Source organism: Cryobacterium glaciale (assembly GCF_004402535.1).
In the GTDB taxonomy this organism is placed as follows: domain Bacteria; phylum Actinomycetota; class Actinomycetes; order Actinomycetales; family Microbacteriaceae; genus Cryobacterium; species Cryobacterium glaciale.
In genome coordinates this window covers 112,695-226,787 of the sequence record NZ_SOEY01000002.1, presented here as the reverse complement: position 1 = coordinate 226,787, position 114,093 = coordinate 112,695, and the positions used below count along the sequence as shown (strand labels likewise).

At 65.9% G+C, this 114,093-nt stretch carries 101 protein-coding genes, 4 tRNA genes, 1 pseudogene and 1 riboswitch (2 of these 107 running past the window's edge); of the genes and pseudogenes, 75 read left to right on the top strand and 31 right to left on the bottom strand.

Annotated elements, in window-relative coordinates; all coding sequences use genetic code 11:
- Positions 1-980 carry the 3' portion of a polyprenyl synthetase family protein gene (locus E3O06_RS01310; RefSeq protein ID WP_241979791.1) on the top strand. 91 nt of this gene lie to the left of the window's left edge, so the window shows 980 of its 1,071 coding nt (coding positions 92-1,071); the start codon falls outside the window, past its left edge; its stop codon occupies positions 978-980.
- A 59-nt stretch (positions 981-1,039) separates the two neighbouring features.
- Positions 1,040-2,422: an FAD-dependent oxidoreductase gene (locus E3O06_RS01305; RefSeq protein ID WP_134501212.1), complete on the top strand. Its 1,383-nt coding sequence runs from the start codon at positions 1,040-1,042 to the stop codon at positions 2,420-2,422.
- Positions 2,423-2,564: 142 nt separating this feature from the next.
- Here E3O06_RS01305 and E3O06_RS01300 read toward each other — a convergent pair whose 3' ends face one another.
- A complete protein-coding gene (locus E3O06_RS01300) occupies positions 2,565-3,053 on the bottom strand; it encodes a YajQ family cyclic di-GMP-binding protein (RefSeq protein ID WP_092106423.1) in 489 nt (162 codons plus the stop codon).
- 126 nt (positions 3,054-3,179) lie between these two features.
- Between E3O06_RS01300 and E3O06_RS01295 the strand changes: the two genes are divergently transcribed.
- The 8 genes from E3O06_RS01295 to E3O06_RS01260 all read left to right on the top strand — a co-directional run bounded on the left by E3O06_RS01295 (position 3,180) and on the right by E3O06_RS01260 (position 11,639).
- The gene (locus E3O06_RS01295) at positions 3,180-4,409 is read left to right on the top strand and encodes an efflux RND transporter periplasmic adaptor subunit (protein ID WP_241979790.1); all 1,230 of its coding nucleotides are present in this window, start codon (positions 3,180-3,182) and stop codon (positions 4,407-4,409) included.
- A complete protein-coding gene (locus E3O06_RS01290) occupies positions 4,402-5,121 on the top strand; it encodes an ABC transporter ATP-binding protein (protein WP_134501211.1) in 720 nt (239 codons plus the stop codon). Before E3O06_RS01295 ends, E3O06_RS01290 begins: the two co-directional genes overlap by 8 nt.
- Positions 5,118-6,350 (top strand): ABC transporter permease, encoded by a 1,233-nt coding sequence (locus E3O06_RS01285; RefSeq protein WP_134501210.1) that lies wholly within the window; start codon positions 5,118-5,120, stop codon positions 6,348-6,350. The genes E3O06_RS01290 and E3O06_RS01285 overlap by 4 nt, the downstream gene beginning before the upstream one ends.
- Before the next feature lie 73 nt (positions 6,351-6,423).
- Complete coding sequence (locus E3O06_RS01280; RefSeq protein ID WP_166788054.1) at positions 6,424-7,260, top strand: DUF5666 domain-containing protein; 837 nt, start codon at positions 6,424-6,426, stop codon at positions 7,258-7,260.
- On the top strand, positions 7,253-9,166 hold the full coding sequence (locus E3O06_RS01275; RefSeq protein ID WP_134501208.1) for an efflux RND transporter periplasmic adaptor subunit: 1,914 nt from the start codon (positions 7,253-7,255) through the stop codon (positions 9,164-9,166). The genes E3O06_RS01280 and E3O06_RS01275 overlap by 8 nt, the downstream gene beginning before the upstream one ends.
- Positions 9,167-9,279: 113 nt before the next feature.
- Positions 9,280-9,364: transfer RNA gene (locus E3O06_RS01270), tRNA-Tyr, on the top strand.
- An 80-nt stretch (positions 9,365-9,444) separates the two neighbouring features.
- Positions 9,445-10,272 carry an inositol monophosphatase family protein gene (locus E3O06_RS01265; protein ID WP_134501207.1) on the top strand — a complete coding sequence of 276 codons (828 nt, stop codon included), beginning with the start codon at positions 9,445-9,447 and terminating at the stop codon, positions 10,270-10,272.
- Positions 10,273-10,574: 302 nt separating this feature from the next.
- The gene (locus E3O06_RS01260; RefSeq protein WP_134501206.1) at positions 10,575-11,639 is read left to right on the top strand and encodes a M23 family metallopeptidase; all 1,065 of its coding nucleotides are present in this window, start codon (positions 10,575-10,577) and stop codon (positions 11,637-11,639) included.
- Between the two features lie 10 nt (positions 11,640-11,649).
- Here E3O06_RS01260 and E3O06_RS18170 read toward each other — a convergent pair whose 3' ends face one another.
- Both E3O06_RS18170 and E3O06_RS01250 read right to left on the bottom strand, forming a co-directional pair.
- Positions 11,650-12,432, bottom strand: coding sequence for a GTP pyrophosphokinase (locus E3O06_RS18170; protein WP_166788053.1), 783 nt, complete (start codon positions 12,430-12,432; stop codon positions 11,650-11,652).
- On the bottom strand, positions 12,429-14,129 hold the full coding sequence (locus E3O06_RS01250) for a glycoside hydrolase family 13 protein (RefSeq protein WP_134501205.1): 1,701 nt from the start codon (positions 14,127-14,129) through the stop codon (positions 12,429-12,431). Before E3O06_RS01250 ends, E3O06_RS18170 begins: the two co-directional genes overlap by 4 nt.
- A 128-nt stretch (positions 14,130-14,257) precedes the next feature.
- Between E3O06_RS01250 and E3O06_RS01245 the strand changes: the two genes are divergently transcribed.
- From E3O06_RS01245 to E3O06_RS01210, 7 genes are all read left to right on the top strand, one after another.
- Positions 14,258-14,329 (top strand) — tRNA-Thr (locus tag E3O06_RS01245).
- A 31-nt stretch (positions 14,330-14,360) separates the two neighbouring features.
- Positions 14,361-14,434, top strand: a tRNA-Met gene (locus E3O06_RS01240).
- Between the two features lie 420 nt (positions 14,435-14,854).
- Positions 14,855-15,691, top strand: coding sequence for an alpha/beta hydrolase (locus E3O06_RS01235; protein ID WP_198415756.1), 837 nt, complete (start codon positions 14,855-14,857; stop codon positions 15,689-15,691).
- A gap of 175 nt (positions 15,692-15,866) precedes the next feature.
- Positions 15,867-16,223 carry a GntR family transcriptional regulator gene (locus tag E3O06_RS01230; protein ID WP_134501203.1) on the top strand — a complete coding sequence of 119 codons (357 nt, stop codon included), beginning with the start codon at positions 15,867-15,869 and terminating at the stop codon, positions 16,221-16,223.
- Positions 16,220-17,221, top strand: coding sequence for a hypothetical protein (locus E3O06_RS01225; protein ID WP_134501202.1), 1,002 nt, complete (start codon positions 16,220-16,222; stop codon positions 17,219-17,221). Before E3O06_RS01230 ends, E3O06_RS01225 begins: the two co-directional genes overlap by 4 nt.
- Before the next feature lie 312 nt (positions 17,222-17,533).
- Positions 17,534-17,809: a transcriptional regulator gene (locus E3O06_RS01215; RefSeq protein WP_241979789.1), complete on the top strand. Its 276-nt coding sequence runs from the start codon at positions 17,534-17,536 to the stop codon at positions 17,807-17,809.
- Positions 17,810-17,883: 74 nt separating this feature from the next.
- Positions 17,884-17,983, top strand: a riboswitch (TPP riboswitch).
- Complete coding sequence (locus E3O06_RS01210) at positions 17,975-19,522, top strand: bifunctional hydroxymethylpyrimidine kinase/phosphomethylpyrimidine kinase (protein WP_134501200.1); 1,548 nt, start codon at positions 17,975-17,977, stop codon at positions 19,520-19,522. Its footprint overlaps the riboswitch before it by 9 nt.
- Before the next feature lie 28 nt (positions 19,523-19,550).
- On the opposite strand, the gene thiE is transcribed toward E3O06_RS01210, so the two are convergent.
- Positions 19,551-20,195: a thiamine phosphate synthase gene (thiE, locus tag E3O06_RS01205; protein ID WP_134501199.1), complete on the bottom strand. Its 645-nt coding sequence runs from the start codon at positions 20,193-20,195 to the stop codon at positions 19,551-19,553.
- A 43-nt stretch (positions 20,196-20,238) separates the two neighbouring features.
- Here thiE and thiO point away from each other — a divergent pair, with 43 nt between their 5' ends.
- The 6 genes from thiO (at position 20,239) to E3O06_RS01180 (ending at position 24,958) form a co-directional block, all read left to right on the top strand.
- Entirely contained in the window at positions 20,239-21,450 is a 1,212-nt protein-coding gene (thiO, locus tag E3O06_RS01200) for a glycine oxidase ThiO (RefSeq protein ID WP_134501198.1), read from the top strand.
- Positions 21,447-21,689, top strand: a complete 243-nt coding sequence (thiS, locus tag E3O06_RS01195) for a sulfur carrier protein ThiS (protein WP_240607216.1) — start codon at positions 21,447-21,449, stop codon at positions 21,687-21,689. Before thiO ends, thiS begins: the two co-directional genes overlap by 4 nt.
- Complete coding sequence (locus tag E3O06_RS01190) at positions 21,686-22,471, top strand: thiazole synthase (protein WP_105035375.1); 786 nt, start codon at positions 21,686-21,688, stop codon at positions 22,469-22,471. The genes thiS and E3O06_RS01190 overlap by 4 nt, the downstream gene beginning before the upstream one ends.
- Positions 22,472-22,476: 5 nt before the next feature.
- Entirely contained in the window at positions 22,477-23,616 is a 1,140-nt protein-coding gene (gene moeB, locus E3O06_RS01185) for a molybdopterin-synthase adenylyltransferase MoeB (protein WP_134501238.1), read from the top strand.
- Positions 23,617-23,733: 117 nt separating this feature from the next.
- Positions 23,734-23,898, top strand: coding sequence for a hypothetical protein (locus E3O06_RS17370; RefSeq protein ID WP_166787763.1), 165 nt, complete (start codon positions 23,734-23,736; stop codon positions 23,896-23,898).
- Positions 23,899-24,061: 163 nt separating this feature from the next.
- Positions 24,062-24,958: a PfkB family carbohydrate kinase gene (locus E3O06_RS01180; RefSeq protein WP_134501197.1), complete on the top strand. Its 897-nt coding sequence runs from the start codon at positions 24,062-24,064 to the stop codon at positions 24,956-24,958.
- 19 nt (positions 24,959-24,977) lie between these two features.
- Here the strand turns inward: E3O06_RS01180 and E3O06_RS01175 are convergent, their stop codons facing one another.
- On the bottom strand, positions 24,978-25,550 hold the full coding sequence (locus E3O06_RS01175) for a HEAT repeat domain-containing protein (RefSeq protein ID WP_134501196.1): 573 nt from the start codon (positions 25,548-25,550) through the stop codon (positions 24,978-24,980).
- A gap of 180 nt (positions 25,551-25,730) precedes the next feature.
- On the opposite strand from E3O06_RS01175, the gene E3O06_RS01170 reads away from it, so the two are divergent.
- The 3 genes from E3O06_RS01170 to E3O06_RS01160 are packed head-to-tail and all read left to right on the top strand — an operon-like array spanning position 25,731 to position 28,341.
- The gene (locus E3O06_RS01170; RefSeq protein WP_134501195.1) at positions 25,731-26,744 is read left to right on the top strand and encodes a methionine ABC transporter ATP-binding protein; all 1,014 of its coding nucleotides are present in this window, start codon (positions 25,731-25,733) and stop codon (positions 26,742-26,744) included.
- Entirely contained in the window at positions 26,741-27,484 is a 744-nt protein-coding gene (locus E3O06_RS01165; protein WP_134501194.1) for a methionine ABC transporter permease, read from the top strand. Before E3O06_RS01170 ends, E3O06_RS01165 begins: the two co-directional genes overlap by 4 nt.
- A 26-nt stretch (positions 27,485-27,510) precedes the next feature.
- Positions 27,511-28,341 (top strand): MetQ/NlpA family ABC transporter substrate-binding protein, encoded by an 831-nt coding sequence (locus tag E3O06_RS01160; protein ID WP_134501193.1) that lies wholly within the window; start codon positions 27,511-27,513, stop codon positions 28,339-28,341.
- Positions 28,342-28,391: 50 nt separating this feature from the next.
- On the opposite strand, the gene E3O06_RS01155 is transcribed toward E3O06_RS01160, so the two are convergent.
- Complete coding sequence (locus tag E3O06_RS01155; RefSeq protein ID WP_166788051.1) at positions 28,392-28,841, bottom strand: GNAT family N-acetyltransferase; 450 nt, start codon at positions 28,839-28,841, stop codon at positions 28,392-28,394.
- 72 nt (positions 28,842-28,913) lie between these two features.
- Between E3O06_RS01155 and E3O06_RS01150 the strand changes: the two genes are divergently transcribed.
- Genes E3O06_RS01150 through E3O06_RS01140 form a run of 3 tightly spaced genes read left to right on the top strand, consistent with a single transcriptional unit; the run spans position 28,914 to position 30,982 of the window.
- Positions 28,914-29,360: an FAS1-like dehydratase domain-containing protein gene (locus E3O06_RS01150; RefSeq protein ID WP_134501191.1), complete on the top strand. Its 447-nt coding sequence runs from the start codon at positions 28,914-28,916 to the stop codon at positions 29,358-29,360.
- On the top strand, positions 29,357-29,794 hold the full coding sequence (locus E3O06_RS01145) for a MaoC family dehydratase (protein ID WP_134501190.1): 438 nt from the start codon (positions 29,357-29,359) through the stop codon (positions 29,792-29,794). Before E3O06_RS01150 ends, E3O06_RS01145 begins: the two co-directional genes overlap by 4 nt.
- 3 nt (positions 29,795-29,797) lie before the next feature.
- Positions 29,798-30,982 carry a UDP-N-acetylmuramate dehydrogenase gene (locus E3O06_RS01140; protein ID WP_134501189.1) on the top strand — a complete coding sequence of 395 codons (1,185 nt, stop codon included), beginning with the start codon at positions 29,798-29,800 and terminating at the stop codon, positions 30,980-30,982.
- A 31-nt stretch (positions 30,983-31,013) separates the two neighbouring features.
- Here the strand turns inward: E3O06_RS01140 and E3O06_RS01135 are convergent, their stop codons facing one another.
- Both E3O06_RS01135 and E3O06_RS01130 read right to left on the bottom strand, forming a co-directional pair.
- Positions 31,014-31,424, bottom strand: a complete 411-nt coding sequence (locus tag E3O06_RS01135; protein WP_134501188.1) for a hypothetical protein — start codon at positions 31,422-31,424, stop codon at positions 31,014-31,016.
- Positions 31,425-31,432: 8 nt separating this feature from the next.
- Positions 31,433-33,025 (bottom strand): PspC domain-containing protein, encoded by a 1,593-nt coding sequence (locus E3O06_RS01130; RefSeq protein ID WP_166788050.1) that lies wholly within the window; start codon positions 33,023-33,025, stop codon positions 31,433-31,435.
- A 127-nt stretch (positions 33,026-33,152) separates the two neighbouring features.
- Here E3O06_RS01130 and E3O06_RS01125 point away from each other — a divergent pair, with 127 nt between their 5' ends.
- Both E3O06_RS01125 and E3O06_RS01120 read left to right on the top strand, forming a co-directional pair.
- On the top strand, positions 33,153-34,571 hold the full coding sequence (locus E3O06_RS01125; RefSeq protein WP_241979788.1) for an ATP-binding protein: 1,419 nt from the start codon (positions 33,153-33,155) through the stop codon (positions 34,569-34,571).
- A gap of 2 nt (positions 34,572-34,573) precedes the next feature.
- Positions 34,574-35,305, top strand: coding sequence for a LuxR C-terminal-related transcriptional regulator (locus E3O06_RS01120; protein ID WP_420898856.1), 732 nt, complete (start codon positions 34,574-34,576; stop codon positions 35,303-35,305).
- A 21-nt stretch (positions 35,306-35,326) separates the two neighbouring features.
- Here the strand turns inward: E3O06_RS01120 and E3O06_RS01115 are convergent, their stop codons facing one another.
- From E3O06_RS01115 to E3O06_RS01105, 3 genes are all read right to left on the bottom strand, one after another.
- Positions 35,327-36,181, bottom strand: a complete 855-nt coding sequence (locus E3O06_RS01115) for an ABC transporter permease (RefSeq protein WP_134501184.1) — start codon at positions 36,179-36,181, stop codon at positions 35,327-35,329.
- A complete protein-coding gene (locus E3O06_RS01110; RefSeq protein WP_134501183.1) occupies positions 36,178-37,131 on the bottom strand; it encodes an ABC transporter ATP-binding protein in 954 nt (317 codons plus the stop codon). The genes E3O06_RS01115 and E3O06_RS01110 overlap by 4 nt, the downstream gene beginning before the upstream one ends.
- Before the next feature lie 100 nt (positions 37,132-37,231).
- Positions 37,232-38,458 carry a pyridoxal phosphate-dependent aminotransferase gene (locus E3O06_RS01105; protein ID WP_134501182.1) on the bottom strand — a complete coding sequence of 409 codons (1,227 nt, stop codon included), beginning with the start codon at positions 38,456-38,458 and terminating at the stop codon, positions 37,232-37,234.
- Positions 38,459-38,721: 263 nt separating this feature from the next.
- Here E3O06_RS01105 and E3O06_RS01100 point away from each other — a divergent pair.
- The 5 genes from E3O06_RS01100 (at position 38,722) to rplA (ending at position 41,538) form a co-directional block, all read left to right on the top strand.
- A tRNA-Trp gene (locus tag E3O06_RS01100) sits at positions 38,722-38,794 on the top strand.
- A 40-nt stretch (positions 38,795-38,834) separates the two neighbouring features.
- A complete protein-coding gene (gene secE / locus E3O06_RS01095; RefSeq protein WP_092106331.1) occupies positions 38,835-39,107 on the top strand; it encodes a preprotein translocase subunit SecE in 273 nt (90 codons plus the stop codon).
- Between the two features lie 102 nt (positions 39,108-39,209).
- Positions 39,210-40,172 (top strand): transcription termination/antitermination protein NusG, encoded by a 963-nt coding sequence (gene nusG / locus E3O06_RS01090; RefSeq protein ID WP_134501181.1) that lies wholly within the window; start codon positions 39,210-39,212, stop codon positions 40,170-40,172.
- A gap of 138 nt (positions 40,173-40,310) precedes the next feature.
- Complete coding sequence (gene rplK, locus E3O06_RS01085) at positions 40,311-40,742, top strand: 50S ribosomal protein L11 (protein WP_092106326.1); 432 nt, start codon at positions 40,311-40,313, stop codon at positions 40,740-40,742.
- 106 nt (positions 40,743-40,848) lie between these two features.
- The gene (gene rplA / locus E3O06_RS01080) at positions 40,849-41,538 is read left to right on the top strand and encodes a 50S ribosomal protein L1 (protein ID WP_104192468.1); all 690 of its coding nucleotides are present in this window, start codon (positions 40,849-40,851) and stop codon (positions 41,536-41,538) included.
- A gap of 234 nt (positions 41,539-41,772) precedes the next feature.
- On the opposite strand, the gene E3O06_RS01075 is transcribed toward rplA, so the two are convergent.
- The 3 genes from E3O06_RS01075 to E3O06_RS01065 all read right to left on the bottom strand — a co-directional run bounded on the left by E3O06_RS01075 (position 41,773) and on the right by E3O06_RS01065 (position 45,975).
- Entirely contained in the window at positions 41,773-43,137 is a 1,365-nt protein-coding gene (locus E3O06_RS01075; protein ID WP_134501180.1) for an NAD-dependent succinate-semialdehyde dehydrogenase, read from the bottom strand.
- 189 nt (positions 43,138-43,326) lie between these two features.
- Positions 43,327-44,286, bottom strand: a complete 960-nt coding sequence (locus E3O06_RS01070) for an ATP-binding cassette domain-containing protein (RefSeq protein WP_134501179.1) — start codon at positions 44,284-44,286, stop codon at positions 43,327-43,329.
- Between the two features lie 207 nt (positions 44,287-44,493).
- Complete coding sequence (locus E3O06_RS01065) at positions 44,494-45,975, bottom strand: helix-turn-helix transcriptional regulator (RefSeq protein WP_134501178.1); 1,482 nt, start codon at positions 45,973-45,975, stop codon at positions 44,494-44,496.
- A 265-nt stretch (positions 45,976-46,240) separates the two neighbouring features.
- On the opposite strand from E3O06_RS01065, the gene aceB reads away from it, so the two are divergent.
- Positions 46,241-47,914: a malate synthase A gene (gene aceB, locus E3O06_RS01060; RefSeq protein WP_134501177.1), complete on the top strand. Its 1,674-nt coding sequence runs from the start codon at positions 46,241-46,243 to the stop codon at positions 47,912-47,914.
- Between the two features lie 124 nt (positions 47,915-48,038).
- Here aceB and E3O06_RS01055 read toward each other — a convergent pair whose 3' ends face one another.
- Complete coding sequence (locus E3O06_RS01055) at positions 48,039-49,478, bottom strand: cryptochrome/photolyase family protein (RefSeq protein ID WP_134501176.1); 1,440 nt, start codon at positions 49,476-49,478, stop codon at positions 48,039-48,041.
- A gap of 306 nt (positions 49,479-49,784) precedes the next feature.
- Here E3O06_RS01055 and E3O06_RS01050 point away from each other — a divergent pair, with 306 nt between their 5' ends.
- The 5 genes from E3O06_RS01050 (at position 49,785) to E3O06_RS01030 (ending at position 53,848) form a co-directional block, all read left to right on the top strand.
- The gene (locus E3O06_RS01050) at positions 49,785-50,360 is read left to right on the top strand and encodes an alternate-type signal peptide domain-containing protein (protein ID WP_134501175.1); all 576 of its coding nucleotides are present in this window, start codon (positions 49,785-49,787) and stop codon (positions 50,358-50,360) included.
- A 133-nt stretch (positions 50,361-50,493) separates the two neighbouring features.
- Positions 50,494-51,102, top strand: coding sequence for a hypothetical protein (locus E3O06_RS01045; protein WP_134501174.1), 609 nt, complete (start codon positions 50,494-50,496; stop codon positions 51,100-51,102).
- Between the two features lie 3 nt (positions 51,103-51,105).
- Positions 51,106-52,398, top strand: coding sequence for a ricin-type beta-trefoil lectin domain protein (locus E3O06_RS01040; protein WP_134501173.1), 1,293 nt, complete (start codon positions 51,106-51,108; stop codon positions 52,396-52,398).
- The gene (locus E3O06_RS01035; protein WP_134501172.1) at positions 52,398-53,018 is read left to right on the top strand and encodes a signal peptidase I; all 621 of its coding nucleotides are present in this window, start codon (positions 52,398-52,400) and stop codon (positions 53,016-53,018) included. The genes E3O06_RS01040 and E3O06_RS01035 overlap by 1 nt, the downstream gene beginning before the upstream one ends.
- A complete protein-coding gene (locus E3O06_RS01030) occupies positions 53,009-53,848 on the top strand; it encodes an LPXTG cell wall anchor domain-containing protein (protein ID WP_134501171.1) in 840 nt (279 codons plus the stop codon). Before E3O06_RS01035 ends, E3O06_RS01030 begins: the two co-directional genes overlap by 10 nt.
- A 54-nt stretch (positions 53,849-53,902) precedes the next feature.
- Here E3O06_RS01030 and E3O06_RS01025 read toward each other — a convergent pair whose 3' ends face one another.
- Entirely contained in the window at positions 53,903-54,880 is a 978-nt protein-coding gene (locus E3O06_RS01025; RefSeq protein WP_241979787.1) for an NADP-dependent oxidoreductase, read from the bottom strand.
- A gap of 67 nt (positions 54,881-54,947) precedes the next feature.
- Positions 54,948-55,559 (bottom strand): YqaJ viral recombinase family protein, encoded by a 612-nt coding sequence (locus tag E3O06_RS01020; RefSeq protein WP_241979799.1) that lies wholly within the window; start codon positions 55,557-55,559, stop codon positions 54,948-54,950.
- A gap of 210 nt (positions 55,560-55,769) precedes the next feature.
- Here E3O06_RS01020 and E3O06_RS01015 point away from each other — a divergent pair, with 210 nt between their 5' ends.
- The 3 genes from E3O06_RS01015 to E3O06_RS01005 all read left to right on the top strand — a co-directional run bounded on the left by E3O06_RS01015 (position 55,770) and on the right by E3O06_RS01005 (position 59,228).
- The gene (locus E3O06_RS01015) at positions 55,770-56,885 is read left to right on the top strand and encodes a hypothetical protein (RefSeq protein WP_134501169.1); all 1,116 of its coding nucleotides are present in this window, start codon (positions 55,770-55,772) and stop codon (positions 56,883-56,885) included.
- 67 nt (positions 56,886-56,952) lie between these two features.
- Positions 56,953-57,699: a response regulator transcription factor gene (locus tag E3O06_RS01010; RefSeq protein ID WP_166788049.1), complete on the top strand. Its 747-nt coding sequence runs from the start codon at positions 56,953-56,955 to the stop codon at positions 57,697-57,699.
- A 23-nt stretch (positions 57,700-57,722) separates the two neighbouring features.
- Positions 57,723-59,228: a sensor histidine kinase gene (locus E3O06_RS01005; protein ID WP_134501236.1), complete on the top strand. Its 1,506-nt coding sequence runs from the start codon at positions 57,723-57,725 to the stop codon at positions 59,226-59,228.
- 149 nt (positions 59,229-59,377) lie between these two features.
- On the opposite strand, the gene E3O06_RS01000 is transcribed toward E3O06_RS01005, so the two are convergent.
- Positions 59,378-59,839 (bottom strand): MarR family winged helix-turn-helix transcriptional regulator, encoded by a 462-nt coding sequence (locus tag E3O06_RS01000; protein ID WP_134501167.1) that lies wholly within the window; start codon positions 59,837-59,839, stop codon positions 59,378-59,380.
- The gene (locus E3O06_RS00995) at positions 59,836-61,389 is read right to left on the bottom strand and encodes an MDR family MFS transporter (protein ID WP_338144778.1); all 1,554 of its coding nucleotides are present in this window, start codon (positions 61,387-61,389) and stop codon (positions 59,836-59,838) included. The genes E3O06_RS01000 and E3O06_RS00995 overlap by 4 nt, the downstream gene beginning before the upstream one ends.
- 375 nt (positions 61,390-61,764) lie before the next feature.
- On the opposite strand from E3O06_RS00995, the gene rplJ reads away from it, so the two are divergent.
- Together rplJ and rplL are read left to right on the top strand one after the other, a co-directional pair.
- Positions 61,765-62,280 carry a 50S ribosomal protein L10 gene (gene rplJ, locus E3O06_RS00990; RefSeq protein WP_092340410.1) on the top strand — a complete coding sequence of 172 codons (516 nt, stop codon included), beginning with the start codon at positions 61,765-61,767 and terminating at the stop codon, positions 62,278-62,280.
- Between the two features lie 53 nt (positions 62,281-62,333).
- On the top strand, positions 62,334-62,717 hold the full coding sequence (gene rplL / locus E3O06_RS00985) for a 50S ribosomal protein L7/L12 (RefSeq protein ID WP_092340409.1): 384 nt from the start codon (positions 62,334-62,336) through the stop codon (positions 62,715-62,717).
- A 103-nt stretch (positions 62,718-62,820) separates the two neighbouring features.
- On the opposite strand, the gene E3O06_RS00980 is transcribed toward rplL, so the two are convergent.
- Positions 62,821-63,837 (bottom strand): LacI family DNA-binding transcriptional regulator, encoded by a 1,017-nt coding sequence (locus E3O06_RS00980; RefSeq protein WP_134501165.1) that lies wholly within the window; start codon positions 63,835-63,837, stop codon positions 62,821-62,823.
- A 267-nt stretch (positions 63,838-64,104) separates the two neighbouring features.
- Here E3O06_RS00980 and E3O06_RS00975 point away from each other — a divergent pair, with 267 nt between their 5' ends.
- The 4 genes from E3O06_RS00975 to E3O06_RS00960 all read left to right on the top strand — a co-directional run bounded on the left by E3O06_RS00975 (position 64,105) and on the right by E3O06_RS00960 (position 69,678).
- Entirely contained in the window at positions 64,105-65,424 is a 1,320-nt protein-coding gene (locus E3O06_RS00975) for an ABC transporter substrate-binding protein (protein WP_134501164.1), read from the top strand.
- A 157-nt stretch (positions 65,425-65,581) separates the two neighbouring features.
- Positions 65,582-66,715 carry a carbohydrate ABC transporter permease gene (locus tag E3O06_RS00970; protein WP_134501163.1) on the top strand — a complete coding sequence of 378 codons (1,134 nt, stop codon included), beginning with the start codon at positions 65,582-65,584 and terminating at the stop codon, positions 66,713-66,715.
- Positions 66,712-67,680, top strand: coding sequence for a carbohydrate ABC transporter permease (locus tag E3O06_RS00965; RefSeq protein ID WP_134501162.1), 969 nt, complete (start codon positions 66,712-66,714; stop codon positions 67,678-67,680). The genes E3O06_RS00970 and E3O06_RS00965 overlap by 4 nt, the downstream gene beginning before the upstream one ends.
- Before the next feature lie 90 nt (positions 67,681-67,770).
- Complete coding sequence (locus E3O06_RS00960; protein WP_420898855.1) at positions 67,771-69,678, top strand: ABC transporter ATP-binding protein; 1,908 nt, start codon at positions 67,771-67,773, stop codon at positions 69,676-69,678.
- A 215-nt stretch (positions 69,679-69,893) separates the two neighbouring features.
- On the opposite strand, the gene E3O06_RS00955 is transcribed toward E3O06_RS00960, so the two are convergent.
- Together E3O06_RS00955 and E3O06_RS00950 are read right to left on the bottom strand one after the other, a co-directional pair.
- Positions 69,894-70,598, bottom strand: a complete 705-nt coding sequence (locus E3O06_RS00955; RefSeq protein ID WP_198415755.1) for a DUF305 domain-containing protein — start codon at positions 70,596-70,598, stop codon at positions 69,894-69,896.
- Positions 70,599-70,610: 12 nt separating this feature from the next.
- A complete protein-coding gene (locus E3O06_RS00950) occupies positions 70,611-71,291 on the bottom strand; it encodes a DUF3105 domain-containing protein (protein ID WP_241979786.1) in 681 nt (226 codons plus the stop codon).
- A 276-nt stretch (positions 71,292-71,567) separates the two neighbouring features.
- Between E3O06_RS00950 and E3O06_RS00945 the strand changes: the two genes are divergently transcribed.
- Complete coding sequence (locus tag E3O06_RS00945) at positions 71,568-72,932, top strand: cystathionine beta-synthase (RefSeq protein WP_134501160.1); 1,365 nt, start codon at positions 71,568-71,570, stop codon at positions 72,930-72,932.
- Positions 72,933-72,958: 26 nt separating this feature from the next.
- Complete coding sequence (locus E3O06_RS00940) at positions 72,959-74,110, top strand: cystathionine gamma-synthase (protein ID WP_134501159.1); 1,152 nt, start codon at positions 72,959-72,961, stop codon at positions 74,108-74,110.
- Between the two features lie 98 nt (positions 74,111-74,208).
- Here E3O06_RS00940 and E3O06_RS00935 read toward each other — a convergent pair whose 3' ends face one another.
- A complete protein-coding gene (locus tag E3O06_RS00935) occupies positions 74,209-75,027 on the bottom strand; it encodes a shikimate 5-dehydrogenase (RefSeq protein WP_174843190.1) in 819 nt (272 codons plus the stop codon).
- Between the two features lie 158 nt (positions 75,028-75,185).
- Here E3O06_RS00935 and E3O06_RS00930 point away from each other — a divergent pair, with 158 nt between their 5' ends.
- The 8 genes from E3O06_RS00930 (at position 75,186) to nrdF (ending at position 84,726) form a co-directional block, all read left to right on the top strand.
- On the top strand, positions 75,186-76,232 hold the full coding sequence (locus E3O06_RS00930; RefSeq protein WP_134501158.1) for a LacI family DNA-binding transcriptional regulator: 1,047 nt from the start codon (positions 75,186-75,188) through the stop codon (positions 76,230-76,232).
- Between the two features lie 84 nt (positions 76,233-76,316).
- Entirely contained in the window at positions 76,317-77,867 is a 1,551-nt protein-coding gene (gene mmsA, locus E3O06_RS00925) for a multiple monosaccharide ABC transporter ATP-binding protein (protein ID WP_134501157.1), read from the top strand.
- Positions 77,864-79,201 (top strand): multiple monosaccharide ABC transporter permease, encoded by a 1,338-nt coding sequence (gene mmsB, locus E3O06_RS00920; RefSeq protein ID WP_134501156.1) that lies wholly within the window; start codon positions 77,864-77,866, stop codon positions 79,199-79,201. The genes mmsA and mmsB overlap by 4 nt, the downstream gene beginning before the upstream one ends.
- A gap of 79 nt (positions 79,202-79,280) precedes the next feature.
- Complete coding sequence (locus tag E3O06_RS00915; protein ID WP_134501155.1) at positions 79,281-80,372, top strand: substrate-binding domain-containing protein; 1,092 nt, start codon at positions 79,281-79,283, stop codon at positions 80,370-80,372.
- Positions 80,373-80,855: 483 nt separating this feature from the next.
- Positions 80,856-81,089 (top strand): glutaredoxin-like protein NrdH, encoded by a 234-nt coding sequence (gene nrdH / locus E3O06_RS00910; protein WP_035880942.1) that lies wholly within the window; start codon positions 80,856-80,858, stop codon positions 81,087-81,089.
- A gap of 70 nt (positions 81,090-81,159) precedes the next feature.
- Complete coding sequence (nrdI, locus tag E3O06_RS00905; RefSeq protein WP_134501154.1) at positions 81,160-81,564, top strand: class Ib ribonucleoside-diphosphate reductase assembly flavoprotein NrdI; 405 nt, start codon at positions 81,160-81,162, stop codon at positions 81,562-81,564.
- Positions 81,565-81,593: 29 nt separating this feature from the next.
- Complete coding sequence (gene nrdE, locus E3O06_RS00900; protein ID WP_134501232.1) at positions 81,594-83,699, top strand: class 1b ribonucleoside-diphosphate reductase subunit alpha; 2,106 nt, start codon at positions 81,594-81,596, stop codon at positions 83,697-83,699.
- Between the two features lie 52 nt (positions 83,700-83,751).
- Positions 83,752-84,726, top strand: a complete 975-nt coding sequence (gene nrdF / locus E3O06_RS00895) for a class 1b ribonucleoside-diphosphate reductase subunit beta (RefSeq protein WP_134501153.1) — start codon at positions 83,752-83,754, stop codon at positions 84,724-84,726.
- Positions 84,727-85,404: 678 nt separating this feature from the next.
- On the opposite strand, the gene E3O06_RS00890 is transcribed toward nrdF, so the two are convergent.
- Both E3O06_RS00890 and E3O06_RS00885 read right to left on the bottom strand, forming a co-directional pair.
- Positions 85,405-85,737 carry a HepT-like ribonuclease domain-containing protein gene (locus E3O06_RS00890; protein ID WP_134501152.1) on the bottom strand — a complete coding sequence of 111 codons (333 nt, stop codon included), beginning with the start codon at positions 85,735-85,737 and terminating at the stop codon, positions 85,405-85,407.
- Complete coding sequence (locus tag E3O06_RS00885) at positions 85,734-86,234, bottom strand: helix-turn-helix domain-containing protein (protein ID WP_134377974.1); 501 nt, start codon at positions 86,232-86,234, stop codon at positions 85,734-85,736. Before E3O06_RS00885 ends, E3O06_RS00890 begins: the two co-directional genes overlap by 4 nt.
- A 117-nt stretch (positions 86,235-86,351) precedes the next feature.
- On the opposite strand from E3O06_RS00885, the gene E3O06_RS00880 reads away from it, so the two are divergent.
- From E3O06_RS00880 to E3O06_RS00860, 5 genes and pseudogenes are all read left to right on the top strand, one after another.
- A complete protein-coding gene (locus E3O06_RS00880) occupies positions 86,352-86,867 on the top strand; it encodes a bifunctional nuclease family protein (protein ID WP_134501151.1) in 516 nt (171 codons plus the stop codon).
- A 124-nt stretch (positions 86,868-86,991) separates the two neighbouring features.
- Entirely contained in the window at positions 86,992-88,371 is a 1,380-nt protein-coding gene (locus E3O06_RS00875; RefSeq protein ID WP_134501150.1) for an FAD-binding oxidoreductase, read from the top strand.
- A pseudogene (locus E3O06_RS00870) lies at positions 88,368-89,675 on the top strand (class I SAM-dependent methyltransferase). Before E3O06_RS00875 ends, E3O06_RS00870 begins: the two are co-directional and overlap by 4 nt.
- 61 nt (positions 89,676-89,736) lie before the next feature.
- Entirely contained in the window at positions 89,737-90,504 is a 768-nt protein-coding gene (locus E3O06_RS00865; RefSeq protein WP_134501149.1) for an apolipoprotein O family protein, read from the top strand.
- Positions 90,504-90,833 (top strand): hypothetical protein, encoded by a 330-nt coding sequence (locus E3O06_RS00860; RefSeq protein ID WP_134501148.1) that lies wholly within the window; start codon positions 90,504-90,506, stop codon positions 90,831-90,833. Before E3O06_RS00865 ends, E3O06_RS00860 begins: the two co-directional genes overlap by 1 nt.
- A 6-nt stretch (positions 90,834-90,839) precedes the next feature.
- Here E3O06_RS00860 and E3O06_RS00855 read toward each other — a convergent pair whose 3' ends face one another.
- Positions 90,840-91,580 (bottom strand): hypothetical protein, encoded by a 741-nt coding sequence (locus E3O06_RS00855; RefSeq protein WP_134501147.1) that lies wholly within the window; start codon positions 91,578-91,580, stop codon positions 90,840-90,842.
- A gap of 2 nt (positions 91,581-91,582) precedes the next feature.
- Positions 91,583-92,320, bottom strand: coding sequence for a hypothetical protein (locus E3O06_RS00850; protein ID WP_134501146.1), 738 nt, complete (start codon positions 92,318-92,320; stop codon positions 91,583-91,585).
- Between the two features lie 128 nt (positions 92,321-92,448).
- Between E3O06_RS00850 and E3O06_RS00845 the strand changes: the two genes are divergently transcribed.
- The 9 genes from E3O06_RS00845 (at position 92,449) to E3O06_RS00805 (ending at position 110,061) form a co-directional block, all read left to right on the top strand.
- Positions 92,449-93,609: a hypothetical protein gene (locus E3O06_RS00845; protein WP_134501145.1), complete on the top strand. Its 1,161-nt coding sequence runs from the start codon at positions 92,449-92,451 to the stop codon at positions 93,607-93,609.
- Positions 93,610-93,643: 34 nt separating this feature from the next.
- Positions 93,644-97,987: an FtsK/SpoIIIE domain-containing protein gene (locus E3O06_RS00840; RefSeq protein WP_134501144.1), complete on the top strand. Its 4,344-nt coding sequence runs from the start codon at positions 93,644-93,646 to the stop codon at positions 97,985-97,987.
- Positions 97,988-98,042: 55 nt separating this feature from the next.
- Complete coding sequence (locus E3O06_RS00835) at positions 98,043-98,681, top strand: FHA domain-containing protein (protein ID WP_134501143.1); 639 nt, start codon at positions 98,043-98,045, stop codon at positions 98,679-98,681.
- 111 nt (positions 98,682-98,792) lie between these two features.
- Entirely contained in the window at positions 98,793-99,149 is a 357-nt protein-coding gene (locus E3O06_RS00830; protein ID WP_134501142.1) for a WXG100 family type VII secretion target, read from the top strand.
- Positions 99,150-99,244: 95 nt separating this feature from the next.
- Positions 99,245-99,580 carry a WXG100 family type VII secretion target gene (locus tag E3O06_RS00825; RefSeq protein WP_134501141.1) on the top strand — a complete coding sequence of 112 codons (336 nt, stop codon included), beginning with the start codon at positions 99,245-99,247 and terminating at the stop codon, positions 99,578-99,580.
- A complete protein-coding gene (locus E3O06_RS00820) occupies positions 99,577-99,867 on the top strand; it encodes a hypothetical protein (RefSeq protein WP_134501140.1) in 291 nt (96 codons plus the stop codon). The genes E3O06_RS00825 and E3O06_RS00820 overlap by 4 nt, the downstream gene beginning before the upstream one ends.
- 2 nt (positions 99,868-99,869) lie before the next feature.
- Positions 99,870-102,551 carry a WXG100-like domain-containing protein gene (locus E3O06_RS00815; protein ID WP_134501139.1) on the top strand — a complete coding sequence of 894 codons (2,682 nt, stop codon included), beginning with the start codon at positions 99,870-99,872 and terminating at the stop codon, positions 102,549-102,551.
- A 204-nt stretch (positions 102,552-102,755) separates the two neighbouring features.
- Complete coding sequence (locus E3O06_RS00810; protein WP_134501138.1) at positions 102,756-103,142, top strand: SseB family protein; 387 nt, start codon at positions 102,756-102,758, stop codon at positions 103,140-103,142.
- Between the two features lie 370 nt (positions 103,143-103,512).
- The gene (locus E3O06_RS00805; protein ID WP_134501137.1) at positions 103,513-110,061 is read left to right on the top strand and encodes a fibronectin type III domain-containing protein; all 6,549 of its coding nucleotides are present in this window, start codon (positions 103,513-103,515) and stop codon (positions 110,059-110,061) included.
- 192 nt (positions 110,062-110,253) lie between these two features.
- Here E3O06_RS00805 and E3O06_RS00800 read toward each other — a convergent pair whose 3' ends face one another.
- The 4 genes in view from E3O06_RS00800 to E3O06_RS00785 are tightly spaced (at most 10 nt apart) and all read right to left on the bottom strand, a layout consistent with a single transcriptional unit that may run on beyond the window.
- Positions 110,254-111,582: an ABC transporter permease gene (locus E3O06_RS00800; protein WP_241979785.1), complete on the bottom strand. Its 1,329-nt coding sequence runs from the start codon at positions 111,580-111,582 to the stop codon at positions 110,254-110,256.
- The gene (locus tag E3O06_RS00795) at positions 111,579-112,256 is read right to left on the bottom strand and encodes an ABC transporter ATP-binding protein (RefSeq protein ID WP_134501136.1); all 678 of its coding nucleotides are present in this window, start codon (positions 112,254-112,256) and stop codon (positions 111,579-111,581) included. The genes E3O06_RS00800 and E3O06_RS00795 overlap by 4 nt, the downstream gene beginning before the upstream one ends.
- Positions 112,257-112,266: 10 nt before the next feature.
- Positions 112,267-113,865, bottom strand: coding sequence for an efflux RND transporter periplasmic adaptor subunit (locus tag E3O06_RS00790; RefSeq protein WP_241979784.1), 1,599 nt, complete (start codon positions 113,863-113,865; stop codon positions 112,267-112,269).
- A protein-coding gene (locus E3O06_RS00785) for a hypothetical protein (protein ID WP_134501135.1) crosses the window boundary here: on the bottom strand, positions 113,866-114,093 show its final stretch. The gene runs 732 nt beyond the window's last position; the window shows 228 of its 960 coding nt (coding positions 733-960); its start codon lies off the right edge, out of view — the gene reads right to left on this strand; it ends in the stop codon at positions 113,866-113,868.

Below are 114,093 nucleotides of genomic sequence, written 5' to 3'. Positions count from 1 at the left end.
GCGGCCTGGCGGCGAACATCGATGCCGGCATCGAACAGGTCGAGGCGGCACTCATAGATGAGCTCGTCTACGCCAACGAAATCGCCACCGTCACCAGCCGTTACCTGCTCAACGCCGGCGGCAAACGGGTGCGTCCCATGCTCGCGCTGCTCACCGCGCACCTCGGTGACGGCGTGGTGCCCGATGTGGTCACCGCGGCGACGGCCATCGAACTGACCCACCTCGCCTCGCTCTATCACGACGACGTCATGGACGACGCCGACAAACGCCGCGGGGTTCCCAGCGCGCAAACCGTGTGGGGAAACTCGATCGCCATCCTCACCGGCGACCTGCTGTTCGCCCGCGCCAGCCAGCTGATGGCCCGGCTCGGCGAACGCGCCATCAAGCTGCAGGCGACCACCTTCGAGCGCCTCGTGCTCGGCCAGTTCCAGGAGACGGTCGGCCCGCGGGCCGGTGCAGACCCGGTCGAACACTACATTCAGGTGCTCGCCGGCAAAACCGGTTCGCTCATCGCCGCGGCGGCCCAGGGCGGTGTGGTGTTCTCGAATGCCCCGGCCGAGTACGAGCAGCCCGTCGTGGAGTTCGGTGAGAAGATCGGCGTGGCTTTTCAGCTCATCGACGACGTGCTCGACCTGTCGCCGCAGCCGCAGGAGACCGGCAAGGTGCCGGGAACAGACCTCCGGGCCGGCGTCGTCACCCTTCCGCTGCTTCGGCTGCGGGAACGCGCCGCGAGCGAGGGGGCATCCGCTGATCTGCTGGAGCGGCTGGAACGGGACGTCATGACGGACGGTGCTGAGCAGGGCGAGGCCGCTGATGCGGCGATCACCGCGCTGCGCGAGCACGCCGTCACCGCCGAAACCCTCGCCGAGGCACACGGCTGGGCCCGCGACGCGGTCGCTGCCCTCGCTCCGCTGCCGAACGGTTCGGTCAAGAAAGCCCTCACCCGATTTGCCGAGTCCATCGTCGAACGCTCCAGCTAGACCCATTCGAGAGCTGGCCAGGGCCTGGGCCCGACGGTTCGCCCAGTAAGGAATCTTCAGTGACCAAATTGAGACTGGCCATCGTCGGCGCAGGTCCGGCCGGCATCTACGCCGCCGATATCCTGCTCAAGTCCGAGCGCAACTTTGAGGTCTCGATCGACCTGTTCGACCACCTGCCGGCTCCGTACGGCCTCGTGCGTTACGGCGTCGCTCCCGACCACCCCCGCATCAAGGGCATCATCACCGCACTGCGCGGCGTGCTCGACAGCGGTGACATTCGAGTGTTCGGCAACGTGCGCTTCGGCGCGGACGTCACCCTCGACGACCTCAAGAAGCACTACAACGCGGTCATCTTCGCGACCGGCGCAGTGCAGGACGCCGACCTGAATATTCCGGGCGCGTCACTTCTCGGTTCCTACGGCGCCGCCGACTTCGTCAGCTGGTTCGATGGGCACCCCGACGTGCCGCGCACCTGGCCGCTCGGGGCGCGTGAGATCGCCGTGATCGGCAACGGCAACGTGGCCCTCGACGTGTCCCGCATGCTCATCAAGCACGCCGACGACCTGCTGTCGACCGAGATTCCCGCGAACGTCTATGACGGGCTCAAAGCGTCACCGGTGACCGACGTGCACGTTTTCGGACGCCGCGGGCCGACATCCGTTAAATTCACCCCGCTGGAACTTCGCGAGGTCGGCGAGCTGAACGACGTGGACATGATCGTCTACGACGAGGACTTCGACTACGACGAGGCTGCGCAGGCCGCCGTCGCGAGCAACAAGCAGGTCTTCGTGATCGACAAGACGCTGAACCAGTGGCGCGCCCGCGCTACGGGTACGGCCAGTCGCCGCCTGCACCTGCACTTCTTCGCCAAACCGGTGGAGATCGTCGATGACGGCACGGGCCGGGTCGGCGCGTTTCGGTGGGAACGCACCGCAACGGATGCCGCTGGCGGCGTCGTCGGCACCGGCGAGATTCGCGAGATCCCGGTGCAGGCCGTGTATCGGGCGGTCGGCTACTTCGGGTCGGAATTACCCGACGTGCCCTTCGACAAGAAGCGCGGCGTCATACCCAACCGCGAGGGGCAAGTGCTGCGCCGCGACCCCTCGGCCGGCACCGGCGGGCTGTTCAACCAGCAGATGTACGGCGTCTACGCGACCGGGTGGATCAAACGCGGACCGGTCGGCCTGATCGGCCACACCAAGAGCGATGCGATGGAGACCATCAAGCACCTGATCAACGACCTCGGCAACTGGTGGCGCCCCGAGTCGCCGTCGGAGGAGAGCATCGTGGCGCTGCTCGACGCGCGCGGCGTGAAATACACCGGCCTCGACGGCTGGCACAACCTCGACCAGCACGAGCTCGCGCTCGGCGAGGCCGCCGGTCGCACTCGCATCAAGGTCGTCGACCGCGACGAAATGGTAGCGGTCTCCCGCGCCGAGTAGCGCCAGCCCGCGTCCTTGCGCCGGGCGTTTACCTTTCCGGGCCCGGGCCCGGAAACTGGGCCCATGATCTATCGTGGTCCCGGTTTCCTATGGTGGGCCCGGCGGCGAGAAGGTGACGTTGTGACGCCGGGGACCGGGGCCGCTAGCGGAAGTTGGTGAACTGCAGTGCCACGTCGAGGTCCTTGCCCTTGAGCAGTGCCATCACGGCCTGCAGGTCGTCTCGGCTCTTCGAACTGACCCGCAGTTCGTCGCCCTGGATCTGGCTCTTGACGCCCTTGGGGCCCTCGTCGCGAATGATCTTGCTGATCTTCTTCGCGTTCTCCTGGTCGATTCCGGCCTTCATCGACGTTTCGATGCGGTATTCCTTGCCGGAGGCGAACGGCTCGCCGGCATCGAGGCTACGCAGCGAAATGCCGCGCTTGATCAGCTTGGCCTCGAACACCTCGAGGATCGCCTTGACGCGCTCCTCCGTGTTCGCCTTCATGAGCACCTTCTCGCCGCTCATCGCGATCGAGGCTCCCACGTTCTTGAAGTCGTAGCGCTGGGCGACTTCCTTGTGCGCCTGGTTGAGGGCGTTGTCGACCTCCATCGGGTCGACCTTGCTGACGATGTCGAATGTTGAATCTGCCATTCCCCCATGGTATCTGACAGTCGCTCATAGCCAATTGATAGGCCACGGATGCCTCCGGCATAGACGGCTTGCTTAGGTTCGCCCTAGTGGCACGGGCAAGAGTGTGTCGAATACACGAGGAGAACAATGAAACTCAGACAGTTTCGCACCCGCATCAGGAGCATGAAGGCCCGCTGGTGGGTGCTGAGTGGGGTCGTCGTGCTCGCCCTGGCCGGCGGCGGCGTCTGGTGGACCATCGCCGCCCAGGCCACGAGCGCCGTGGCCACCCCCGTCACCCAAACCGTGGCGGCAAGCCGTGAGACCATGGAACAGACCGTTTCGGCCACAGGAACCCTCACCCCGACCGTGCAGGAAGAGGTATCGTTCGCCGCCTCCGGAACGGTCACCGGGGTCAGCGTGATCGCCGGAACGGTCGTCGCGGCCGGTGACCTGCTCGCCACCGTCGACACCCTCACCGTCGACGCCGACCTGCTCGCGGCACGGGCGACCCTCGCGAGCGCCGCGGCCAAGCTGACGGACAGCCAGGATGCCAGTGACGGCAGCACGGCCGACCTGGCCCAGATCGCCGCCAACACCGCGAGCGTCACGACCGCGCAGAACGGAGTCGACGATGCCGTGGCCGCCCAGAGCGCCGTCACCCTCACCGCCCCGGTCGCCGGGGTCGTCACCGTCGTGAACGTGGCCGTGGGAGATGTCATCTCGGCGGGCACCAGCACCTCAACCGGTGCAGCAGCTGGCGGAACCGCGGCGGCCGGCGCCGGCGCCACGACCACCGCCAGCACTGCCGCGTTCACGATCGTCGGCACCGACTCCTGGACCGTGAACCTCACGGTCGGTGAAGCGAATGCCGCCCTCATCGCGGCGAACGACCAGGTCGAACTCTCCCTCGACGATGGAACCGCCTTCTTCGGAACCGTCTCCGAGATCGGCCTGCTGCCGTCCACCACCACGGGTGTCGCCGCCTATCCGGTCGTCGTCGTTGTCACTGGAACTGCCGAGGGCCTCTATGACGGCGTCGCCGTGACCGCGGCGATCGTCTACGAGCGCCGCACCGACGTGCTCACCGTGGCCAGCGCCGCGGTGACCAGCGTGGATGGGGCATCCGTTGTGACGGTGAAGAACGCCGACGGCACGGAGGTGTCCACACCGGTCACCGTCGGTGCCACGGCCGGCAACCTCACCGAGATCACCGAGGGGCTCGCCGAGGGCGATGAGGTCGTCGTGGCCACCTTCACCCCCGGCAGCGGTAATGCCGGCACGACCGGCACCGACCGCACGGGCAACTTCCCCGGCGGGGAGATGCCCACCGGCGACTTCCCGGCCGGCCAGATGCCCGGAGGCATGAACAATGATTGACCCGACGACAACGGATGCCCCCGTGATCGAATTGCGCGGTGCCGGCAAGACCTACCGTTCCGGCAGCATCGAATTCGAAGCCCTCAAGGGCATCGACCTGGCCATTCACGCGGGCGAATACGTCGCCATCATGGGGCCGTCGGGGTCGGGAAAATCCACGATCATGAACGTTCTCGGCTGCCTCGACACCCTCACCCGCGGCGAATACCGCCTCGGCGGCACCGACGTGAACGACCTCGACGAGGTCGAACTCGCCGAGATTCGCAACCGTCAGATCGGGTTCGTCTTTCAGGGATTCAACCTGCTCTCGTCGCTGCCGGCCTGGCGCAACGTGGAATTACCGCTCATCTACGGGGGAGTGCCGCGGCACGAGCGCAAGCTGCGTGCCGAACAATCCCTGGAACGCGTGGGGCTAGGCGACCGGTTCGACAACCGGCCCGGCGAGCTCTCCGGCGGACAGCAGCAACGCGTGGCGGTGGCCCGCGCCCTGGTCGGTGAGCCGACCATGATTTTGGCCGACGAACCGACCGGAAACCTCGACTCGGTGTCGACCCAGGACGTGCTCGCCCTGTTCGACGAACTGCACGCTCGCGGCCGCACCATCGTGCTCATCACGCACGAACTCGAGGTCGCCCGCCGCGCCGCCCGCGTCGTCTGGGTGCGCGACGGCGAAATCCTGCGCGACGAGTTGAACGAGGACGTCGCCGCATGAGCTGGCTTGAATCGCTGCGTACCAGCTGGAGCGCCGTCTACTCGCACGCGCTGCGCTCGGCCCTGACCGTGCTGGGCATCCTGATCGGAATCGCCGCCGTCATTCTCACCGTGGGCCTCGGCCTCGGCACCCAGAAAGACGTCAGCGCGCAGATCAGCTCCCTCGGCAGCAACCTGCTGATCGTCGCCCCCGGCAGCAGCACCGACACCGCAGGCGTGCGTGGCGGTTTCGGCTCGAGCTCGACGCTGACCATAGCGGATGCCGAGGCGCTCGCGTCGACCGTCAACGCCCCCGACATCTCCGGGGTCGCCGCCGAAAAGACCACGTCTCTGTCGCTCGAAGCGAACGACACGAACTGGACGACCTCCGTCACCGGAACCACCACGTCCTGGCTCGACGTGCGCGCCCGCACCCTGAGCACTGGTGAATTCATCAGCGCCGAGGATGAGGAGACCTCCGCCGCCGTCGTTGTGCTCGGCTCGGAGACCGCCGACGAGCTGTTCGGCACCCAGCGGGTGGTCGGCCAATCCGTCGTGATCAGCGACAAGACCTTCCAGGTGATCGGCGTGCTCGACTCGGCCGGGTCGGACTCATCAGACAACCTCGACGACCTGGCGATCGTGCCGTTCTCCACCGCGGCGAGCGTGCTCGTCGGCGGCACCGAGAGCGCCGCCGTGTCCACCATCTACCTGCAGGCCGCCAGCGACGGGCAGCTCTCCGCCGCCTACCAGGAGGCCGAAACCCTGCTGCTGAACCTGCACTCGATCACCGACAGCACCGCGGCCGACTTCACCATCAGCAGCCAGGACGCCCTGGTCAGCACCGCCACGGCCGTCTACGAAACCCTCACCATTCTGCTCACCGGCGTAGCCGGGCTGTCCCTGCTCGTCGGCGGCATCGGGGTCATGAACATCATGCTCGTGTCGGTCTCTGAGCGCACCCGTGAGATCGGCCTGCGCAAGGCCCTCGGAGCGCCACCGGGTGCCATCCGTCGCCAGTTTTTGATCGAGGCGGCCATCCTCGGCCTCAGCGGCGGACTGCTCGGCGCGATACTCGGGGTCACCGCGGCCCTGGTGCTGCCGGGAGTGATCGGCAGTTCGATCGTCGTCTCGCCGGCCGCGGTCGGGCTCTCGATCGGCGTCGCCATCGTGATCGGCGTGAGCTTCGGCGTCTACCCGGCCACCCGGGCCGCCCGCCTCGCGCCCATTGATGCACTGCGCAGCGAGTAGGTGCTGCGCAGTGAATAGGAACAGCGCAGTGAACAACTCCACCCATCTTTCCGAACGAAACGAGACCACCTTCATGTTGACACTCAATCGCCGCGCAGCTCTTCTCGGTGGAACGATCGCCCTCGGCGGCGTGCTGCTGTTCTCGGGCTGCGCGGCCACGGCCACGACCGAAAGCATCCGCTCCACCGAGGCTGCCACCAGCACCGACACCCAGCAGACACGGGTCGCGCCCGGCGTGACAGGGGAGATCGCGGCCGTGTCGGACCTGAGCTTTCAGCTGCAAGACAGCGAATCCCAGACCGCGGTGACCTACACGACGGCCACGACCTTCACCTCGACGCTCGCCGCGGCACTCAGCGACGTCACCGTCGGCCAGTGCGTGAATGTCGCCAGCGCGGCAGCGGCCGACGGAACGGATGCCGCGACCGTGGCGACCACCGTCGCCGTCGCCGCTGCGGTTGACGGGGCCTGCGCAACGGGTCTGGGCGGAATGGGCGAGGGAATGCCCGGCGGCGGCACGCCGCCCACCGACCTGCCCAGCGGCGCCGACGGAACCGCCCCCACTGGCATGCCCACCGATATGCCAACGGATGCCGGCGGCTTCGGTTCCCGCACGAGCGGCCTGGTCACCGCGGTCACCGCGACCAGCATCACGGTTGACTCGACCGACGCTGACGGCACCGCGGCGAACGAAACCGTCACGGTCGACGACACGACCAGCTATGCCGCGACATCCGCTTCTGATTCGTCAGCCATAACGGTCGGCCTGTGCGCGACGGCCCAGGGCGAGGCTGACGACAGCGGATCCTTCGCGGCTACCGCGATTTTCCTCTCCGTGGCCGGCGACGACGGCTGCGTGAGCGCCATGGCCGGCCCCGGAGGCCGCATGGGAGGCGCGGCAAATGAGTAAAGCATCCGCTGCGAATAGCCAGCCATCCGCCAAAACGCTGCGGGCTACCCGGCAGAAGCGCCGACGCCTGCTCGCCGTGGGAACGGTCACCGCGGTGCTCGTCGCTTCGGGCGGCGGCGTGGCCTACGCCATGACCCGCACCGAGGGCGGTGACTACCGCACGGTCGCGGCCGCGCTCGGTTCGGTCAGTGAATCGCTTGACCTGGTCGGAACGCTGGCCTCGGCCAGCCGCAGCGACGCATCCTTCTCGGTCGCCGGCACAGTGAGCGGCGTCGCCGTGAGCCTGCGCGACACGGTGACCGCCGGGCAGACCCTCGCCACCCTCGAGGTGTCGAGCCTGAATGACGCCATCGACGAGGCCCAGGCGAACGTCTCGGCGGCCCGGGAGACGCTGGCGAGCGACCTCGAATCGCAGACGACGACATCGACAACGTCCACAACGGATGCCGCCGCCACCGCAACGACGTCCGTCGCGGCGAGTACAGGGTCGGCTGCGGCCTCGGGAACGACGTCCGGATCGACCGGCGCGTCGAGCGGTGCGAGCTCAGCCGCCGTGACGGACGCCGTCAAGGCGGTCCGCGCCGCACAGGCCGCCCTGCTCGCCCAGTACGACACGGCCGTGACCGCGCTCGCCACGACCGAAGACGCCATCACGGCGACGACCGACGTGTGCCTGCCCTTCCTCGAGGCTGCACTCGAAGACGCCGCTGCGAACGAGACTGCCGCCGACACCGCAGACGCGTCTGTCGACGCGGTCACCAGCGAATCGACCAGCGAATCGACCAGCGAAACGACCGAGGAGCCGACGGCGCCCCTGACCGCCGCGGAGAAACTCGCGGCAGCGAAACTGGCCCTCGCCGACTGCCAGAGCGCCATCACCGCCGTGCTCGCCGGCCAGACCACGACCGATGAGGCCCAGGCCGAAGTGCTCACGCTCGTCGACGACCTGAACCAATCTGTCAGCGCCCTGCAGAAAGCGGTCGTCGGTGCGAGCGGATCGACCAGCACAATTCCGTCCGCGGCGGCAACTACGACGGCAGCTCCTGACGACAGCGAGACCTCGGGCACAACCGCGGTCTCGGCAACCGGCGGGGCCGCGACATCCGCTGCCGCTGTATCGGGCGCCGGCGCTGCCGCGGGCGGCGCGACCGCGACCGTGGCCTCAGCCGAAACCATTGTGGCCGACCAGGCCACGATCGACGCAGCCGTCGCCGAGCTCGCCATCGCCGAGCGCAACCTCACGTTTGCCACGCTGACCAGCCCCATCGCCGGCACCGTCGCGTCCGTCGATCTCGCGGTCGGTGACACCGTCTCGTCGTCGTCGTCGTCGTCGACCGCCGTGATCACGGTCATCGGCGACAACGGCTTCGTCGTGAGCACGACGGTCTCGCTCACCGACATTGCCGGGGTCGCCGTCGGCCAGAGCGCCGCAGTCGCCGTCTCGAGCGCGGACGGTGAGCTGGCCGGAACAGTCAGCTCGATCGGCATGCTAAATGTTTCGACGTCGTCCACGCCGTCGTACACGGTGCAGATCGCACTCGAGAGCACCGACCCGGCTTTGCTGAACGGCGCTTCGGCCGCGGTGACCGTGGCGGTGGCCAGCCTCGACGAGGTTCTCACCGTGCCGACCTCGGCCGTGCATCTGGCCGACTCGACCTGCACGGTCGACCTGCTCGAGAACGGAGTCTCCACGAGCGTCGAGGTCACGGTCGGTGCGGTCGGCTCCGAACTGACCGAGATCACCTCGGGAATCGACTCCGGTGACCAGGTGATTCTGGCGGATCTAAACGCCGCCATCGCGAGCACCGATACCGAAACCGACGGCGGCCTCAGCGGACTCGGCGGCGAGACGTCGACCGAGCTGCGCACCCCGCCAGCCGGCATGGGCGGCCCGCCCGCCGGATAGCGGATGCGCCTCACCGAGACTCCGGCACCCGCTGATTTCTCGGTGAGGCGTTTCATCTTGTATTGTTAACCCCGCGTCTCCGGTCAAGTGATTACACCTGGTCGGGAGCGTCTGGCGAGTTACCCAAGCGGCCAAAGGGATCTGACTGTAAATCAGACGGCGTAGCCTTCGTGAGTTCGAACCTCGCACTCGCCACCAGCAGAAGAGCAGTTCAGAAGCAACAGGCAGGCCCGCGGGCCTGCCTGTTCTGGTTAAGGCCCTGCCTGTAGCGTGAGGGCATGACGCATCCTGCCCCGACCGAGCTGCTCGACCTCGCTCGCACCATCGCCCTCACCGCCGGCGCCCTCGCCCACCGTCGCCGCGCGGAGGGGGTTGAGATCGCCGCCTCGAAGTCGTCGCCCGAAGACATCGTCACCGCGGCCGACCGAGAGGTCGAGCTGCTCATCCGCGACCTGCTCGCCGATGCCCGCCCGAACGACGGCTTCTACGGCGAGGAATCCGACGCGACCAGCGGCACGAGCGGACTCACCTGGGTGGTGGACCCCATCGACGGCACCGTCAACTACCTCTATGGCATCCCGTTCTACGCCGTCAGCATCGCCGTTGTGCAGGGTGACCCCGACCCGGCCAGCTGGAACGCCCTCGCCGGCGCGGTCGTCAACCCCGCCCTCGGCGAGGTTTTCACCGCATCCGACGGTTCGGGTGCGTGGCTGGGCGACAAACGCCTGCACGTCAACCACGACGTTCCGCTCTCCCTGGCCCTCGCCGGCACCGGCTTCGGTTACGAGGCGACCCGGCGGGTGTGGCAGGCGAACGTCGTGGGCGGTCTCATCGGCCAGGTGCGGGACATCCGTCGGATCGGTTCGGCAGCTCTCGACCTGTGCTCGGTCGCCTGCGGGCGACTCGACCTCTATTTTGAACGCGGCCTCAACCCGTGGGACCACGCCGCCGGCGCCCTGATCGCCCGCGAGGCTGGCGCGCGGGTCGGCGCTCTACGAGCGGATGCCGAGGGTCACGACCTGCTCATCGCCGCCGCTCCCGGCCTCTACGAGCAGTTTGAACCGGTGCTGGCCGGGCTGTTCGAACGCTTCCCGGTTGGCCCGTAAGCCGAGTGGGGCTTCGCCCACTTACCCCCGTTTGGGTGTGATCGGTCGCTTTCATCTGGTATTCTCAGGGTCGCGGGTTATCCTTAATCAATTCGTTATATTGGCTTGTCGTCTTTTGGCGTTATCCAGAACGAGTACCCGACCCCGTCCGCCACGCCGAAAGCTGCACTTTGTCACGTCACACTCCATCCTTGGACACCTCCGTGTCCGGTGAGAGTGACGGCACCGTATTTCCCCCAGCTGAACCGGCAGCCCTTACTCGTCGCGAATTGCGCGAACGTGAGCGCGTAGCCTTTTCTGAAGTGGCTCCGGTTGATGACGACGTTGTTGACGTTGTTCGACTCAGCCCCGCCGCCGACCTGATCGTCGCCTCCGATCTGACCGAACCCGACCTCGAGCCGGCCGTCGTCACGGAGACCGACCGTATCGTTGCCGCCCTGCCGATCGCCGACGCCGAGCCCACCGACTACGAGAAGCTCCTGACTCCCGGCATCGCCCAGTCAATCCCAACGGTGATTCCTGCCGCCGGAGACCGCCCGCGCCGCCGCCAGCGCATCGAACAAAAGCCCGGCGAGACCTTTGCTCCAGCCCGTAAATTCGTTCCGGCCGAGTCGCTGCCCCGCCGCGCGCCCCGAGCCCGCCCGCTCGGCGGCACCATGCGCAAGCGGGCCGCCAAGGGCGCCTCGATCCTCGCCATGTCGTTCGTAGCACTGATGGCCGTGGCTACGTCTCTTCCGGCGGAGGCGCTGCTCTCCTCGCAGGACGTGCAGGCATCCGCTCTGGAAGCCCAGCGGGTTCTGCCGGCCGACGAGGCGCAGAGCATGGATCTGGCCGGCGGCGACACCGTCACCGTCGAGCGCGACGGCTATGAGTCGAGCACCGTCGCCGAGGTGGCCGCGGCGAGCGGCATCCGTTTGGAAGATACCTTCACTAATAATCCGAATGGCACCATCCAGTGGCCGTTCGCCGTCGGTGTGCACATCGGCGACCGCTTCGGCCCGCGCAACTGCGCCGGATGCTCGGCCAACCACGGTGGCCAGGACTTCAACCCGGGCGTCGGCGCACCGATCCAGGCCATCGCCGACGGCGTGGTCAGCTACGCCGAAGACGGCGAGGCCAGCCTCGGCGTGCACATGATGATCGATCATATGATCAACGGCGAGCTCGTCACGACCGTCTACGCGCACATGATCCACGGATCGATGCTCTTCAAGGAGGGCGACGTGGTCAAGGTCGGCCAGGTCATCGGCAAGACCGGCAGCACTGGAATGTCGACCGGCCCGCACCTCCACCTGGACATCCGAATCGGCGGCAAGGACGGCACCAAGATCGACCCGCTCGCCTGGCTCTACGCCAACACGAACTAGCCGGTGCGGGCTATTCCGCCTCGGTGCGGCCGCGCATGAACGAATCGAGCAGGCCCTTCGGCAGCGGAAACGGCGGCAGTCCGTCGAAACTGAACAGGTCGGCATCATTGGGATCGACGCTTTCGAGCGCCACGACCTGGTCGTGCAGCAGCTCCATCTTCACGTCGAGGCGACTGGCGGCATCCGCTGCCTGCCGCAGGTCTTCGACGAGCGTGTCGGGCACGGCACCGTTGTACTTGTAGAAGATCTTGTGCTCGAGGCTTGCCCAGAAGTCCATGGCGATGGTGCGAATCTGAATCTCCACGGTGACCGGCTGCACGCGGTCGGACATGAACACCGGAATCGCGACGATGAGGTGCAGGCTCTGGTAGCCGTTGGCTTTCGGCTGCCGAATGTAGTCCTTCTCGTGCAGTACCGTCACGTCCCGCTGCCCGGCGAGCAGGTCGCGGATGCGATAGGTGTCCGAGATGAAGCTGCAGGTGATGCGAATGCCCGCGATGTCCTGGATATTGTCGCGGATACCGTCGAGTTCGAGCGGATATCCCTTGCGGACGGCCTTCTGCAGAATGCCTTCGGGCGACTTGAGCCGCGAGCTGACATGCTCGATCGGACTGTAGTCGTGGATCGAGTTGAACTCCTCCTTCAGAATGTTGATCTTGGTGAGCATCTCGTCGCTCGCGAATTTGTACGACATCATGAACCGGGTCAGCTCGAGCTTCAGCTCTCGCATCGCGGCGATGCTCGCCAGCGCGGTGCTGCCGGTGTCGTTCGGCCGGCCTGCGGCGTCGGTCATGCCTGTGCTGAGCGCAACCAGGCGGTCGCGTCTCCGGGCAGGGTGCGGCCGACGAGGTCTTCACTCGCCAGCAGCACGTCACCCGCCGGCAGTTGAACGGATGCCGTACCCGTGTTGGCCACGACGGTCACGTCGCCATTGCGGTACGCCGCGACTTCGGGACCGAACCCTTCGAGCCACTCGACCGTGCCGGAGGCGAGGGAGTGCTCGCGGCGCAGCCGCAGCGCAAGCTTGTACAGCTCGAGTGTCGATCCGGCCACGCCGTCCTGCTGGTCTCGCGCCAGCCCGGCCCACTCCCTCGGCTGCGGCAACCAGCTCTTCGCGCCGGTGCTGAAGCCGAACGATTCGCCGGCGGCTTCCCACGGAATCGGCACGCGGCATCCGTCTCGCCCGTAACGCTCGCCCTTCGTTCGAAACCAGGTGGGGTCTTCGCGGGCATGGTCGGGCAGGTCGACGGCTTCGGGCAGGCCGAGCTCTTCACCCTGGTACAGGTAGCTCGAGCCGGGCAGCGACAGCATCAAAGCGGATGCCGCCCGCGCGCGCCGCAGGCCGAGCGCCGTGTCGGGTAGCCCGACCGTCTTTGGACCGATGCCGTGCCCCTGCAGATTGTCGCCGGTGAGGGCGAGCCGGGAGGCGTGGCGCACCACGTCGTGGTTGGAGAGCACCCACGTGCTCGGTGCGCCCACGTTGCCAAAGGCTTCGAGCGACTCGTCGATGACACTCTTGAGCTTCGCGGCGTTCCACGGGGTCTCGAGGTAGGCGAAGTTGAAGGCCTGGTGCATCTCGTCGGGGCGCACCCACTTGGCCATCTGGCTGAGCGGGTCGACCCAGGCTTCGGCGGCGAGCACGCGGTCGCCGGGGTAGGCGGCGAGCACCTGGTGCCAGTCGCGGTAGATCTCGTGCACGCCCTCCTGCGCCCAGTAGGGCGCGGTCAGCGGCGTCTCGGCTGTGATGCCCGGTTCCAAAGCGGATGCCGGCGCCCCGCCCATACTGCCGCCCTCCGCGGGAGGCGTGTAATCGGGGAGGCCGGGAGCCTTGATCATGCCGTGCGCAACATCCACTCGAAAGCCGTCGACGCCGCGGTCGAGCCAGAAGCGCAGCACCGCGCGGAACTGCTCACGTACCCAGTCGCTGTCCCAGTCGAAGTCGGGCTGGCTGCTGTCGAACAGGTGCAGGTACCACTGGCCGGGGGTGCCGTCCGGATCGGTCGTGCGGGTCCAGGCCAGGCCACCGAAAACGGACTCCCAGTTGTTCGGGGGCAGCTCGCCGTTCTCTCCCCTGCCGTCGCGGAAGGTGTAGCGGGCGCGTTCTTCACTGCCAGGGCCGGCGGCGAGGGCCGCCTGGAACCAGCCGTGGTCGCTCGAGGAATGGTTGGGCACGATGTCAACGATGACGCGGATGCCGAGGTCATGGGCGGTGCGCTGCAGCACCTCGAAATCGTCGAGGGTGCCGAACAGGGGGTCGACGTTGCAGTAATCGGCGACGTCGTAGCCGGCATCGCGCTGCGGCGACGTATAGAAGGGAGAGAGCCAGATGGCATCGATGCCGAGGTCTTTGAGCTGGGGCAGCCGCGCGCTGATGCCGGCGAGGTCACCCATGCCGTCACCGTTGGCATCGGCGAATGATCGCGGGTAGATCTGATAGATAACGGCTGTGCGCCACCATTCGGTGCCGGAAGTCAGTTTGGTGCCAGTCATCCTAAAATGTTACGGCATCACTGCTGGATGCCCGTAGCGTGGGGGAAGTGGTCTGGAGCGCGCTGTCGGGGTGATAAAGTTTCTAGGTTGCCAAAAACGCGGCATTGCTACTGTTCTTTGGTTGCTCTGCCCCCTTAGCTCATTGGTAGAGCACTTCCTTGGTAAGGAAGAGGTAGTGGGTCCGATTCCCACAGGGGGCTCAGGCTTGGAAGCGAACAGCCGACAAGTCGCGGCGGGGTAGCTCAGTTGGTTAGAGCACACGGCTCATAATCGTGGTGTCGCGGGTTCAATTCCCGCTCCCGCTACACGGTATTCACTAAAATCGCCTCGGACTTCTGTGGAAGTCCGGGGTGATTTTCTTTGCCTCCTGCCGGTTGACCCGTGCAGATTGAAATCGCGGTGATTTCGGGTGAAAAGTGGCCTGAAGTTGGCGTTCGGTCGGGTAGACACCCGCCATTCGCGCGGGAGGGGAGCGCGCCGCCGCATCCGCTCGCCGAGCTGTGAGTCTTGGCACGTTTCTTTCGCCGAGCCGTGAGTTCTGAGCGATTTCCGGCGGCAGAATGGCTTGGAACTCACGGCTCGAAGCGGATGCCGCCACTCACCCGAACAAGCGCCGCAGGCCGGGCGCGCTAGGGTTCACGAATGGGGAATCGTCTGTTGTTGCTGCCCGGGCCCATTTTCCGGGCGTCGACAGCGTGAAGTCGCTCGATCAGGCTGTCGATTCTGTGGACAGAATAATCGAGGGCCTGCACGGCTCGATACCGGTGCGTTGGTACTCGCCGCCCGTCGGCACGGCGTCAGTCAAATCTGCAACGATCGTGTGGATTCACGGGGGAGGATTCTTCAGGGGCAGCCTCGACCAGCCCGAGTCGCATGAGGTCGCGCGAACACTGGCCGCAGCGGGATTCACCGTCGTCACCGTTGCCTATCGACTCGCAAGAATCTCAACGATTCGTCGGTCACCGAACGGGTTCGGTCGGAGCCCAGGCGTCCACTATCCCGTCCCCGTTGACGATGTCGTGGCCGTCGTCAGGGAGGTGCAGAGCGATTCACCTAACGAGGTCATTCTGGGCGGAGCCAGCGCCGGTGCTTGTTTGTCGGCCGGCGCCGTCCTTCGGCTGGCGGACGGCGGTGCTGACGCTCTCGTCGGTGCGTTCTTCGCGTACGGGCTGTTCCATGCGGCACTGCCGAAGCGGTCGCGTCGGTTGCGCGGCCGCCTCCGCGGTCCGCGCCGTTTTGTGCATACGCCGATGCTCCTGAACCTGACAAATCTCTACTACGCCGGTACGCGAACCGCATTGGCGGAACCACACGCATTTGCTGGCGGCCACGCCCTCCAAAACTTTCCACCGACGCTCATGGTCGACGCCGATCGGGACTCGATGCGTTCCTCCGGCGGCCAGTTCGCCCAGGAACTTTCAGCGGCCGGGGTCGCAGTGGATTACCACGTGCTGCCCGGAACCTTCCACGCGTTTCTCAACCGTCCGCACGAGCCGAGTTTTACCGACGGTATGCGCCTGATCATCGACTGGGCCCGGCAGATCGAGGCGAAGGACGCATAACGCGCACGACCTGCTAACCGTCGGGAGTGCCTGGGGCTCCGAGCTAGATGTGCCACAGCCCCTGGCGCTATGAGGTCTACCGAGGCCTCTGAGGCAACCGCTACCGACGTCGGCTCGATGCGCTTCATGGTCGGTGCCGTCTGTCAGAGTGGATTGTTCTAGTAGTGTTATAAACATGTTGTTCGTGGTGGATGCGGCTTTGACGGTGTCGCTGGCCGCGCAGATCGCCGTGCAGGTGCGTTCCGGGGTCGTGAACGGTGAACTGAAACCTGGCGACCGGCTGCCTCCTGCACGTGATCTGGCAAAGTCTTTGCGAGTGAACATGCACACGGTCTTGCGGGCATACGCGCAACTGCGGGACGACGGTGTGATTGAAATGCGTCAGGGGCGCGGGGCGTTCGTGCGCCAAGACGCTGGCGCCGGACTTATTCGCGTGACCGAGTTGGTGGCCGAATTGATGAATGAGGCGCGCAAGTTGGGGCTGACGCAGCCAGATATTTTGCGATTGATCCAGAGGGGTGGGGCTACATGAGTGACAAGAATATGAGGGCCGAGATAACCCGGAGAAGCCTGGCCGGGGCATCCTTGTGCGTGCCGGTGCTGGTGGTGATCATCTCGTGGTTGGCTTGGCGGGACGCGCTTCCGGCCGAGCTCGCCTCGCATTGGTCAGGTTCGGGACCAGCCGACGACGCGATGGCTGTTGGAACGTTGCTCGCCTTGAACCTCGCATTGAGCGGTGTGCCCGCCGTTGCCGGCGTCGCGGTAAGTTTTTGGCCAGGAATCAGCGCGCGGGCCAGGCGCGGAACCTACTTCTTTCTGGGTGTGTTTGGCGGGATGGGCGCCGTCACGTGGCTACTTTCGGCGGGTCTGACGATGCAGGTGGGCGACCCGTATGAGGTCGTACTGGGGCCGTGGGTCATCGTATCGATTGTCGCTGCAGGCTATGGGCTCATCCCGTTTGCAATCTCGCCCAAGCCCCGCGTCGAGGCGACGGACGTCGCGAGACGATTCGAATTCGCGCCCAGTGAGACGGGCGCGTGGTCCCAAACGATCACGGGAAACATGTTCGCTTGGGTGGCGATTGGACTGATCGTTCTCGGCTCCGTGATCTATGGACCGGCGGTCATCGACGGGCGAGTATCCGACCAGTTCTTCGGCATAGCGGTGATGAGTGCAGCGATTCTGCTGGTTGCATCGTTCATCCGCCTCCGAGTGACCGCCGATTGGCGCGGTCTGCGGGTGGTCTCGGCGATATTTCGAATTCCGTTGAAACGCATCCGTTTAGAAGCCATTGACATGATCGAGGCGGCGGAACTCCGCCCCACCGAGTGGGGCGGGTGGGGGTATCGAATCATGCCCGGACGATCCGCTGTCATTCTGAGGAAGGGGCCGGGGCTGATCGTGACCACAACGAATCAGAAGCAGTTTGCGATCACTCTCGATGATCCCGAAACGCCGGCAGCCCTCCTGGCCACTCTTCGAGACGGTAACTCCGCAGCGCCAGGAGACTCAAAGGAAGTCACGTCATGACGCAGGCGATCCACAGGAGAGTCTGACTCTCGTGCACGCGGGCTCCAGCGGCGGTAGTCGGGTTTTCCCTGAGTGCCCAGCTCGCCATCGAGCTGGCGGCCATGCGCCCGGACCTCGTCGACCTGGCGATGACGGACCAGAGATAATCGGTCGACGCAATTTGCGACCGTTTAAAGCCTGCCGTCGCGACCGAGGGGGTCGGGTTCGTCATAGCCCTCTTCAGTTCGGCCATCTACGACCTGACCAACTCGCGGGAACTGCTCCGGGTCGGTTAACCCCTGATTCGACAAAGCAATCCACTCACCAACCGGAGTGAGGCCGTGCGCGCTGCTGCGGGCGACCGGCGTTGCAGAATTCACCGCTATCGCCGCAATATTGGAACTGAGCGAGGCGACTCCGTCGAAGACCATCCGCAACCTGATCGAGCTGGACTACGTGGTGACCGTGAAGCAGGCATCGCCCGCACGAGCGGATGCCCGGCGGACGACGACCGCCGCCCTCACTCCGCGCGGGCACACGGCCATCGGCGGCCACCTGGCCGCGCTCCGCGAACTGTCAGGTGAAGCCCCGCGCAAACCGGTGCACTAGAGCAGGTCGTCACAGGCGGGCGGACGCGACTTCCGCGGTGTCGCGTGCTGGATCCGTGTCCGCGTATAGGCTGGAGTCTTGACACGGGGTGCCGCACATACTGTGCGTGCTGAGATCACTACCCGTTGAACCTGTCTAGTTAGTACTAGCGAAGGAATGTCACGGATGATCGATCGAACCCTGCTTGCCCTGCGGCAGATTCCCCGAATCCTCAGTATCGCGGGGACGGATCCGACCGGCGGTGCCGGCATTCAGGCCGACCTCAAGAGCATTGCGGCCAACGGCGGGTACGGCATGGCTGTGGTGAGTGCGTTGGTGGCGCAGAATACGCGCGGGGTGCGCTCGGTTCACATCCCGCCGATCGCTTTTCTGCGCGAGCAATTGAACGCCGTGAGTGACGATGTGACCATCGACGCCGTCAAGATCGGTATGCTGGCGCAGCTCGATGTGATCACCGAGGTGCGCGACTGGCTCTCCCGGTGCCGTCCGCCGCTGGTCGTACTCGACCCGGTCATGGTGGCCACGAGCGGCGACCGCCTGCTCGACCCGGCAGCCGAGCAGGCGCTGCGTGACCTGATTTTGCAGGTCGACCTGGTCACGCCCAACGTTCCCGAGCTGGCCATTTTGCTCGGTGAGCGGCCGGCGGCCAACTGGGCGGAGGCCCTCGAGCAGGGCAAAAGATTGTCGGACAGCACCGGCGCTACCGTTCTGGTCAAGGGCGGCCATCTCAACGAAACCAGCTGCCCGGATGCCCTGGTCAACACCAACGGGCGGCTTGCGCAGAGCGTGGTCGAGGTCGCCTTGCCACGTATCCGCACCACAAACACCCACGGCACCGGATGCTCCCTCTCCTCGGCGATGGCCACGGTGCAGGCCAGAACTGGTGATTGGGCGCAGTCCCTGGCCGAAGTGAAAGACTGGCTCCAGGACGCGCTGGCCCACGCCGACGAGCTTGGGGTCGGCCAGGGAAACGGCCCGATCCACCACTTTCATCGACTGTTCGCCGACTCGGCAGGCACGTCACCGATTCCCGCCGGTTCGGCGGCGTTCAGCTCGACACCGACCTTCAGCTCGACACTGTGGCGAGACGTCGAGCTGACTCGCCTGCAAATTTTCGACCTCCCGTTCATTACTGACCTCGGCAGCGGCACACTCGCCGAGGAAGATTTCTCCTATTATCTGGCCCAGGATGCGCTCTATCTCGGCACCTACGCGAGCGTGCTCGCGCGGGCCAGTGAGCTCGCGCCGACCGCGAGCGCGCAATGTTTTCTCGCCGATTCGGCAGCGCGATGCCGCGATGTCGAGCTGGAATTGCATCGAAGTTGGCTTGGGCAGCAACCGGAGCCCAGCGAAGCCGGCCCGGTGACGACGGGCTATCTGGAGCACCTGCTCGCAGCCGGCGCGGCCGGAAACTATGCGGTGCTTCTCGCCGCTCTGTTGCCCTGTTTCTGGCTGTATGCCAACGTCGGTGACCGCCTGCATGCCGCGTATTTGTCGCGCACCGAAACGGCCGCGCATCCCTATGCCGCCTGGCTGGAGACGTATTCCGATGAGGAATTCGCCGCGGCCACGAAGCAAGCTATCGCCCTCACCGACGACGTGGCAGCGACGGCGTCGAACGCGGAACGCGCGGCGATGCGTCAGGCGTTTGCGACCTCGGCTCGGTTTGAACTCGACTTCTTCGATGCCCCTCGGCAGTTAGTGCGGGCGTGAGATGAACGCGGTGACCACCCGGGTGCGACTAGCCGAGCGGCGGGAGGCTGGCGAGCAGCCGCCTCGCGGCATCCGTCGGGTCGTCGGCGTCGGTGATCGCGCGCACCACCACTACCCGGGTAGCTCCGGCGTCGACCACCTGATCGATGGTGTGAAGGTCGATGCCTCCGATCGCAAACCACGGGCGCACGCTGCCAGCTGCTGCGCTCTGCTCGGCCGCATAGCGCAGCAGGCCGGTTCCAACCGCTGCCCGACCGGGTTTCGTGGGCGTTGCCCAGACCGGGCCGACGCAAAAATAGTCGAGACGGTCGGCGACAAGGGCGGCATCCACTTGTTCGGTGGTGTGGGTGGACAACCCGATGCGGGCGGCGTCGCCGAGCAGACTGCGTGCTGCGGGCAACGGCAGATCCGTCTGGCCGACGTGAAAAACCGGCGCGCCAGCGAGAACGGCGATATCCGCGCGGTCGTTGACCGCCCAGAGCCGTGCTTGCTTGTCGGCGACCGAACGCAGAATCTCGAGATAGTCGAGCTCCTCGGCGGCATCGATGCTCTTGTCGCGCAGTTGGATGATGTCGACCCCGCCGGAGTACGCCGCCGTCACGAAGTCGGCGAAATCGCCGCGGCTCTTGCGGGCATTGGTGCAGAGATACAGCCGGGCGGTGATCGGGTCCATGCGACCAACCCTAAAGGGCTTCGGCCCAGCCTCGGTGCACGCGATGAGTGAGCGGCGCTCACACCGGTCGGTCGACGTAGCCGTCATCGGCGGCGGCGTGATCGGGCTCGGCATCGCCTGGGCGGTAGCGCAGTCCGGACGCACGGTGGTCGTCATCGACCCGGATCCGGCTGGTGGTGCCACCTTTGCTGCGGCCGGAATGCTCGCCGCGGTCAGCGAACTGCACTACCAGGAAGAGGCGCTGCTCGAGCTCATGCTCGCCTCCTCGACGCTGTACCCCGCCTTCATCGACTCGCTCGGACCCGATAGCGACGCGACCGGATACCAGCGCACGAGAACCCTGAACGTCGGTGCCGACGAGGCCGACCGGCAGGCGCTCGCCGACCTGCGCGGCGTGCAGCTAGCCAACGGACTGGGCGTCGAGCCAATCACCATTCGCGAAGCCCGGGTGCTCGAACCGCTGCTCAGTCCCCAGATCTCGAGCGCCTTTGTGGTGGGGCAAGACCACCAGGTCGACCCGCGCCGGCTCACCGCGCGCATCCTGTTGGAGCTCGCGCACCACGGCCACGACGCCGTCATTCGCGTGCAGGCCAGCGGGTTGCTGCATTCAGCGGATGCCTCCTCCCGCGTCACTGGCGTCGCCCTTTTCGATGGTTCCACGGTCACAGCCACCGACGTGGTCGTGGCCAATGGGCTCGGAGCGGCCGCGCTGGACGGGTTGCCAGAGCATCTGAAGCTTCCGCTTCGCCCGGTTTACGGGGATATTCTGCGGCTGCGGGTGCCCGAGCCCCTGCAGCCACTGCTCACCTGCACGGTTCGCGGACTGGTGCACGGTGTGCCGGTGTATCTGGTTCCGCGCACCGACGGAACGCTCGTGATCGGAGCCACGCAGCGCGAAGACGGCTCGGGCGTGGTGTCGGCCGGCGGCGTTTATCAGCTCTTGCGGGACGCCCAGGTGCTGGTGCCGGCGGTGAGCGAGCTCGAACTGATCGAAACGACCGCCCGCGCCAGGCCGGGAACTCCCGACAACGCGCCGCTCCTCGGTCGCGTCGATTCGGGCACGGACGGCGACATTCCAGGCCTCATCATCGCCACCGGATTCTTTCGCCACGGCGTACTGCTCACCCCGGTCGCCGCCGAGCACTGTCTCCAGCTCATCGAGGGAATCGCCGACGATCGGTGGAGGGCCTTTCGGCCGGACCGATTTTCCAGCCGCGCTCCCGCATCCGCTTTGTTGAAAGGAGGTCACTCGTGACCGTAACCATCGCCGTGAACGGCCAGGAACGACCTGTTCAACCGGGCAGCACTGTGACCGACCTCGTAGCCGAGATCACCGGCCGGGCGATCGCGACCGATGGCCGTGCAGCCGACGGAAGCCGCGTCGGAGTAGCCGTGGCCCGCAACGCCGCAGTCGTTCCCCGCAGCCTGTGGTGGTCGACGGGGCTGGCGCCGGGCGATGAGATTGAAATTGTGACCGCGGTGCAGGGAGGATGACCGTGCCTACGACCCCGGATAGCCTCGTGATCGACGGCGTCGAACTAACCTCCCGCCTGATCATGGGCACCGGGGGAGCCCCGAGCCTCGATGGCCTCTGGGCTGCCCTGCGTGCCTCCGGAACCGAACTGACCACCGTCGCGATGCGGCGCCACAGCGTGGCGACCACCGGCTCGCTCTTCGAGCTGCTGCTGCAGAATTCCATCCGCGTGCTGCCGAACACGGCCGGCTGTTTCACCGCTCGTGACGCCGTACTGACCGCCGAGCTCGCTCGGGAGGCCCTCGAAACCGACTGGATCAAGCTCGAGGTCATCGCCGACGAGCAGACCCTGCTGCCCGACGCGGTCGAACTGGTCGAGGCCACCGAACAGCTCGTCGCGCGGGGCTTCACGGTATTCGCGTATACGAATGACGACCCCGTGCTTGCACTGCGGCTCGAACACCTGGGCGCTGCGGTCGTGATGCCGCTCGGGGCACCGATCGGCACGGGTCTCGGCATTCTCAATCCGCACAATATCGAGCTGATCGTGGCCCGGGCCGGGGTTCCTGTGGTGCTGGACGCCGGAATCGGCACCGCCTCGGATGCCGCCCTCGCGATGGAGCTGGGCTGCGATGCCGTGCTGCTGGCCACCGCGGTGACGCGCGCACAAAACCCGGTACTCATGGCCGACGCCTTCAAGCACGCCGTGATCGCGGGCCGCCGTGCCGCCCAGGCCGGCCGCATCCCGCGGCGTGAGCTCGCTCTGGCGTCATCGACTATGGCCGGGCGGCCCGACCTGTGAAGCGGATGCTCGCGCCGCTCGTCCAACCCGGCGCGGAGCTCACTGCGGCCGAACGCGAACGGTATTCGCGGCACATTCTCCTTCCTGAAATCGGCGCGCTCAACCAGCGCAGGCTGAAAAATGCACGCGTGCTCGTGATCGGCGCCGGCGGTCTCGGCTCGCCGGTGCTGCTCTACCTCGCGGCCGCCGGGGTGGGCACGCTCGGCATCGTCGACCACGACACGGTGGATCTCAGCAACCTGCAGCGCCAAATCATCCATGGAACCTCGGGAATCGGACGATCAAAACTGGAATCCGCGGCGGCGGCGGTCGTCGAGCTGAATCCGCTCGTCTCGGTGCACCAACACGATGTCTGGCTGTCGGCCGAGAATGCTCTCGACCTGTTCGCGCAGTATGACCTGATCGTTGACGGCGCCGATACCTTTGCCACACGCTATCTGGTGAGTGATGCCGCCGCGCTGCTGGACAAACCGTGTGTCTGGGGATCCATTCTGCGCTTCGACGGTCAGGTCAGCGTGTTCTGGAACCGGCACGGTCCCACCTACCGCGACCTGTATCCGGAGGCCCCGCCGGCCGGCTCGGTGCCGAGCTGCAACGAGGGTGGCGTGTTCGGAATGCTGTGCGGAACGATCGGCGCCACGATGGTGGCAGAAGCCGTGAAACTGATCACCGGGGTGGGCCGCACGTTGCTCGGCCGGGTCGTGCTGTTCAACGCGCTCGACGCGACCTGGCGCGAATTCAGCATCGCGCGCGACCCCGCCGCACCAGCGGTCACCGAGCTGATCGACTACGACCTGTTTTGCGGCACATCGATCACGGATGCGATTTCCGTGCAACAGCTAGCCGCCCTGCTCGAGGCGCGGGCGCGGGGCGAGCTCGATTTCGACCTCGTCGATGTTCGCGAACCCGAGGAGTACGACATCGTGCACATCAATGGCGCGCAGCTCGTGCCGCAAGGCGGCATCCTCTCGGGGGAGGTCGTTCTCGCCTGCGACCGTGACATTGTCGTGCACTGTAAGGCGGGCCCGCGCTCGGCGGCCGTGCTCGCCGAGCTGCAACGTCGCGGTTACGAGCACGTGCATCAGGTGGCGGGCGGCATTCTGGCCTGGGTGAAGGAGATTGAGCCCACGCTTTCGACGTACTAAACCGCGCAGTGATGACACGGAAGTAGATGCCGCACGCGGCATCTACTTCCGGCCCCCACAAGGGGGTAGTATCGCTGCAATCGGGATCTTCCCGCGCATCAAATGAAAGGTCGGACTATGAACCCGTTACTCATCATTGTGGCCGTTGTTGCGGTGGTGCTGCTCATTACCGGAGGTCTGGTGCAGTCGCTTCAATTCCTGCTCTGGGTCGGTATCGTGCTCGCGATCATCGCGGTGATCATGTTCCTGATGCGGTCGATGTCAGGACGCAAGAGCGTCTAGCACTGCATGGTTCCAGAACAGCCGGCACGAGGAGAATGGACTCCTCGTGCCGGCTGCTTTCTGTTCTGGTCGAGCGCGGTTGTCGCCGCACCGGCCACGAGCCGGGTCTAGCCTTGTGAGTGCCGACCGAGCTCATGCCTCGCGGCTTCGAAGAGAGTGGACCATGCCGGAACTCAATGCCCCCGCCCGTGTCGTCGTCGTCGGTGACGCCCTGATTGACGTACTGCGTGACTCGGAGGCGAGCCGGGAATTCGCCGGCGGCGCCGCCCTCAACGTGGCCGTTGGCCTGGCCGTGCTCGGGGTCCCGACGGCCCTGATCGCCATGGTCGGCGACGACTCCGACGGCGCGGTCCTTCGCGCTTTCCTCGACCAGTACGGGGTGGAGCTCATCGCGACCGCCGGCCCGCTCGGGTCGTCGCGGGCGGTGTCCGACCGCACCGACGGAGAGCCCCGCTATTTCTTCAACGACGCCGCGAAAGCGCGCCGCATCGAGTTCGGTGCGGCCGAGCGCGCGGCTCTCGAGGCTGCCGAGCTCGTCGTCGTGAGCTGTTTTCCGTTCGACGACACCGCGCAGACCGAAGCCTTCGCCGCCTGCGTCTCCGACCCGGATCGTCGCCTCGTGATCGACCCCAACCCGCGAGCTGGCATGCTGCATGACGGGCCGCGGTTCGTGCGAAACTTCGAAGCGCTCGCCGCGCGCAGCCTGCTCGTCAAGGTGGGCGATGAAGACGCCGATCTGCTGTACGACAGCACGCTCGATGAGCTGCGGGAACGGCTCGTCGACGCGGGCGCCAACACAGTGCTGGCGACAGCCGGGCGCCTGGGCGCCTCGGTATCGTTCGCGAACAATGGGCTGATCAGCGTGCCGATCGCTGAGCTCGACGGCCCGATCATCGACACGATGGGTGCCGGGGACGCGACGCTGGCGGCATCCGTTTGCACGATCGTGAACGACGGGGTGCCGCAGGATACCGCCGCCTGGCAGGCCCTGCTGGGCGACGCCATGCTCACCGCCGCCGCTACCTGCCGGCAGGAGGGTGCGCTGCTCCGCCGGCCGTAGAGCGGATGTCCGCGGCGGCTTAAGTCTCGGGCTCGGCCGCCGCGTCGGTCAGCTTCAGGCGCGAACGGATGGCGTCGCGAGCCTGCTGCGCGGCGCGGCGCACCTCCTTGTCGGAGTCGCGCAGGCGCACCTCGATCGTGGCGATATTGGCTTCGGTGCCCTGGTCGGCGAGGGCGTGCAGCGCGGCGGAACGCACGCGCGGGTGCTCGTCGGTGGTGAGGCGCACGAGCTTGGGCACGACCTGCAGACCGCGCAGCAGCACGACCTTCGCGCACATTTCGCGGACGCGCCAGGCCTGGTTGTTCAGGCCGACGACGATGTACGGAGCGGCCTGCTCGCCCCAGACGTGCAGCAGCGCGCGGGCGCCCCACAGCTCGGGCCAGTACAGCGCGGGAGCACCCTCGAGAATGCCGAGCGCGTGGCGTCCGCCGGCGTAGAGCAGAAAGTCTTTGCCGGCGTTCTTGGCACGCAGCAGGGCCACGGAATTGTCGATGACGACGTTCTCGCCGTAGTGCGCGACGGCGGCGCGAATGCGCTCTTCGGTCGGCAGGTCGATCGGAAGGTCGGGGTGCGGAATCAATTTGTTTTGCATAGCCCTCTAACGCTACCTCCCCGCAGGCACCGGAGCCATCGAAACCGCTCGCAGACCGTGATCTCGGACGGGTAATAGGGCGCAACAGAGCCGTGGGGGATTTGGCTGGCCGTCGCCCGGTCGACAGACTGGAGCCGTTGCGGTAAATGGGTACCGCGCCTCGACCAGGCCGGGTGCCCAGTGATCTCCGTCAAACATGTCTTCAAGACCTTCGGGTCCGGCGCCGCCGCCACGACCGCCCTCGACGATGTCAGCCTCGAGGTGGCCCGCGGCGAGATCTTTGGCGTGATCGGCCAGAGCGGTGCCGGTAAGAGCACCCTCATTCGCGTGATCAACCTGCTGGAACGTCCGAGCAGCGGCACGGTCACCGTCGACGGCGAGGAACTCACTCGCCTCTCGCCTGACCAGCTGCGCCTGGCCCGCCGCAAGATCGGCATGGTCTTTCAACACTTCAACCTGCTCGCCGGGCGCACGGCACAGGGCAACGTCGAGTTGGGCCTGGAAATCGTCGGGGTCAGCGGTGCCGAACGCCGTCGACGCTCGCTCGAGATCCTCGACCTGGTCGGACTCGCCGACAAGGCCGGCGCCTACCCGGCCGAACTCTCCGGCGGTCAGAAGCAACGCGTCGGCATTGCTCGGGCGCTCGCCGGCAACCCCAAAATTCTGCTCTCCGACGAGGCCACGAGTGCCCTCGACCCCGAGACCACGCGCTCCATCCTCGACCTCGTGAAAACGATCAACGTGCAGCTCGGCCTGACCGTGCTGCTCATCACGCACGAAATGGATGTCGTCAAACGGGTCTGCGACTCGGCCGCCATGCTCGAGAACGGTCGCATCCTCGAGCAGGGTTCGATCGTGTCGCTCCTCTCGACGCCCGGCTCCCGGCTGGTCCACGAACTGTTCCCGCTCGGCGAGATCGCCCCGCACCCCGGCAACACCGTGATCGAGATCACCTTCAGCGGCGGCTCGGCCGACCGGCCGGTGATCGCCCAACTGGCCCGCACCTACGGTCTCGATGTGAGCATTCTCGGCGCCGCCGTCGAGACCATCGGCGGCAACCAGGCCGGCCGCACCCGCCTCGAGCTGCCTGGCACACCGCTCGCCAACGCCGCCCCGATCGCCGACCTGCGCGGGCAGGGACTGCTCGTCGAAATCGTCGGCGACGGCGCCGTCGTGGAAGGATCCCGCGCATGATCGACCCCGCCGCTCCCGGCTTCTGGCCCGGACTGTTCCAAGTGCTGCTCGTCGGCACCGGTGAGACCCTCTATATGGTCGGCGTCGCCGTGCTGTTCACCGTTCTGGTGGGACTGCCGCTCGGCGTCCTGCTGGTCGGAACCGAACGCGGCGGACTGTTCGAGGCCCCGTTCGGATATAGGCCGCTCGGCCGGGTCATCAACCGGGTACTCGAATTCATCGTCAACCTCGGCCGTTCGGTGCCGTTCATCATTCTGATGGTGGCGCTGATCCCGTTCACCCGGCTCGTCGTCGGCACCTTTATCGGGTCGACCGCCGCCATCGTGCCGCTCGCCGTCGTGGCCATCCCGTTCTTCGCCCGCATGGTCGAGATCGCCATCAAGGAGGTCGATTCCGGCCTTATCGAAGCGGCGGAATCGCTCGGGGCGACCCGCTGGCAGATCGTGGCCAAGGTGCTGGTGCCTGAGTCGCTCTCCACGCTGATTCTCGGCTTGTCCACCACGGTGACCTCGATCATCAACTTTTCCGCCATGGTCGGAACGGTCGCCGGTGGCGGGCTCGGCCAGGTTGCCATCCAGTACGGCTACCAGCGTTACAGCACCATTCACATGGTTGCCGTCATCATTCTCATCTTCATCATCGTCATGATGCTGCAGGGGCTCGCAACGTGGCTGGCTCGTCGTTTCTCTCACCGCACCCGACCGGCCCGCAGTCGCGTGGCCGTTCCCCCAGCCATCTAGTCCGTCCCAACACGAAAAGAGACACCTTGAAGCTCACCACCCGTGCCGGCCGCCTCGCCGGCGTCGCCCTCGCCGCATCCGCTCTGCTGGGCCTGTCGGCCTGCGCCGCCGACGTGCCGGCCGCCACCGACACCGATGCTGCGAGCCTCGGCACGATCAATGTCGGCGCGCTCGCCACGCCGGCCGGTGACATCATCAAGTTCGTGCAGGACAACCTCGCCGACGATGCCGGACTCGAGATCGTCTATAAGGACTTCACCGACTACACGACGCCGAACGTGGCCCTGACCGACGGCTCGATCGATGCGAACCTGTTCCAGCACGCCACGTTCCTCGACACCTTCAACACCTCCACCGGCGGCGACCTGGTCAGCCTCGGCGCGATCTACCTGCCGAGCGCCGCGTTCTACAGCGACAAGGTGACGAGCGTCGACGACCTCGAGGACGGTGCTCGCATCGCGATCCCGAACGACCCGTCGAACGAAGGGCGCGCGCTCGAGATGCTCGCCGCCGAGGGCCTCATCGAGGTGGCCGCTTCGCCGACCACGCTCGCCGACGTGACCGCCAACCCGCGCGACTTCGAGTTCGTCGAAATCGAGAATGCCACCCTGCCGCAGGCCGTCGCCGATGTGGACGCCGCCTTCGTCACGATCTCCTTCGCCCTGCCGGCCGGACTCAGCGCCGACGATGCGATCCTGATCGAGGGCACCGACAGCCCGTACTCGAACGTGCTCGCCACGACGCCGGAGCTCGAGAACGACCCGCGAGTGGTGAAGCTGCTCGAACTGCTGCTCTCGGCCGAGACCCAGCAGTACATGACCGACACCTGGGGCGGCCTGGTCATTCCGACCAAGTAGCCCTGTTCAAGCGGATGCCCGGCCACACCGTGTGGGCGGGCATCCGCTGGTTAATGGGTGAGGTCCAGCTCGAAGCCGGAGGCGTGCTCGTAGATTCCGTAGTTGCCGATGTCGGTGAAACCGAGGCTGCGGTAGAGGGCGAGCGCTTCGGGCTGGGCGTAACCGGTTTCCAGACGCATCCGCTCGTAGCCGAGGCCGCGGGCGAGGGATTCCAGTTCGCGCAGAATCGTGCGGGCGTGGCCCTGACGGCGATAGCCGGGGTTGGTCCACATGCGCTTGACCTCGGCGGTCGTGGCGTTGAACTGGTGCAGGCCGCCGCCGGCGACCGTCGTGTCGCCGTCGACGAGAACGAGAAAGCCGCCGTGGGGCGGATCGAACTCGGTCCCGTCCACGTCGTGCACGGAATCGCCCGTGCCGTAGCGGATCTCATATTCGCGGTGCAGGTCGAGCAGAAGAGGGGCTACCTCGGGGTCACCGAGGCGCACGGATACACATTTCACGGTTACCAGTGTGCGCCTTGTCACGGCCTGTTCCTGACCGCCGTGAGGAACCACTCTGAGTAGACTCGACGGGTGTCAGTGAACCCAGAGTTGCAGGGGCGGGTCTTTCCGCCGGTCGCACCGTATCTCGTCGGCCGTGAAAAGGTGCGCGAATTCTCCCGCGCCGTGTTCGCGACCAACCCGATCAACCACGATCCCGAAGCGGCCCGCGCGGCCGGCCACGCCGACGTCGTCGCCCCGCCCACGTTCGCCGTGGTCGTGCAGGAAGCCACGCTGGCCCAACTGCTCGCCGAACCCGACGGTGGCATCGACTTCACCCGGGTTGTGCACGGCGACCAGCGTTTCAGCTATACCCGCCCGATCGTGGCCGGCGATGAACTCACGGCGACCCTCGCGGTGACGAGCATCAAGACCCTCGGCGGCCACTCGATGCTGACCGCCGAGTCCACGATCGTCGACAGGGCCGGCGCCCACGTCGTGACCGCCATCTCCACCCTCGTCGTCAGGGGAGACGAATGACCCCCACCTCACCTATTAGATCAGTGGCAGACCTCACCCTCGGCAGCGTCGTCGCCGAGGCGAGTTTCTCATTGACGCGCGATTCCCTCGTGCGCTATGCCGGGGCATCCGGCGATTTCAACCCCATTCACTACCGCGATGACGTGGCGCAGTCGGTGGGACTGTCGGGCGTACTGGCCCACGGAATGCTGACCATGGGCCTGGCCGTGCAGCCCGTCGTCGACTGGGCCGGCGACCCGGCCAGGGTTATCGACTTTCAGGTGCGATTCACCCGCCCGGTCTTCGTCGACGCTACAGTCGGCGCCGTCGTGATGGTCGTCGCCAAGGTCGGCGCTCTCGAGCCGGAAACCGGAATCGCGCGCATCGACCTGACCGTGACCTTCAACGGCGCGACCGTTCTCGGCAAGGCGCAGGCGCGCGTCAACCTGGCCTGAAGCATGATTAAACCCGTGCCGCTCAGCACCCTCACGACCTTTCGCGTCGGCGGGCCACCCGCCGCCCGGGTGGCGCCGGTCACCGAGCAGGACCTCATAAACGAAACCCTCGTGGTCTGGGGTCTCGAAGAGAACTGGCTGCTGCTCGGCGGCGGCTCCAACACCGTTGTCGCCGATGAGGGCTTCGACGGCATCGTGATCCAGGTGGTGACCCGCGGCATCGAGGTGCTCGCTGTCGGCCGCGACACCACCAGCGAAGCGGATGCGGCCCCCACCGCCGACATTGAATCGGAAGCCAGGGTGCGCCTGCGCGTGCAGGCCGGCGAACCGTGGGACGATCTCGTCGCCTACGCGGTGGATCACGGCTGGGCCGGCATCGAGGCGCTGTCGGGCATTCCCGGATCGTGCGGCGCCGCGCCCGTGCAGAACATCGGAGCCTACGGCCAGGAACTCTCCGACAGCCTCGTCGCGCTCGACTTTCTCTCCTACGAGACCGGGGAAGTCGAACGGCGCGAGCGCGCCGACCTCGACCTCGGCTACCGCACCTCGGCGCTCAAGCAGGGCCTGCGGGGGGTCGTGCTCGCGATCGAACTGGAGCTGCACGATACCGCGGCGGAGGCATCCGTTTTGGGGAGCACCCTCGGCCAGCCGCTGAAATACGCCCAACTCGCCGGCGCGCTCGGCGTGCAGCTCGGCGACCGGGTGCCGCTGCAGACGGTGCGGGCGACCGTGCTCGGCCTGCGCGCCGGTAAGGGCATGGTGCTCGATCCGAACGATCCAGACACCTTCAGCGCCGGCTCATTCTTCACCAACCCGATCGTGACCGAAACCTTTGCGCGCTCACTGCCAGCGGATGCGCCGCGCTGGCCCCTCGAGGACGAGCCGGCCGATCGAGTCATTCCCCTCGAGGAATATGGGGGAGTCGGGCCCATTCCGGGCGAGGACCCGGTGCGCCTGGTCAAGCTCAGCGCTGCCTGGCTGATCGAGCATTCCGGCGTCCGTCGCGGATTTCGGCTGCCGGGGTCGAAGGCGGCCGTGTCGAGCAAGCACACCCTCGCACTGACCAATACGGGCGGGGCGACGGCTGCCGAGGTGGCTGAACTGGCCCGGTACGTGCTCGGCCGGGTGCAGGCCGAGTTCGGCGTGAACCTGCAACCCGAGCCGGTGCTGGTGGGACTGACGCTGTAGCCGGTCGTTGCCCCCGGCCGCCGGGCAGCGGTCAGTCCGCGCGGCGCGCGGTAGCGGCGATGCCGGCCACGACGAGGCCGAGCCCGACCGCGATCACCCCGCCGAGCAGCCAGAGCGTGGGATCCGGCGGCACGGGCAGCAGCGTGAAGACCACCATGTAGGTGGCGAAGGCGAGCAGCAGGATGCCCCACAGGATCGTGCCGAAGCGCGGACGCAGCTGTGACGCCGCCGGAGGCGCGGTGGCGGTGGTCGGCGCGTCGGTGCTCGGTGCGAAGAAGCTCGGCGTCTCGACGGTCTCCCGCGGGGGGAGGGGCGACTCCGGGTACGGCACGGTCGGGTGTGCCGACAGATTCTCGGTGGCGGTCGCGTCACTCGTTTGACTGCTCGCGGGGAAATCTTCGGTGGGTGCGTCGGCGCCGGTGTTGTTCTGCGGTGTGGTCATGAGGGGTCCTAGTCGTTGGAGGGATCGAGCATGACGACGCCGGCGAGGGTCCAGATGCGCACGAGCGGGCCGTCGCTGCGGCTGCTCGCGTTGAAGGTGCGCTGGTCGAAGGCGAACACGCCGGTCTGCTCGCCGTTTTCGGCGGCATCGGCGCGTCCGGAATACTCGACGCCGCCGACCAGGGCGCGCGATTCGATGCGCACCGGGGCATCCGTCGGCAGCTGGATGTCGGTGGCACCGACGAGGAGCCAGACATCAATGACGCTGTTTTCGTCGAGCCCTGGGTTGTCGAAATCGCTCAGGTCGAGGGTCGTGTTGCCCACGATCATGGCATAGCTGGAGACCGGGTCAGCCGTGGCGGAATTGGCGCTGGGCGACCAGACGGTGTTGCCGACAAGCGAGAATTGGGTGCCCTGCGGAAACACCCCAAGCACGACGAGGGTGGCCGCGGCCAGAAAAGCGAAACCGCCCATGGAGCCGTCGGTGCGTCCGCGGATTCCGGCGATGACGATGCCGACCGCGAGCACTCCGAGGGCGAACGCCACGCCGAGAATGACCGCGTCCTGCGACCAGACGCCGTTCGAATTCACGCCCGCAGCCACCGCGCCGGTGGCCAGGGCCAGTCCGAGCACGATCGCGCTGAAGCCCGCGCCGGGGCGGCGGGCCCGCACCCGGGCACGGTGGGCAGCCTGCCGGGCCCGGTTCTGTTCCTGCCAGAGGCGATTCTGCTCCGAGCGGATACTTCGGGCCGAGTCCGCTGCGTACGGCGCGTAGGGGTTGGCGGGCGGATAGGTTGAGGGGGCGGCGTGGGTGGCGGTCTGTGGGGTGGTCGTGGTCGTACCAGCGGCCGCGAACGCCAGGGTCGGCGCGGTCGGCGCGGAGGTGTCCGCGGCGGTGTCGCGCGTGCTGTCGGTGCTGTTTCTCGTGGTCGTCGCTGAGTCGGCCGCGGCGCCGGCCGCTGAGGCGCTCGTCGCGGGGGTCTCGGGTGGCGTGCTGGGGGCATCCGCCTGTGGGTGGTTGGCAAACGGTCGCGGGTCGTAGACACTGCCGGGACCGAACGGGCCGGCCGGGGGAGCGAAGGGGCCGAACCCTGGGCCAGCACCGGGTGCCGGGCGCGGCTTCTTCGCGCGACGCACCAGATAGACGACCAGCCAGACGATGCCGGCGGTGACGGCCAGGCCCCAGCCGAGCGAGAAGATGCCGTCGAGCCAGTCGGGGAAGGCCCAGAAACCGGTGGGGCCGTTCCACCAGAAACCGCGGAACAGCGGAACGACGGTGAACAGGAGCAGCGCGCCGATCGCGATCATGGCCGGCTCGAAGCGGCCGCGGATGGCATCTTCGGCGTAGATCCGGCCGGCGCCGCGCGGCAGCAGGGCCCAACCGACGGCGTACGCGAAGACAACGGGACCGCCGAGGATGGCGATCACGACGGCGATGCCGCGCACGATGAGGGGGTCCAGTCCGGTGCGGGCGGCGATACCGCCGCAGACGCCGGCGATCCAGCGGTCGCCATCGCGGCTCAGGCCGCTGCCGCGAATCCAGTCGAAGAACCGGGTGATTTGGTCGGGGTGCGGTGTCTGGGCCCTCGGTGTGTCGGTCATGATCCGAGTCTGACAGTGCGCCGAGAGCGCTGCCATGGGGGATGACCCTGATTGAACCCTGATTGATCACGGCGATACCTCCACTGGAGGTGGGGCGTGCTTGGATGAACACGTGAGAACCGAACGGATGACTCGGCCCCGCCTCCGCCTCGTCGGCGGGGTGTGTGCGGGCTTCGCCGAGCACACCGGTGTCTCATTGCCCACGGTGCGCCTAGTCACGGTGGTGCTGAGCTTCTGCGGCGGTTTCGGCGCTCTGCTCTACGCCTGGCTGTGGGCGACGATTCCTTCGGGTGGGGCAATGGCCGACCCGCTGCCCAAGTCGAGCCTGGGCCGGTCGAGGGGCTTTTCGTTCGCCGGGCCCCACGAGGCTCCGGTAGTTGCCACTGCCCTGTCGGTCGATGACGACACGACCAGCCGGGCAGCCACCTCGTCTCCGAGAGCGGATGCCGACTCCGCGCGAGCCGCGCCCGTCACCGAGATCCTGCTCGGGCTCGCCGTGCTGGCTGCCGGTGGCGCCCTCGTGGCGAGCCGCCTCGGCGCCGATATTCCGCTCGCCGTTGTGGTGCCCGCCATCGTCGTGCTGGCCGGAACCGCGCTCGCCTGGCGCCAGTTCGCCGACATTCGCAGCGGCGCGGCGCAGCAATCCTCGGCGTTGCTCGTGCGCATTCTGGGTGCCCTCGTGCTGGTGGCCGTTGGCATTCTGCTGTTTTTCGTGACCGGCACCAACCCGAACGCGTGGACGGTCATTGTGGCGGCGGCATCCGTTTTGCTCGGTGTCGCCGTGGTGACGGCGCCCTGGCTGCTGCGGCTGTGGAGCGACCTCGCCGACGAGCGGGCAGCCCGCGCCCGAGAGGCGGAACGAGCCGACATCGCCGCGCACCTGCACGATTCGGTGCTGCAGACCCTCGCGCTCATCCAACAGAAGGCCGGGCCGCACAGCGATGCCGCCCGGCTCGCCCGGGCGCAGGAACGCGAACTTCGCGAGTGGCTGTTCACCGGAACCCGGGGCGGCAGCACCGAACCGGCGACCGACCTGGCCACAGCGCTCCGCCGCATCGCCGGGGAGATCGAAGAAGACTTTGCGGTGCACTTCGAGGTCGTGGCGGTCGGCGCGGAGGTGGGCGTGCGCTCGACGGCCAGCCCGGAGTCGAACCCGGGCAGTGCCGATGCCCCGGAATCGCTCGTCGCTGCCGCCCGCGAGGCGATGCTCAATGCTGCCCGGCATGCCGGCGGTGCGGTCTCGGTCTACCTCGAAACCGGCGCACGCGGCATCGAACTGAGCGTGACCGATCGTGGCCCGGGCTTTCGGCTCGACCAGATTCCCGAAGACCGACTCGGCGTGCGCGAATCCATCCTCGGGCGCATGCATCGGGCCGGCGGTTCTGCCTCCGTGCGACCCGGTCCGGGCGGGGCCGGCACCGAAATTCTGCTGACCTTGCCGGCAGCGGCGTACACCGACCCGGGTGCCGGCGCGGTCCCCGTCACCCCGGTCACCACGACCCACCCGGTGCCCGATACGCACCACACCGAAACGAGCGTGCGATGACCATTCCCGAAGCGAACGGTCAGGGCGACAGCGCCCGTGCCGCCGCCGCGCCCGCGCCCGCCACCGCACAGCCTGAAGCATCCGCTGGACTGCGCGTGCTGATCGTCGACGACCACTCCATCTTTCGCTCGGGGCTGCGCGCCGAACTCGACGCCGATCTCACCGTGCTCGGTGAGGCCGCCACGGTCGACGCGGCCATCATCTCGGTGATCGACCTGCAGCCGCGCGTCGTGCTGCTCGACGTGCACCTGCCCGGCGGGCGGGGCGGGGGCGGCGCCGAGGTCATTCGCGAGGCAGCGTCGCGCGCACCGCACACGCTGTTCCTGGCACTCAGCGTCTCCGACGCCGCCGACGACGTGGTGAGCGTCATTCGGGCCGGCGCCCGCGGCTATATCACCAAGAGCGCTTCCGGCGCTGAGGTCTCCGACGCCGCCCGCCGGGTCGCCGACGGTGACGCGGTGTTCTCGCCGCGACTGGCCGGATTCGTGCTCGACGCTTTCGGCGCCGTCGCCGGCGAGACCGCCGAGACGACCGAGGAGCTCGACCGGCTCTCCGCCCGCGAAACCGAGGTGATGCGCCTCATCGCCCGCGGCTACAGCTACAAAGAGGTCGCGAGCACCCTGTTCATTGCCGCGAAAACCGTCGAAACCCATGTGTCGGCCGTGCTGCGCAAGCTGCAGCTGTCTTCACGGCACGAGCTGACCGCTTGGGCGCTCGAGCGCAAGCTGCTCTAGCAACCGTCGGCAGCACGACTCTCAGGCGTCGCGGCGAATCCACCGAAAAGTCACCCGGCTGACGACGAGGCCGACCACCAGCCACATCCCCAGGGCGCCGGCCACCCAGACCAGGTCCCAGGAACCAGTCTGTTCGGCGCCTGCGAAACTCTCCGGCAGAAAGACCGAACGCATTCCCTGAGCCATCCACTTGAGCGGAAAAATGCTGGCCAGGTTCTGCATCCACTCGGGCAGCTGCGTGAATTGCAGGTAGACACCCGAGATGAACTGCAGCACGAGTACGACCGGAATGACGACCGCCGTGGCACTCTTGCCCGACCGAGGAACCGACGCGAGCGCAATGCCGAGGAAAGCGCTCGTGATCACGCCGAATAGGAAAACCCACGCGAAGGTCGCCCACTTCTCGGGCTCGGTCGGAAGCGCGATGTCGAGCAGGAATCGCGCCACGAGCAACAGCAGTCCGGCCTGCAGAATCGCGGTGACGAACACCTGGCCGATCTTGCCCAGAAAATAGCTCAGCGGTGACAGCGGCGTACCGCCGAGTCGTTTGAGGGTCCCGTCGCTCTTCTCTCCGGCGATGTCGACCGCGAGGTTCTGCACGCCGGAGAGCAACATGCCGGCGGCGAGCATGCCCGGCAGATAGTAGGCGCCAACGCTGACGCCACCAGATCCGTCGGGGTTCGCGCCGATATTGCCCGAAGCGCTGAACGCGGCGGTGAAGATTCCGAGCATGATGAAGGGAAAGAAGAACGTGAAGAACAGGGTGTCAGGCGAGCGAAAGTACAGCCGGGTTTCGTAGCCGATCCGTGACAGCCCGAGCTCGAACGTGCCCGGAGCCTTCTTCTGAGGGCGCGTGCCCGTGGTCGTAGCGGTCATGCTCGTACGTCCTTGTCGGTCAATGCGGCATCGGGGGTAGTTGCCTCGCCGGTGTGGCGGTGTCGGCTCGTTTTGCCTGCGGCAGCCACCTCGACCTCATGCCCGCGAACGAGCGACAAGTACACGTCTTCGAGGCTCGGTCGAATCACCTCGAGGTCCTCGGGTTCGGCGCCGTTCAAACGCAGGGCGAGGTCGGCCACGACCCGTGCGGGATGGGTCGTTCGCTCTTCACGCACCGTTCCGTTGTCGTCGCGCCAGCGCACGCGCGGAACGCGGGCATCCGCTCCACCGATTTCGTCGATCAAGCCGATATCGATGAGCCGGCCACCGGCGATGATGCCGGCGCGGTCGCCGAGTTGTGCGGCCTCATCGAGGTAGTGGGTGGTCAGCAGGATGGTCGTGCCTTCCTCCTTGAGAGAGCGGATGAGATCCCAGAACTGATGCCGGGCCTCGGGGTCGAAGCCCGTGGTCGGTTCGTCCAGGAACAACAACTCGGGGCGTCCGATGATGCCGAGGGCGACATCCACTCGACGACGCTGCCCGCCGGAGAGCTTGCTGATGCGGGTGGTCGCCTTTTCGCGCAGGCCCGCCGCGTCAATGACCTCGTCGACGTTGCGGGGGTTGGGATAGAACCCGGCGAAATGACGCAGCTGCTCGGTCACGGTGACATTGCCGCTCTCACCGCTGGTTTGCAGCACGATGCCGAGGCGCGCCTTCCATTCGAGGCCGCCGCGATGCGGATCGACACCGAGCACGCTGACCTCGCCGCCGGTGCGGTCGCGGTAGCCCTCGAGGATCTCGATCGTCGTACTCTTGCCGGCGCCGTTCGGGCCGAGCAGGGCGAAGGTCTCACCGGCCGCGATGGAGAAGCTCACGCCGCGCACCGCTTCGACGCTGCCGTAGGACTTGTGCAGGTCGCGCACCTGCACGACCGGGGGAATGGATATCATAAGACCAGACTCCCACTCCGGCGCGCCGGGCGCCACGGGCCCTTAGACCTCCCCGATCCACCGACCGACGGATGCCGCCTCCCGCGCCGACCCGAAGGAACTAGGCGAACAGGCGCTGGAGGCGCTGCACTCCCTCGAGCAGGGAGTCGTCACCGAGGGCGTAGGAGAGGCGCAGGAATCCACTCGGTCCGAAGGCCTCTCCCGGCACCGCGGCCACTTCGGCCTGATCGAGGATGAGGTCGGCCAGTTCGAGCGAGGTCGTCGGGGTTACTCCGCCCCAGGTGCGACCGAGCAGGCCAGTCACGTCGGGGTAGACGTAGAAGGCCCCCTGCGGGGTGGGTGTCACGACGCCGGGAATCTTGTTGAGCTCGGCGACGATGAGCTTGCGGCGGCGGTCGAAGGCCACCCGCATGGCCTCGGCGGCGTCCTGGGGGCCATTTAGCGCGGCGATTCCGGCCCGCTGGGAGATGTTGGACACGTTCGACGAGAGGTGTGACTGCAAGTTGGCCGCCGCCTTGATGGCGTCGGCGGGGCCGACCATCCAGCCGAGGCGCCAGCCGGTCATGGCGTAGGTCTTGGCCACGCCGTTAACCAGGATGGTGCGATCGGCCAGCGCCGGAACGGCCTCGACGATCGAGACCGCCTTTCTATTCGCTTGCCCTGAGCCTGTCGAAGGGTCGTAGGTGAGGTTCTGGTAGATCTCGTCGGAGATGACCCACAGGCCGTTGTCTTCGGCCCACTGGCCAATGGCCCGGGTCTGTTCCGGCGAGTAGACGGCGCCGGTGGGGTTGGACGGTGAGACGAACAACAACACCTTGCTGCGCGGGGTGCGTGCGGCTTCAAGCTGTTCGACGGTCACGAGGTAGCCTTGGTCGCTGCCGGCGAAGACATCGACCTGCACGCCGCCGGCGAGGCGAATGGCCTCGGGGTACGTGGTCCAGTACGGGGTCGGTACGATGACCTCATCGCCGGGATCGAGCAGGGTCGCGAAGGCCTGGTAGACGGCCTGCTTACCGCCGTTGGTGACGACGACCTGGCTCGGCGACACCGCGAGCCCGCTGTCGCGGAGCGTTTTGGCGACGATGGCCTCGCGCAGCTCGGGCAGACCGGCCGCTGGGGTGTAGCGATAGTTTTTGGGGTCGCGCACCGCGAGCAGCGCGGCCTCCACGATGTGTTCGGGCGTCTGAAAATCGGGTTCCCCCGCAGCGAAGCTGATCACCGGCCGTCCGGCCGCCTGCAGCGCCTTAGCCTTGCCGTCGACCTTGAGGGTCGCCGACTCAGCAATAGAGCCGATTCGAGTAGAGATTCGCTTGAGTTCGTGAGGCACAGGTCGAGCTTAGCTACCCGACCCGCGCACGCGGTGGAAGTCGAAGACGATCCTGTGCCAAACCGACGAACGATCCTGTGCCACACTAAAAAACGACGCGACATGGGTCGGGTGGCCGGCGCCAGATCGTCTCAGCTTTACAGTGGCCGGTCCGTGACCTAGACTAGTTCACGGTAGTTGAATTCTGCCATGCTTTTTTGCGCCTTTTTCCAAGTGTTCTCACCTGGGCGAAAGCGTTATCGGCGTGGCGGGTTTGCTTCCATAGGGTGGTGGCTCAATTGGTAGAGCAGCGGTCTCCAAAACCGCAGGTTGCAGGTTCGAGTCCTGTCCGCCCTGCACATCGGTAGAATTCTACCGACCATGAGAGGTGTAACAGGTGGCCCGAAAAGTTGTCGACGAACCTAGTGAGGAAGTCGTCGCGAACGCACGAATTGCCCGCGAGTCCAATCGCGGTCCTTTCGCTCGGTTGAACCTGTTTATCAAGCAGGTCTTCGCCGAGCTGCGCAAGGTCGTCACCCCGACTCGCAAAGAGCTGCTGAGCTACACCGGTGTCGTGCTCGTGTTCGTGATCATCATGATGGGCATCGTGTCGGCTTTTGACTGGGTCTTCGGCCTCGCCGTTCTCTACGTGTTCGGAACGCCGGGCTAGAGAGCACCACCGGCATCCGCCTGGCGGAACGCCTGCATCACCGGCATGAATAAATGCCCAGACAACTTGCACAGGTAGAAAATATTAGGGATTGAGATTTTAGTGACTGAGACGAAGCACGACGATGTCGACTGGGCCACTGCTGCCGAGCAGTCCTCCGAGGAAGACGAGGCGCAGGAAGGCAACACCCTCGCCGCCGACGAAGACTCCGTAGAGGCCGCCGAGCAGGTGGCCTTGCACGTCATCGACGAGAACGATGACGTTGAGATCAACCTCGACGCTGCGCTCGATGCCCTCGCCGAGTCCGCCGATCCCGAAGCCGATGCCATCGTCGACGACGCCCTCGACATTGATTCGGCCGAAGAAGCCGACGCATCCGTCGAAGCCGTCGAAGACGAAGACGAGCTCGTCACCGCCGAGACCGCTGGCGAAGCGGATGCCGACACCGAGATCGACCCCTACGAAGCCTTCCGCAAGGAACTGCGTTTTCTGCCGGGCAAGTGGTACGTCATCCACTCCTACGCCGGTTTCGAGCGTCGCGTGAAGTCGAACCTTGAGAACCGCAAGCAGTCCATGGCGATGGAAGACTTCATCTACCAGTGCGAAGTTCCCATGGAAGACGTCGTCGAGATCAAGAACGGCCAACGCAAAATGGTCACCCGCGTGCGCATCCCCGGCTACGTGCTCGTGCGTATGGACCTCGACGAAGACAGCTGGTCGGTTGTTCGCCACACCCCCGGCGTGACCGGCTTCGTCGGCAACGCCCACAACCCCACCCCGCTGCGCTTCGAAGAGGCCTTCGGCATGCTCAAGGGACTCGTCGAAATCGTCGAAGCCCCGACCAAGGCCGGCGGCGCCGCCGGAAAGTCGGCGCAGCGCGTCATCGCAGCCGAGGTCGACTACGAAATCGGCGAGACCATCACGATCAAGGAAGGCTCGTTCGCGGGCCTGCCCGGTTCGATCAGCGAGATCAAGCCGGAGAGCGGCAAGCTCACCGTTCTCGTCTCCCTGTTCGAGCGTGAGACCCCGGTCGAGCTCAGCTTCGACCAGGTCACCAAGCTCTAACCCGACGCTCTTAAACCAGCACGACGGATGCCCCGCTAAGGGTCATCCACGCTGGTTCTCCCAAACCACCGGGGCCCATCCGGGCCACCGGGAGAGCGGCCCCCGGGCTGCTCGCACATCAATACGAAGGACAACACAATGGCACCGAAGAAGAAGGTTACAGGTCTGATCAAACTTCAGATCAAGGCCGGCGCAGCCAACCCCGCACCGCCCATCGGGCCGGCACTGGGTCAGCACGGCGTCAACATCATGGAATTCTGCAAGGCCTACAACGCAGCGACCGAAGCCCAGCGCGGCAACGTCATCCCGGTTGAGATCACCGTCTACGACGACCGTTCGTTCACGTTCATCCTGAAGACCCCGCCCGCAGCGGAGCTCATCAAGAAGGCCGCCGGCGTCGCCAAGGGCAGCGGAACCCCGCACACTGTCAAGGTTGCCAACCTCACCCAGGCCCAGGTCCGCGAGATCGCCGAAGCGAAGATGGTTGACCTCAACGCCAACGACATCGACGCCGCCGCGAAGATCATCGCCGGAACCGCCCGTTCCATGGGCATCACGGTTAGCGCCTAAGTACACCACCGCTTCGGCGCCACACGGCGCCTGTGCACCCTTAGCAATTAGTGGAAGAGCCTGCCAGGCTCGCACCACACTCTGAAGTACATACAGGAGATTCAACATGGCAACCAAGTCAAAGGCGTACCGCGCCTCCGCCGCCAAGATCGGCGAAGACAACGTCTTCACCCCCGCCGAGGCCGTAGCTCTCGCCAAGGAGACCGGCTCCGCGAAGTTCAACTCCACGGTCGAGGTCGCCCTCCGCCTCGGAGTCGACCCCCGCAAGGCCGACCAGATGGTTCGTGGAACCGTCATCCTTCCGCACGGCACCGGCCGCACCGCCCGCGTCATCGTCTTCGCAACCGGCCCCGCCGCCGAAGCCGCTATCGCAGCCGGCGCCGACGAGGTCGGTGGCGACGAGCTCATCGAGAAGGTAGCCGCCGGTTACACCTCGTTCGACTCCGCCGTCTCGACCCCCGAGCTCATGGGTAAGGTCGGTCGTCTCGGAAAGGTGCTCGGCCCGCGTGGCCTCATGCCCAACCCGAAGACCGGAACCGTGACGCCCGACGTCGCCAAGGCCGTGTCCGACATCAAGGGCGGAAAGATCGAATTCCGTGTCGACAAGCACTCCAACGTGCACTTCGTCGTTGGCAAGGCTTCCTTCTCCGTCGAGCAGCTGAACGAGAACATCTCCGCAGCGCTCGAAGAGGTTGTTCGCCTCAAGCCGAGCTCGTCCAAGGGCCGTTACATCACGAAGGGTGTCGTCTCGACCACCTTCGGTCCTGGCATCCAGCTCGATGTCAATAGCATCTAAGGCTCGAAGCATCTAAGCATCCGGTAGTGCATAAAGCAGGGCCCGTCCTCGGACGGGCCCTGCTTTTTTCCCGCTGGTCGAGGCGCGAGGTACGAGTGATCGAGACCCAGTGGGGTCTCGATCACTCCTTCGTCGCGCCTCGACCAGCGGGTTTCCCGGCTCTCCTGCACGCCGAGCCTGCCGAAACACGCACGGAGGCGGGACTCGACAGGCTCGAAAGTGGCAGCGGCCGGGTTACCCGATGCGGATCATCTTCTTGTTGACGAATTCGTCGGCGCCGAAATGGCCCAGTTCGCGCCCCGAGCCGGAACGCTTGACGCCACCGAAGGGCAGCTCGGCGCCGTCGGCACCGACCAAATTGATGAAGACCATACCGGCCTCAATGCCGTCGGCCACTCGCAGCGCCTGCTCTGGGTCGGTGGTGAAGACGTAGGAACCCAGTCCGAACGGGGTGTTGTTGGCCAGCGCGACTGCTGCGGCCTCGTCGGGGACGCTGAAGATCTGTGCGACCGGGCCGAAGAACTCTTCGTGGAAGGCATCGGAGCCGGGCACTACGTCGGTGAGCACGGTTCCGGCGAAGAAGTTGCCCTCAGAGGTTCCGCCCGTGACGAGGGTGGCACCCTGAGCCACAGCGCGCGCAACCTGCTCGGTGAGAGTTTCGGTGGCCTTCGCCGAGGAAAGCGGCCCGAGTCCGGTGCCGTCCTTGGTCGGGTCGCCCAGCTCGACGGCGGCGATTGCCGCGGTGAACTTATCGAGGAAAGGCTGGTACAGCTCCTCGATGACAATGAAACGCTTGGCAGCGTTGCAGGCCTGGCCGTTGTTGTCGAGGCGAGCAGCCACGGCGGCGCCGACGGTCTCATCCAGGTCGTCGGTGGACAGCAGGATGAACGGGTCTGAGCCGCCGAGCTCGAGCACGACCTTCTTCAAGTTGCGCCCGGCGATCTCAGCAATCGCCGCTCCAGCGCGTTCCGAACCGGTGAGCGAGACACCCTGAACGCGCTTGTCGGCGATGACCGTGGCGATCTGATCATGGGAAGCGTAGAGGTTCGTGTACGCCCCCTCGGGGAAACCGGCGTCGAGCATGATCTGCGCGATCGCGGCGGCCGATTCGGGGCACTGCTCGGCGTGCTTGAGCAGGATGGTGTTGCCGATGATCAGGTTCGGTCCGGCGAAACGGGCAACTTGGTAGTACGGGAAGTTCCACGGCATGATGCCGAGCAGCACGCCGAGCGAGCTGCGACGAATGAGCGCCGAACCCTCGCCGGCGAGCAGGTTGATGGCTTCGTCCTTCAGCAGGTCCGTCGCGTTGTCGGCGTAATATGCGTAGATGTCGGCGCTGAAGTCGACCTCGCCGAGGGCCTGCTCCATGGGCTTACCCATTTCGCGCACGATGATATCGGCAAGCTCCTGGCGACGCTCGAGGTGCAGTTCGGCCACGCGGCGCACGAGCGCTGCGCGCTCTTCGACGCTGATGGAGCGCGACCAGGTGTGGGCGTCGTCTGCGGCGGCGATCGCGGCGGTGAGCTCAGCATCCGAGATTGCGTCGTAGGTCTTGACTGTCTCCCCGGTGGCCGGGTTGATGACTGCGTAGCTGGTCATAAGCTTTATCCTTCACTGGTCGGGCACCCAAAAACCGGCGCCGATGCAAACTCTGGTTTGTCAAAGATATAGCACCGGATGATTAAAAACGAGGCAGCCGGTCCGGGCCAACGAGGACTCGAAACGGCAGACCGGAGCAGGCCATAGCGTTGCCGGAATGCGGGGTGAGCTGGCCTCCATGCGCCCAATCTACAAGGCCGGGCTGCCCGGCCGCCCGTTCTCGGCCGCGTACAACAGCTCTCGGGTGTACGGGTGTTTGGGGGAGTCGAAGAGGTCGGCGACGGACGCATACTCCACAATCCCGCCGGTGCGCACCACGGCAACCCGATGGCAGATGAGCGCTGCCACTCGCACCGAACGGGTGACGATGATCATGGTCATGGTGCGCTCGCGCTGTAACCGGCGCATCAGATCAAGAATCTCAGAGCTGTCCGATGCGGTCAGGGTGTCTGTCGGGTCGTCGGCCACGACCAGGTTCGGATTGCCGGCGAGGGCACCGGCAATCTGTACGCGCAACGCCAGCGTCGCGGACACATCGCGGGGAAACGAGGTGAACGCGTGTTCGGGGCGTTCGATGCCGGCCTGGCACAGCAGCTCGATCGAACGCTCATAGGCGGCCGGTTTCGACAGGCCGAGGGACGAACGCAGTGGTGTGGCCAGCTGGGATCCGACCGTCGCTGCGGGGTCCAGGTCAGCGAGCGGATCGCGCGACAGATACGCGATTCTCGGGTCGCGCAGCGGGTAGCGGGATCGCGGGGGTAGTCCGACCAGTTCCTCTCCGTTGAACAGGATCGACCCGGAGCGGATGCTGGCCGGCGTTGGCAGCACGCCGGCGATGCACTGGGCGACCTCGAGGGCCCCGGAGGAGGCATCACCGACCAGCCCGACTACCTCGCCACGGGTTATGGAGAGCGAGATGCCGTTGACCAGTCGGGGTGCGTCGGTGCGCGCTGTTTCCCCCACCTGGAGGCCCCGCACGTCGAGCAGCGCCGCCGAGCGAAACCAGTTCGACGGCATGGGTGCGGTCGTCTCGGCGGGAGTGGCAGGGTCAATGCGCTCGAGCGGCTCGATCATCGTTCCTTCCGCCGAGGGGATGCTGGCGCGCACGACGCGGTTGAGGCGACGGAACAGACGGCGAGCGTTACACATGGTCGGCTCGCATTTCAGTAGGTAGAGACGAGCGGCGACGCGTGGATAAGCCCGACCGACAATCTTTGGTGCGTGGTACCGCAAGAATGCCCCGAATCGAAGCAATGTCACGTGCTCACAATGTTACCGACAACTATTGCCGACAACGTACCGGTTTGTTTTTTCTGAAGTGGGTGCGCCACCATCCGTCTCGCAGCTTACCGAAAGTCAGTGCGGCGAGTGGGCCTCGAGGAACTCGTATACCTCGGTCTGGTCGACGCCGGGAAAAGTGCCGGTGGGTAGCGCGGCGAGCAGGCTCGTCGGGGTGCGAGCGGCCGGCCAGGACTGGCCGGCCCAGCGGCCGGCGAGGTTGTCCGGCGCACGGCGGCAGCATGACTCATCGGGGCAGAGCGACACGGCACGGTTCGGAGTCTCCCGGCCCCGGAACCACTTCACATGCGCGAACGGCACGCCCACGCTCACGGAATACTCGCCCTCCTTGGCTTTCTCAATGCGGGACGTGCACCAGAAGCTTCCGGATGGCATGTCCGTGTACTGGTACCAGGCGCTGAAGCGGTCTTCGACGTCGAACACGGTGCGGGCCGTCCAGCTGCGGCAGACCGTGGTGCCCTCCACCGCGCCGAGCGCGTCGCTGGGAAAACGTACGTTGTCGTTTTCGTAGGCCTTGATGATGGTGCCGGACTCGTGCACCTTCATGAAGTGCACGGGAATGTCCAGCCGGGCGGTGGCGAGGTTGGTGAAGCGGTGCGCTGCCGTCTCGTAGGAAACCGCGAAGGCATCGCGCAGGTCTTCCATGGAGATGCGACGAAGCGTTTTCGCCTCGGTCAACATGCGCACCGCGTCCCGCTCCGGCACCAGGATCGCGGCGGTGAGATAGTTGGTCTCGACCCGCTGGCGCAGAAATTCCGCGTAATTTTTCGGCTCTTCGTGTGCGCACAGGTGGCTCGCGAAGGCCTGCACGATCGGCGAGCGGGAGTCCCGCGATGCGGAACGCTCGGTCGGCAGGTAGATGCGCCCGTTGCGTTTGTCGGTGACCGACCGGGTGGAGTGCGGCAGGTCGTTCACGTAGTGCAACGAGAAACCGAGGTGGGTGGCCATGTCGGCAACGAGCTGCTGGGACACCGGACCGCCCGAGTGCCCGACCGCGGTGAGCAGTTCGAGGGCCTGCGCCTCCAACTCGGGAAAGTAGTTGTCCTGTTGACGCATGATCTGGCGCAGGGCGGAGTTGGCCCGACGGGCCTCTTCCGGGGTCGCTGCGCGCTCCCGGTTGAGGCGGTCGATTTCATTGTGCAGGCTCAGGATCGTCTGCAGGGTTTCGTCGCTCTGCCCCTTGCTCACCCGAATCCGGGGGAGTCCGAGAGCCTGGAACACCGGTCCGCGCTGGGCGCGCTCAACCGAGATTTCCAGGGCGGCGCGCTCGGAGGGGGCATCCGTTCGCATCAGTTCCTCGACGGTGGTGCCGAGGGCCAGGGCGATCGTGCGCAGCATCGACAGGCGTGGTTCACGTTTGCCGTTTTCCATCATCGACACCTGCGAGGGCGCGCGGTCAATCGCGGCGGCGAGGGCATCGAGCGTCATGCGTCGGCTCGTGCGTAGTTCTCGGATGCGACGGCCCAGTGTGAGGGCGTCGAGCTCGGGTTCATCAATGCTGAGGGAGGACAGTGCGGAGAGGGCTTCTGCGGGGACCATAGGTTCAGTGTCACACGTTTGAAAAGTTTCCACAATCAGAATAACTCGATTTCTTCTGCTCGTTGATTGTGGTTTCGCCCGGCCCGGACGGGGCAGAGTAGAGGCACAGGCAAGCACCGACTCTTGAATCGCGACCGCAAAACCCTCGCCCTCGTCGATTCGACCGAAGCAGAACAGTTCTATCCTCCCTCCGCCTGAGATCGGGTGAACCGCAGTCGCGGGTCGCCCCCTGTCGGTATCACCTACTTTCGCAAGGAGCCAGACCATGAACACCCCGAACCCGACGATCGACCAGACGGTCGCCTCCGAAACTGTGAAGACGAACACCGGCAGCTTCGCCACCATTCGCCCGCACCTCGAGGTCACCGGCCCGATCGGCGCCCGTTACGACGAGATCCTCACCCCCGAGGCCCTCGAATTTCTCGCCGAACTGCACGAGCGTTTCGCCGGTACCCGGCACGACCTGCTCGCTGCCCGGCTGCAGACTCGAGTGGATGCCGCGAATGGTCGCGATCCCAAGTTCCTGAGCGAAACCGAGAGCATCCGTCTCGATCCCACCTGGAGAGTTGCGGGAGCCGGACCCGGCCTGGAAGATCGCCGGGTCGAAATCACCGGTCCGACCGACCGCAAGATGGCCATCAATGCGCTGAACTCGAGCGCCAAGGTGTGGCTCGCCGACCAGGAAGACGCGACGAGTCCGACCTGGACCAACGTGATCGAGGGTCAGCTGACCCTATTCGACCAGGTTCGCGGCCAGCTCAGCTTCACGAGCCCCGAAGGCAAGAAGTACGAAATCACGAACGAGTCGACGCCGACGATCGTGATGCGTCCACGCGGCTGGCACCTCGTTGAAAAGCACATCACGTTCATCGACCGCGCCAACCGCCGTATGAAGTCCTCTGGCAGTCTCATCGACTTCGGCCTGTACTTCTTCCACAACGCCAGGAAGCTCATCGAGAACGGCACGGGTCCGTACTTCTACCTGGCCAAGCTGGAGAGCCACAAGGAAGCACGCCTCTGGAACGACATCTTCACCTACGCCGAAGAGCGTCTGGGCATCGACTACGGCACGGTGCGCGCCACCGTTCTGATCGAGACAATCCAAGCCGGCTTCGAGATGGAAGAAATCCTCTACGAACTGCGCGACCACTGCGCCGGCTTGAACGCCGGACGCTGGGACTACATCTTCAGCATCATCAAGACGTTCCGTGCCCGCGGCAGCCGTTTCGTGTTCCCGGACCGCAAGCAGATCACCATGACGGTGCCGTTCATGCGGGCCTACACCGAGCTGCTCGTCTCCACCTGTCACCGTCGCGGAGCGTTCGCCATCGGCGGCATGAGCGCCTTCATCCCGAACCGCCGCGACCCGGCGGTCACCGAGCAGGCGCTCGCCCAGGTTGCCGCCGACAAGAAGCGTGAGGCCACCGACGGCTTCGACGGTTCCTGGGTGGCGCACCCCGACCTGATCCCGACCGCCCAGGCCGAGTTCGACGCTGTGCTCGGCGACCGGCCGAACCAACTCGAACGCACCCGCCCCGAAGTGAGCGTAAGCGCTGCCGAGCTGCTCGACGTCGCTTCGGTCGGGGGCCAGATCACCGAGGCCGGTGTGCGCGGCAACGTGCTCATCTCGCTGCGATACATCGAGTCCTGGCTGCGCGGCGTGGGCGCGGCGGCCATCGACAACCTGATGGAAGATGCCGCGACCGCGGAGATCTCCCGTTCGCAGCTCTGGCAGTGGATCCACGAGAACTCGGTCACCGCCGAGGGTCGCCGGATCGACTCCGACTGGGTCGAAGAGGTGCTCGATGAGATCGTCGACGGCCTCGAGCGCACGCCCACCGACCGCTTCGACGACGCCCTCACCGTGCTGCGTACCTCGGCTCTCGAACCCGAGTTTCCGACGTTCCTCACGGTCGGAGCGTATGCTCGTTTCTTCTAAGTAATTTCCGCAGGTAGTACTGCGGGTTCGCTAAAGCGGGCAAATGGCTGTTTTGCACCCCGGCATCATCACAGGGGCGCAGGTGGCTGTTTGCCCGTTTTTTCGTTGGGCCCGCTTGTCTTTTTCAGGCGCTCGGGTTCTTGACCCGCTCGTAGGCGGCGAGGGCAGCGCGACGCGTTTCGCCGAGGTCCACGAGCGGAGCGGGGTAGGCATCCGTGCCGAATTCGGGGATGTTCTCCCGAATGTACTGCTGGTGGGGGTCGAACTTGGCCGCCTGCAGGTCGGGATTGAAAATGCGAAAGTAGGGCGCGGCATCCGCCCCTGAACCGGCCACCCATTGCCAGCCGAACGGGTTGCTCGCGGCATCGGCATCGACCAGGGTGTCCCAGAACCAGCGCTCGCCCACGCGCCAGTCGACCAGCATATTCTTGATCAGGAATGATGCCGTCACCATGCGTACCCGATTGTGCATACTTCCGGTGCGCCACAGTTCGCGCATGCCGGCATCGACGAGGGCAAAGCCGGTGCGACCCTGCTGCCAGGCGGTCAGGGCCTCCCGGTCGAGCGGTGGCCATGGGAAAGCGTCGAAGGCACTGCGCAAATTCCTGGTCGCGAGATCGGGGGCGTTGAAGAGCACATGGTACGCAAATTCCCGCCAACCAACCTCCGTGAGAAACCGGGCCGCGCTGGCGAGGGCCGGTCCGGTCAGGCCGCGCTGGGCCTCCTGGGTCGCCGACCACACCTGGTAGGGACTGATCTCGCCCCAGCGCAGGTGCGGAGAGAGGCGTGAGGTCGCGTTCTGGGCTGGTTGGTCCCGGTCGCTGCCATAGCGCGGCAAGGACTCGGCCAGAAAGGCGTCGAGCAGGGCATGAGCGGATGCCTCACCCGGCGCCCACGCGGCGCGCAGCCCGCCCGCCCAGTCCGGGCTCGATGGTTCGAGGCCCCAGGTATCGAGGTCGTCGGAGCTGAAGGAATCCGCATCGAGGACACCCTCCCAGCCCGAAATGGATCGCGGCTCCGGATGGGGGGCGCGTGGCGGTGCGCCGGCGGTGCAGGCCCGCCAGAACGGGGTGAACACGGAGTAGGAGCCGCCCTGCCCGGTCTGAATCGTCCACGGTTCGAACAGGAGCGAACCGGCAAAGCTGCGGGCGTCGACTCCGCTGGCCCGCAGGTCGCTCTTGATCGCGGTGTCGAGCGTGCGCTCGGCCAAGCCGTAGCGGCGGTTCCAGAATACGGCGGAGGCATGCGTTTCTTGCGCGATCGACGCGATGATCGGTCCGGCCGCACCGCGGCGCAGGGTCAGTCGTGCGCCGAGAGCCTCGATGGACGCCGCGAGGGAGCGCAGGCTCTGGTGCAGCCACCAGCGAGCCGCGCCGCCGAGCGGGCGCACGCCGGAAGACTGTTCGTCGAGCACGTAGACGGCCACGATCGGCTGCCCGAGCTCGAGGGCTGCGTGCAGGGCGGGGTGGTCGGCGATCCGCAGGTCGTCGCGAAACCACACGATGGCCGGGCGGGCGTGCTCGACCGAACGATCGGCGGGCGTGTCGGCGGAACTCACAGTCATGCTGTCTCCTCGTGAAACTCCAGTCTGGACCATGCCACGGTCCAGACCAATTCGGAGGTAGAACGGTCTGTCTTAGCTCTCGCCCGAGTGGTTGGCCGAGCATGGCAGAGTGCGAATTTAGTTGATTTCCGCCGGTTCTGCCCTGTAAAACGCAGATTTTCCTGTGGCTTGCCACTAATTCGGTGTTGGATGCAACATTTCCCCAAACCCCATTCTGGGGGTTTCCGTGGGACAGACAAAGCTGTCTGTCCCACCTAGTGTGTGAACCACTCGCCCCTGAATCGATCTCGTCGAAAGGTTTCTCCTATGAACAAGCTTCTCGTTAGCGCTATCGCCGGCGCCGCCGGACTGACCCTGCTGCTCGGCGGTGCGGGAACGTTCGCGCTGTGGAACTCCAGCGCCACGCTGCCCGGCGGAACGATCACCGCCGGCACCCTGCTCGTGTCCGACAGTGCGCCCACCAACGGTGTCTGGAAGAGCAATACCACCGTGATCACCCTGAGTAACTACCGAATCGTGCCCGGTGATACCCTCACCTACACCAAGACGGTGGACATCACGGCGACCGGTGACAACCTGGTCGCGACCCTGGCCGTTGACCCGGCCACGATCGCTCCGACGAGCGCGGCTAACAATGCCGACGTGCGGCTCGCGGCGTACATCACCAAGAACGCCGTGCTGGCGATTACGGGAGCGGGCATCACCGGGACCAGCCCGACCTTCACGATCACCCCGACCGCCGCCGGAGTATCGGCCCGCACGGCCACCGTTACCGTCACCCTGGTGTTCCCCAAGAACGCGACGGCGGGATTCGAGAATGACGCCAAGCTCGGTTCGGTCAACCTCGGCGCTCTCGCCGTGACGCTGCTGCAGGCCGCCTAACAGCTCAGGCTGCGACCAACAGCTCAGGCTGCGATGCCGTTCCCGGCGTGCCCGTCACCCGACGATGGGCACACCGGGCGGTGCGTTCCTGTCCGTTCCTCAGAAACCAGAAACCAGAAAGCTCGGTGATCGCATGCAGACACCTCGTGGATCTTCGGTCCCTGCGCCGATCGAGCGTGCACGCCGCCGTGCCGTGCCGCCCCCGCGGCTGCGCGTGCGCTCCCTGGCGCTGGCCGCGGCATCCGCTTTTCTCGCGGTCATTCTGGCCACGACCGCTGCCGGGGGCACCTATGCGCTGTTGAACTCAAGCGCTGCGACCCCCTCGAGCACGATGACCTCCGGAACCGCCACGATGACGGTGTCGCCTCTGGCGCTGCCCGCCGTCGCCCTGTACCCCGGACTGGTGATCGCCGCTCCAGTCACCGTCACGAATACCGGTGACGTGCCCTTGTCGGTCACCGTCTCTTCCTTGATCGCTCCGACGGTCACCTCAAACCTTTCCGGCTCGCTCGTCATCGGTCTCGTTGCCGTGGCGAACGCTGCCGCCTGCACGAGTGGCGTCAGCCCCACCTGGACCGGTACCTTTGCCGCTGCCCCGCCGGGGGCTGTCGGCGCGCCCCTCGCCCAGGCGCAGTCACAAACGCTCTGCGTGTCGGTTGCGCTCGCCGTGAATGCCCCGGACTCGAGCCAGACCTCGTCAGCGGCGAACTTTTCCGTCGTACTCACTGGCGGGCAGGCCTGAATCATGACGCGCACACAACGCATTCACGCGCAGCAGCACCGCACCGCTGCGCTGCTCGGCACGGTGCTCTTTCTCGTGCTCGCTGCCTCGGGGGCGGCCCACGCCGCCTGGACTACCGCGGCGGTTCAGGCGACCGGCTCGGTGACCTCCACCAGCGTGACCATCGGGCAATCCGGCTTCGACCAGCTGAAATTCGACTACACGTCGACCGCCCTGGTGACGACGAAACCGATCACGCTCACCAACGGTGCCGTGCCGTCCTCGTACACACTGACACTCGTTGCCACGACGTCGACGCCCGCAGCCCTGGCGGGAGCGATCACCGTGACGACCTGGCCGGTTGCTGCCGACGTCAACTGCACGCCGGGCACGGCGCTGCCCGGAAACCAGACGGTGCGCACCTGGTCGAGCGGAACTACGCTGAACGGACCGCTCGCTGCGAGTGCGTCCATTGTGTACTGCGTGCGCACGTCGATGTCAGCACCGATTCCGGCGGCCTACATTGGCGGCCAGGTGGCGGCTCGGCTCGACCTGAGCGCAGTGGCCGGCACGAACTGGAAGACCGCGATCGCCTCGGTCACCGTCGTTCAGGCCGTGACGGACTCGACACCGCCGACCGCGCCGACCAACCTGAACGCCACCTCGACAACGGATGCCTCCGCCAGCCTCAGCTGGACGGCCGCAACCGACAATGTCGGAGTGGTCTCGTATCGGGTCTATCGGGACGGGGCACTGATGCGTTCGGGCATCACCGGTACGACCTTCACCGATACCGGCCTCAATGTCGGCACGACCTATACCTATACCGTTGACGCGCTCGATGCCGCCGGTAACTCATCGGCCAAGTCCTCGGCCGCCACGGCGACGACCAGCCAATCCCCGTCATCAAACGGCTGGTACCGCGTGAAGAGCGGTGGAATGTGCGTCACCGGTTCCACCAGTGCGAACGCAGCCGTGACCGTGCAAGCGTGCAATGACACCCTCGCCACCCAGCTCTGGCACTATGACCCGATCAACCTGAGCGACTACGTAATCAACTCCCAGGCAGCGACAGGGCTGGCCTGGCAGCGCACGAGTTCCGGCGCCGTGGTCGTGGCGACACGCAACACGAGTGACTCCAGCCAGCAGTGGGGCGGCACGATGTCAGGCAACGGTTTGTACCAGTTCACGATGCAGGTGAACAGGAGCAGGACGGAATGCATCGCGGTACCGAGCTACACCGCCGGAACGGCGCTGCAGCTGCAGGGCTGTGCCGCGGTCAGCACCCAGCAGTTCACCCTGACGGCGGCAAACTGATGGCCCGCGTGGCTACGCCGGCCAGGCCCCACGGCCTGCGGCATGCTCTGGGCGTTGCTGTCAGCGGGGCGCTCCTCCTGCTCGTGCTGGCGCTCTTCGCCCTGCTGGTCGTCGTGCCCAAGGTCATGGGAGCGACCCCGCTGACCGTGCTGACGAGCTCGATGGAGCCCCGGCTTCCGCCGGGCACTCTGATCGTGGTCGGCCCGATCAACACCGATGACCTGGTGATCGGTGACGTCGCCACCTATCAAATCCGTTCCGGCCAGCCGGAAGTGGTCACCCACCGCATCATCGCGATCAGTTCCTCGACCGACGGCAGCCGGAGTTTCCAATTTCAGGGCGACAACAACAGCCTGCCCGACCCCGAACTCGTGCAGTCGGCCCAGATTCAGGGGCGGCTTTGGTACGCCGTACCATGGATCGGCTTTGCCAACAATTTCGTCAACGGAGCGAGCCGGGCCCTGATCGTTCCGGCCATCGCCGTGGCGCTCCTGGGGTATTCCATCGTGATGCTTGCGGGCGGCATCCGTGTCGCCCGCAAGCCCACTCCCGACCGGTCGGATCCACTCCTCATGCGCGCACTATTCGCGAAAGTCGGTGATCACCGAACATGCGATTGAATCACAGCGCGCCCGGGGTCGCCGATCCCACCGGTCGGGCGGGACGAACGCGGGGAGCCACGCTGAGCGGGGCGGCCGCAGCTTTGCTCCTGGCCTTCCTTCCTGTTGTCGGCGGGGCAGGCGCCCCGGCTTCCGCCCGCCCAATGTCGGCGCGTCCGGTGTCGAGCGTGGCTCTCGGTGTTGTGGTCACCGCGGTACAGACCGATAGTGGCGCGGTCGGCGACGTGCAGGTCAGCTCCGATGGCGTGCAGTTCGCGACGGGCCTGCCGTCGGGGCTGTTTGATTCCTACGGGGCGCTGATTCCGAACGGTTCGATGCGGGCGTCCCTGTGGATCCGCAACCCGAGCGACCAGCCCGCGGTCGTGCGGGTGAGTCTGCGCAGCGGGGCGGGGGCAACCGCCGGGCTGAATGACTACCTGACCCTGCGCGTCAGCACTCTCGCTGACCCCAGCGTGCCGGCTGTTTCGGTAGCGGGCGACGCGGAATGTGCGGTGCTCGCACCGGTCCAATCGCTCGCTGCGGGCGCGACGCTGCGAGCCGACCTCACGATTGGCATGATGGACGTGACCGGGCTGACCGCCCAAAACGAGAGCGCCGACCTCGGCATCGTCATCGCCCTGCGCGATGCGGTGGCCGGGCCGTTTTCGCACTCTGCCTGCGACGATGACGGCTTGCTCGTAACCGTGTTGGGTGTCTCCCCGGCGGCACCAGCGGCCCTGCCCGGCACCGGCACCGACCTACCCGTCCCTGCCCTCCTCGGGGGTGGTCTGCTGCTCGGCCTCGGGGCTGTGTTGGTCAGGCGTAGACGACCTGACCGGTCGGAGCCCTGAGCCGAAACGGCCGATAACCCCGTGCTGCACGCCGAAAACGGCAGCGGATGCCTCCTACGAGACGCGCAGTACGATCTTGCCGCGGGTATGACCCTCTTCGATCAGCCGATGGGCGGCCGCGCCGTCGGCGAGTTCGAACACCGCGTCGACGTGCACTCGAACGGTGCCCGCATCGAGCAGAGCCGAAATCTCGTCGAGGGCGCGCGCGTCGGCGGATACCTTGAAACCGGTCGCGCGGCGGCCAGCGGCTGCGGCATCCGCTGCCATGGTCGGCCAGCTGCCGGTCGGTGCGTTCACGAGCACCCCACCGGGTCGTAGCACGGCGAGGGAGCGGGTGCCGGTGTTGTCGTGCACGTTGCCGATGAGGTCGATGACCGAGTCGAGGTCGTGCGCCACGTCTTCGAAGCGGGTGGTGGTGTAGTCGATGACCTCATCAGCGCCGAGCTCGCGCAGAAAGTCCAGGTTGCGGGTTGATCCGGTGGCGGTCACGTGGGCACCCAGAACGCGCGCGAACTGCACCGCGAAGTGGCCGACGCCGCCGCTGGCAGCGTGCACGAGCATGCGCACCCCCGGGGCTGCCCCACCCAATTTGACCATGCCCCAGGCCGTGAGGGCCGCGATCGGAACGGCGGCGGCTTCGGTGTGGCTGAGGCGGGCCGGCTTGCGGGCGACGCTCATGCCTGACACCGAGACGTATTCGGCGAAGCTGCCATCCGTGCGCGGCACTCGGGCCATGCCGTAGACCGCGTCGCCGGGCTGCAGCGGTGAGGCCTCGAACGCCGCGCGCACGACGACGCCGCTAAAATCGTTGCCCAGAATGGCCGGATAGCTCGAGATCGCGGCTGCGACTCCCCAGCCAGCGCGGGTCTTGGCATCGATCGGGTTGAGGCCAGCGGCGATGACCTTCACGAGTACCTCGTCGGAGACCTGCCGGGGCAGCGGTCGCTCGGCCAGGTGCAACACCTCGGGAGCGCCGGTCTCATCGATGACGAGGGCGCGCATGGTCTTTGGTAGTTCGAAGTCAGGAGCCATGCCCCCCATTCTGCTGCATCCCCTGTGCCTGCATTGCGGACGGGGCCCCGTCCGCAAAAGGAGGGAGCTAGCGGCGAGCCTGCTGGTCGAGGTTGTCGATCAGGGCGTTGGCCAGGCCGACCAGAATCGCAATCTGGTCTTCGTCGCGCTCGATCCAGCGAAACTCGGGCACGGGCGCAACCGGAACGAAATCGAGGTGTTCCTCCCAGACCAACAGTGTGCGGTCGGCGCCGAGCACATACTGCTGCCACCACACCTGCCGCAGATAGCTGCGAGGAATGCTGCGCCACGGCTTGCTCGTGGTCTTGATCTCAGCCAGGTGCAGGTCGCCGCCGGCCACAACGCCGACACCGTCGGGTGTCGCCAGATGCCGCGGATGCCCGAGCGACCGAAACAGGTTCGTGCTCGCCTTGATGCCGTAATTCTCCAACACCCACGCGGCGATGACCGGTTCCCGGGCCCGACCATGGTCGGTGTAGCTGTTGCCGGAGAAACTCGTACCGTGCATTTTATCCCGCGCGGCATTGACGATGGATTTCGGGGTGGACAGCTTCGCGACATCCGTTGCCGTGATGCCCTGGTTTCGCGCCCGAAGCCACGCCACCCGGTCGGTGGAGTCGGCGACGATGCGCAGTGTGTGCGGCGCCGGCAGGGAAACGGATGCCGACGACTGGTCCAGGTCGAAGAGGGACAGCGTGGAATTCGGCACTCCTCTATTGTGTGCCCGCGCGCCCGACCAGCGCGCCACCGCCACGGGGTGCCGCCCGATTGCTCGGCGCCGAGCGGGCCTGCCTGGCCGAGGCACGCATACGCTCATCTGAGAATCGTTATCGCGAAGAGACTTGAGTTCGCTAGCGTGGGGGCACGGCTACCAATCGGGGGATCAATGATGTCACAGGTCGCACACTCAGCTCGCACACTGCGATCAGCCGCGCTCGCCGGGCTGGTCACACTGACCGTGCTGCTGAGCGGATGCGCCGGTCTGCCCGGCTACCCCGCCGCCACCGACACCCCGGTCGCGCAGCTCGTCGCCGGCGTCGACTGCCAGGCGCCCAACCTCAATAACAACGGGATGGTCTTTCCGGACGGCGTTTCGGCCCAGACCGATCTGACCGCCACACATCCGGACGCCCCTGCACCAGGCATGGTTCCAACCGGTTTCGAACCGGTCGCGGCCCATCGCTGCACCTTTTACGGCAGCGTCGACGACGCAGAGGGCCGCTGGTCGGCCGTAACGGTCGAGACCCGCACGGGCGACTTCAACGCGCTGCTCGCGGCGCTCGCCGAACCCAACGACCAGCCCGGACTCAATCAGGCCTGCACCGCCGACATGGAGATCGTGCCGGAACTCTGGCTCGAAGACGCCGCGGGCGAAGCGCTGCGGGCAGCCTGGCCGCGCACGGCCTGCGGCAAGACCAAGCCGGCGACCGCGAAAGCGCTCGAATTGCTCGAGCTGACCGACTCGACGGTGCTGCCGCTCGTGCTGCAGATCGGTCGCGAGGCCCTCGACGCCGGCTGCGCCATGAGCACGAGCACGCCCGAGCTGTCGCTGCTGTTCGGTGTCGCGAGCCTGCAGACCGATTCCGGCGAGGTTGGCGAGGACCTGCAGCCGATACCCGTTTCCCCGGTGGAGATCCCGTCGTATGCCGGCGTCGACGGCGCGAGCGTCTGCTTCTACACGGTCGATCCGGCCGCCGAACCCGAACCCAACGACGGCATCGACGAGATGCTGGGCGGCATGATGAGCCTGCAGTTCGGCACCTTCGACAGCGCGACCACCCTGGCAGCGGATGCCGCAGCGCTGCTTCCCGCCGCAGCATCCGCTCTGCAGGCACCGACGTGCACCACCGACCCCACCCGGTTCGCGGTGCTCTGGCCGGAGCGCGCCGGTTCCCGGCTTGACACCGCGATCCTGGTCGAACTCGACGGCTGCCAGCGACTGGTCCTGCCTGGCCGCCACGCGCTCGTGCCGGCGCCGGCGCTCCTTGCCACACTGACCGCCTAGCTGCGCCACAGGATTCCGAGGGTGCACTCATAGCTCGTTCATAGACAACTGCCGGATACTCATCACAATGAGCAGACGTGAGAGCACCCACACCGGCCACGGTCCGCGGCTGACCAAAGCTGATGGCAGCGCCATCCGGGTGCTGGTCGTTGACGACGAACCCACTCTCACCGACCTGCTCTCGATGGCCCTGCGCTACGAAGGCTGGGAGGTGCGCACCGCCGGCGAGGGCCGCCAAGCGCTCACGATCGCCCGCGAGTTCCGCCCGGACGCCATCGTGCTCGACATCATGCTGCCCGACATCGACGGCCTGCAGGTGCTGCAGCGGGTGCGCGCCGACGGCTACGAAACTCCCGTGCTCTTTCTCACCGCCAAGGACTCGCTCGACGACCGCATCGCGGGGCTCACCGCCGGCGGCGACGACTATGTCACCAAACCGTTCAGCCTCGAAGAGGTCGTCGCCCGGCTGCGCGGCCTCATTCGCCGCTCCACCCTCGCCGTGGCCGACTCGACCGACCCGCGCATCACCGTCGGCGATCTTACCCTCGACGAAGATAGCTACGAGGTCTTTCGCGATGGTTCGGCCATTGAACTGACCGCGACCGAGTTCGAACTGCTGCGTTTTCTCATGCGCAACCCGCGCCGGGTGCTCAGCAAGGCGCAGATTCTCGACCGGGTCTGGAGCTACGACTTCGGCGGCAAGTCGAGCGTCGTCGAAATCTACATCTCCTACCTGCGCAAGAAGATCGATGCCGGTCGCGAGCCGATGATCCACACGGTGCGCGGCGCCGGCTATATGCTCAAGACCGCCTGATGCCACGGCTTCGACTTAAACGGATGCCGCGCCGCCGTCAACCCCGCGCGCCCTGGACCCTGCAGCGGCGCCTCGTGCTCACCGTCGTCGCGCTGCTCGCGCTCGTGAGCATCACGATCGGGGCGGTGAGCGTCGTCATTCTGCGCGCCTCCCTGATCGACCGCCTCGACGTGCAACTCGCCTCGGCCGTGGAGCGCTCCGGCGCGGTGCTTGGCATCGGCGACAATGACGGCGACCGCTTCGGCGATATCCCCGGAAATACCTTCTTCGGTACGCCCACGGCCGACAGCATTCTCGGCGGCCCCGCCCAGCCGCCCGGCCTGCTCGCCCTGGTCTATGACGGATCAAGCATCACGACCGGCTATACCGACGACCAGAGCGGTGCCATCGAACAACTCTCCAGCGATCAGGTGCAGCTGCTTGCCGACCAGGTGAACCAGTCGGCCGCCGTCACGGTCAATCTCGGTGGGGAACTCGGTGAGTACCGCGTGCAGGTGCAAACCTCGCGCACCGGTATCGTCTACCTGGTCGGGCTGCCCTTGTCCGGCGTCGCGGCTACAGCAGCACAGCTGGCTCTGATCATCACGCTCGTCTCGCTCGCCGGGCTCGTCGTCGTCGCCATCATTGCCGCCTGGGTCGTGCGGCTGGCCTTGCGCCCGCTGCAACGCGTGACCGCGACCGCCACCCGGGTAGCACAACTGCCCCTGGACCGCGGCGAGGTCTCGCTCGATGACCGGGTTCCGACCGGCGACACCGATCCGCGCACCGAGGTGGGCCGGGTCGGCGCCGCCCTCAACCGCATGCTCGACCACGTCGACCTCGCCCTGGAGGCGCGGCAGGCCAGCGAACGCAAGGTGCGCCAGTTCGTCGCCGATGCCAGTCACGAATTGCGCACCCCGCTCGCCTCGATTCGTGGCTATTCCGAGCTGACCCGTCGCAGTGGCCAGCAGTTGCCACCCGACGCGATCCACGCACTCGGGCGGATCGAATCCGAGTCGGTGCGCATGACCGGCCTGGTTGAAGACCTGCTGCTGCTCGCCCGGCTCGACGAAGGCCGCGAACTCGAACGGCAACCGGTGGACCTCACCATGCTGCTCGTCGACGCGGTGAGCGACGCCCACGCGGCCGGCCCTGATCATGTCTGGAATCTCGAGCTGCCGGATGAACCGATCGAGGCGATCGGCGACGAACCGCGCCTGCGTCAGGTCGTCACGAACCTGCTCGCCAACGCGCGCGTGCACACGGATGCCGGCAGTGAAGTCGTCGTCGCGTTGACGGCCGTCGGCGACCGGGCCGTCATAACGGTCACCGACAACGGACCGGGCATTCCCGAGTCCCTCGCCGATACCCTGTTTGAACGATTCGCCCGCGGCGACAGCTCACGCTTTCGCGGAACCGGCAGCACGGGCCTCGGCCTGGCGATCGTGGCCGCGGTCGTCGCCGCGCACCACGGCGAGGTCACCGTCGACAGCGAGCCCGGCCACACCCGGTTTCGGGTCGAGCTGCCGATCGCCACGGACCAGGTGTAACGGCCAGGACGTCGCGCCCGACCGGGTGAAACTCGGGCCGTTTCATTCATCGAGCCGTGAGTTCTGGTCGCCGAGCCGTGAGTCTCGACCCGATTGAAACGGGCAAAGTCAAGCGGTCAGGGCAACGCGGGGGGATTGAAGTTGTGGCCCTAATCGGGTTCGTTCAGCCGTTCCAGCAGCATGGCGAACTGGTCCAGCTCAGCGGGAGTCCAGCGGCTGAGCCGCCGGTGCACGAGGGCCGTGTGATTGCGGCGCACCTCGGCGAGTTTCTCTTCCGCGAGGGCAGTCAGGGCCAGAACTCGGGCGCGGCCGTCGAGCGGGTCGACCCGAGTCGTCACCAGCCCGAGCGTACAGAGCAGCTTCGTTTGGCGGCTGATCATGCTGCGATCCACCGCGAGCACGTCGGCGACAACGCCGGCATGCGTTTCGCCGCGTCGGGCGAGTACACGTAACAGCGCCAGCCCGAACGGCTCCAGGGTCGGGTCGATCACGGCCGCGGTCGAACGCGTGCTGGCCCGAATGTTTGCCGCCAGCATCGCCATCTGAGCCTCCACCCTGGCCAGCTCGGGGCTGTCGCCGTCCAACGCGAGCGGCTCCGTGTTCTCGCTCACGGCGTAGGCTCCGGCGCCGGTACCAGGTTCGTATCGCGGGCCCGGTCAATGCCGGTCTCCGTGCCGAGCGCATGATTCGGCAGCATCGACACCGTGACCAGGGTCACGAGGGCCAGTGGTGCGCTCACTAAGAAGATCGTGCCGACACCGGAACCGTAGGCCGTCTCCACGATGATGCGCAGCAGGTCGGGCAGCAGGTTCACCTGCGGGATGACGCCGTCGCCGAGCAGGCGACCGGCATCCGCTTGATTGGCCGGGCTGAGGGCGGCGACGCGGCTCGTGATCTGCGCAGCGACGACGCTGCCGAGAATGGAGCCCATCACCGAGACGCCGACCGCCCCGCCGAGGCTGCGAAAGAACGTCACTGAGCTCGTGGCAACGCCGAGGTGCCGCACCTCGATGGTGTTCTGCACAACCAGAACGAGGTTCTGCATGACCATGCCAACGCCGGCGCCGAGGATGAACATATAGACGCCGACGAAGACGAGGCTGGTATTCACGTCGAGGGTGCCAAGCAGAGTGGTTCCGGCCAGCATGAGTACAGAGCCGGAGACCATGATCGACTTCCAGGTTCCGCGCCGACTGATCACCGTGCCGAACAGGGTCGACGAGATGAGCAGGCCGCCCATCATCGGAATCGTGAGCAGACCCGACTGGGTGGGCGTCGCGCCACGGGCGAGCTGCATGTACTGGCTGAGGTAGACCGAGGTGCCGAACAGCGAGACACCCACCGCGAGGCTCGCAACGGTCGAGAGGCTGAAGGTGTGGTTGCGAAACAAGCTGAGCGGAATGATCGGTTCCGGCGCACGAAACTCCACGATGATCGCCACGACGAGCAGAACGACGGCGCCGATCACCATGGCCCACGAAGTCAGTGAGAGCCACTCGAACTGTGATCCGGCCAGCGTCACCCAGATCAGGAGGAGCGAAACACCACTCGTGATGAGCGCGGCGCCGAGGTAGTCAATGCGCACGACCCGTTTCACGCGGGGCGGCAGGTGCAGGGTGCGCTGCAGGAGGACGATCGCGACGATCGTCACCGGGAGGGCGATGAAGAAATTCCAGCGCCAGCCGAAGGCATCCGTCACGACGCCGCCGAGCAGCGGGCCGCCGATGGTGCCGAGCGCCATGACCGCGCCGAACAGGCCGGCGTAGCGGCCGCGCTCGCGCGGGCTGATGATATCGGCCATGATGATCTGGCTGAGAGCCACCAGACCGCCGGCGCCGAGACCCTGTAGTACGCGGAAGGCGATGAGCGTGCCGGCATCCTGCGAGAAGCCGGCGAGCGCGCTGCCGATCACGAACACGCCGAGGGCCAGCTGAATGAGCAGCTTGCGGTTGAACAGGTCGGCGAATTTGCCCCAGATCGGCGTGCTGACCGTCGTGGCCAGCAGGGTTGCCGTGACCACCCAGGTATAGGCGGACTGCGAACCCTTGAGATCACTGAGGATGAGCGGCAGCGAGGTGCTCACGACGGTGTTGGCCAGAATCGACACGAACATGCCCAGCAGCAGACCCGAGAGCGCTTCGAGCACCTGACGATGCGTCATGGAGCCCTCTTTGATCGGTTCCCGAGGGGTGCGGCTGGCGCGGCTCATGCGACTCCTCAAATGATTGACAACTATCAACGATATATAAGTAGTTGATGGATGTCAATCATCTTTCCAGCGGATGCCACCGCCCCCGATTTGCACGCGCCCGACCCGTGCCGTACAGTGAACCTCAGCCACAGACCGCCGGTTGCTGCGCTATGTCGAGAGACAGAAGCGCGGACGAAGGTTCATTCACGTGAACGGCCCGCGCAGGTGTTCGAAGTTCAGTTACAGTCTTTTGGATTGTTCCCCAAGCTCCGGCGCCCTGCGCTGGAGCTTTTTTCATGTCTGCGCCCCGGGCTACCCGGCACATGATTATTAATGAGGAGCACCATGGCGAACAAGGAAGCAACGGTCGCCGAGCTTACGGAGAAATTCGAAAGCTCGACCGCCGTTCTGCTCACCGAGTACCGCGGTCTCACTGTTGCGCAGCTCAAGAGCCTGCGTAAGTCCATCAGTGAGGACGCCACGTACGCCGTGGTAAAGAACACGCTCACCAAGATTGCGGCCAACAAGGCCGGCATCACCTCGTTCGACGAGGAACTTGTCGGTCCGTCCGCTATCGCCTTCGTACACGGAGACCCCGTCGCCGTCGCGAAGACCCTGCGTGCCTTTACCAAGGCAAACCCTCTCCTGGTGGTAAAGGGCGGTTACTTTGACGGTAACCCGCTCACCGCAGCGGAGGTTGGCAAGCTTGCCGACCTCGAGTCCCGCGAGGTGCTGCTGGCCAAGCTGGCCGGCGCCTTCAAGGCATCGCTGTTCGGAGCCGCTTATCTCTTCCAGGCACCGCTGTCGAAGGCTGTTCGCACCATCGACGCGCTGCGTGAGAAGCAGGAGTCCGCGAACTAGGCACCTGCCTCGTTCACGGTTCACGAATTTTTAGAAACTATTAGGAGTACATCATGGCAAAGCTTTCCACTGAAGACCTGCTTGAGCAGTTCAAGGGCCTGACCCTCATCGAGCTCTCTGAGTTCGTCAAGGCGTTCGAGGAGACCTTCGAGGTCACCGCAGCCGCTCCCGTCGCCGCTGCCGGAGCCGCTGGCCCCGCCGCTGCTGCTGAAGAGGTCGAAGAGCAGACCGCGTTCGACGTGATCCTTGACGCCGTCGGCGACAAGAAGATCCAGGTCATCAAGGTTGTGCGCGAGCTCACCAGCCTGGGCCTCGGCGAGGCCAAGGCCGTTGTCGATGGCGCACCGAAGGCCGTCCTCGAGGGCGTTGCCAAGGACGCTGCCGAGAAGGCCAAGGCTTCCCTCGAAGAGGCCGGCGCAACCGTCACCCTCAAGTAGTCATTCCCCGCAAGGGGATCTGATTGAGGCGTAGCCGACGGGCCTTCGGGCCAGTTGGGTGCAAGGGCGTCGTTTCCGAAAGGAGACGGCGCCCTTTGTGTTGTCAGGTGCCCCGGACCCGCGGGGCACTCGTGCTCGAACGAATGATCAGGCTGGTCGGCAGCACCGTTGATTCTCCCGTGCCGCTGCGGGACGCGAGTTCGGCGACGAGGGTGCGCACGGCGAGTTCACCCTGGGCGCGCGGATGCTGCGCGAGGGTGGTGAGGCGAAACATCTCGGCGTGCGGATGGCCGTCGATGCCAATCACGCTCAGCTCGGTGGGTACCCGGATGCCCAGCTCGCGGGCGGCCAGGATGAGTCCGAAGGCGATCTCATCACTCGCCGCGAAGATCGCGGTCGGACGGCGGCGAGGATCTCCGAGAAGGGCCAACCCGCGCTCGTAACCACCCGGCATGGTGAATTCTGCCGAGTAGAAGCATCCGCTCACCGACAGCCCTGCGGCCAGCATTGCCGCCTGGAAACCGCGCAGGCGATTGCTGTGCACGTGAAAGTCCATCTCGTCGACCTGGCTGCCTCCGACATGCACGATGTCGCGATGCCCGAGACTGAGCAGGTGTTCGGTGGCCAGACGAGCGGCCGCAACGTCGTCGATCTCGATCGTGGGTACACCGCGAATGGGACCGCCGACGCCGACGAGCGGCCGACCGAGTCGGTGCAGGTGGTCTACTTCCTGCTCGCTCAGTGCCACACCGACCGAGATGATGCCGTCGAAGCGTTTTCGGGCCAGGAAGAATTCGAAGACCCGGTCCCGTTCGGGGGAGGCCGGCGGCAGGTTGTACAGGGTCATATCGTAGCCCTGCTCGAGCAGCGCGAATTCCAGGCTTTCGAGCACTTCGCCGAAGAACCACCGGCTGATGAACGGAATGATCACTCCAACGCTTTGCGTGCGTCCGGTCACCAGACTCGCCGCGTTGGGCGAGGCAACGTATCCGATTTCGCGTGCAGCGGCGATGACTTTGTCTCGGGTCTCCGTGGAGACGTAGCCGCGACCGCTCAGCGCGCGGCTGGCCGTGGCCTTCGCCACCCCGGCGAGGCGTGCGACATCCGCGATTGCACTCATTCGGCCTCCATCCATGGGGACTGCGCCCTCACCCTAGCGCGAACTGGGCCAGCATGGAACCGGTTCCATGAAAGCTTTTGATTATCGGTCGCGATCGTCGATAGGGTTTTGCACCCACCGGAGAGTTTGGCCATATCTTTGCCATTCCGTTACATTCTCGGCCTTGCATTCCCTAATCGGGTGTCATACCTTATGATCTGGAACCGGTTCCCGACTTCCGCATGGACCACTGCTGCTGATCACGAACACTCAATGAGGAGATAAAAGATGCGGTCTTACCTGCACCGTCGTATCACCACTCCGATCGCCATCGCGGCGATCGCCGGCATTACCCTCGCCGGCTGCTCCGGCGGCCCCGGTAGCACCGACACCGAGGCCGGCGCCGCGGGCGATGGGTCGGTCAGCGTCTACAGCGGAATCTCCGGCACGGAGGCCGAACTGCTTGAGGAGTCCTGGGCCGCCTGGGAGGAGGAGAACGGCATTGAAATCAAGTTCGAATCTTCCAAGGAGTTCGAGGCGCAGATCGCGATCCGGGCGCAGGGTGGAAACGCCCCCGACCTGGCAATCATCCCGCAGCCGGGCCTCTTTGCCGACCTGGCCAGCCGAGGCTTTCTCAAGCCAGCCCCCACGGCCGTCGAAGACAACGTCGATGAATACTGGTCCGCGGACTGGAAGGCCTACGGCACGGTAGACGACGTGTTCTACGGCGCCCCGCTGATGGCCAGCCTGAAGGGCTTCATCTGGTACTCCCCGTCCAAGTTCGCCGAGTGGGGTGTCGAGGTCCCCCAGACGTGGGACGAGCTCCTCGCGGTTACCAAGACCATCCAGGAGAAGACGGGAACGGCCCCGTGGTGCGCCGGATTCTCGTCGGGCGACGCCACCGGTTGGCCGGGAACAGACTGGGTCGAAGACCTCGTTCTGCGACAGGCCGGCCCGGAAGTCTATGACCAGTGGGTCGCCAACGAGGTTCCTTTCACCGATCCACGCATCCAGGAGGCCTTTGACGCTGTCGGCGAGATTCTGCTGAACCCCTCCTACGTGAACGCCACCTTTGGCGACGTGAAGTCGATCAACAGCATCCCGTTCGGTGACGTTGCAACTCCGATCGCTGATGGAACGTGCGCACTGCATCACCAGGCGTCCTTCTTCGACGGTTTCATCGTGGATGCCGGCGGAGAGGTAGGCCCGGACGCCGACGTGTGGGCCTTCGTCACCCCGTCGATTGAAGAGGGCGGCCAGGCGGTAACCGGTGGCGGCGAGTTCGTCGGAGCGTTCGCCGATGACGCCGATACCCAGAAGGTCCAGGCGTACCTCTCGAGCCCGGAATGGGCGAACAGTCGGGTCGCCCTCGGTGGCGTCCTCAGCGCAAACTCCGGGCTGGACCCGGAGAATGCGACGAGTCCGATCCTTCAGGAATCGATCAAGATCCTGCAGGACCCGGACACGACCTTCCGTTTCGACGGTTCGGACCTCATGCCTGGAACGGTGGGGGCGGGAACCTTCTGGAAGGGAATTGTGTCCTGGATCAACGGCACCCCGACGGCCGACGTGCTGACCAGCATTGAGGCCGGCTGGCCCTCGGAATAGTCACATATCCCAGAGTGGGTCGTCCGCACGAAAATGCGGGCGGCCCACGCTCTTGCCGGTGTACTGTGTGCCTACAAATCACCGACGTTGAGCCGTTCCGTGTCACCGAGAAGCGGGCGGTCGCCCAGAGTCCACCGTTGAACTCGAAAGGTTTCAGATGTCCGATTTCTTTGCCTGGCTGGCGCAATTGCCGCCGCTGGCGCAGGTGCCAATCATTATCGGGGCCTTTGCCGCAGTGGTCGGACTGGTCCTTTTTTTCGTGGAAATCGCACCGCGTGCGGGGCGGATGTATACGATCATCCGGTTGGCGGTTTGCGTTGCGGCTCCGGTGCTCCTCCTGGCCGTTGGCGGGTCGTACTGGTGGGCCATCGCCGGCGCCGGAGTGCTCGGCGGTTTCTTTTTCCTGCTGGACTTCCGTTCCCGCAAAGGCCCCGGTTACCTCTTCCAGCTGGTGGGCTTTCTTGCTCCGGCCGTGCTCCTGCTGAGCATCGGCCTGATCGTTCCCACCATTTCGACCACGGTGCAGTCGTTCATGAGCGCTCGCGGAGACCGATTCGTGGGCTTCGAGAACTTCGTGTGGGTGTTCGGCCAGCCGGACAACGTGCGGATCATCGTCAACACGATCGTCTGGGTGCTGATCGTTCCCACCGTCTCCACTATCGCCGGACTCGCCTACGCCGTGTTCATCGACAAGAGTCGAGGCGAGAAGTATTTCAAGACCCTGGTCTTTCTGCCCGTGGCGATTTCGTTCGTGGGCGCCTCCATTATCTGGCGCTTCGTCTACACGGCCCGCCCGGCCGATCAGGAGCAGATCGGACTCCTCAACCAGATCGTCCTCTGGTTCGGTGGCCAGCCCGTCGACTTCATCGCCGTTTCGCCGTGGAATACGTTCTTCCTCATCGTCGTGCTGATCTGGGCACAGACCGGTTTCGCCATGGTCGTGCTCTCGGCAGCGATCAAGGGAGTGCCCGTGGAGCAAATGGAGGCAGCGGAGCTTGACGGTACCAGCGCGTGGCAGCGGTTCACCAACGTCACGGTCCCCGGAATTCGCAGCGCGTTGATCGTCGTTCTCACAACGATCTCCATCGTGTCGCTCAAAGTCTTCGACATCGTTCGAACCATGACGGGTGGCGCGAATGACACCAGCGTCGTCGCCAATGAGATGTACACCCAGTTTAAGAACTTCGAACTGGGACGGTCGGCCGCATTCGCAGTGATCCTCTTCGTGCTGGTTGTGCCGATCGTTGTCTACAACGCCCGCCAGATCAAGAAGCAAAGGGAAATCCGATGACGGCCACACCCGCAGAAATCCCGCTCGATGCAGCCACAAAACGGCGGCTGGGTCGAGGAGAACGCCGCACCGAGAATTCGGTCGCCAAGAACGCCAAACGGCGACTCACCAGTCGCGGCGCGACCATTGCGGCTTTGGTCATCGCGGTGGTCTGGACCATTCCCACGCTGGGCCTGTTCATCTCGTCGTTCCGCCCCGCCCAGGAGGTGCGCACTACCGGGTGGTGGACAATCTTTTCGAACCCCGGCCTCACCCTCGACAACTACACCGCAGCTCTGGCCGCCGGAAACAGCCAGCTCGATCTCGCCGGTTCCTTCATCAACTCGATCGCGATCACGCTCCCGGCAACCCTGATACCGCTGATGATCGCGAGCATGGCGGCCTACGCGTTCGCCTGGATCGACTTTCGCGGCAAGGACATTTTGTTCATCGGCGTGTTCGCGCTGCAGATCGTGCCGATCCAAATGGCCCTCGTGCCCCTGCTGTTGTTTTTCTCCCAGGGCGAGTTCTTCGGATTTCCCTCGGTCGAGCCGCTCGCGGCGGGCGGCTACGCGCAGGTGTGGATCGCCCACTCCATGTTCGGCCTGCCGCTGGCCATCTACCTGCTGCACAACTTTGTCTCAGAGATTCCGGCCGATGTCATCGAGGCGGCTCGAGTCGATGGCGCTGGCCACGCGCAGATCTTCTTCCGGATTGTGTTGCCGCTGAACATGCCGGCCATCGCGTCGATCGCCATCTTCCAGTTCATCTGGGTGTGGAACGACCTCCTCGTCGCGCTGATCTTCGCTGATGGGGCAGTCGCGCCCATGACGAAACTGCTGGCCGACCTTTCCGGTACGCGCGGCCAGGACTGGTACCTGCTCACAGCGGCTGCGTTCCTCTCCATCATCGTTCCGGTGATCGTGTTCCTCGCTCTGCAGCGATACTTTGTGCGCGGCCTGCTTGCCGGTGCCACCAAAGGGTAGCTGCCAGTTCTGCGCGCAGCGGATGCCCGCGGCCGGCCCGGCCGCAGGCATCCGTTCTGGGCGGTCGGTGCTGACGTTTAGAGTAAATGCATGAGTGGAATGCACGGTGCCCCCGGCCACGGCCCGCGGCAGCAGGCGGGTGTAGAGCGCCCGCGCAAGCGCGTCAGTGGAGCGGATGCCGCAGCGCAGCGCGCCGAGAACGCGCTCGCCCCGCGCATCCCGCACCTGCTGGGCCGCATCGGCGCACTGTTCGCTCCGCATCGCACGACCCTCAGCATCACTGTCGTGCTCGTTCTGGTCAGCGCCGCTCTCTCGGTGGTGCCGCCGCTGCTCACCCAGCGCGCCTTCGACGACGGACTCTTTCCGCCCGGAGGCACCCCCAATCTCTCGGTGCTCGGGGTGCTGGTGGCGATGATGCTCGGAGTCTTCCTGATCAACGCGCTGCTCGGCGTCTGGCAGACCTGGCTCACCGCGACCGTCGGCAACAAGGTCATGGGCGCGCTGCGGGTGCGACTGTTCACCCACCTGCAGGCGATGGAGCTGAGCTTCTTCACCAAAACCAAGACCGGCGTGATCCAGTCGCGGCTGCAAAACGACGTCGGCGGTGTGGCGACGGTACTAACCAACACGATTTCGAGCATCCTCGGCAATACCGTCACCGTGATCGCCGCCTTCGTGGCCATGTTGTTGTTGAATTGGCAGCTGACCATCGTGGCCGTCGTGCTCATGCCCATTTTGGTCTTCGCGCAGCGCCGCGTCGGTCAGGTGCGGGCGCGCATCGCCGGCAAGACCCAGGAATCGTTGTCGGACATGACCGCGATCACGCAGGAGACCCTGAGCGTCTCGGGCATTCTGCTGTCGAAGAGCTTCACCCGGCAGCAGAACGAGATCGACCGGTACGCCGAGGAGAACCGTAACCAGGTGCGGCTGCAGGTGAGCCAGCAGATGAGCGGCCAGTGGTTCTTTGCCACGGTGAGCGTGTTCCTGTCGGCGATTCCGGCGATCGTGTACCTCGTGGCGGGGGCGCTCGTGTTCAACGGCACGACCGACATCACGCCCGGCACGATCGTGGCTTTCACAACCGTGCAGGCGCGGCTGATCTTTCCGCTGCTCGGCCTCATGCGCGTCGCGCTCGATCTGCAAACCTCGTCAGCGTTGTTTGCGCGCATTTTCGAATACCTCGACCTGAAGCCGGCGATCAGCGACAAGCCCGGCGCTGCGCTGGTGCCGTCGGCCGGCTCCGCTAAAGGCCGGGTCGAGTTCGACCACGTGCGCTTCAACTATCCGGATGCCGGCGGTGACGCCCGCCCGACCCTCGACGATGTGTCGCTCGTGATCGAGCCGGGCCAGTTTGCCGCCTTCGTCGGCCCGTCGGGTGCCGGCAAGACCACCGTGTCGTACCTGATTCCGCGCTTCTACGAGGCCTCGGACGGCCGGGTACTGTTCTCCGGCCTCGACGTGCGCGACCTGCAGCAGGAGTCGCTGGTGTCGCACATCGGTATCGTGAGCCAGGAGACCTACCTGTTCCACGCGACGATCGCCGAGAATCTGCGCTACGCCAAACCCGAAGCAACGGATGCCGAACTGGTCGCTGCCGCGCGCGCCGCCAACATCCACGACACGATCGACTCGTTCCCCGGGAAGTACGACACGATGGTGGGGGAGCGCGGTTACCGGCTCTCTGGTGGCGAGAAGCAGCGCATTGCCATCGCCAGGGTGCTGCTCAAGGACCCGCCGGTGCTCATCCTCGATGAGGCCACGAGCGCGCTCGACTCCATCTCCGAGGGTGTGGTGCAGGCCGCGCTCGAGACCGCCAGCCACGGCCGCACCACCATCGCGATCGCCCACCGCCTGTCGACGATCGTCGACGCCGACGTGATCTTCGTCGTCGATGGTGGCCGCATCGTGGAGCGCGGCACGCACACCGAACTGCTCGCCCGCGGCGCCGTCTACGCGAGCCTCTACGCCCGCCAGATCACGGCGAGCCCCGTGCTCTAAGTTTCCGGGCCCGGGCCCGGAAACTGGGCCCACGATAGATCATGGGCCCGGTTCCCTAAGGTGGGCCCGGCGAATGTTGGACGGCGTGCGGCGAGCTCCTCGCCGCACCGTCCCCGTTCCGCGCGTTTCACTTTCCGGGCCCGGGCCCGGAAGGCGGGCCCATGATGGATCATGGGCCCGCTTTCCGAAGGTGGGCCCGAGATCGCGGTGGAGGGCTAGGAACGTTCGGCGAGCATCCCGGTCATCAGCTCGATCTCCGATTCCTGGCTCAGCACCACCGAGGTCGCGAAAGCCTGCACGGTCGCATTCGTGCTTCGGTCTAGCACGGCCTCGGCCATCTCGATCGCGCCCTGGTGATGGGCGATCATGATGACGAGAAACTCCCGCTCCGCTTCCACACCGGATGCTGCGGTGAGCGCCGCGATCTGCGCAGCGGTCGCGAGCCCGGGCATCGGATCCCCGGCGACATGGGCTGCGCCGGAGTCTGCCGTGTGCGAGGAATCGTGCGACTCGCCCGCCAGTGTCGGCCGGGTCATCCAGGTCATGGAGGGTTCCGGCGCGAACTGCGGAAGGTCCCAGACAGCGAGCCACCCCGACATCTGCCCGCTCTGCTTGGCCTGCGTCGTCGCGATGTCGTAGGCGAGCAGTCGCACGGGTGCGTCGTCGGTACGGTCACGAATGATCAGGGCGAGTTCGACCCCCTGATTGTGGTGCTCCTGCATGTCCCGGGCGAAACCGGCCTCGGCGCTGGTCGTCTTGGGTGTCGCGTCGACGAGCGTGCTCAGTCGCCCGACCGAGAAGGCCACAGCGCCGACGACGAGCGTCGTGACAACAACGGCGACCGCGACGGCGCGGAGAACCGGGCGGGGCGGGCGCGACGGGTGAGCATCCACTGTGGGCTGCGGGCTGGCTGAAATCACGGTGCGTGCGTTCTAGGAGACCTTGCCGGGCGCGTCGATCGCACCCGAGCAGGAGGCGCCGTCTTCGGGCACGTTGGCGCTCTTCCAGAATTCAGTGAAGAATTCGGCGATGCTCGGGTCGTCGGCCTTGTCGACCTGCAGCTGGGCGTTCCAGCCGCTCAGCACGATCGGTGCGGGAATGTCCTCGAACGGCGAGAGGATGACGTAGCTCGACGGAAGTTGGGCCTGGAGAGTCTCCAACTCGGCATCCGAGATCGAGGGATCATAGGTGACCCAAATCGCCCCGTGCTCGAGCGAGTGCACCGCGTTCTCGTTCGGAACCGCTTGTTCGTAGACTCCGCAATTGAGCCAGGCCGGGTTGTGCTCGCCGCCGGCGGGCGGCGTCTGCTCATAGGTCACGGCAGTCTCGACGTGGCCGGCTGTGTTGGAGAAGGTCTCGACCCCGTCGACCGTCGATGCGTCACCGGCACCACCGCCGGCATAGTTGGCGGCCTTCGGGGTGAGCACGAACGCCGTCGCGATGAGGGCGATGATGACGACCGCGGCCGCTGCGCCGCCGATGATGGCGATCAGCCGGTTTCGCTTGCCGCGCTTCTGCTGGCGGTGGTATTCCTCCAGCTTCTTCGCGCGCTTAGCGGCACGTTCGTCCTTGATGGATGCCTTATTCACGGGGGAGCCGGGCTGGGGGGTCACGGGTGGCCTCTCTGTTGGATCTACTTTCATTCGAACGTATCAGTCGCCCCTGTAGCTTCCCCCGATGCCGCTCTCACAGTCCTTACTCAGGCTGGTCGCCGGCTCTCCCCGCCCGATAGAGTGGAATCGTGCCCGTTTATTCGTCGTGTTGTTGCTGTCGCTAGCCGACCCTCCACGTTCGTGACCGGCCGCCGACGAGCCAGTGTGTAACTCGTTCGGTGTGCAATCCGAGGCCGTGCCCGCCTGATGGCGCGCGGCGCGACAGAAGGAATTTCCATGAAGATCGCAAACACCATTCTTGACCTCATCGGTGACACCCCGCTGGTCAAACTCCACAAGGTCAGTGCGGGAGTGAGCGCGACGGTGCTCGTGAAGCTCGAATACCTCAACCCGGGCGGCTCGGCTAAGGACCGCATCGCGGTACGTATCATCGATGCGGCCGAGCGCGACGGTCTCTTGAAGCCGGGTGGCACCATCGTCGAACCGACGTCGGGCAACACCGGTGTCGGCCTGGCGCTGGTGGCCCAACAGCGTGGCTACAAGTGCGTGTTCGTACTGCCCGACAAGGTGGGCGAAGACAAGCGCAATGTGCTCACCGCCTACGGTGCCGAGATCGTCGTTACGCCGACTTCCGTGGCCCCGGAAGATCCCCAGTCGTACTACAGCGTCTCCGACCGGCTGGCCCGCGACATTCCCGGCGCGTTCAAGCCCAACCAGTACTTCAACCCCAACGGCCCGCTCAGCCACTACGAAACCACCGGTCCCGAGATCTGGCGCGACACCGACGGAACGGTCACCCACTTCGTCGCGGGCGTCGGCACCGGTGGCACCATCACTGGCACCGGCCGCTACCTCCGCGAGGTCTCCAACGACGCCGTTCGTATCATCGGCGCCGACCCCGAAGGCTCCGTCTACTCCGGCGGAACCGGCCGCCCCTACCTCGTCGAGGGCGTCGGTGAGGACTTCTGGCCGGGCGCCTACGACCCCACCGTCGTGCACGAGGTCATCGCCGTCTCCGACGCGGACTCCTTCGCCATGACCCGCCGGCTCGCCCTTGAGGAGGGGATCCTCGTGGGCGGCTCAAGCGGAATGGCCGTCGTGGCTGCCCTGCGCGCGGCCGAGAAGCTTGGCCCGGACGACACGATCGTGGTGCTGCTGCCCGACGGCGGTCGCGGATACCTCGGCAAAATCTTCAACGACGGGTGGATGCGCAGCTACGGTTTCAGCAACGCCCCCGCCGGTCACACGGTCGCCAATCTGCTGGAATCGAAGACCGGCCGCCTGCCAGCCCTGGTCTACGTGCACCCGAGTGACACCGTGCGTGATGCGATCGAGACGATGACGGGCCAGGGCGTGTCCCAGTTGCTCGTGCTGAGTGCCAAGCCGCCCGTCGTCATGGGCGAGGTGCTCGGCGCCGTGGATGAGCGCGCCCTGATGGGCCTGGTCTTCTCCGGTGATGCCAAGCTCACCGATCGGGTCGGCTCCATTGTCGGCGACCCGTTGCCGCTGATCGGCGTGAACGAACCGGTCGCCGCCGCGCGCGCCGCGTTCTCCGCGCACGACGCCCTGCTCGTGACCGACGCCGGCAAACCTCTCGGCGTGATCACCCGGCACGATCTGCTCAGCTACCTGAGCGTCTGATCATCATTCTCACAGAAGGAGCACCCATGGATAACACCCAGAAGTTCGACACAATCGCCATCCACGCCGGTCAGGCGTTCGACCCGACCACTGGCGCCGTCATTCCGCCGATATACCAGACCTCCACCTACGTGCAGGATGGCATCGGCAATCTGCGCGGCGGCTACGAATACAGCCGTGGCGGCAACCCCACCCGCACGGTGCTCGAGACCCTCCTCGCCGCACTCGAGGGTGGCAAGCACGGATTGTCGTTCGCGAGCGGACTCGCCGCGGAGGACACCATCCTGCGCGCCATCCTCAAGCCGGGCGACCACGTTGTGCTCGGCAACGATGTCTACGGCGGAACCCACCGCCTCATCAACACGGTGCACGCGGCCTGGGGCGTGCTCAACACGACCGTGGAGATGAGCGACCTCGCCGCGGTCGAAGCCGCCATCCGACCCGAAACGAAGATCCTCTGGGTCGAGACGCCGAGCAACCCGCTCATGAAGATCAGCGACATCGCGGCGCTCGCCGAGATCGCGCACCGGCACGGAGTGGTCGCGATCGTCGACAACACCTTTGCGTCACCGGCGCTGCAGCATCCGCTCGCCCTTGGCGCTGACGTCGTCGTGCACTCGACCACGAAATACCTCGGCGGCCACTCCGACGTGCTCGGCGGGGCCCTCATCATCAACGACGACGAGCTGCACGAGAAGGCCCAGTTCTTGCAGTTCGCGGCCGGGCCGGTGTCGGCGCCGCTCGACTCCTGGCTCACCGTGCGCGGGATCAAGACGCTCTCGGTGCGCATGGACCGGCACTGCAGTAACGCCCAGGCGATCGCCGAATTTCTCGACGGCCACCCCGCGATCGCGCAGGTCTACTACCCGGGCCTGCCCGGCCACCCCGGCCACGAAGTGGCGAAGAAGCAGATGTCCGGCTTCGGCGGCATGATTTCCGTCGCGTTCGCCGGTGGTGCCGCTGCCGCGCGCCTGTTCGCCGAGTCGATGCACCTGTTCCAGCTGGCCGAGTCGCTCGGTGGCGTCGAGTCGCTCGTGAACTACCCCTCGGAGATGACGCACGCCTCGGTGCGCGGCACCGAACTGGAGGTTCCCGACAACATCGTGCGTCTGTCGGTCGGCATCGAAGACGTCGCCGACCTCATTGCCGACCTCGACAGCGCACTGCCCCGCGCCTAACACGGCACACTTTTGGGACGGGGCCCGGGCCCGGAACGTGGGCCCAGTTTATAAACGGGGCCCGGGGACGGGGCCCGGGGCCCGTCCAGAGAGTGGGGTCAGAGGGCGTGGGAGAAGGCGGAGGCTCGGCGCACCTGGTCAGGGGTGGGGCGGATGCCGGTATACAGAAAGAACTGCTCCTCGGCCTGCAGCGCCACGACCTCAGCGCCGGTGATGACAGGCCGGCCGAGTGCCCGTGCGGCCACAATGAGCGGTGTCTCGGCGGGCGAGGCCACGACGTCGAACACCATGCTCGCCGCCTCGATCGTCGCGGCCGGGAACGACACGGCACCGGCCTCTGCGCCGCCGGCCATGCCCAGCGGAGTGACATTAACGATCAGGTCGGCGGTGAGCACGCCGATCTCGGGCGCCCAACCGTAGTTGTACAGGGCCGCCAGGGCGCGGCCGGTGGCCTCGTTGCGTGCCACGATCGTGCCGCGAGCGAACCCGGCATCGTGCAGGGCTGCCGCAACGGCCTTCGCCATGCCACCGCTGCCGCGTACGATCACCGAGTACGCGCTCGGCACCTCCTGCTCGGCCAGGAGGCGCTGCACGGCCGAAAAGTCGGTGTTGTAGGCGGTCAGGTGGCCGCCGTCGTTCACGATCGTGTTGACCGAGTCGATGGCCGACGCCGACGCATCCATGTCATCGATGAGCGCGATGACGTCTTCCTTATAGGGCATGGACACGGCGCACCCGCGGATGCCCAACCCGCGCACGCCCGCGATGGCGTCGGCCAGGTTGGTCGGGGCGAACGCCTTGTAGATGAAGTTCAGGCCCAACTCCTCGTAGAGATAGTTGTGAAACCGGGTGCCCAGATTGCTCGGCCGGGCCGACAACGAAATGCACAGGGTCATGTCTTTGTTCAGAATGGGCATGCCTATAGTGTGACCTGTTCCGTTGGTTCGTCGCGCACTGTCGCAAGACGCGCGTCTGGCCGGTTGCGGCCAAAACTGGGTCCGCGAGAAAACCGGCTGGGGAGCATAATGGTCCTGCGCTCACAATTGTGACCGTGCACATGCGAGCAAGGTTGTCAATGTCGGCAGATCTTCCCAAAGATCGCGCACCCAGCATCCGTGATGTTGCGCGCCTCGCCGGGGTGTCACACCAGACAGTGTCGCGCGTGCTCAACGACCACCCCAGCATTCGCGAGACCACGAAGGCACGCATTCTCCAGGTGATGGAGGAGCTGCAATACCGACCGAACCAAGCGGCCAGGGCGCTGTCGAAGGGGCATTCGCGCACGATCGGCGTTCTCACCGCGTCGAGCGCCCAGTACGGTCCGGCCCGAAGCGTCGCGGCCATTGAAGACGCCGCCCGGCGGCAGGGATACTTCGTCGACACCGCCAACCTGAGTGTGGCCGACCCGGCGGCGATCGAAGATGCCTTGGAGCACCTTCTCGATCAGGCGGTCGAGGGCCTCGTGATCATTGCACCGCAAGAACGAGTCTTCGACGTGCTCGAGCGCCTGGACATTGCCGTTCCCTACGTCAGCCTGCAGTCCACGGGAAAACACGATTTGCGGGAACTCGCGGCCGACCAGATCCTGGGTGCGAAGATGGCGACCCGACACCTGATCGACCTTGGTCACCGAGAGATCGTGCATCTGGCTGGCCCGCAGGACTGGAACGAGGCCGAAGCGCGCATGCGCGGATTCCTGCTCGAGATCGACGACGCCGACCTCATGACCCACCCGCCGATTTTGGGAGACTGGACCGCGGACTTCGGGTATTTCGCGGGTCAGGAGCTGCTCCGATCTCGGGATTTTTCCGCGGTGTTCGCGGCCAATGACGAAATGGCGCTGGGCCTGCTGCACGCTTTGCACGACGCCAGGCTCAGTGTCCCGGGAGACGTGAGCGTAGTCGGATTCGACGACGTTCCGGTGGCCAGCCACAGCTGGCCGCCACTCACCACGATTCATCAGGACTTTGACGGGATCGGCCGCCTGGCCTTCGCCACGCTCCTGCGTGAGATGGGGACGGGCGTGGACGTACCGACAGCCCCTATCGCCCCGCGGCTGGTCGTGCGCGGATCCACTGGACCGGTGCCGGTCTCTCGGCTGCCGTTACTTAAGCGTTATTAACGGCCCTTGACATGGCTGGACACAGAGGCCAGCATTGACTTCGATGTGAACGGTCACAATGGCCGCTGACGGAGGAGTAAACCAATGGCGGTTGAGCACGTGATCTTGGAGATGCGTTCCATCACCAAGGAGTTTCCCGGCGTCAAGGCGCTCTCGAATGTGTCGCTCACCGTCATGGCCGGAGAGATCCACGCGATCTGCGGCGAGAACGGTGCCGGCAAGTCCACGCTCATGAAGGTGCTCTCCGGGGTCTACCCGTACGGGTCCTACTCAGGCGACATCATCTTTCAGGGCGCCGAGATGCGGTTTAAGGACATCCGCTCCAGCGAAGCCGCCGGAATTGCCATCATTCACCAGGAACTGGCCCTCATCCCTGAACTTTCGATCACCGAGAATATCTTTTTGGGCAATGAACCCACCAGGTGGGGCGCCATCGACTGGGTCGGAGCCAAGCGCACCGCCTACGAGCTGCTCGCCCGGGTCGGCCTCCGCGACGACCCCGACACCCTGATCAAGAACATCGGCGTCGGCAAGCAGCAACTGGTTGAGATCGCCAAGGCCCTCAACAAGTCGGTGAAGGTGCTCATTCTCGACGAGCCGACCGCCGCGCTCAACGAGGCCGACTCCCAGCACCTGCTCGATTTGATTCGGGGGCTCAAGGGCAAGGGCATCAGTTCGATCATGATCTCGCACAAGCTCAACGAGATCGAGCAGATCGCCGACTCGATCACCATCATTCGCGATGGTCGGGCAATCGAGACTCTCGATATCGCCGCTGACGGCGTCAACGAAGACCGCATTATTCGCGGCATGGTCGGCCGAAGCCTGGAGAGCCGGTTTCCTGATCGCACACCGAAGATCGGTGAGGTGTTCTTCGAGGTGCGCGACTGGACCGTGCAACACCCGCAGGTGTCCGAGCGGATGGTCGTGAAGGGATCCAACCTGACCGTGCGAACCGGCGAGATCGTCGGAATCGCCGGACTGATGGGTGCTGGGCGTACCGAGCTCGCCATGAGCATCTTCGGCCGCTCGTACGGCAATTTCATCTCCGGCCAGATCTTTAAGGACGGCAAGGAGATCGAGCTGCGCAACGTCGGCGAAGCGATCGAGCACGGTCTCGCTTATGTCAGCGAGGACCGCAAGGCGCTCGGGCTCAATCTGCTCGACGACATTAAGCGCTCCATCGTCTCGGCCAAGCTCTCGAAAATCTCGGTCGGCCCGGTCGTGAACGATGCCAAGGAATACTCCATCGCCGAGGAGTACCGCAAGAATCTGCGCATCAAGACGCCCAACGTCGACATGGGCGTGAGCAAACTGTCCGGCGGCAACCAGCAAAAGGTGGTGCTGGCCAAGTGGATGTTCACTGACCCCGACATCCTGATCCTGGATGAGCCCACCCGAGGCATCGACGTCGGGGCGAAATACGAGATTTACGGCATCATTCAGGCCCTCGCAGCCCAGGGCAAGGGAGTGATCCTGATCTCCTCCGAGCTGCCGGAGTTGCTCGGCCTGGCCGACCGCATCTACACAATCTTCGAGGGAGCCATCACCGACTGCATTGACGGTGCCGATGCCGACCCGGAATCCCTGATGAAAAGCATGACCTCTGCCAAGAAGAAGGTGCGCAGCATATGAGCAGCAACACGGCCCCGATCGACACGAAAAAGGACGAAGGGCGCAGGTCGATCTTCGGCCGCGGCAAGAACAATCTGCGTCAGTTCGGCATCCTGTTCAGCCTGATCGCCATCATCGTTCTGTTCCAGTTTCTAACCGACGGCCTCACCCTCTCGTCGGGTAACCTGATCAACCTGGTCAGCCAGTATTCGTATATCCTGATTCTCGCCATCGGCATGGTCATGGTGATTATCGCCGGCCATATCGACCTCTCGGTCGGCTCGGTCGCGGCGTTCTCCGGTATCGTCGTGGCCATCTCCATGTCCGACTGGAACTTCCCCTGGCCCCTCGCCATCCTCTTCGGACTGTTCGTTGGCGCGCTGATCGGTGCCTGGCAGGGATTCTGGGTGGCCTACATCGGGGTTCCCGCCTTCATCGTGACACTCGCCGGCATGCTCATCTTTCGTGGCGGCAACCAGCTGATCGGCAACGCCGACACTGTTCCGGTTCCGGAGGGCTTCACCCTGATCGGTGCCGGCTATCTCCCCGAAGTCGGGCCTGTCACCGGCTTCAACAACCTCACGCTCGTACTCGGCTTTCTGATCGCCATCGCGATTGCCGTGCGCGAGTGGCGGGCTCGCAAAGTGCAGAAAACGATGCACTCCGAGACCTCTCCGCTCTGGGCCAGTGTGCTCAAGGTCGGCCTGCTCGACGCCGTCGTCATCTACGCAACCTTTCTCTTCGCCGGCGGCCGGGTTGGTACGAGTTTTCCGGTGTCGGGCATTATCCTCGGCGTGCTGGTGCTGTTCTATAGCTTCGTGACCCGCAATACCATCGTCGGCCGTCACGTTTACGCTGTTGGCGGCAACAAGTTGGCCGCGGAACTCTCCGGCGTCAACTCCCGTCGGGTCAACTTTCTCGTCATGATGAACATGTCGATCCTGGCCTCTCTGGCCGGAATGATCTTCGTGGCTCGCGCCGGGGCATCCGGCCCGCAAGACGGCCTCAGCTGGGAGCTCGACGCCATCGCCGCTGTCTTCATCGGCGGTGCAGCGGTGTCGGGCGGCATCGGAACCGTGATCGGCTCCATCGTCGGTGGTTTGGTCATGGCCGTTCTGAACAACGGGCTGCAGCTACTCGGTGTGGGTTCCGACCTGGTGCAGATCATCAAGGGCCTCGTGCTTCTGGTCGCCGTCGGTGTAGACGTCTGGAACAAGAGCCAGGGACGGCCATCAATCATCGGCCTGCTCACCCGCAACCGCAAGGTGACGAACCCGCCGCAACCGCCGCCCGCAGTGCTCCCGGATGCCGGTACGCCGGCCTCGGCGCGGCCCGCGGACAACGCCACGAATTGAGCGCGAGCGTTCCTCGAACGCCGCCGGTCCGACGATTTCCCTCTCCATTCCCTTTATCCCAAAACAGAAAGTGATTGACATGCGAAAAATTCTCACGGTTACAGCGGTCGCTGCGGTAGCCCTCATGGCGCTCTCCGGCTGCTCAAGCCGAGCGCCCGAAACAGCCGGTGGCGGCAGTGCCGCGGCCGGGTTTGCCAAAGATGCCGTTATCGGCGTCGCCCTTCCCTCAAAGACGAGCGAGAACTGGGTGCTGGCCGGCGGACTCTTCGAGGACGGCCTCGCTGAGGCCGGATTCGAAGGTGACGTGCAGTACGCCGGGGCGTCGACCACGGTCAAGGACCAGCAGGACCAGATCTCCGCGATGGTAACCAACGGCGCCAAGGTCATCATCATCGGCGCCCAGGACGGCGGCCAGCTCGGCACGCAGGTCAAGGACGCCCACGACGCCGGTGCCATCGTCATCGCCTACGACCGCCTCATTCTCAACACCGACGACGTCGACTACTACGTGGCCTTTGACAACTTCAAGGTCGGCGAACTGCAGGGGCAGGCCCTGCTCGACGGGCTCGCCGCCGTCAAGCCCGAGGGTCCGTACAACATCGAACTGTTCTCGGGCAACTCCGCTGACGCCAATGCGCCGGTGTTCTTCAACGGAGCCATGAGTGTGCTGCAGCCGAAGATTGACGACGGAACCCTCGTCGTTGCCTCCGGTCAGACCGACATCAAGCAGACCGCGACGGCCGACTGGAAGGCTGAGAACGCCCAGAGCCGCATGGACTCGCTGCTCACCAGCACCTACGGTGACCAGGAACTCGACGGAGTCCTCTCACCCAACGACACGCTTGCTCGGGCGATCATCACCTCGGTGAAGGCAGCCGGCAAGACGATTCCGGTCGTGACCGGTCAGGACTCCGAAGTGGAGTCGGTCAAGTCGATCATGGCGGGGGAGCAGTACTCCACCATCAACAAGGACACCCGTCTTCTCGTTGCGCAGGCCATCGACATGGTCAAGGCGCTGCAGACCGGCGGCACTCCCGAGACCAACGACGACACCTACGACAACGGCAACAAGATCGTGCCGGCGTACCTTATCCCGCCGGTCATCGTGACGAAGGAGAATGCGGCTGAGGCCTACGCCAACGACCCGAACCTGGAGCCGCTGACCAAGTAGAGCGGCGACATCCGCTTAGCACGCACCGCCTGACGGGCCGGTCGCCACTTCGGTGGGGCCGGCCCGTTTCTTCGTGCCTGGCCGACGGCCCAACCGGCCGACGGATGCCGGCGGCCGGCCAGGCGCGACACGCCGACTGCGACTCCACAGGCAAAATAATGTCGGGAACGATGCCTGTGGATAACTGGGTGCAGTTCCGCGGAATCCGGGCGGTTTCACGGATGGGCGGTGTGGGCAACATGTGGAATGTCGGTGGATAACTACATAATTGTAATTACCGCATGTAGTGGCTCTTGAGCGCGGCGATCACTAGATGTAGTATTGAAACTCTAGTCAGGCGCTACGGCCGGACAGTGCACTTGCTCACTTTGCACCATGATCACTGACGAATTCTCGGCTGGGATTACAGAGTTCCATCGAACATACTTGCGAAACATGTCGAACAGATTTAGACTTGAACCGCCAAGAAGAAAGGCCATAACCATGGCAATCACCGTTTACACGAAGCCCTCCTGCGTGCAGTGCACGGCCACCTACCGTGCCCTCGACAACAAGGGCATCGAGTACGAGGTGCTCGACCTCTCGGTCGACGAAAATGCCCTGGAGGCCGTCAAGGCTTTGGGTTACCTGCAGGCGCCCGTCGTGATCACCGATGAAGAGCACTGGTCGGGCTTTCGCCCCGACAAGATCAACGCACTCGCCGCCCGCCTCGCGTAGTCACCATCAACACGCAATATCCGGCACGCCCTCCCTCGTATCTGTCGCCCGACCAGAATCGCCACACTAGATGACTGACATCGTGTACTTCTCGAGTACCTCGGGCAACACTGCCCGGTTCGTCGAGAAACTCGGTCGAACGGCAGCGCGCATCCCGCTTTATGCGCGTGAGGAGCCGCTCGTCGCCCAGGAACCGTTCGTGCTCTGCGTGCCCACCTACGGTGGCGGCAGTGTGGGAGGGGCGGTGCCCAAGCAGGTCATCAAGTTTTTGAACAACGAGACCAACCGGTCATTGATTCGCGGCGTCATCGGCGCCGGCAACATGAATTTCGGTACGGCCTACTGCCTGGCCGGCGACATCATCGCCGCCAAGTGCAAGGTGCCCCACCTCTATCGCTTTGAAGTATTTGGAACTCCGGATGATGTGCGCATCGTTCACGACGGATTGGAAGAATTTTGGAAACAACAGCCGTGAAGATCACGCCCATTGACGCGCCCTCGGGCATGGACTACCACTCGCTCAACGCGATGCTCAACCTGTACGGCCCGAACGGGGAGATCCAGTTCGACAAGGACCGCGAGGCCGCCCGTGAGTTCTTCCTGCAGCACGTCAACCAGAACACGGTGTTTTTTCACTCGCTGCGCGAGCGCCTCGACTACCTGGTCGAGAAGGAATACTATGAGCAGGCCGTGCTCGACCAGTACTCGTTCGAGTTCATCACGAGCTTGAACGACCTGGCCTACTCCAAGAAGTTCCGCTTTCAGAGCTTCCTCGGTGCGTTCAAGTACTACACCTCGTACACGCTCAAAACCTTCGACGGCAAGCGCTACCTGGAGCGTTTCGAAGACCGCGTCGTGATGACCGCGCTCGGCCTCGCCTCCGGTGATGAAAAGCTCGCCGTAGCCCTGGTGGAAGAGATCATCGCCGGCCGTTTTCAGCCCGCGACCCCCACCTTTTTGAACTCCGGCAAGGCCCAGCGCGGCGAACTCGTCTCGTGCTTCCTGCTGCGCATTGAAGACAACATGGAGTCGATCTCCCGCGGCATCAACTCCTCGCTGCAGCTCTCCAAGCGCGGCGGCGGCGTAGCCCTGCTGCTCAGCAACATTCGCGAGGCCGGCGCGCCGATCAAGCAGATCGAGAACCAGTCCAGCGGCATCATCCCCGTCATGAAGCTGCTCGAAGACTCCTTCAGCTACGCCAACCAGCTCGGTGCCCGCCAGGGTGCCGGCGCGGTCTATCTACACGCGCACCACCCCGACATCATGCGCTTTCTCGACACCAAGCGTGAGAACGCCGACGAGAAGATCCGCATCAAGACCCTCTCGCTCGGTGTCGTCATTCCCGACATCACCTTCGAGCTGGCCAAGAACGACGAGTGGATGTACCTCTTCTCGCCCTACGACGTGGAGCGCGTCTACGGCGTGCCCTTCGCCGACATCTCAGTGACGGAGAAGTACCACGAGATGGTCGACAACCCCCGCATCAAGAAGTCCAAGATGAAGGCGCGCGAGTTCTTCCAGACCCTCGCCGAGATTCAGTTCGAATCGGGCTACCCGTACATCATGTTTGAAGACACGGTGAACAAGGCCAACCCGATCGAGGGCCGCATCAACATGTCGAACCTGTGCTCCGAAATCCTGCAGGTGAACACCCCGACCACGTACAACGAAGACCTGTCGTATAACGAGATCGGCAAGGACATCTCCTGCAACCTTGGGTCGATGAACATTGCCCTGGCGATGGACTCCGGCGACCTCGGCCGCACCGTCGACGCCGCCATCCGCGGCCTCAACGCGGTGTCGGAGCAGAGCCACATCAGCTCGGTTCGTTCCATCGAAGACGGCAACGACCGCTCGCACGCCATCGGCCTGGGCCAGATGAACCTGCACGGCTACCTCGCCCGCGAGCGCGTCTACTACGGCAGCGACGAGAGCATCGACTTCACCAACATTTACTTCTACACCGTGCTGTTCCATGCCCTGCGCGCCTCGAACGCCATCGCCATCGAACGCGGTCGCACCTTCGAGGGCTTCGAGAACTCCACCTACGCCTCCGGTGTGTTCTTCGACAAGTACACCGATCAGGTCTGGGAGCCGTCGACCGCTCGCGGCGCCGAGCTCTTCTCCCAGTCCGGGGTGTCGATTCCGACCCAGGCGGACTGGGCCGAGCTGAAGGCATCCGTTGTGAAGCACGGTATCTACAACCAGAACCTGCAGGCCGTGCCGCCGACCGGGTCGATCTCGTACATCAACAACTCGACCGCGTCGATCCACCCGATCGCGGCCAAGATCGAGATTCGCAAGGAAGGCAAGCTGGGCCGCGTCTATTACCCGGCGCCGTTCATGACGAACGACAACTTGGACTACTACCAGGATGCCTACGAGATCGGTTCCGAGAAGGTCATCGACGTGTACGCCGCGGCGACGCAGCACGTGGACCAGGGGCTGTCGCTCACCCTGTTCTTCAAGGACACCGCGACCACCCGCGACATCAACCGCGCCCAGATCTACGCGTGGAAAAAGGGCATCAAGACGATCTACTACATCCGCCTGCGTCAGATGGCCCTTGAGGGGACCGAGGTGGAGGGTTGCGTTTCCTGCGCGTTATGAGTGAGTTTGCTGTACGTTACCTGCACGAATCTCGGACGAAGGAACGCTCCCAATGATTGACAAGCTCAAGCTGGTCTCGCACGTTGACGCGATCAACTGGAACAAGATCGAAGACGATAAAGACGTCGAGGTCTGGAACCGACTGACCAACAACTTTTGGCTGCCGGAGAAGATTCCGCTCAGCAACGACATTCAGTCGTGGAACCAGTTGACGCCGGTGGAGCAGCAGCTCACCATGCGCGTGTTCACCGGGCTGACTCTGCTCGACACGATTCAGGGCACCGTTGGCGCCGTGTCGCTGATTCCGGATGCCATCACCCCGCACGAAGAGGCTGTCTACACGAACATCGCGTTCATGGAGTCGGTGCACGCCAAGAGCTACTCGTCGATTTTCTCGACGCTCGCCTCCACCAAGGAGATCGACGAGGCGTTCCGCTGGTCGACGGAGAACGAGAACTTGCAGCGCAAGGCCTCGATCGTGATGGATTACTACCAGGGTGACGATCCGCTCAAGCGTAAGGTCGCCTCGGTGCTGCTCGAGTCGTTCTTGTTCTACTCGGGTTTCTACCTGCCGATGTATTTCTCCAGCCGGGCGCGCCTGACCAACACGGCCGACCTCATCCGTCTGATCATCCGTGATGAAGCCGTGCACGGCTACTACATCGGCTACAAGTTTCAGAAGGGTCTCGAGAAGGAGACGCAGGAGCGTCGCGACGAGATCAAGGATTACACCTTCAACCTTGTCTTCGAGCTGTACGAGAACGAGGTGCAGTACACGCAGGACCTGTACGACGAGGTCGGCCTGACCGAAGACGTCAAGATGTTCCTGCACTACAACGCCAACAAGGCGCTGATGAACCTCGGCTACGAGGCGATCTTCCCGAAGGACGTCTGCGACGTGAACCCGGCGATCCTCTCCGCGCTCTCCCCGAACGGCGACGAGAACCACGACTTCTTCAGCGGGTCGGGTTCGTCGTACGTGATCGGCAAGGCTGTAGTCACCGAAGACGACGACTGGGACTTCTAGCTCCACCTCAGGTGCCGCGGGCGGCGGCAAGTTCAACCTCCCGCGGCACCGACAGCGATTTTACAATTCCGAGCACAGACGAAAAGGCAGGATATGAGCACACCCAAATAACTTTGCAGGTGCGTGCGGCTGGCGTGTGAAGCCATTTACACAGCCGCAAGAAAGTAGTCAAAAATGACGCACAAACCGCTGGGCCCCGATGGCTCTTGGAAAACTGGTCAGCGCGTTCCCGTGCAAGGGAACTATGCCGACCAGTACGGAGAAGTTTCTCATTTCCAGAGAGGTACGACATTCCCGCCGTGTATCAACCGTAAGGGAATGTGCGCCTTTAGAACGTTTGTCTAACAATTTAAGCAGATAGCCATTGGCGTGGTTAGGCCCGAAATTCTTCAGAATTTCGGGCCATGCTTGTAGAGACGGGCCTTGGAACCAGTTCTTGTAGAAGCAAGGTTCTATAATTACAGCGCTCATGGTCCATTCGCGCAAGTCGAATTTTCGCGGCGTGTCGTTCGAATAATCGGGCTCGTCGTACGTGATCGGCAAGGCCTCGAACACCCAAGACGACGACTGGGACTTCTAACCAGTCCCTGCTATTCAGAGAAGGCCCCCGAGATAATTCTCGGGGGCCTTCAACGTTGGAGTGGTCGACCGGAATAGGCGGTGTGACGTTTTTTGTGGTCAGGGAGACAGTCGAGCTACGAGGCGTTCCGTGGCTTCGAGCAGGGCGGGAATGTCATTTCTGGCGGTGTTGCTCAGGATCGAGTGCGTGGTGTCGAAGTAGCGGTGCGCTAGGTGATCTCGCAGTCGGGCGATCTCGCTCCAGGGGATGCTGGGTTCAAGCTCCCGGGTTTGAAAGGTCAGATCCTTCGTCGCCTCCCCGATCTCGATCAGCCGCATGCGAATGGCATCGAAGATCAGGTCCTCGGCGGCATCCGCGCGGCTCAGATAGTCCGCGATTGCCAGGCATGCCGCGCGGATGTCATCGACGCGTTCTCGATCGGAACGACTCACAAGGGTCTCGACTCGGTAAGCACTCTCTGGGCCATGCGGGGCTTGAGGCTATCCGCCGGGACGATGTCGACCGGCACGCCCAAGATGCGCTCGGACTCGCTTTGGAGCCGGGCCAGGCCGAACAGCCCGACGCCTGCGTCGAGGTCGACGAGCAGGTCGACGTCGCTGGAGGCAGTGTCATCGCCGCGGGCGACGCTACCGAACATGCGAACGTTGCTGGCTCCAAGCTCTTCGAGTCGGGCCACCAGTTCATCGCGGTGGCTGGCGAGCAATCGCTGGTGCGGCGACGTGGGTGCAAAGGGGGTGAGTGCCAGATCGAGCTGGAACCCGCTGGCCCGTACGAGACGTTGGAGGGTGGCAAGGGCGGGTTCTCGCTTGCCGGCCTCGTATGCACTGATCACGCTCTGCGTGACTCCGGCGCTTGCACCCAACTGAGCTTGCGTAAGACCGGCCCGTCGTCGGGCCTGCATCAGAATGGATGCAGCGGATGTCGACATGGGCAAAGTATAGCGTTTTGTCGATATCAACGGAATAGCCGGGCGGATTCGACGGTTGATGACCGGAGAGCGGACGTACGATGGCGGTGTCAGGCACGATGATTCGAGAGGGTCGCCATGGTGGAGGTACGCGTTCTCGGGGTTGCGATCGACAGCGAGGGCCAGCACATCATCCTCCTGAAACCGGTCGGAGAGCCGCAGGCCGTTGGAACCGTGCTGGCGATTGTGGTCGGGGAAGCGGAGGCGACTTCGACGCTGATCGCCCTCAGCGGTGAGGAGCCGCCACGACCGTTGTCACACGATCTGATGAAGACGCTGATCGACACCGTCGGCGCCCACCTCGAGCGAGTCGACGTCACCCGCATCGACCAGGGAATCTTCTACGCCGAGATCACTCTTCGCATTGCGACCGGCTCATTCGTGCTCGATGCCCGGCCCTCGGATTCCGTCGCACTCGCTCTGCGCACCGGAGCACCGATCTTCGTCGCCGAGGACGTCTTGCAGGCCGAGGGCATTCCCGCCGCGATGGTTGAATCTGGACGCAACGTGGAGGAGGCGCCTGTCCGGGAGCAGTCGCTCGACGAATTCAAGGATTTTCTGGAGCACGTCGACCCGGAGGACTTTCAGAGCTGACGCCGCGGCGCCCGCACGCTCAGCCGATCGTCGTGGTCATGGCCTGAGTCTGCCAGAACGCGCGCACGATGGCGGTGACAATGAGCACTGGTGCGATCGCTCCGACCGGGACTAACGTGAGGGCGTGCCCGCTGCTGTGGTCGATGCCCGGAGCGCTCACGCCGCCGGCGTGCAGCGCCTTGTGGAGAGCTATCTGGCCGTCCCCGCGACGGCCCCGATTCGACTGGCCAAGCGCACCTCGAATCTGTTCCGAACCCGAACTAAGGCCCGCGCCCCAGGCCTCGACACGTCTGGGTTGACGGCCGTCATCTCCGTCGATGTGGAGGCACGAACGGCCGACGTCGCCGGAATGTGCACCTACGAAGACCTCGTCGCCGCGACGCTGCGCCACGGGTTGGCACCGCTGGTCGTGCCGCAGTTGAAGTCCATCACCCTCGGCGGCGCGGTCACCGGCCTCGGCATCGAGTCGACGTCGTTCCGTAACGGTCTGCCCCACGAGTCGGTGCTGGAAATGGACATCCTCACCGGCGCCGGAGAGGTGCTCACCGCGTCGCGTACCGAGAATTCCGAGCTGTACCGCGCCTTCCCCAACTCCTACGGAACGCTCGGCTACGCGGTGCGTCTGCGTATCGAACTCGAATCCGTCCAGCCTGTCGTCGCGCTCACGCACCTGCGGTTCCACTCACTCGTCGACCTGGTCGCAGCGATGGATCGCATCATGGTGACCGGCAGCCTCGACGGTGTTGCCGTCGACTATCTCGACGGCGTCGTGTTCGGCGCCGACGAAAGCTACCTCTGCGTTGGCAGGAAGACCAGCGCGCCCGGCCCGGTCAGTGACTACACCGGCCAACAGATCTACTACCGCTCCATCCGGCACGAGCACGGCGCGACAGTGGATCGCCTCACCACCCACGACTACCTGTGGCGCTGGGACACCGACTGGTTCTGGTGCTCCGAAGCGTTCGGCGCGCAGCATCCGCTCATTCGCAGGATCTGGCCCCGGCGCTACCGGCGCAGCAGCACCTACGGAAAGCTGATGCGGATCGAACAGCGGTTTCACCTCGGCGATCGCATTGAAAAACTCCACGGCAGGCCGCCCCGCGAGCGAGTCGTACAGGACGTGGAGGTACCGGTCGGCCGGTGCGCGGAGTTTCTCGAATGGTTCCTGAATAACGTACCGATCGAGCCGATCTGGTTGTGCCCGCTGCAGCTGAAGGGGGACGACCGCTGGCCGCTCTACCCGATCCGGCCCCAGCAGGGCTACGTCAACGTCGGGTTCTGGTCGACGGTCCCGGTCGGGCGCGCCGAAGGGGAGACCAACCGTCTGATCGAACGCACGGTCGGCGAGCTGGACGGACACAAGTCGCTGTACTCCGACTCGTACTATTCCCGGCGAGAGTTTGAGGATCGATACGGCGGGGAAGCCTACCGGGCCGCGAAGAAGCGGTACGACCCCGGTTCCCGACTCCTCGACCTCTACTCCAAGGCGGTGCAACGACGATGACCACATTCAAGGATCGTGCGACGAAGGCGACCAAGCTCACCCTCGCGCAGGTGCTGGAGATTCTGGCCGGCGGTCGCCTCCCGGTGCGATTCACCGCCTACGACGGGAGCACGGCCGGACCGCCGGATGCAACGCTCGGGCTGGACCTTCTGACCCCGCGCGGCACGAACTACCTCGCCACGAGCCGCGGCGACCTCGGACTGGCCCGCGCCTACATTGCCGGTGACCTCGACCTGCACGGCGTGCACCCCGGTGATCCCTACGAACTGCTCAAGGCGCTCGCCGACAGCCTCGAGTTCACGCGGCCACCGGCGCGGATGATGGTGGAGATCATCCGTTCTATCGGCGTGCGGCAGCTTCGCCCGATCGCGCCGCCGCCGGAGGAAGCGGGGCCGCGCTGGCGCAGCGTCGCTGGAGGGCTCCGACACAGCAAGACCCGAGATGCCAAAGCGATCCATCACCATTACGACGTCTCGAACCGGTTCTACGAGTGGGTGCTCGGGCCGTCGATGACGTACACCTGCGCCTGCTACCCACGCGGCGACGCCTCCCTCGACGAGGCCCAGGAGAACAAGTACCGCCTCGTGTTCGAGAAGCTGCAGCTGTTGCCCGGCGACCGGTTACTCGACGTCGGGTGCGGTTGGGGCGGCATGGTGCGCTAAGCCGCCCGCCGCGGCGTGCTGGCCACCGGAGTGACGCTGTCGAACGAGCAGGCCGGGTGGGCACAGCGGGCCATCAGTGAGGAGGGCCTGAGCGACCTGGCGGAGGTTCGTTTCGGCGACTACCGCGACATCACGGAAACCGGCTTTGACGCGGTGTCGTCCATTGGACTGCTCGAGCACATCGGTGTGCGCAACTATGCGTCGTACTTTCGGTTCCTGCAGTCCAGACTTCGCCTCGGAGGCTTATTACTCAACCACTGCATCACCCGGCCGGAGAATCGAACCGAACCGGCGACCCGCGGGTTCATAGATCGCTATGTCTTCCCCGATGGGGAGCTCACCGGTTCGGGCCGGATCATCAGCGAAGCGCAGGATGCGGGCTGGGAAGTGCTGCACGAGGAGAACCTGCGTCACCACTATGCCCTGACGCTGCGCGACTGGGGCGCCAACCTCGTCGAGCATTGGGACGAGGCGGTCGCTGAGGTCGGGCTCCCCACCGCGAAAGTGTGGGGGCTGTACATGGCGGGCTCGAGGCTCGGGTTCGAGAGCAACGGGATCCAGCTGCACCAGGTGTTGCTAAGCAAGCCCGACGAGCGTGGCGGTGGCGGCGGGCATCCGCTCCGGCCATGGTGGACGCCCTAGGCTCGGTTCGTGGTGGGCGGGCACTGCGTCGCCCGGGGCGGGCCTGTACGATGGAGACTCGTTGACTAGTCCGCGAATGGGGGGTCAGGGCGGCCCGTTGGCTTTCTTCGCTGCCATCGATCTGTCTGAGGAGCGCGCCACCATGGAACCGACACCTCCGTTTTTGCAGAACGCCTACGTCGCCCGGTATGCGCCGGGCCTCGCCGCCAAATACCGGCGAGCCAACACCGTCTTTGGGTCGGTCTCCGTGGCCATTCTGCTCGCCGTGCTCGTCGGCAGCGTGCTTACCTCTCGCGGCTGGTTCGCCTACCTGGCCTTCCCCCTCGCCTTCGGCATCGGCGCAGTGGCCTGCCTGGTCACCGCGCGCCAGGCCGAGAACAAGTGGAATGCCGATAATCGCCTCGCGCTGGCCGTCTCCGATGCCGGCCTCGGCCTGCCGCGACTGGGAACTATTGCCTGGGCCGAGGTTCGGTACGTCAGAATTTATGACCACTCGCTGACTCCGCGGGGGATTTCTCCGTTCACCACAACGGTGACGCACCTGCTCGGCACCGACTCGACCATGTTCGTCGACGTCTTCGTCACCGATTCCGAAGCGGTACTCGCGCGCGCCGGCAACCCGCCAAAGGTGTTGCGCGCCCTCGACGCGGACAAGAAGGTGACCGGATTCAAGGGCGTCTGGGGTCAGGGCATGTTCGACCCCGTTTTTCAGGACGCGGTTCGGGCCCTCGTGACCGCCGCCGAAGGTCGCGGTGTTGCCGTGACGTACGACGTGACGAACACGTCGGCCTGGTATATGCCGAGAACAAACCAACCGAAGGCGAACTGATGACCGACGTACTGCGGGACCGTTGCACCCGCCTGGCCGAACCCGTCGTCGCTCTCATGCAGAGTGTGATCGAGAGTCAGGGAAACGCGAAGGTGCTGCCGATGGTCGTTTCCCTCATCGGCCCGGTGCGTGCGGTCGCCGCCGAGGGATCAACCAGCATCGACAACGCTGACTACGTGAAATGGGCCCAGGGTGCCCCGCGCACGCTCGACGCGATGGAGCAGGCCGCACGCTCGGGCGACTCCACGGGGGTGTGGCGTGCCTTCACCGACCAGGAATCCGGCCTCAATCGCCTCGGGGTTGCCTGCGCCGGCATGGCGGGTTGGTAACGCTGGCTAACAGGCCTGCGCGATCGGGGTCGGCGTCGAAACCTCGACGGCCGTTCCCCACGCCGAAAAGCGCACGTCAGCAACCGAGAGGGCGTCGCCCACGGTGAGACGGCTGGGCAGTGGATGCCCGTCGGCCGCGATCACGAGACTGCCTGCCGAACCCTCGCCCGAGTCGATGACGACGTCGACGCTCGCCGGTTCCCCCGGAGCAACCGGGCCGCTGGACAGGTCGGCGCCGCCCGCCAGTGACTCGAGGAGGAGTGCCGGGTCGAGCAGGGTGCGCCACTCATCAAACACCGGGTCATTCGGAGCGCGGCAGGTGTAGCCGCCGGTGGTGAGGCCGAGCGCGGCGGAGGTGGCGGCATCCGCTTGCAGAAACGCCTGGCCGTCGAGCACGACGATGTCCACCACCATGCTGCCGCTCGTGATGTGAGACGTGAAGTCATCGGGAACGCCGGCGTAGGTTGCGGCGAGGTCGCCGCCGGCGGCAGCGGTTTCGGGGTCGACGAGTTGGGTGAATGTGGTCTGCATGGCCACCCCCGTGGTCTGCTGCACGGCGCGCACACTCACCCGCAGCGCATCGGCGCCGCTGAGGTATTCAATTCCGTTGCGATCGCTGTCGGCCACGTCGATCGCGGCAGCGTTCAGGTGGGTGGGGGTGGGGATCGGCTCGGCCGGCCCACCGCCCGCACACCCGGTGAGCAGCAGCGCCCCGACCGTCGCGGGTACGCTGCGAGTGAATCGCATGATCACTTCGGCGAATCCGCCACGCACGCGCTCGCGGCACCCTGGGCATCGAGCGCGGATTGATCGAGCGCGACGGTCTCGTCGACGCCGCGTTCGGCGGGCCGCACGACGACGCAGGATCCGTCGTCGATGAGCAGTGCCGCGCGGGGAATCCAGGCTTCCCGGCCGGTCACGAGCTGCGACACGTCGAGCACGTCGCCGCCGGGGCCGCCCACGACGAAGAGTGCGTATGGCACATTCGGGCCGTCCCAGGTGACCTGCACGTTTCCGGACGTCGTCGTCACCGCAACGGATGTCGCGGCTGCGTCGCTGTTCTGCGCACCGATCACGAGCCAGACGATGAGGCCGATGATGGCCAGCAGCGTCAAACCCACCGAGACGAGAAATGCCGGGTGCATCAGGACGGAGCGTTTTCTGCTGGGTGCCTCGTCGAGCTCGGGCAACACGTCGCTGCCCGACTCCAGGGAACGCTTGGGTGCACCGGGCTGGGTGGCCTGCAGGGTGGAACGGCCCGTTTCGAATCCGAGCGCGGTGGCCGGCAGGTCGGCCGGGGCGGTAGCGGTCGGCGCGGCCGGCGACGCCGGCTGAAACGGGGCCGGCGCTGTCTGCGCTGGCGGCGCCGGTTCGACCAGGAACGGCGCGGTAGCACCGGGCGCGGCGGTGAGCTGAGTGGCGGGTTCAGCGGCAGCGATAAGTGCGCGGCGGCCCGATGGGCCGCGGCTCGGGGTGCTGGTAGTCACGTGGTGCGGCCTCACGAACAAAGAGCGGAACAGGCGGCATCGCGTGGACCGCGAGTGCACCCCCCTCTGGGTGACTATCATAGTCACAATGCCCCGTGGCCTCCGTGCCACCCCGACACAGGAGCTCCATGTTGCAACTGCCTCTGACCCGGGCAGTCCTAACGCCCGGCAGAGGCAGACGTCGCGCACCGGTTTTTCTGGTCATTCTGCTCGGTCTCGGTCTCGTGGCCGGGAGCGGTCGCGCGACAGCTCAGGCAGCGGATGACCCCGCCGGTGAGGCGGCCCCCTCCACGAGTGCGACCATTGCCATCCCGTACCTCGGCGCGAGTGACCTGACCCCCGCCGCCGGCTGGACCATCGCCGACTGCGGCATCGTCAACGGTCAGGCCCCGAACCTGCCCGGGGTGAGCCTGGCGTGCGACAGTGCCGGGATCGGCGTGACGGCATCCGTTTTCGACGCGGAGTGGGGCATGCGCACGCTCACCGTCGGTCTGCAGAATGGCGCCGTGCGGGTCGAGGTCGACTACCGCGTCGTGCTCGAGCCGCCGCCGGCGCCCAGCCTCACCGACCTCGACTACGGTTACCCGGTGGCGCAGGGGGCGGTGCTGTTGCTGCCGCTCGGCGCTCTCGGCGTGACCTGCACCCTGTGCACCACCGCCAGCGGGGCCGAGGTGGAGGTGCTCGGCCTCAGCCCGCAGAACGCCGGCCTCGCGGCCGTGTCGGGCACCCACCTCGTGCTGCGCACCGCACCCGACTTCACCGGAACGGCCACCGTGCAGGTCGGGCTCGTCGACGACGCCGGGCAGAGTTCGGAGCCGGTCGAGGTCACGGTGCACATCGCTCCAGGGTCGGGCACGACTGCCGCCCTCGGTGCGCTGCACGTAGTGATGGACAGGGGCCCCGACGCCACGACGGTGATCGACCTGGCCGCTATCAGCTGGAATGACACCGGCAGCGACCTGCTGGTCGCCTGCGGCGAAGCGACGTTCGGCACGGTGCAGTGCACCGATGACCTGGCGGCCGTCTACACGCCCAGCCCCGGGGCATCCGTCGACCAGTTCAGCTTTCAGGTGGTGAGCGTGGATGGGCAGCAGGCTTCCGGCAGCGTCACCCTCGTGGCCGACGGCGTGACCGAGCCTCCGCTTGGGATCAGCCCCGTTGCGACCGCGGCGACGGAGCCTCTGCTCGTGACTCCCCGGGTTCCCGTCCCGGGCGCGGCTGAGACGGGCGCCAACGCCGGCCTCAGCTACCTCAGCGCTCTGCTCGCGACGATCGGCACCCGCTCATGACCCCGACCATCACTACGAGCATCGAGGACCACCGATGAGCCTGCGCCTGACCGTCACCAACCCCGCCTCGCCCGCTGACAACCAGTCGTGGCTGCTCAAGATCGACGAGTCGACGACCATTTCCGAGGTCGCCGACACGCTCGAACTCGACCCCGGAGCGATCCTGCCCGGGGCCATCGGCTCCGAACGCATCGTCGACACCGACATCGTCAGCGGTGCGGTCGTACCCGCAACCGATGCCCGCGAGCTGCCGGCCGGTCAGACCCGGCTGGAATTCGTGGGCGGCCCCTTCGCCGGCGAACAAGTGGCCCTCACCATCGGCCGGCCGCTCACGCTCGGCCGCGCCCACGGCGCCGACATTTGCATCGCCGACCCTTTTCTCGAGGCGCGCCACCTCACCGTGCTGCTGCGCGGCGGCACCGACGCCACGACCGGCCGGCCGATTCCGCTCACCGCAACGTTCACCCCAGCGGATGCCGCAGCCACGCTCACCGTGAACGGTGAGCCCGTCGTGGGCGCCGCCGAAATCGTGCCGGCCGACCTCGTGCAGGTCGGCAGCAGCCTCGTGCGCATCGGCGTGGCCCCGCCCGCCGACGCCGACGTGTCGAGCGCTGATCCCGGCAGCCGCGCGTTCAACCGGCCGTCCCGCATCCACTCGCCGGCGGTGACGCCGATCGTGGCCCTGCCGGGCGACAAACCGCAGGAAATCGACTCGTCGCCGTTGCCGTGGCTGTCCGCAGTCATTCCTATCATTCTTGGCGTGACCATGGCCATCCTCTTTCAACGCCCGGCCATGTTGCTCATGGCGGCGGCCTCACCGATCATGGTCATCGGATCCTTCATGACCAACAAGCGCATGGCGAGCCGCAAGGGCCAGCGCACCGAGGCCGACTGGATCGACGAGATCAACGGTGCCCGCACCCGCATCACCGAACTCGTGCGGGAACAGCGCCTCGACCAGTGGTACCGCCTGGCGGACCCGGTCGTCATTCGCGACATCGCCACCCGCCCGCTCTCCCGCTTGTGGGAACGCCGCCGCAGCGACGCCGACGCACTCTCGATGCGTGTCGGCACGGCGGATGTGCCGCTCCAGGTGGCCTTCGAGGGTGGTTCGGCCAAGGACCGCACGCAGCCGCGCCGCGCCGGGGTCTCGCCCTCGCCGGTGGCCATCGACCTTGCTGACGGCCCGGCCGGGGTAGCCGGCCCGGCCGACGTGGCCCGCGGGCTCGTGCGCTCGATGCTGTGCTCGCTCACGACCCTGCGGTCGCCGCGCGACCTGCAGCTCATGGTCTTGTGCGACAAAGAACAGGGCGAGGAGTGGGCCTGGACCCAGTGGCTGCCCCACACGCAACTCGGCGACAACGTCGTGGCCCTCATCGGCAATACCGACCTGACCCGGCGCGAACGCCTACGCGAGGCCGGCGCCCTGCTCGAAGCGAGGATGCGCGTGGCCGGCACCCGCAAGATCGCCTACGACCAGCACCTCGTCATCGTGATCGACGGAGCCCGGCGCTACCGCATGCTGCCCGGCATGGTCGCGATCCTCGAACGCGGCGCCGCCCACGGCATCCACGTGATCGCGATCGACGTCGACCGCAGCCGACTGCCAGAGGAGTGCGCCACCGTCGTGACCGCGGACGCCGGCGACCCGACGCTGGGACGCATCGAATCGGCATCCGCTTATCATTCGACCGTGCTGCTGGACTCGGTGACCTCCACCTACGCCGAGACCATCGCCCGGGCGCTGTGTCCGATCGAACACGTCAGCGGGGTCGGCGACGACGCCACGCTGCCCTCGGCGGTGCGCTTCACCGAACTGCTCGGCATCGAGCTCGATGATGTACGGCCCATCGTCGAGCAGTGGGCGATTGCCCCGCGGCAGTCGTACGTGGTCGTCGGTGCGGGCGCCGACGGCGAGTTCGCCATCGACATCGCCAGTGACGGACCACACGCGCTCGTGGCCGGCACGACCGGCTCGGGCAAGTCGGAGTTTCTGCAGACCCTCGTGGTATCGCTGGCCCTGGCCAACCGGCCCGACGCGCTCAACTTCGTGCTGATCGACTACAAGGGCGGTGCGGCCTTCGCCGACTGCGCTCGCCTGCCGCACACGGTCGGTACCGTGACGAACCTCGATGCGCGCGAAACGGAACGTGCCCTGGCCTCGCTCGACGCCGAATTGAAGCGGCGTGAGCACGTCTTGCGCGATGAGATCGGCGCCAAGGACGTAGACGCGGCGTGGGCGAAGGACCCGGATGCTGCGGCTCGGCTCGGCCTCGCCCGCCTCATGATCGTGGTCGACGAGTTCGCCGAACTCAAGACCGAACTGCCCGACTTCATCACCGGGCTCGTGCGCATTGCCCGGGTCGGCCGCTCGCTCGGCGTCAACCTGGTGCTGGCCACGCAACGTCCGTCGGGCGTCGTCACCCCCGAGATGCAGTCCAATCTCAACCTGCGCATCGCGCTGCGCGTGACCGACCGTGCCGATTCCGGCGACGTCATCGGCACCCCGGATGCCGCCCTGATCAGCTCCGCCAACCCCGGCCGCGGGTTCGTGCGCGTCGGCCTCGACTCGGCGCCGCTGCCGTTTCAGACCGCCCGGGTCGCCAACCTGCGCGTCGGGCACCAGCGGGTGGCGCGGGTGCTGCCGCCGCGCGCAGCCCTCGAGTGGGGCACCGTGGGGTTGCCGCCGCGCTACCCATCAGCCGCGAACGCTCCCGCCCGAAGGCCCGACCAGGACGACACCGACCTGCGCGCCCTCGTGGGGCTGATCGGTGCCGCCGCCCAGCAGGCGGGCATCGAGCGCAGTCCGTCGCCGTGGCTGATGCCGCTGCCCGACGTGCTCACCCTCGACCGGTTCGACGCCGAGGCGGTGCCAGCGGGCGCCCTGCTGATCGGCCTCGAAGACGTGCCGGCCGCGCAGAAGCAACGCCCGCTCAGCTGGAGCGTGCACGACGGCTCGCACCTCTTGTTCTTCGGCGGTGCGCTCTCCGGCCGAACCACCGTACTTCGCACCATGCTGTCACAAGCGGTGCAACGATTCACGCCGGCCGAGCTGCACCTCTATATCGCTGACTACGGCACCGGTGCGCTGCTCGCGCTCGCCGACGCCCCGCACGTGGGCGCGGTCGTCACCCCGCTCGACCAGGGACGGATGCCGCGGCTCGTCTCCAAACTCGTCGCAGAGCTGAGCCGGCGTCAAGCCGTGCTGTCGCAGGCCGGCGTCGGCAGCATTGGCGAGCAGCGTCGCAGCGCCGATCCGCGTGAGGCGCTCCCGTATGCCCTGTTCGTGATCGACGGCTGGGAACGCCTCTCCTCGTCACTCTCGGCCGATGAAATGGTCGCGATCCGCGACCAGGTCATGCGGTTGCTGCGTGAGGGAGCGGCGGCGGGTATCCGGGTGATCGTCACCGCCGATCGCAGCATTCCGGGCGACAAAATCTCGGCGTTCATCGACACGCAGTACGCCCTGCGCATGCGCGATGTCAATGATTACCGGGCTGCCGGCATCATGATTCGGGAGCTCGCACCCAACATGCCGGCCGGCCGAGTGATGTTCGGCGCCGCCGGAACCGAAGCGCAGATCGCGGTACTCAGCTCAGACACGAGTGGCGAGACCCAGAATGCCGTCGTGCGCGGTGTCGTCGACCATGTCAGCGCGCACTTCGCTACCTTTCCTCAGCTGGCCGAGCTGCCGCAGCCGCTGCGAGTGGACCCGCTGCCGACGACGTTCGCCCTGTCGGAAACGTTTGGGCTGCCGGTGCTGGTCGAGGGGATGCCGGAACATCCCGTTGTCGGCATCGGTGGCGACACGCTCTCGCGGGTGACCCTGGACTGGCCCGGCTCCGGCGGGTTCGTCGTGGTCGGCGACCCGCGCACCGGCAAGTCGAGCACACTCGCCCTCGTCGCACACCAGCTCGCCTGGTCGTCGGCGCCCGTCGTGATCGTCGCCCAGAATGCGTCGCCGCTGACCGAGGTGGCCGCGGCGCACGGTCTCGCCGTGCTGAGCGCGTCGTCGTCGGCCGAGGACATCGCCGCGGCGCTGGTGGCCCGCGAGGTACCGCTCACGGTCATCGTCGACGATGCCGAACACTGGCGGGACTCGCCCGTAGAACGCGCACTCGTGGCGGCGAAGGGCCACTCGGTCTTCTGCGTGGCCATCGGCGCCAATGCCGCGTCGTCGGTCTTCGGCGGGCCCTACGCCGAAGCCAAGAAGGCGCATCAGGGCCTGCTGCTCTCGCCCGGAACGACCATTCTGGGCACCCAGGTATTCGGGGGCCAGGTGCCTCGTCACCTCGTGGGCCGATTCCCGGCCGGTGGCGGTGCCCTGTACAGCCACGGCTCCTACCTGCCCGTGCAGGTGCCCGATCTGCGTCGCTGAGGGCATGACGTACCATGGAGGGGCGTCGACCTGGCGTTGTAGATGAGGTGATCGCATGAGTGCGCAGTGCCGCTTCTGTGATGCACCCGTCAAGCCCAACAGCATGTTCTGCTCGGCCTGTGGGCAGCTCGTTTCGCAGCCCGTGCCCTCCTCAGCCCGGTCTGCGGTGCCGCCGCCATTCGGCGGCAATACCGCGTCGTCGCGCCCGCCCGTCGTTGGCTCGCCGCGCCCCATGGCCGCGCCGGCGCCCGTTCCGCTGCCGCCGATCAATACCGCTGCACCGGGAATGGCAGCTGGGGTTCCCAGCCCGCCGGCCACGCCGGGGCAGCCGGCCGACCCGCCCGCGGCATCCGCTGTGGCAGGCCCGATCGCCGTCGCGCGCGCGGTGCGCTTCCAATCGGGCCAGATCGTCGAACTGACCGGGGGCATCATCTTCGGCCGTAAGCCGAGCGGCAAAGCCGTTCCTGCCGGGTTCGTGGGCGTCGTTGTGCCCGACGACTCCCGCCAGGTGTCCCGCGCGCATATCGCCGTCGATAGTCGAACGAGCCCGCCGACCGTCACCGACCTGGGATCGGCCAACGGATCGGAAATTGAACGGGCCGGGCACCGCCAGGTTTTGCAGGCGGAAGCCCCGGTGTATCTCCAACCCGGTGACCGGCTGTGGCTGGGATCAGCCGCCATCGACGTGCTGTAGCGGCCAGGAACAACCGGGTTGGTGCAAAGGTGACAAAAAACAAAACGAATATGCGAATTCGCCTGCCTATGTGCCCCTGTCGTTTGCGGTTGGTGTCGTCGTAGGTTAGACATGGGAGATACGGTCTACCGCCTCAGTGGGGGGCGCGGGGGTATCAACGCGGGGGTCAAGATCATGGCAGAAATCACAGTCACGTCGGAATCGCTTTCTGGTGTTGCCAATCAGTTGGCGTCTGGTGCGCAATCGATTGAGTCGCAGTTGTCGAACTTGAAGTCGCTCGTGGGCGGTTTGGTCTCGGGTGAGTGGGGTGGCGCTGCATCGCAGAGCTTCAACGAGCTGTTCGAGCAGTGGGACGCTGCCGGCCTGCAGCTCAAGGAATCGCTCAATGGAATCTCCGACCAGCTCTCGAAGGCGGCTCTCGCCTACGAAGAGTCGGAGAGCAACATCGCCAACACGTTCCGCGCGTAACGATTCACGCTTGATCGGGGGCCGCAGGGGCGGCGTTCGAAGCACGCATCCGTTCCACCGTTGGGTGGTGCGGACGAACCGTTGATGGAGGGGCGATGTCACAGTTCAGAGTGAGTACTCCGGCGCTGGGATATTCTGCGGCGTCGATTTCGGCTGCGTTGGCTGATTTTGACGCACGGGTGTCTCAGGTGAGCGCTGTGGTCAACGGTGTAGTGGGCAATTCGTGGGACGGTGAGGCGGCCGCGGCGTTTGGTGGCGGCTGGCAGTCGTGGTTGCAATCGGCGGCGACGACGCGGGCGGCGTTGGCGGATATTGCGCTGCGGTTGAACCTGGCCGAGGGCGGCTACGAGACGTTGGAGGCGCAGCTGACCAGTCAGACGCGCACGTCGACGATTGCGGTGGGCGATATTCGTACCGGAGGCCAGTCGTGAGTGTGCAGCGTCACGATGCCGCGCAGATTCGCGCTGTGGAGCAGGCGTTGGCTGATCTGGCCGACTACTGCGCGGTGTTGCAGGGCCATGCCGAGGGGGCGTCGGGTCAGGCCGCTGCTGCCTGGAGTGGGGCGGCGTCGGTCGAGTTTTTGCAGAAGGTGTCGGTGTGGTCGGCCGGGGCTGCCGTGATGCATGCGGGTGCGGTTGATTTGCAGGCGTGGGCGAGGGAAGCGGCTACGAATTATGAGGCGGCTCAGTCGTCGGCGTCGACGATGTGGGTGGGGTAGCGATGAGTGTTCGGGTTGATCCGTATGACTATGTGACGGCGGCGGACCTGCTCGACAGTTGTTCGACCTCGGCGGTGCGCGTTGCGTCGAGCGCCGTTGGGTCGTTGCGACCCTTCGCCAACATGGCCGGCGATGACCCGGGGGGCGAGGGCTGGGCGCGGGGCTACGACGCCAGCACCGCGACGGTGATCGAAGCCGTGAGAGCTGCGGCAAGCCGGCTGCGCGGCCTCGACCGCGGGGTCATGCAGACCGGCCAGATGCACCAACAAGCGGAACAGTTCTCGGCGGGCAACGCAGCAGTACCCGCGGGCTTCAGCGTGCGGTCTGGCATGCTCGATGCCGGCTTAGGGCTGCCCCCGTCGGCGTTCGGCGGCGACCCGTCGGCCACTCCGGACGCGGCGGTGTGGGAATGGATCAAGGACTTTGTCGGCAATCTCTGGCCGAATGCTGACGTGGGCAAGCTCACCAGTGCCAGTGGTGCGTGGACGACGATCGCCGATGACCTGACTGCCCTGGCGACGGAGATTGAGCGTGCGGACCAGCCGTTGGCATCCGCTCAGTCGGTGGAAGTTGCGGGCATTACGACGATGGTGTCGGGGCTGGCCACCGACGTGCGGGCGTTGGCAACGGAGGCTCGATCGCTGTCGGAGTCGTGCACCGAGTATGCCGGGGATGTGGAGAGTGCCCACGCTGAGGTGTGGAAGCTGCTGCAGCAATTGGCGGTGGAGATCGCGCTGACCGCCGGGATCAGTGCGGCACTGGCGTTGTTCACCGCGGGCATTTCAGCGGGGGTGGGTGCGGCGGCGTTGGCGGTTCGCGTGGCGGTGGTGGGCGGCCGCGTGGTCGCGATCATCAGTCGGGTGTCGGCGACGGCCGGCCGCATCACGGTGCGGTTCTTCGCGGTGCAGAGCCGGGTGGCCAACATCACAGTGCGGATCGTGGGAACTCGCCTTGGGCGCGACATTGTGTCGAGCACGGTGGCCGCAACGGTCACCGAGGCAGGATTCAACGGTTTTGGTAGGAACGTGTTCGCCGCTGGTGTCGGGGCGGTGGTTGGCGGTGGTTTCGTCGGTGGTGTGGGCAGTATCGCCAGACGGTTGGGTCGTAACGCCGACGGCCTCATCATTCAGACGGTGTCGAATGCTGCCGGTGGTGGTGTCGAGGGTGGGGTGTCGTCGCTGATCGCGGAGGGTTCGTTCAACGCCCAGACCATCGTGCTCGGCACTGTCGCCGGCGGGGCTGTCGGTGGTGGTGCTGCGGCGTTCACTCGGCGGGGCCGTGGCGGCGCCGTGCCCGCTGGCACCCCGACTCAGGGCGGAACGACGACCTCTCCGGGCGCAGTGAACGCCCCGGCTGTTCCGGGTGCGGCTCCCGTTGGCGCTGCCGCGGGTGCGCAGGCCAGCGTGCGCACGGTCGACGGACCGCAGGTTGCCGGGTCGACGGCGAGCTCATCGGTTGCCGGTGGTGCTGCTCCTCGAGCGGATGTCGACGCTCCCCGCGTGCAGGGAACCGAGGCGATGCCTCCGGTTGCGGCTGCCGGCTCTGTGGTTCGACCGGACGTTGACGCGCCCCGCGCGAGCGACCAGGCTGCTGCCGATGTTCCACCTGCTGCAACCGCCGCGGCTCGCTCTGATGCGCCCTCGGCTCCGCCGCGTGCAGACTCTCCGCAGCCGGTTTCCTACTCGGCTGCTGGCACTGCACCGGTTCGAGACGGTGCTGACACCGACCCGGTACGGTCGGCCGCGTCTCCGTCCGACCCGGAATCAACGCCAGCCGCTCGTGAATTCGATTCTGTGCCGGTAAAGTCTGATTCCGCGGATGACACGACGATAACGTCAGCGCCAGCGTCATTGGATGCGGCGCCGGATGGTGTGACTCCGTCGGTTGTTGAGACGTCGGATGCCGTTCCGAGCACCCCGGTGGGTTTGTCGGCGTCGGCGGCGCCCTCCGCGGGCACGCCCAGTAGCAATGTGGATGCGCTGAGCGAGCATGTGGACACGCTGCCGGGAGATCTCGATGCGAGTTCGCAATCGTTCTCCGATCACGTTGATGCCGACGTCGACAAGTTGGAGGCGGATGCGGCTGCGGCTGCGAGTGATGACCGCACAGAGAGGCCAGTCAACGTCTCCGACCTCGACGGCACCGATAGCGGCGAAGTTCCAAACGTTCAACAACTGAACACACCCGTTGTGGGCCAGGTCGTGCCCGATGCCCAGCGTGTAGCTTTCGCAGAACACAACTATATGGTTGCCTTCTTTGATGAAGGAGCCGCGAAGAAGTACTACGATGCTCCGACCGGTTCGCTTGGTGCTCCGGGCCGCCCCTTCTTTGTTATGCCGGTCGAAGACTCGGGTATCATCCGAAATGCTCACGATGCGGCTCGATACACCGGCATGTCTCCCGGGACAGAAAAGGCCTACCTGAACCGCGAGCGCGTTCATGGCTTGGTCTTCCCCGTAGATGCCATTCCCTATCGTGTGCCAGTCACCGCTGATGCGCGTGGATGGGACCACTTCCTCGAGGGGGGGCACACTGCGGTACGCACCGAGGGTGCGATGGCCGGTTTTCTCGTGAATCCTGTACGTGAGTTCGTTCTTGACGGCGGGACAACGGTGCCGGCGGGAGCACTTCGCTTTGTCCTGGGAGACAAAGGCGAGTGGACTGTAGAGAAGGTATTTTTGTGAAGAAATGGGAGGATCAGGGTTGTGACGTGTGCCGTCGTCAATGGGCGACGGCTGAACGGCCACTGTTCGTGGTTGAGAATATCCCGATGCACGTCGAACTTTACCGGTGCAGGGTGTGCAGGAATTGGTGGATTATGGATGAGCGGCTCGCCTTCGAGGCAACCGATCAGGAAGTCATAACGTATTTTGGAGAGGACATTCTCAATGACAAATGAATCTCGGCCGACGACGGTTCTTGAACGCGCCATCGTCAAGGCGCGGCAGGGAGCGCTACCCGTGCAGGCATTGTTATGGGCTCTGGCGGCCTCCGAGGTTCTTCTGCTATCGCGAGCGCCCTTCACAGACGTGGGGGAATTCGAGCCGCTCGTAGTCGAACGTGACGGTGACCGTTTCTTGGCAGTCTTTACCCATCCTGAACTCATGCAGGAATTTGAACGACCGGAACGGTCAGTGGTCGTCATGGCCGGGCTGGAGTTCTTCAGACGGATTCCTGCGGACGCTGGCATCACCGTGAACCCGGGGAGCACTCTTGGTTTTGAGCTCCCGGCCCTTGGCGCAGTGGATTTTGCGCGGGAGTTAACGAGTTCCTAGCCCGCGGATGCCGCGGACCTGCCATCACTCGACTGGTCTTGATAGGGCTGTTACCCCATGGATGATGTGTCTCGCGCTGGCCGTCTCATTGCCCCGTTTTCTGCCTTCCCGGTCGAGGAGGAGATCGTGCTCCTCCCAGGCATTGTGCTGTTGCCGGTGTTGTCCTACCGAAGCGACAGCGGCGTGAAGCTTTCGCGGAGACAGGGTGCAGCGGGAGGACAGAATGGCTGATTGACCCCAGTATTGGAGGGAGCTCCGGGCCCTGACGGGGACATGCGGCTGGGTACGCTCGAGGAAGAGGGATGCCGATCGCATCCGTTCGACTCTTGTTAGACCTCCCAAGGTCTACTGCCGGATTGGATTGCTTCGTATGCGTCAGACCTCCATTTTTTCAGCGGATGCTCCCAGCCGCCGTCGGGATCGCTCCGCTTCGGTTAGCAGCGGCGCCCGGCACGGTGCGTCGGTGCCGCTGTGGAAGCGCGTGCGCGCTCCCGCTTTCGTCGCCGTGGTTGCCGTCATCGGATCGCTGATCGTGACTGTGCCGGTCGCCCCGGCCGCCGCGGTGACCGAGTCGGTCACGCAGACCTTCGGGTACTCGACGTCGGTACAGACGTTCACGGTGCCGGACGGCGTGACCGAGCTGGACGTGAAGCTAACCGGTGGCCAGGGCGGTCGGGGTGGCACCGACAGCGCGGGAGCCGGCGCTGAGGGCGGCTATCGAGGCATGGTGACCGGATTGATCTCGGTGACTCCGGGCCAGGTTCTGCAGATTGGCGTTGGTCAGGGCGGCACGATGGGTGCGGGCGGTAATACGAGCGCGGTCACACCAGCGGGCACCAACCCGATCACCGGATACGCCGGGGGCGTGGGCGGGATTGCCGGATTTCAAGGTTCGTCGGGCAACGGGGGCGGCGCGGGCGCGGCCACGGTTGTCACGTATGGCGCCGTCACCCTGGTGGCCGGTGGTGCTGGTGGTGGTGGTGGCAGCGGCCAGTTTGCGCCCACTCTGGGTCGTCAGGCGGAGGCCGCCCCGACGGCGCGCACCGATACGACGAGCACCAACGGCCAGCCGGGGTTGAACACGGAGAGCATCTGTACCGCCGGCATCCGCTGTGATGGTGGCGCGTCGGGTGGCGGTGGCGGTGGAGTCTCCGGTGGAATGCGCGGCAACGTGGAATTCGGTGCGGGGTCCTCGACGGAGTACTTCGGCTACGGCGGGTTCCCGGGCACGAGCAGCACGGCGTCGCTCAGTGGTGTGACGGCGACCTATGAGTTCTTCAGCGGGAACAGTGCCAATGGCGCGCTCACGATCACCTACTCAACGGGTATACCTGGGGTTCCCACCGCTGTGGCCGGTGTGGCCGGGAAAGCTGCGGTCGACCTGGCGTGGGCGGCGGGGTCTGCCGGAGGCGCGGTGGTGGCGGATTATGTGGTGGAGTATGCCCGGGTGAGTGCGCCGTCGACGTGGTCGACCTTTGCGGATGGTGTGTCGACGGCGTTGTCGACGACCGTCTCGGGGTTGACGAATGGTGTTGCGTATATTTTTCGGGTTTCGGCGGTGAATGAGTATGGTGCGGGGTCGGTGTCTGTGGTGTCGGCGGCGGTGACGCCGAGTGATGTTCCGGGCGCGCCGGTCCTGACGGGGATGGTCTCGGGGGACTCTGCCCTGTCGGTGGCGTTCACGGCGGCTGCGTCGGACAGCCCGGTTACAGCGTATGAGGTGAGCGTGGACAGCGGCGTCTGGGCGCCGGTGAGCGGTGTGGTGTCGCCGGTTCTTGTGGCCGGCCTGTCGAATGACACGGGGTACTCGGTGCGATTGCGTGCGGTAAATGCGATTGGGGCGGGCGCGGCGTCGAATGCTGTGTCGGGGACTCCGTCAACGGTGCCGGGGGCGCCGACGATTTCCGCGGTGCAGGCCACGAGTGGCACCGCGGTGTCGGTGTCGTTCACTGCGGGGTTCAGTTCTGGGCCGGTGACGGATTATGAATATCGGGTGGATTCGGGCTCGTGGGTGTCGGCGGGGATGACGGCGAGTCCGTTGCTGGTGTCGGGGCTGAGTGCGGGCACGTTGTATTCGATCTCGGTGCGGGCGGTCAACGGCGTGGGCGGGGGCGCGGTGTCGTTGCCGGCGTCCGTGACCACCCTGTCGGCGCCAGCCGCACCGACGATTTCGGCGGTCGTGCGCGGTGACCGCAGCGCGACGGTGTCGTACGTGGCGGGGGCGGAGGGTGGTTCTGCGATCACGGGGGTGGAGTACCAGACCGGTTCGGGCGGGACCTGGACGAACGCTGGCACGATTTCGAGCCCGCTGCTGCTGTCGGGGCTGACGAACGGTACCGAGTATGCGGTGACTGTGCGGCTGGTCAATGCGATCGGAACGAGCGCCGGTTCGGCAGCGATGATGGTGACACCGGCGACGATTGCGGCTGCGCCGACGATCGTGGGCAATACGGTCGCAGGGTCGGATCAGCGGCTGAGTGCGTCGTTCACGGCGCCGTCTGACGACGGAGGCGCTTTGATCACCGGGTATGAGTATTCAACGGATGCTGGTGCGACCTGGCGTGCACGTAGCGACGGTGGCAGCACGGGAAGTCCGCTACAGATTTCGACGTTGTCCTCGGATGCTTCAGCGGCGTTGACGAATGGGCAGACGTATGGTGTGGAGTTGCGGGCGGTGACCGCGGTCGGCGTGGGCGCAGCATCCGCTCTGGCGGAGGGTATGGCGCGGACGGTGCCGTCGGCGCCGAGCCTGGTGTCGGTAACGGGAAGCAATGCGGCCGTGCAGGTGGCCTTTCTCATGGCGTCGAATGGTGGATCGGCGATCTCTCGGTTTGAATACCAGTTGGACGGTGGGGCGTGGGCGAACACGGGTTCGCTGTCATCGTCGTTCACCATCGGTTCGCTGAGTAACGGCACGAACTACTCCGTTGCGGTGCGGGGAATCAATGCCATGGGTGACGGCGCAGCTTCGGCGGCGTTGACCGCGGTTCCGGCGACGGTGGCCTCGGCGCCGACGCTGGGCACGATCACGCGGTCGGACCGCACCTTGTCGATTGGTTTCACCGCCGGCAATGCGGGCGGTAGCGCCCTGACCGGGTTTGAGTATTCGACGGATGGTGGCCTCTCCTGGCGTGCGCGCACGTCGGGTTCCACGGGCAGCCCGCTGGTGATCACGGTCCTTTCCAGCGACGGTGCGACCCGGTTGGTGAACGGCGTGGCTTATCCGGTGCAGTTGCGTGCGGTGAATGGTGTGGGCGCGGGGTCGGGCTCGGTGGTGCGGTCGGTGCCGCCGATGACGCCGCCCGGCGTGGCCGTGGTCACCGCGTCGGCGGGCAATGGGTCGGCGACGTTCGGTTTCACGGTAGCGGATGACGGCGGATCGCCGGTGACGATGGTGCAGTACCGGCTTGATGGCGGCGCATGGATCGACCCGGCGACGTTGGCGAGTCCGTTTCTGGTGAACGGTTTGACCAATGGTCAGGCGTATTCGGTGCAGCTGCGCACGAGTAACAACGCCGGCTTTGGCTCGGCATCAACTGCCGTGGTCGTGACCCCGCGCACCGCTCCAGATGCTCCGACCGGGATGACGGCGGTTGTCGGTGCCGGATCCGCGACGGTGTCGTGGGTGGCGCCGCAGTTTGATGGCGGTTCGGCTGTGACCGGGTATGCGGTGTCGGTGTGGGCGGGGTCGGAAAGTACGACGCCGGTCTCGACCGTGGTGACGACGGATCTGACCGCGACGCTGACCGGGTTGACGAATGGTACGACGGTGTTCGTGTCGGTTGCCGCGGTGAACGGTGCGGGTGCGGGGGCGGCGTCGGCGCCGCGGGTGAGTGTGACGCCGTTGGCGAAACCGTTTGCACCGACCATTTCGACCATCACCGCTCAGAACACATTTCTGCGGGTTGCATTCACGGCCGGGTCGGCCGGAACCCGGGCGATCACGGGGTACGACTATCAGCTTGATGGTGGCGCGTGGGTGCCGGTGACAGCCACGACCTCCCCGATCGTAATCTCGGGGCTGGTAAACGGCACGACCTACGCGGTCGCGCTGCGCGCGAAAAGCGCTGCGGGAATCGGCGCGGCATCGGCCGCGGTGAACGGCACACCCGCTTCGGTGCCGACGACGCCGGACTCCGCGACGATCGTCGCGGTGCCGACCACGAACGGTGCGGTCATCTCGTGGCCGGCGACGCCCGCGAACGGGTCTCCGGTGACGAGTTATTCGGTGATCGCGTGGTCGGCTGCGAGTCAGGGTGTCCAGGGCAGTAAGTGCTCGACGACGGGCGCGTTGACGTGCACGTTGACCGGTTTCTCCGGCACGCAGTACATCACGGTGGAAGCGGCGAACGCGGTAGGGACGAGTACTCGGTCCAGCCCACGCGTGGCGGTAACACCGGGTGCCCCCGGTGTGCTCACTTCGGTCTCGGGAACGGCGGGCAACACGAACGCCGTACTGACCTGGGCTGCGGGAACGGCGGGCAGTAGCGCGATCTCGGACTACAAAATCCGTTACGCCGTCGCCGGCAGCAATGCGTGGAACGATTTCAGCGACGGGGTGTCCACGGGCACCACGACGACGGTAACCGGGCTGACCAACGGCACGGCGTATGATTTTGGGATCAGTGCGGTGAACGGGTCGGGCACCGGCCCGTGGAGTCCGCTGCTGTTGACGCCGATCGCACCGGGAACGGTGCCGACCCTTGGTGCTCCGGTGGCCACGGCCGACGGCTTTACCGTGACGCTGACGAACTATGACGCCGCGGTCACGTATGCGTTGTCGGCCACGAACGGTGCTTCGTTCACGCGCAGTGGGGCGAACATCACGGTTAGCGCACTGGCGGCGGGAGCCTCAGCGGCCCTCACCGTCAACGCGACCCGGACTGGATTTACGCCGACGTCGGCCGCCACGAGTGGAACGGCGCTGCTCGCGGGGCTGACCCCGACCTTCGGTACGCCGGTGCGCACGGCGGACGGCTTCACGGTGGACATCACCAACTGGGACCCGAACTACACGTTTGTATCTGTCGTGGCTTCGCAGGGGATGACGAGTCGCACCGATTCCACAATCACCGTCATTGGCCTCACTGCGGGCACAAGCCAAGCCCTCACGGTCACGACGACCCGCGGCGGGTACGCGAGTGGCACCGGATCGGTGACCGGTCAGGCGCTGTCGGCGGGTGTTGTTCCAATGCTCAGCGGTGCTGTTGCCGCGGCTGACGGTTTCACGTTGAGCATCACCAACCTCAGTGGCCTCTACACCTATGGGGCTAGCTCAACGGCCGGTCTGGTGTCGCTGAGCGGCGGCACACTTTCGGTGACCGGGCTGGCTGACGGCGCCACCGCTGTGGTGACCGTCGTCGCGACTCGCACGGGATTCACCTCGACCAGTGCCACGGCGTCCGGCGCAGCACTGCTCGCCGGCACGCCTCCGACGGTCTCGTCGATACGCTCGGTGAGGTCGGGATTCTCCTTCGATATCGCCAACTTCAATGAATCCGTGGACTACACGGTGGATTCTTCGGTCGGTAGTGCTTCGCGCACCGGATCAACGGTGACGATAACGGGTCTGGCGGACGGACAGTCGGCGAGCGTCATCGTGGAGGCTATCCGAACCGGATACACCACGACGCAGTTCGTCGCAATCGGTAGTGCCTTGCTGGCTGGGGTCGCCCCGGTGCTCTCCGACGCGGTGTCGACGGCGGGCGGGTTCACGGTAACAATCACGAATTTCAGCGCGGACTATGCCTATTCGGTGACGAGTGCGAGCGGATCGGTTGAGCGGGTTGATGGTGTGATCACTGTGACTGGTCTGGACGTGGGGGGCCAGGCCCTGGTGATGGTGCAGGCTGATCGTTTCGGTTACACGTCAACGGTTGCGGGTCTGGTGGGAAGCGCGCTGCGGACGGGGACTGCGGCGGAGTTCTCGGCGGTGACGCGCACGGCGGATGGGTTCACGGTGACGATCGCGAATTATGACGCTCGTCGTGGTTACACGCTGGCGGCATCTGCGGGCACGGCCGTGCAGTCCGGTGCCAGGATCACGGTGACGGGCCTTGCGGCGGGTGGTACCAGCGATGTGACCGTGACGGTCCTGCGCGCCGGTGATCTGCGCGCTCACAGCACGGTCTCCGGCACGGCCTCCCTGGCCGTAGTTGTTCCGACGCCTGTGGTGGTGCCGGGCAGCTCGGTTCGGGTGCCGACGACGAACGCCACCACCCGCGCAGCCGTAGCCGCCGCAGCCGCAGCCGCAGCAGCAGCGGCGGAGCAGCTGGCGGCGGATGCTGCGGCTGCCTCTGCCGCGGAGCTGGCGGAGACTAGCGAGACTCGCGTGCCTCCGTCGGTCGGGTCCGGTGTGGGTGCTGTGACGATGGACGGTGTCGCGATTGAGTATGACGTGACTCAGGACGGGTCCACGCGCATCTTCGCCGGTGTCAATGACACGACGGTGTCGGTCACTCCGGCGGGATCGACGCTGCCGGAGGACGCGACGGTCGACCTGACGGTGCCGGTACTCGGTGAGGTGACGGTCGGTGTGACCGGGTTCCGGGAAGGCAGTGTGGTGGAGGCGTGGGTGTTCTCGACGCCGACGTTCCTGGGTGAGGGTGTCGTCGCGGCCGGCAACACCATGTCGGGTGATTTCACCCTGCCGGAGCAGATTCGGGCCGGGCAGCACACCCTGGTGGTGACCGGTTTGAGCGCGACTGGTGAGGAGGCGAGCTATTCCATCAAACTCACCGTCACCGACGACAGCGTCGTCGAAGCTGCGCCCCCGGCTGACACCGCGGTGGATGCTCCGGCCGGGCTGGACTCCACCTGGTGGATCATTCTGGCCGGGCTGATCGTGGCGCTGGTCGGCGGCCTGGTCTGGTTCCTCATCGCCCGCCGCCGCCGCGAGGACGACGAGCGCACCGCGTAGGCCGAACCGGCCAGAACAGATGCTGCGGTGCCGACCGGCGCCGCAGCATCCGTTTGCCGGCCGTCGGTTGGGAGTGAATGCCCGCCTGGGCGTTGTCGGAGGCGCCCCGAGTTGACGGATCATCCGTATCGGTACGGCGAGAGTCTTGACACTGCGCGTGGCGCGAAGTGGCCGCGGCGACCGGAGCGCCCCTCAGATGCCGCCGCGAAGAGCGGTGATCGGCTCGATGTTGGAGGCGCGCACCGCGGGATAGGCGCCGGCGGCGAGGCCGACGATGGTTCCGAGCAGGGCGGCGCCGATCGCGACGAAGGGGTCGAGAATGGGCGTCCAGCCCTGCAGCAGCGAGACGACGACGACCGCGAACACCCCGAGTGCCGACCCGATCAGGCCGCCGAGCAGCCCGATCACGGCCGACTCCACGATGAACTGCCGGGCGATGTCGCGCTTGGTAGCGCCGAGCGCCCGGCGCAGGCCGATCTCGCCGACCCGTTCCATCACCGAGAGCAGCGTGACGTTGGCGATGCCGAGCCCGCCGGCGAGCAGCGCGAGAATGCCGAGGGTGAGAAAGACGATGTTGATGTCGGCCTGAATGTTGTCTTGCAGTGATGACGCGGCGGCGGGCGCCTGCACCGTGAAGTTCTCGGGTGCGTTCGGGTCCAGCGCGATCGGTGCCTGCCGGGCCACGAGCGCGCCGGCGCCGACATCGATCTGCACGTGCAGCTCGGCCGGAGCGGCCAGTGCGAAATCGGCGCGCGCGGTGTTCAGCGGCAGAATGACCGCGTCGAGCAGGTTGGCGCGGCGTTCGACGCCGTCGATGATGCCGACGACCGTGTACGGAACTTCGCCGATGAAGATCGACGGCTGCGAATCGACGCGGTTGATGCCGAGCACTTCAGCGGCTCGGGAGCCGAGCACGACCACCCGGTCTCCGCGCTCGTCGTGGCCGGCGTCGAAGTAGCGTCCGGTGACGACCTGCCCGCGCACCGCGGCGAGCAGGCCCGGCGAGGTGGCGATGACGGCCGGGCTCAGGGTCTGCGCGGCCGACGGGTCGTTGACGGGAACGGATGTGATCAGCTGGCCGTCCACATCGACATCGGCCAGGAGGCCCGCGCGTTCCACGCCGGCGAGGCGATCGACCCGCTCCGGGGCATCCCACGGCAGCCGGCCGGTGGCCTGCTCATTGCCGCTCGAGTTGCGGACCTCGGCCGGTTCGATCAGAATCTGAGTGGCCGAGACGGCGTCGAACTGGTTGGAGATCTGTCCGGCGGCGGTCTGCGCGAACCCGATCGTGACCACGAGCGAGGCGATGCCGAGCACGGTGCCGAGGGTCGTCATGACGAGCCGGCTGGGGCGGGCGCCGACGCCGTGACTCGCCTCGACCAGCAGGTCCTGCACCGAGAACCGGTCGGCGCGGCGAATGACCGGCACGATGCTGGCGGTCAGTTCAGCGGATGCCGCCGACTCAGCACCAGGGGCGGCGCGGGAACGGCGGCGGAGCATCCGTTTGAAGGAGACGTTCACGACAGCTCGCTCAGGCGGCCGTCGGTGATGCGCACGCGGCGCTCGGCCCGGTCGCTCACGACCTGGTCGTGGGTGATCACGATGAGGGTGAGGCCGTCGGCGTGCAGTTCTTCGAAGAGGTCCATGACCTCGCCGCCGGTGGCTTCGTCGAGGTTGCCGGTGGGTTCGTCGGCGAGCAGAAGCTCGGGCGAGGCGACGACGGCGCGGGCCACGGCCACGCGTTGACGTTCGCCGCCGGAGAGGGTGCCGGGCAGAAAATCGAGGCGGTGATTGAGTTTCACGCGGTCGAGGGCGGCGCGGGCGCGGTCCTCCCGTTCGGCGCGCGGCACGCCGCTGTACAGGGTGGCGAGCAGCACATTGTCGAGCACGGTGCGGTGCGGCAGCAGGTGGAAGGCCTGGAAGACAAAGCCGATGGTGCCGCCGCGCACGATGGCACGCTGCTTCTCATCGAGCAGGCTGGTGTCGCGGCCGTCAAGGTGGTACTCGCCGACGCTCGGCCGGTCGAGCAGGCCGAGCAGGTTGAGCATCGTCGACTTGCCCGATCCGCTCGGGCCGACGATCGACAGGTAGTCGCCGCGTTCGACCCGAAGATTGACCGATTTGAGCGCCTGCACCTCGGGCGGGCCGGGAAACGACCGCGTGACGTTGACCAGTTCGACGACCGGGGCTGTCATCACCGGCCCATCACCGGCCCACCACGACGAGGTCGCCGACGCCCAGCGAGCCGTCGACCGCGGTGATCTCAACGAAGCCCTCGGCGGCGAGCCCGGTCGTGACCTCGACCAGCACGGTTTCGGCGCCGTCGCCTGGGTCGAACTCGACCCGGGATTCGCCACCGGGCCCGGCCGTGAGCGCCGCGAGCGGAACGGCGAGCACCTCGCCATCGGTCGAGCTGACCGGGATGCGCACGCGCACGTTGCTGCCCTGCACGGCCTGGATCTGTTCGTCGGTGAGCGCGTCGGGGGCGAACAATACGGTGAAGCGGCCGCTCGCTGCTGCACTACCCGCTGCTGCACCGCTGGCCGGTTCGGCGGGGAGAATCGAGGAGATCGTGGCGGTCTGGTCGCCGTCGGGCATGGCGAGTATGGCCGGGGCGCCGACTTCGAGCAGGGCGGCATCGCTCGCGGTCGCCGAGCCGGAGATGACGAGGGTCGCACCGGAGACCCGCATGACCGGTCCGGTGATGCTGGATCCGCGTTTCACGCTAATCTCGTCGACCCGGCGCGGCAGGTCAGGCAGGTAGAGCACCTCACCGGCCGGCAGGTAGGCGAGCGCGCCGTCGCGGGCGTCGCTCAGGGTTTCGCCGGCGCGGGTCAGCTCAGCCCTGGCCGCCGTGACGGCGGCCTTCTCGGCGCTCGCATCGCGCGGCGCCAGAGCCTGGGTCTGGCGGGCCACAGCGAGGGTGACGGCTTCGTCGGCATCCGCTATCTCGTTCGGGGTGCCGTCGATTTGGGCCAGGGCGAGCGCGCGCTGGGCGCTGCGCACGAGGTTGCCCTGCTCGACGACGTCGACGTTCGACGCGGCGCCCTGCACGACGGAAAGCGCGCCGGTGGCGCTGTCAACGGATGCCTGCGCGCTCGTGACGCCGGCTTCGGCGCCGCTCACGGCGTCTGCGACGTCGGCGCCGCCGGTGGGGGCCGGGTAGCCGACCTTGGCGTAGAGCGCTGTGACCGCGCTCGCGGTCTGCGCGTCGAACACGTCGGAGTCGAGCGCACCGGGGTCGATGCCGGCCGCGTTCAGGCCTTGCTTGAACTGCAGCACGTCTGGGCCGGAGACTCCGACGCGCAGGGTGCGGTAGACCGGCAGATCGCCGGGCAGCACGATGACCGGGCGGCCGGTGACCTCTAGCGCGATGGAGGCGGTGTCGAAGATGGCGGCGACCTCGGGGACCTGCCCGGTGATGATGGGGGCGCCGGCGAGTTCGCCGGTTTCAATCGACACCTCCACCGAGTCGGCGTAGGTCGCATCGCCGCGCATGGTGACGTCGTTGGCGAGCGTGCGGTTTTCTATGGGAACGGTGATGAGGCCGGCGGCGGGAGCGTTGGCATCCGCTGCGGCCTGCCCGGGGGAGACGATCAGCTGACCGAGCCCGAGGCCGGCCACGAGGGCCACGATGGCGACGGTGGCCATCACCCAGATCACCCGGTTGCCGACGAACAGGCGGCGCCAGCCCTGGCTGCGCGAGTGGGTGACGGGGGCGGCATCGATGGCGTCGGCATCGATGGCGTCGATCACCTCGGTGGCGTCGAGCTCGCTCGTTCGTCGGCCGAACCGGGGCGACACCTACTTGCCTTGCTCGGAGTCTGCGATGAGCGCGTCGAGCTCGGACTTGTGGTCGGTGATGAACTGCTCTTCCAGGTCGAACTGCACCTTCATCGAGGCTGCGGTGTAGTCGAGGTCTTCGGCGCAGGTGAAGTCAGCCATGGCCACGGCGAGTTCTTTCTCGCGCAGGTCAGCGAGGGCCTGCTCGTCGGGACCGGTTTCCGCCCCGCTTTCGTAGATTGCGTTCTG

Bases quoted from the DNA above. Each gene is read 5' to 3' on its own strand.
- E3O06_RS01250 (WP_134501205.1), bottom strand. From the start codon at position 14,129: ATGACTGGCACCAAACTGACTTCCGGCACCGAATGGTGGCGCACAGCC.
- E3O06_RS01280 (WP_166788054.1), top strand. From the start codon at position 6,424: ATGTTGACACTCAATCGCCGCGCAGCTCTTCTCGGTGGAACGATCGCC.
- E3O06_RS01165 (WP_134501194.1), top strand. From the start codon at position 26,741: ATGATCGACCCCGCCGCTCCCGGCTTCTGGCCCGGACTGTTCCAAGTG.
- E3O06_RS01210 (WP_134501200.1), top strand. From the start codon at position 17,975: ATGATCGATCGAACCCTGCTTGCCCTGCGGCAGATTCCCCGAATCCTC.
- E3O06_RS00935 (WP_174843190.1), bottom strand. From the start codon at position 75,027: ATGCCCATTCTGAACAAAGACATGACCCTGTGCATTTCGTTGTCGGCC.
- E3O06_RS00960 (WP_420898855.1), top strand. From the start codon at position 67,771: ATGAGTGGAATGCACGGTGCCCCCGGCCACGGCCCGCGGCAGCAGGCG.
- E3O06_RS01065 (WP_134501178.1), bottom strand. From the start codon at position 45,975: ATGGTCCCCGCAGAAGCCCTCTCCGCACTGTCCTCCCTCAGCATTGAT.
- E3O06_RS01225 (WP_134501202.1), top strand. From the start codon at position 16,220: ATGAGTGACAAGAATATGAGGGCCGAGATAACCCGGAGAAGCCTGGCC.
- E3O06_RS00810 (WP_134501138.1), top strand. From the start codon at position 102,756: ATGACAAATGAATCTCGGCCGACGACGGTTCTTGAACGCGCCATCGTC.
- E3O06_RS00880 (WP_134501151.1), top strand. From the start codon at position 86,352: ATGGTGGAGGTACGCGTTCTCGGGGTTGCGATCGACAGCGAGGGCCAG.
- E3O06_RS01010 (WP_166788049.1), top strand. From the start codon at position 56,953: ATGAGCAGACGTGAGAGCACCCACACCGGCCACGGTCCGCGGCTGACC.
- thiO (WP_134501198.1), top strand. From the start codon at position 20,239: ATGAGTGAGCGGCGCTCACACCGGTCGGTCGACGTAGCCGTCATCGGC.
- E3O06_RS01045 (WP_134501174.1), top strand. From the start codon at position 50,494: ATGCAGACACCTCGTGGATCTTCGGTCCCTGCGCCGATCGAGCGTGCA.
- E3O06_RS01180 (WP_134501197.1), top strand. From the start codon at position 24,062: ATGCCGGAACTCAATGCCCCCGCCCGTGTCGTCGTCGTCGGTGACGCC.
- E3O06_RS01050 (WP_134501175.1), top strand. From the start codon at position 49,785: ATGAACAAGCTTCTCGTTAGCGCTATCGCCGGCGCCGCCGGACTGACC.
- E3O06_RS01055 (WP_134501176.1), bottom strand. From the start codon at position 49,478: ATGACTGTGAGTTCCGCCGACACGCCCGCCGATCGTTCGGTCGAGCAC.
- E3O06_RS00945 (WP_134501160.1), top strand. From the start codon at position 71,568: ATGAAGATCGCAAACACCATTCTTGACCTCATCGGTGACACCCCGCTG.
- E3O06_RS01115 (WP_134501184.1), bottom strand. From the start codon at position 36,181: ATGACCGCTACGACCACGGGCACGCGCCCTCAGAAGAAGGCTCCGGGC.
- E3O06_RS00795 (WP_134501136.1), bottom strand. From the start codon at position 112,256: ATGACAGCCCCGGTCGTCGAACTGGTCAACGTCACGCGGTCGTTTCCC.
- E3O06_RS01040 (WP_134501173.1), top strand. From the start codon at position 51,106: ATGACGCGCACACAACGCATTCACGCGCAGCAGCACCGCACCGCTGCG.
- aceB (WP_134501177.1), top strand. From the start codon at position 46,241: ATGAACACCCCGAACCCGACGATCGACCAGACGGTCGCCTCCGAAACT.
- mmsA (WP_134501157.1), top strand. From the start codon at position 76,317: ATGGCGGTTGAGCACGTGATCTTGGAGATGCGTTCCATCACCAAGGAG.
- E3O06_RS00980 (WP_134501165.1), bottom strand. From the start codon at position 63,837: ATGAGTGCAATCGCGGATGTCGCACGCCTCGCCGGGGTGGCGAAGGCC.
- E3O06_RS00845 (WP_134501145.1), top strand. From the start codon at position 92,449: ATGTTGCAACTGCCTCTGACCCGGGCAGTCCTAACGCCCGGCAGAGGC.
- E3O06_RS01230 (WP_134501203.1), top strand. From the start codon at position 15,867: ATGTTGTTCGTGGTGGATGCGGCTTTGACGGTGTCGCTGGCCGCGCAG.
- E3O06_RS01125 (WP_241979788.1), top strand. From the start codon at position 33,153: ATGACTCGGCCCCGCCTCCGCCTCGTCGGCGGGGTGTGTGCGGGCTTC.
- E3O06_RS01135 (WP_134501188.1), bottom strand. From the start codon at position 31,424: ATGACCACACCGCAGAACAACACCGGCGCCGACGCACCCACCGAAGAT.
- E3O06_RS00930 (WP_134501158.1), top strand. From the start codon at position 75,186: ATGTCGGCAGATCTTCCCAAAGATCGCGCACCCAGCATCCGTGATGTT.
- E3O06_RS01295 (WP_241979790.1), top strand. From the start codon at position 3,180: ATGAAACTCAGACAGTTTCGCACCCGCATCAGGAGCATGAAGGCCCGC.
- nrdH (WP_035880942.1), top strand. From the start codon at position 80,856: ATGGCAATCACCGTTTACACGAAGCCCTCCTGCGTGCAGTGCACGGCC.
- rplL (WP_092340409.1), top strand. From the start codon at position 62,334: ATGGCAAAGCTTTCCACTGAAGACCTGCTTGAGCAGTTCAAGGGCCTG.
- E3O06_RS00840 (WP_134501144.1), top strand. From the start codon at position 93,644: ATGAGCCTGCGCCTGACCGTCACCAACCCCGCCTCGCCCGCTGACAAC.
- E3O06_RS01030 (WP_134501171.1), top strand. From the start codon at position 53,009: ATGCGATTGAATCACAGCGCGCCCGGGGTCGCCGATCCCACCGGTCGG.
- E3O06_RS00915 (WP_134501155.1), top strand. From the start codon at position 79,281: ATGCGAAAAATTCTCACGGTTACAGCGGTCGCTGCGGTAGCCCTCATG.
- E3O06_RS00805 (WP_134501137.1), top strand. From the start codon at position 103,513: ATGCGTCAGACCTCCATTTTTTCAGCGGATGCTCCCAGCCGCCGTCGG.
- E3O06_RS01110 (WP_134501183.1), bottom strand. From the start codon at position 37,131: ATGATATCCATTCCCCCGGTCGTGCAGGTGCGCGACCTGCACAAGTCC.
- E3O06_RS00830 (WP_134501142.1), top strand. From the start codon at position 98,793: ATGGGAGATACGGTCTACCGCCTCAGTGGGGGGCGCGGGGGTATCAAC.
- E3O06_RS01035 (WP_134501172.1), top strand. From the start codon at position 52,398: ATGGCCCGCGTGGCTACGCCGGCCAGGCCCCACGGCCTGCGGCATGCT.
- mmsB (WP_134501156.1), top strand. From the start codon at position 77,864: ATGAGCAGCAACACGGCCCCGATCGACACGAAAAAGGACGAAGGGCGC.
- E3O06_RS00970 (WP_134501163.1), top strand. From the start codon at position 65,582: ATGTCCGATTTCTTTGCCTGGCTGGCGCAATTGCCGCCGCTGGCGCAG.
- E3O06_RS01285 (WP_134501210.1), top strand. From the start codon at position 5,118: ATGAGCTGGCTTGAATCGCTGCGTACCAGCTGGAGCGCCGTCTACTCG.
- E3O06_RS00975 (WP_134501164.1), top strand. From the start codon at position 64,105: ATGCGGTCTTACCTGCACCGTCGTATCACCACTCCGATCGCCATCGCG.
- E3O06_RS01265 (WP_134501207.1), top strand. From the start codon at position 9,445: ATGACGCATCCTGCCCCGACCGAGCTGCTCGACCTCGCTCGCACCATC.
- E3O06_RS01175 (WP_134501196.1), bottom strand. From the start codon at position 25,550: ATGCAAAACAAATTGATTCCGCACCCCGACCTTCCGATCGACCTGCCG.
- E3O06_RS01275 (WP_134501208.1), top strand. From the start codon at position 7,253: ATGAGTAAAGCATCCGCTGCGAATAGCCAGCCATCCGCCAAAACGCTG.
- rplK (WP_092106326.1), top strand. From the start codon at position 40,311: ATGGCACCGAAGAAGAAGGTTACAGGTCTGATCAAACTTCAGATCAAG.
- E3O06_RS01190 (WP_105035375.1), top strand. From the start codon at position 21,686: ATGACCGTGCCTACGACCCCGGATAGCCTCGTGATCGACGGCGTCGAA.
- E3O06_RS01005 (WP_134501236.1), top strand. From the start codon at position 57,723: ATGCCGCGCCGCCGTCAACCCCGCGCGCCCTGGACCCTGCAGCGGCGC.
- rplJ (WP_092340410.1), top strand. From the start codon at position 61,765: ATGGCGAACAAGGAAGCAACGGTCGCCGAGCTTACGGAGAAATTCGAA.
- nrdI (WP_134501154.1), top strand. From the start codon at position 81,160: ATGACTGACATCGTGTACTTCTCGAGTACCTCGGGCAACACTGCCCGG.
- E3O06_RS01290 (WP_134501211.1), top strand. From the start codon at position 4,402: ATGATTGACCCGACGACAACGGATGCCCCCGTGATCGAATTGCGCGGT.
- E3O06_RS01145 (WP_134501190.1), top strand. From the start codon at position 29,357: ATGACCCCCACCTCACCTATTAGATCAGTGGCAGACCTCACCCTCGGC.
- E3O06_RS01015 (WP_134501169.1), top strand. From the start codon at position 55,770: ATGTCACAGGTCGCACACTCAGCTCGCACACTGCGATCAGCCGCGCTC.
- E3O06_RS00965 (WP_134501162.1), top strand. From the start codon at position 66,712: ATGACGGCCACACCCGCAGAAATCCCGCTCGATGCAGCCACAAAACGG.
- E3O06_RS00860 (WP_134501148.1), top strand. From the start codon at position 90,504: ATGACCGACGTACTGCGGGACCGTTGCACCCGCCTGGCCGAACCCGTC.
- E3O06_RS00835 (WP_134501143.1), top strand. From the start codon at position 98,043: ATGAGTGCGCAGTGCCGCTTCTGTGATGCACCCGTCAAGCCCAACAGC.
- E3O06_RS00940 (WP_134501159.1), top strand. From the start codon at position 72,959: ATGGATAACACCCAGAAGTTCGACACAATCGCCATCCACGCCGGTCAG.
- E3O06_RS17370 (WP_166787763.1), top strand. From the start codon at position 23,734: ATGAACCCGTTACTCATCATTGTGGCCGTTGTTGCGGTGGTGCTGCTC.
- rplA (WP_104192468.1), top strand. From the start codon at position 40,849: ATGGCAACCAAGTCAAAGGCGTACCGCGCCTCCGCCGCCAAGATCGGC.
- E3O06_RS01130 (WP_166788050.1), bottom strand. From the start codon at position 33,025: ATGACCGACACACCGAGGGCCCAGACACCGCACCCCGACCAAATCACC.
- thiE (WP_134501199.1), bottom strand. From the start codon at position 20,195: ATGGACCCGATCACCGCCCGGCTGTATCTCTGCACCAATGCCCGCAAG.
- E3O06_RS00825 (WP_134501141.1), top strand. From the start codon at position 99,245: ATGTCACAGTTCAGAGTGAGTACTCCGGCGCTGGGATATTCTGCGGCG.
- E3O06_RS00815 (WP_134501139.1), top strand. From the start codon at position 99,870: ATGAGTGTTCGGGTTGATCCGTATGACTATGTGACGGCGGCGGACCTG.
- E3O06_RS01070 (WP_134501179.1), bottom strand. From the start codon at position 44,286: ATGTGTAACGCTCGCCGTCTGTTCCGTCGCCTCAACCGCGTCGTGCGC.
- nrdE (WP_134501232.1), top strand. From the start codon at position 81,594: ATGGACTACCACTCGCTCAACGCGATGCTCAACCTGTACGGCCCGAAC.
- E3O06_RS01075 (WP_134501180.1), bottom strand. From the start codon at position 43,137: ATGACCAGCTACGCAGTCATCAACCCGGCCACCGGGGAGACAGTCAAG.
- moeB (WP_134501238.1), top strand. From the start codon at position 22,477: ATGCTCGCGCCGCTCGTCCAACCCGGCGCGGAGCTCACTGCGGCCGAA.
- E3O06_RS00855 (WP_134501147.1), bottom strand. From the start codon at position 91,580: ATGCGATTCACTCGCAGCGTACCCGCGACGGTCGGGGCGCTGCTGCTC.
- nrdF (WP_134501153.1), top strand. From the start codon at position 83,752: ATGATTGACAAGCTCAAGCTGGTCTCGCACGTTGACGCGATCAACTGG.
- E3O06_RS18170 (WP_166788053.1), bottom strand. From the start codon at position 12,432: ATGACCGACGCCGCAGGCCGGCCGAACGACACCGGCAGCACCGCGCTG.
- E3O06_RS01140 (WP_134501189.1), top strand. From the start codon at position 29,798: ATGATTAAACCCGTGCCGCTCAGCACCCTCACGACCTTTCGCGTCGGC.
- E3O06_RS01300 (WP_092106423.1), bottom strand. From the start codon at position 3,053: ATGGCAGATTCAACATTCGACATCGTCAGCAAGGTCGACCCGATGGAG.
- E3O06_RS00885 (WP_134377974.1), bottom strand. From the start codon at position 86,234: ATGTCGACATCCGCTGCATCCATTCTGATGCAGGCCCGACGACGGGCC.
- E3O06_RS01025 (WP_241979787.1), bottom strand. From the start codon at position 54,880: ATGGCTCCTGACTTCGAACTACCAAAGACCATGCGCGCCCTCGTCATC.
- E3O06_RS00995 (WP_338144778.1), bottom strand. From the start codon at position 61,389: ATGACGCATCGTCAGGTGCTCGAAGCGCTCTCGGGTCTGCTGCTGGGC.